Annotated in this window: 107 protein-coding genes, 2 tRNA genes and 1 riboswitch (1 of these 110 running past the window's edge); of the genes, 65 read left to right on the forward strand and 44 right to left on the reverse strand. The window is 71.1% G+C overall.

Annotated elements, in window-relative coordinates; translation table 11 throughout:
• Positions 1-268 precede the first annotated feature (268 nt).
• The 6 genes from SOM35_RS14895 (at position 269) to SOM35_RS14920 (ending at position 10,103) form a co-directional block, all read left to right on the forward strand.
• On the forward strand, positions 269-1,627 hold the full coding sequence (locus SOM35_RS14895) for an extracellular solute-binding protein (protein ID WP_320515998.1): 1,359 nt from the start codon (positions 269-271) through the stop codon (positions 1,625-1,627).
• A 115-nt stretch (positions 1,628-1,742) separates the two neighbouring features.
• Positions 1,743-2,693 carry a carbohydrate ABC transporter permease gene (locus SOM35_RS14900; protein ID WP_111073858.1) on the forward strand — a complete coding sequence of 317 codons (951 nt, stop codon included), beginning with the start codon at positions 1,743-1,745 and terminating at the stop codon, positions 2,691-2,693.
• A gap of 68 nt (positions 2,694-2,761) precedes the next feature.
• Positions 2,762-3,592 carry a carbohydrate ABC transporter permease gene (locus SOM35_RS14905; protein WP_166780812.1) on the forward strand — a complete coding sequence of 277 codons (831 nt, stop codon included), beginning with the start codon at positions 2,762-2,764 and terminating at the stop codon, positions 3,590-3,592.
• Between the two features lie 71 nt (positions 3,593-3,663).
• A complete protein-coding gene (locus SOM35_RS14910; RefSeq protein ID WP_320515999.1) occupies positions 3,664-6,717 on the forward strand; it encodes an alpha-mannosidase in 3,054 nt (1,017 codons plus the stop codon).
• 292 nt (positions 6,718-7,009) lie between these two features.
• Positions 7,010-8,305 (forward strand): ice-binding family protein, encoded by a 1,296-nt coding sequence (locus SOM35_RS14915; RefSeq protein WP_320516000.1) that lies wholly within the window; start codon positions 7,010-7,012, stop codon positions 8,303-8,305.
• Positions 8,306-8,501: 196 nt separating this feature from the next.
• The gene (locus SOM35_RS14920) at positions 8,502-10,103 is read left to right on the forward strand and encodes an NAD(P)H-hydrate dehydratase (RefSeq protein ID WP_320516001.1); all 1,602 of its coding nucleotides are present in this window, start codon (positions 8,502-8,504) and stop codon (positions 10,101-10,103) included.
• A gap of 15 nt (positions 10,104-10,118) precedes the next feature.
• On the opposite strand, the gene SOM35_RS17360 is transcribed toward SOM35_RS14920, so the two are convergent.
• A complete protein-coding gene (locus SOM35_RS17360; RefSeq protein ID WP_341850142.1) occupies positions 10,119-10,202 on the reverse strand; it encodes a YdeI/OmpD-associated family protein in 84 nt (27 codons plus the stop codon).
• A 256-nt stretch (positions 10,203-10,458) separates the two neighbouring features.
• On the opposite strand from SOM35_RS17360, the gene SOM35_RS14925 reads away from it, so the two are divergent.
• From SOM35_RS14925 to SOM35_RS14940, 4 genes are read left to right on the forward strand one after another with little or no spacing between them, the layout of a single operon-like run.
• Positions 10,459-11,601 (forward strand): ABC transporter substrate-binding protein, encoded by a 1,143-nt coding sequence (locus SOM35_RS14925; protein ID WP_320516002.1) that lies wholly within the window; start codon positions 10,459-10,461, stop codon positions 11,599-11,601.
• Between the two features lie 5 nt (positions 11,602-11,606).
• On the forward strand, positions 11,607-12,578 hold the full coding sequence (locus tag SOM35_RS14930; protein WP_320516003.1) for an ABC transporter permease: 972 nt from the start codon (positions 11,607-11,609) through the stop codon (positions 12,576-12,578).
• On the forward strand, positions 12,575-13,486 hold the full coding sequence (locus SOM35_RS14935) for an ABC transporter permease (RefSeq protein WP_320516004.1): 912 nt from the start codon (positions 12,575-12,577) through the stop codon (positions 13,484-13,486). The genes SOM35_RS14930 and SOM35_RS14935 overlap by 4 nt, the downstream gene beginning before the upstream one ends.
• A complete protein-coding gene (locus SOM35_RS14940) occupies positions 13,483-14,553 on the forward strand; it encodes an ABC transporter ATP-binding protein (RefSeq protein WP_320516005.1) in 1,071 nt (356 codons plus the stop codon). Before SOM35_RS14935 ends, SOM35_RS14940 begins: the two co-directional genes overlap by 4 nt.
• 58 nt (positions 14,554-14,611) lie before the next feature.
• On the opposite strand, the gene SOM35_RS14945 is transcribed toward SOM35_RS14940, so the two are convergent.
• Entirely contained in the window at positions 14,612-15,091 is a 480-nt protein-coding gene (locus SOM35_RS14945; RefSeq protein WP_320516006.1) for an NUDIX hydrolase, read from the reverse strand.
• A gap of 74 nt (positions 15,092-15,165) precedes the next feature.
• On the opposite strand from SOM35_RS14945, the gene nagB reads away from it, so the two are divergent.
• Positions 15,166-15,951 carry a glucosamine-6-phosphate deaminase gene (nagB, locus tag SOM35_RS14950; protein ID WP_111073850.1) on the forward strand — a complete coding sequence of 262 codons (786 nt, stop codon included), beginning with the start codon at positions 15,166-15,168 and terminating at the stop codon, positions 15,949-15,951.
• A 3-nt stretch (positions 15,952-15,954) separates the two neighbouring features.
• Here the strand turns inward: nagB and SOM35_RS14955 are convergent, their stop codons facing one another.
• On the reverse strand, positions 15,955-17,124 hold the full coding sequence (locus tag SOM35_RS14955) for a MalY/PatB family protein (protein WP_320516007.1): 1,170 nt from the start codon (positions 17,122-17,124) through the stop codon (positions 15,955-15,957).
• Positions 17,125-17,283: 159 nt separating this feature from the next.
• Between SOM35_RS14955 and SOM35_RS14960 the strand changes: the two genes are divergently transcribed.
• From SOM35_RS14960 to SOM35_RS14975, 4 genes are all read left to right on the forward strand, one after another.
• Positions 17,284-19,749, forward strand: a complete 2,466-nt coding sequence (locus SOM35_RS14960; protein ID WP_320516008.1) for a GH92 family glycosyl hydrolase — start codon at positions 17,284-17,286, stop codon at positions 19,747-19,749.
• Between the two features lie 34 nt (positions 19,750-19,783).
• A complete protein-coding gene (locus tag SOM35_RS14965) occupies positions 19,784-20,185 on the forward strand; it encodes an SRPBCC family protein (RefSeq protein WP_320516009.1) in 402 nt (133 codons plus the stop codon).
• A 49-nt stretch (positions 20,186-20,234) separates the two neighbouring features.
• On the forward strand, positions 20,235-20,465 hold the full coding sequence (locus tag SOM35_RS14970; RefSeq protein WP_320516010.1) for a hypothetical protein: 231 nt from the start codon (positions 20,235-20,237) through the stop codon (positions 20,463-20,465).
• Positions 20,466-20,636: 171 nt separating this feature from the next.
• Positions 20,637-21,449, forward strand: coding sequence for an L-threonylcarbamoyladenylate synthase (locus tag SOM35_RS14975; RefSeq protein ID WP_253465002.1), 813 nt, complete (start codon positions 20,637-20,639; stop codon positions 21,447-21,449).
• Here SOM35_RS14975 and nagA read toward each other — a convergent pair.
• Genes nagA through SOM35_RS14995 form a run of 4 tightly spaced genes read right to left on the reverse strand, consistent with a single transcriptional unit; the run spans position 21,443 to position 24,396 of the window.
• Positions 21,443-22,645 (reverse strand): N-acetylglucosamine-6-phosphate deacetylase, encoded by a 1,203-nt coding sequence (gene nagA / locus SOM35_RS14980; RefSeq protein WP_320516011.1) that lies wholly within the window; start codon positions 22,643-22,645, stop codon positions 21,443-21,445. The two genes, SOM35_RS14975 and nagA, sit on opposite strands and share 7 nt — an antisense overlap.
• Positions 22,642-23,049: a YrdB family protein gene (locus SOM35_RS14985; protein WP_301223518.1), complete on the reverse strand. Its 408-nt coding sequence runs from the start codon at positions 23,047-23,049 to the stop codon at positions 22,642-22,644. The genes nagA and SOM35_RS14985 overlap by 4 nt, the downstream gene beginning before the upstream one ends.
• Positions 23,050-23,057: 8 nt before the next feature.
• Positions 23,058-23,927 (reverse strand): formyltetrahydrofolate deformylase, encoded by an 870-nt coding sequence (purU, locus tag SOM35_RS14990; protein WP_111073844.1) that lies wholly within the window; start codon positions 23,925-23,927, stop codon positions 23,058-23,060.
• Between the two features lie 4 nt (positions 23,928-23,931).
• A complete protein-coding gene (locus SOM35_RS14995) occupies positions 23,932-24,396 on the reverse strand; it encodes a MarR family winged helix-turn-helix transcriptional regulator (RefSeq protein ID WP_301223517.1) in 465 nt (154 codons plus the stop codon).
• 93 nt (positions 24,397-24,489) lie between these two features.
• Between SOM35_RS14995 and SOM35_RS15000 the strand changes: the two genes are divergently transcribed.
• Positions 24,490-25,353, forward strand: a complete 864-nt coding sequence (locus tag SOM35_RS15000; RefSeq protein ID WP_320516070.1) for an NmrA family NAD(P)-binding protein — start codon at positions 24,490-24,492, stop codon at positions 25,351-25,353.
• Between the two features lie 96 nt (positions 25,354-25,449).
• Here the strand turns inward: SOM35_RS15000 and SOM35_RS15005 are convergent, their stop codons facing one another.
• Positions 25,450-25,926, reverse strand: a complete 477-nt coding sequence (locus SOM35_RS15005; RefSeq protein WP_320516012.1) for a DUF2017 family protein — start codon at positions 25,924-25,926, stop codon at positions 25,450-25,452.
• Entirely contained in the window at positions 25,923-26,210 is a 288-nt protein-coding gene (gene clpS, locus SOM35_RS15010; RefSeq protein WP_111052343.1) for an ATP-dependent Clp protease adapter ClpS, read from the reverse strand. The genes SOM35_RS15005 and clpS overlap by 4 nt, the downstream gene beginning before the upstream one ends.
• Before the next feature lie 38 nt (positions 26,211-26,248).
• Positions 26,249-26,334: riboswitch (ZMP/ZTP riboswitch) on the forward strand.
• Positions 26,335-26,403: 69 nt separating this feature from the next.
• On the opposite strand from clpS, the gene glyA reads away from it, so the two are divergent.
• Positions 26,404-27,693, forward strand: coding sequence for a serine hydroxymethyltransferase (gene glyA, locus SOM35_RS15015; RefSeq protein WP_414648580.1), 1,290 nt, complete (start codon positions 26,404-26,406; stop codon positions 27,691-27,693).
• The gene (locus SOM35_RS15020; RefSeq protein ID WP_308118775.1) at positions 27,690-28,622 is read left to right on the forward strand and encodes a tetrahydrofolate dehydrogenase/cyclohydrolase catalytic domain-containing protein; all 933 of its coding nucleotides are present in this window, start codon (positions 27,690-27,692) and stop codon (positions 28,620-28,622) included. The genes glyA and SOM35_RS15020 overlap by 4 nt, the downstream gene beginning before the upstream one ends.
• Before the next feature lie 286 nt (positions 28,623-28,908).
• Here SOM35_RS15020 and galK read toward each other — a convergent pair whose 3' ends face one another.
• Positions 28,909-30,051: a galactokinase gene (gene galK / locus SOM35_RS15025; protein WP_320516013.1), complete on the reverse strand. Its 1,143-nt coding sequence runs from the start codon at positions 30,049-30,051 to the stop codon at positions 28,909-28,911.
• Positions 30,048-31,145 carry a galactose-1-phosphate uridylyltransferase gene (galT, locus tag SOM35_RS15030; RefSeq protein ID WP_320516014.1) on the reverse strand — a complete coding sequence of 366 codons (1,098 nt, stop codon included), beginning with the start codon at positions 31,143-31,145 and terminating at the stop codon, positions 30,048-30,050. The genes galK and galT overlap by 4 nt, the downstream gene beginning before the upstream one ends.
• A gap of 63 nt (positions 31,146-31,208) precedes the next feature.
• Here galT and SOM35_RS15035 point away from each other — a divergent pair, with 63 nt between their 5' ends.
• Together SOM35_RS15035 and SOM35_RS15040 are read left to right on the forward strand one after the other, a co-directional pair.
• Positions 31,209-32,054, forward strand: coding sequence for a DeoR/GlpR family DNA-binding transcription regulator (locus SOM35_RS15035; protein ID WP_221851256.1), 846 nt, complete (start codon positions 31,209-31,211; stop codon positions 32,052-32,054).
• Entirely contained in the window at positions 32,051-32,998 is a 948-nt protein-coding gene (locus SOM35_RS15040) for an aldose 1-epimerase family protein (RefSeq protein WP_320516015.1), read from the forward strand. The genes SOM35_RS15035 and SOM35_RS15040 overlap by 4 nt, the downstream gene beginning before the upstream one ends.
• Before the next feature lie 57 nt (positions 32,999-33,055).
• Here SOM35_RS15040 and SOM35_RS15045 read toward each other — a convergent pair whose 3' ends face one another.
• The 3 genes from SOM35_RS15045 to SOM35_RS15055 form a co-directional block, all read right to left on the reverse strand.
• Complete coding sequence (locus tag SOM35_RS15045) at positions 33,056-33,376, reverse strand: hypothetical protein (RefSeq protein ID WP_253464970.1); 321 nt, start codon at positions 33,374-33,376, stop codon at positions 33,056-33,058.
• A 162-nt stretch (positions 33,377-33,538) separates the two neighbouring features.
• Positions 33,539-34,177 carry a TetR/AcrR family transcriptional regulator gene (locus SOM35_RS15050; RefSeq protein WP_301222494.1) on the reverse strand — a complete coding sequence of 213 codons (639 nt, stop codon included), beginning with the start codon at positions 34,175-34,177 and terminating at the stop codon, positions 33,539-33,541.
• 103 nt (positions 34,178-34,280) lie between these two features.
• Positions 34,281-34,353 (reverse strand) — tRNA-Lys (locus tag SOM35_RS15055).
• Positions 34,354-34,396: 43 nt separating this feature from the next.
• Between SOM35_RS15055 and SOM35_RS15060 the strand changes: the two genes are divergently transcribed.
• The 3 genes from SOM35_RS15060 (at position 34,397) to SOM35_RS15070 (ending at position 37,192) form a co-directional block, all read left to right on the forward strand.
• The gene (locus SOM35_RS15060; protein ID WP_320516016.1) at positions 34,397-35,026 is read left to right on the forward strand and encodes a DNA-directed RNA polymerase subunit beta; all 630 of its coding nucleotides are present in this window, start codon (positions 34,397-34,399) and stop codon (positions 35,024-35,026) included.
• A gap of 721 nt (positions 35,027-35,747) precedes the next feature.
• The gene (sigK, locus tag SOM35_RS15065) at positions 35,748-36,323 is read left to right on the forward strand and encodes an ECF RNA polymerase sigma factor SigK (protein ID WP_253464965.1); all 576 of its coding nucleotides are present in this window, start codon (positions 35,748-35,750) and stop codon (positions 36,321-36,323) included.
• A complete protein-coding gene (locus SOM35_RS15070; RefSeq protein ID WP_320516017.1) occupies positions 36,320-37,192 on the forward strand; it encodes an anti-sigma factor in 873 nt (290 codons plus the stop codon). Before sigK ends, SOM35_RS15070 begins: the two co-directional genes overlap by 4 nt.
• A 227-nt stretch (positions 37,193-37,419) precedes the next feature.
• On the opposite strand, the gene pstB is transcribed toward SOM35_RS15070, so the two are convergent.
• The 6 genes from pstB to SOM35_RS15100 form a co-directional block, all read right to left on the reverse strand.
• A complete protein-coding gene (pstB, locus tag SOM35_RS15075; protein WP_111073831.1) occupies positions 37,420-38,199 on the reverse strand; it encodes a phosphate ABC transporter ATP-binding protein PstB in 780 nt (259 codons plus the stop codon).
• Between the two features lie 55 nt (positions 38,200-38,254).
• A complete protein-coding gene (pstA, locus tag SOM35_RS15080) occupies positions 38,255-39,334 on the reverse strand; it encodes a phosphate ABC transporter permease PstA (RefSeq protein WP_111073830.1) in 1,080 nt (359 codons plus the stop codon).
• A gap of 19 nt (positions 39,335-39,353) precedes the next feature.
• On the reverse strand, positions 39,354-40,304 hold the full coding sequence (gene pstC, locus SOM35_RS15085) for a phosphate ABC transporter permease subunit PstC (protein WP_111073829.1): 951 nt from the start codon (positions 40,302-40,304) through the stop codon (positions 39,354-39,356).
• Between the two features lie 186 nt (positions 40,305-40,490).
• Positions 40,491-41,609 (reverse strand): phosphate ABC transporter substrate-binding protein PstS, encoded by a 1,119-nt coding sequence (locus SOM35_RS15090; RefSeq protein WP_320516018.1) that lies wholly within the window; start codon positions 41,607-41,609, stop codon positions 40,491-40,493.
• 315 nt (positions 41,610-41,924) lie between these two features.
• Positions 41,925-42,872, reverse strand: a complete 948-nt coding sequence (locus SOM35_RS15095; RefSeq protein ID WP_320516019.1) for an NUDIX hydrolase — start codon at positions 42,870-42,872, stop codon at positions 41,925-41,927.
• Complete coding sequence (locus tag SOM35_RS15100) at positions 42,869-45,034, reverse strand: RNA degradosome polyphosphate kinase (RefSeq protein WP_111073826.1); 2,166 nt, start codon at positions 45,032-45,034, stop codon at positions 42,869-42,871. Before SOM35_RS15100 ends, SOM35_RS15095 begins: the two co-directional genes overlap by 4 nt.
• Before the next feature lie 228 nt (positions 45,035-45,262).
• Here SOM35_RS15100 and SOM35_RS15105 point away from each other — a divergent pair, with 228 nt between their 5' ends.
• The 11 genes from SOM35_RS15105 (at position 45,263) to SOM35_RS15155 (ending at position 58,891) form a co-directional block, all read left to right on the forward strand.
• Positions 45,263-46,291 (forward strand): hypothetical protein, encoded by a 1,029-nt coding sequence (locus SOM35_RS15105; protein WP_320516020.1) that lies wholly within the window; start codon positions 45,263-45,265, stop codon positions 46,289-46,291.
• Positions 46,281-46,718: a hypothetical protein gene (locus tag SOM35_RS15110; RefSeq protein WP_320516021.1), complete on the forward strand. Its 438-nt coding sequence runs from the start codon at positions 46,281-46,283 to the stop codon at positions 46,716-46,718. The genes SOM35_RS15105 and SOM35_RS15110 overlap by 11 nt, the downstream gene beginning before the upstream one ends.
• Before the next feature lie 199 nt (positions 46,719-46,917).
• The gene (locus SOM35_RS15115) at positions 46,918-47,319 is read left to right on the forward strand and encodes a hypothetical protein (RefSeq protein ID WP_320516022.1); all 402 of its coding nucleotides are present in this window, start codon (positions 46,918-46,920) and stop codon (positions 47,317-47,319) included.
• Positions 47,320-47,323: 4 nt separating this feature from the next.
• Complete coding sequence (locus SOM35_RS15120; protein ID WP_320516023.1) at positions 47,324-47,758, forward strand: hypothetical protein; 435 nt, start codon at positions 47,324-47,326, stop codon at positions 47,756-47,758.
• Between the two features lie 59 nt (positions 47,759-47,817).
• Entirely contained in the window at positions 47,818-48,405 is a 588-nt protein-coding gene (locus SOM35_RS15125; RefSeq protein ID WP_320516024.1) for a hypothetical protein, read from the forward strand.
• A gap of 569 nt (positions 48,406-48,974) precedes the next feature.
• Positions 48,975-49,349: a hypothetical protein gene (locus tag SOM35_RS15130; protein WP_320516025.1), complete on the forward strand. Its 375-nt coding sequence runs from the start codon at positions 48,975-48,977 to the stop codon at positions 49,347-49,349.
• Positions 49,346-49,771: a hypothetical protein gene (locus tag SOM35_RS15135; protein ID WP_320516026.1), complete on the forward strand. Its 426-nt coding sequence runs from the start codon at positions 49,346-49,348 to the stop codon at positions 49,769-49,771. Before SOM35_RS15130 ends, SOM35_RS15135 begins: the two co-directional genes overlap by 4 nt.
• A gap of 30 nt (positions 49,772-49,801) precedes the next feature.
• Entirely contained in the window at positions 49,802-50,251 is a 450-nt protein-coding gene (locus tag SOM35_RS15140; RefSeq protein WP_320516027.1) for a hypothetical protein, read from the forward strand.
• A gap of 313 nt (positions 50,252-50,564) precedes the next feature.
• A complete protein-coding gene (locus tag SOM35_RS15145; protein WP_320516028.1) occupies positions 50,565-53,225 on the forward strand; it encodes a hypothetical protein in 2,661 nt (886 codons plus the stop codon).
• Positions 53,222-54,580: a type 1 periplasmic-binding domain-containing protein gene (locus SOM35_RS15150; protein WP_320516029.1), complete on the forward strand. Its 1,359-nt coding sequence runs from the start codon at positions 53,222-53,224 to the stop codon at positions 54,578-54,580. The genes SOM35_RS15145 and SOM35_RS15150 overlap by 4 nt, the downstream gene beginning before the upstream one ends.
• A gap of 48 nt (positions 54,581-54,628) precedes the next feature.
• Complete coding sequence (locus tag SOM35_RS15155; protein WP_320516030.1) at positions 54,629-58,891, forward strand: FtsK/SpoIIIE domain-containing protein; 4,263 nt, start codon at positions 54,629-54,631, stop codon at positions 58,889-58,891.
• Between the two features lie 305 nt (positions 58,892-59,196).
• On the opposite strand, the gene SOM35_RS15160 is transcribed toward SOM35_RS15155, so the two are convergent.
• From SOM35_RS15160 to SOM35_RS15170, 3 genes are read right to left on the reverse strand one after another with little or no spacing between them, the layout of a single operon-like run.
• Positions 59,197-61,314: a serine/threonine-protein kinase gene (locus SOM35_RS15160; RefSeq protein ID WP_320516031.1), complete on the reverse strand. Its 2,118-nt coding sequence runs from the start codon at positions 61,312-61,314 to the stop codon at positions 59,197-59,199.
• A 46-nt stretch (positions 61,315-61,360) separates the two neighbouring features.
• Positions 61,361-62,182: a mycothiol synthase gene (gene mshD, locus SOM35_RS15165; RefSeq protein ID WP_320516032.1), complete on the reverse strand. Its 822-nt coding sequence runs from the start codon at positions 62,180-62,182 to the stop codon at positions 61,361-61,363.
• Positions 62,182-62,862, reverse strand: a complete 681-nt coding sequence (locus SOM35_RS15170; RefSeq protein ID WP_111073815.1) for a response regulator transcription factor — start codon at positions 62,860-62,862, stop codon at positions 62,182-62,184. The genes mshD and SOM35_RS15170 overlap by 1 nt, the downstream gene beginning before the upstream one ends.
• 98 nt (positions 62,863-62,960) lie before the next feature.
• Between SOM35_RS15170 and SOM35_RS15175 the strand changes: the two genes are divergently transcribed.
• The 3 genes from SOM35_RS15175 to ygfZ all read left to right on the forward strand — a co-directional run bounded on the left by SOM35_RS15175 (position 62,961) and on the right by ygfZ (position 65,098).
• The gene (locus SOM35_RS15175) at positions 62,961-63,266 is read left to right on the forward strand and encodes a hypothetical protein (protein ID WP_146248056.1); all 306 of its coding nucleotides are present in this window, start codon (positions 62,961-62,963) and stop codon (positions 63,264-63,266) included.
• Positions 63,267-63,419: 153 nt separating this feature from the next.
• Complete coding sequence (locus SOM35_RS15180) at positions 63,420-64,022, forward strand: heme-binding beta-barrel domain-containing protein (RefSeq protein WP_221851208.1); 603 nt, start codon at positions 63,420-63,422, stop codon at positions 64,020-64,022.
• Entirely contained in the window at positions 64,022-65,098 is a 1,077-nt protein-coding gene (gene ygfZ, locus SOM35_RS15185; protein WP_320516033.1) for a CAF17-like 4Fe-4S cluster assembly/insertion protein YgfZ, read from the forward strand. Before SOM35_RS15180 ends, ygfZ begins: the two co-directional genes overlap by 1 nt.
• A 192-nt stretch (positions 65,099-65,290) precedes the next feature.
• Here ygfZ and SOM35_RS15190 read toward each other — a convergent pair whose 3' ends face one another.
• Positions 65,291-66,079 carry a class I SAM-dependent methyltransferase gene (locus tag SOM35_RS15190; RefSeq protein ID WP_320516034.1) on the reverse strand — a complete coding sequence of 263 codons (789 nt, stop codon included), beginning with the start codon at positions 66,077-66,079 and terminating at the stop codon, positions 65,291-65,293.
• A 44-nt stretch (positions 66,080-66,123) separates the two neighbouring features.
• Between SOM35_RS15190 and SOM35_RS15195 the strand changes: the two genes are divergently transcribed.
• Positions 66,124-66,870, forward strand: a complete 747-nt coding sequence (locus SOM35_RS15195; RefSeq protein ID WP_111073810.1) for a phosphoglyceromutase — start codon at positions 66,124-66,126, stop codon at positions 66,868-66,870.
• A 69-nt stretch (positions 66,871-66,939) separates the two neighbouring features.
• Here the strand turns inward: SOM35_RS15195 and SOM35_RS15200 are convergent, their stop codons facing one another.
• The 3 genes from SOM35_RS15200 to phoU all read right to left on the reverse strand — a co-directional run bounded on the left by SOM35_RS15200 (position 66,940) and on the right by phoU (position 69,131).
• Positions 66,940-67,650, reverse strand: a complete 711-nt coding sequence (locus SOM35_RS15200; protein WP_320516035.1) for a hypothetical protein — start codon at positions 67,648-67,650, stop codon at positions 66,940-66,942.
• Positions 67,651-67,734: 84 nt separating this feature from the next.
• Positions 67,735-68,277, reverse strand: coding sequence for a P-loop nucleotide/nucleoside kinase family protein (locus tag SOM35_RS15205; protein ID WP_320516036.1), 543 nt, complete (start codon positions 68,275-68,277; stop codon positions 67,735-67,737).
• 182 nt (positions 68,278-68,459) lie between these two features.
• Positions 68,460-69,131, reverse strand: coding sequence for a phosphate signaling complex protein PhoU (gene phoU, locus SOM35_RS15210; RefSeq protein WP_111073807.1), 672 nt, complete (start codon positions 69,129-69,131; stop codon positions 68,460-68,462).
• A 146-nt stretch (positions 69,132-69,277) separates the two neighbouring features.
• On the opposite strand from phoU, the gene SOM35_RS15215 reads away from it, so the two are divergent.
• Together SOM35_RS15215 and SOM35_RS15220 are read left to right on the forward strand one after the other, a co-directional pair.
• A complete protein-coding gene (locus SOM35_RS15215; RefSeq protein ID WP_320516037.1) occupies positions 69,278-70,444 on the forward strand; it encodes a sensor histidine kinase in 1,167 nt (388 codons plus the stop codon).
• The gene (locus tag SOM35_RS15220) at positions 70,441-71,121 is read left to right on the forward strand and encodes a response regulator transcription factor (RefSeq protein ID WP_110903429.1); all 681 of its coding nucleotides are present in this window, start codon (positions 70,441-70,443) and stop codon (positions 71,119-71,121) included. Before SOM35_RS15215 ends, SOM35_RS15220 begins: the two co-directional genes overlap by 4 nt.
• A 146-nt stretch (positions 71,122-71,267) precedes the next feature.
• Here SOM35_RS15220 and SOM35_RS15225 read toward each other — a convergent pair whose 3' ends face one another.
• Entirely contained in the window at positions 71,268-71,855 is a 588-nt protein-coding gene (locus tag SOM35_RS15225; RefSeq protein WP_320516038.1) for a hypothetical protein, read from the reverse strand.
• Between the two features lie 154 nt (positions 71,856-72,009).
• Here SOM35_RS15225 and SOM35_RS15230 point away from each other — a divergent pair, with 154 nt between their 5' ends.
• From SOM35_RS15230 to rlmB, 4 genes are all read left to right on the forward strand, one after another.
• On the forward strand, positions 72,010-72,492 hold the full coding sequence (locus tag SOM35_RS15230) for a CarD family transcriptional regulator (protein WP_017888066.1): 483 nt from the start codon (positions 72,010-72,012) through the stop codon (positions 72,490-72,492).
• 55 nt (positions 72,493-72,547) lie between these two features.
• On the forward strand, positions 72,548-73,744 hold the full coding sequence (gene ispD / locus SOM35_RS15235; protein ID WP_320516072.1) for a 2-C-methyl-D-erythritol 4-phosphate cytidylyltransferase: 1,197 nt from the start codon (positions 72,548-72,550) through the stop codon (positions 73,742-73,744).
• Positions 73,745-73,817: 73 nt separating this feature from the next.
• Positions 73,818-75,227 carry a cysteine--tRNA ligase gene (cysS, locus tag SOM35_RS15240; protein WP_320516039.1) on the forward strand — a complete coding sequence of 470 codons (1,410 nt, stop codon included), beginning with the start codon at positions 73,818-73,820 and terminating at the stop codon, positions 75,225-75,227.
• A 28-nt stretch (positions 75,228-75,255) separates the two neighbouring features.
• On the forward strand, positions 75,256-76,275 hold the full coding sequence (rlmB, locus tag SOM35_RS15245) for a 23S rRNA (guanosine(2251)-2'-O)-methyltransferase RlmB (RefSeq protein WP_111073803.1): 1,020 nt from the start codon (positions 75,256-75,258) through the stop codon (positions 76,273-76,275).
• Between the two features lie 450 nt (positions 76,276-76,725).
• On the opposite strand, the gene SOM35_RS15250 is transcribed toward rlmB, so the two are convergent.
• Entirely contained in the window at positions 76,726-78,009 is a 1,284-nt protein-coding gene (locus SOM35_RS15250) for a DUF4032 domain-containing protein (protein WP_111073802.1), read from the reverse strand.
• A gap of 86 nt (positions 78,010-78,095) precedes the next feature.
• Positions 78,096-79,196: an ABC transporter ATP-binding protein gene (locus SOM35_RS15255; protein WP_111073801.1), complete on the reverse strand. Its 1,101-nt coding sequence runs from the start codon at positions 79,194-79,196 to the stop codon at positions 78,096-78,098.
• A 263-nt stretch (positions 79,197-79,459) separates the two neighbouring features.
• Between SOM35_RS15255 and SOM35_RS15260 the strand changes: the two genes are divergently transcribed.
• Positions 79,460-80,401, forward strand: coding sequence for a DsbA family protein (locus SOM35_RS15260; protein ID WP_320516040.1), 942 nt, complete (start codon positions 79,460-79,462; stop codon positions 80,399-80,401).
• Between the two features lie 13 nt (positions 80,402-80,414).
• Here SOM35_RS15260 and ypfJ read toward each other — a convergent pair whose 3' ends face one another.
• Together ypfJ and SOM35_RS15270 are read right to left on the reverse strand one after the other, a co-directional pair.
• Positions 80,415-81,308, reverse strand: a complete 894-nt coding sequence (gene ypfJ, locus SOM35_RS15265) for a KPN_02809 family neutral zinc metallopeptidase (protein ID WP_320516041.1) — start codon at positions 81,306-81,308, stop codon at positions 80,415-80,417.
• A gap of 63 nt (positions 81,309-81,371) precedes the next feature.
• On the reverse strand, positions 81,372-82,136 hold the full coding sequence (locus SOM35_RS15270) for an NAD(P)H-hydrate epimerase (protein ID WP_320516042.1): 765 nt from the start codon (positions 82,134-82,136) through the stop codon (positions 81,372-81,374).
• Between the two features lie 35 nt (positions 82,137-82,171).
• Here SOM35_RS15270 and SOM35_RS15275 point away from each other — a divergent pair, with 35 nt between their 5' ends.
• The 3 genes from SOM35_RS15275 to SOM35_RS15285 all read left to right on the forward strand — a co-directional run bounded on the left by SOM35_RS15275 (position 82,172) and on the right by SOM35_RS15285 (position 85,814).
• Complete coding sequence (locus SOM35_RS15275) at positions 82,172-82,957, forward strand: alpha/beta fold hydrolase (protein ID WP_320516043.1); 786 nt, start codon at positions 82,172-82,174, stop codon at positions 82,955-82,957.
• Positions 82,958-83,071: 114 nt separating this feature from the next.
• Positions 83,072-84,103, forward strand: a complete 1,032-nt coding sequence (locus tag SOM35_RS15280) for an aldo/keto reductase (RefSeq protein WP_320516044.1) — start codon at positions 83,072-83,074, stop codon at positions 84,101-84,103.
• A gap of 268 nt (positions 84,104-84,371) precedes the next feature.
• Positions 84,372-85,814: an ArnT family glycosyltransferase gene (locus SOM35_RS15285; protein ID WP_320516045.1), complete on the forward strand. Its 1,443-nt coding sequence runs from the start codon at positions 84,372-84,374 to the stop codon at positions 85,812-85,814.
• A 56-nt stretch (positions 85,815-85,870) separates the two neighbouring features.
• Here SOM35_RS15285 and SOM35_RS15290 read toward each other — a convergent pair.
• Both SOM35_RS15290 and msrB read right to left on the reverse strand, forming a co-directional pair.
• Positions 85,871-85,943, reverse strand: a tRNA-Thr gene (locus tag SOM35_RS15290).
• A 72-nt stretch (positions 85,944-86,015) separates the two neighbouring features.
• Entirely contained in the window at positions 86,016-86,417 is a 402-nt protein-coding gene (gene msrB, locus SOM35_RS15295) for a peptide-methionine (R)-S-oxide reductase MsrB (RefSeq protein WP_111073793.1), read from the reverse strand.
• Positions 86,418-86,490: 73 nt separating this feature from the next.
• Here msrB and SOM35_RS15300 point away from each other — a divergent pair, with 73 nt between their 5' ends.
• The 7 genes from SOM35_RS15300 to SOM35_RS15330 all read left to right on the forward strand — a co-directional run bounded on the left by SOM35_RS15300 (position 86,491) and on the right by SOM35_RS15330 (position 92,557).
• Positions 86,491-86,982, forward strand: a complete 492-nt coding sequence (locus tag SOM35_RS15300; RefSeq protein WP_320516046.1) for a GNAT family N-acetyltransferase — start codon at positions 86,491-86,493, stop codon at positions 86,980-86,982.
• Positions 86,982-87,998 carry a DUF2332 family protein gene (locus SOM35_RS15305; protein ID WP_320516047.1) on the forward strand — a complete coding sequence of 339 codons (1,017 nt, stop codon included), beginning with the start codon at positions 86,982-86,984 and terminating at the stop codon, positions 87,996-87,998. Before SOM35_RS15300 ends, SOM35_RS15305 begins: the two co-directional genes overlap by 1 nt.
• Before the next feature lie 96 nt (positions 87,999-88,094).
• On the forward strand, positions 88,095-88,394 hold the full coding sequence (locus SOM35_RS15310; RefSeq protein WP_320516048.1) for a DUF3263 domain-containing protein: 300 nt from the start codon (positions 88,095-88,097) through the stop codon (positions 88,392-88,394).
• On the forward strand, positions 88,391-88,990 hold the full coding sequence (locus SOM35_RS15315) for a LytR C-terminal domain-containing protein (protein ID WP_320516049.1): 600 nt from the start codon (positions 88,391-88,393) through the stop codon (positions 88,988-88,990). Before SOM35_RS15310 ends, SOM35_RS15315 begins: the two co-directional genes overlap by 4 nt.
• A gap of 253 nt (positions 88,991-89,243) precedes the next feature.
• Entirely contained in the window at positions 89,244-89,447 is a 204-nt protein-coding gene (locus tag SOM35_RS15320) for a cold-shock protein (protein ID WP_056120541.1), read from the forward strand.
• Between the two features lie 267 nt (positions 89,448-89,714).
• Positions 89,715-91,337, forward strand: a complete 1,623-nt coding sequence (gene groL / locus SOM35_RS15325) for a chaperonin GroEL (protein ID WP_111073788.1) — start codon at positions 89,715-89,717, stop codon at positions 91,335-91,337.
• A gap of 314 nt (positions 91,338-91,651) precedes the next feature.
• Positions 91,652-92,557 carry a hypothetical protein gene (locus SOM35_RS15330; protein ID WP_320516050.1) on the forward strand — a complete coding sequence of 302 codons (906 nt, stop codon included), beginning with the start codon at positions 91,652-91,654 and terminating at the stop codon, positions 92,555-92,557.
• Between the two features lie 235 nt (positions 92,558-92,792).
• On the opposite strand, the gene SOM35_RS15335 is transcribed toward SOM35_RS15330, so the two are convergent.
• From SOM35_RS15335 to SOM35_RS15355, 5 genes are all read right to left on the reverse strand, one after another.
• Complete coding sequence (locus SOM35_RS15335; RefSeq protein ID WP_320516051.1) at positions 92,793-94,490, reverse strand: sensor histidine kinase; 1,698 nt, start codon at positions 94,488-94,490, stop codon at positions 92,793-92,795.
• A gap of 80 nt (positions 94,491-94,570) precedes the next feature.
• Positions 94,571-95,266 (reverse strand): response regulator transcription factor, encoded by a 696-nt coding sequence (locus SOM35_RS15340; RefSeq protein ID WP_110824090.1) that lies wholly within the window; start codon positions 95,264-95,266, stop codon positions 94,571-94,573.
• Positions 95,267-95,353: 87 nt separating this feature from the next.
• The gene (locus tag SOM35_RS15345; protein WP_320516052.1) at positions 95,354-97,051 is read right to left on the reverse strand and encodes a DNA repair helicase XPB; all 1,698 of its coding nucleotides are present in this window, start codon (positions 97,049-97,051) and stop codon (positions 95,354-95,356) included.
• Positions 97,052-97,109: 58 nt separating this feature from the next.
• Positions 97,110-98,885: a helicase-associated domain-containing protein gene (locus SOM35_RS15350; RefSeq protein ID WP_320516053.1), complete on the reverse strand. Its 1,776-nt coding sequence runs from the start codon at positions 98,883-98,885 to the stop codon at positions 97,110-97,112.
• Between the two features lie 28 nt (positions 98,886-98,913).
• Complete coding sequence (locus SOM35_RS15355) at positions 98,914-99,216, reverse strand: multidrug ABC transporter ATPase (RefSeq protein WP_320516054.1); 303 nt, start codon at positions 99,214-99,216, stop codon at positions 98,914-98,916.
• A gap of 53 nt (positions 99,217-99,269) precedes the next feature.
• Between SOM35_RS15355 and SOM35_RS15360 the strand changes: the two genes are divergently transcribed.
• Positions 99,270-99,647 (forward strand): cold-shock protein, encoded by a 378-nt coding sequence (locus SOM35_RS15360; protein WP_111073781.1) that lies wholly within the window; start codon positions 99,270-99,272, stop codon positions 99,645-99,647.
• Position 99,648: 1 nt separating this feature from the next.
• Positions 99,649-100,236 carry a DUF3027 domain-containing protein gene (locus tag SOM35_RS15365; protein ID WP_320516055.1) on the forward strand — a complete coding sequence of 196 codons (588 nt, stop codon included), beginning with the start codon at positions 99,649-99,651 and terminating at the stop codon, positions 100,234-100,236.
• A 105-nt stretch (positions 100,237-100,341) separates the two neighbouring features.
• On the opposite strand, the gene serC is transcribed toward SOM35_RS15365, so the two are convergent.
• Positions 100,342-101,460, reverse strand: coding sequence for a phosphoserine transaminase (gene serC / locus SOM35_RS15370; protein ID WP_320516056.1), 1,119 nt, complete (start codon positions 101,458-101,460; stop codon positions 100,342-100,344).
• Positions 101,461-101,654: 194 nt separating this feature from the next.
• On the opposite strand from serC, the gene SOM35_RS15375 reads away from it, so the two are divergent.
• From SOM35_RS15375 to SOM35_RS15390, 4 genes are all read left to right on the forward strand, one after another.
• The gene (locus tag SOM35_RS15375; RefSeq protein WP_111073778.1) at positions 101,655-102,350 is read left to right on the forward strand and encodes an iron-dependent transcriptional repressor DtxR; all 696 of its coding nucleotides are present in this window, start codon (positions 101,655-101,657) and stop codon (positions 102,348-102,350) included.
• A 51-nt stretch (positions 102,351-102,401) separates the two neighbouring features.
• Positions 102,402-102,941 (forward strand): hypothetical protein, encoded by a 540-nt coding sequence (locus tag SOM35_RS15380; protein ID WP_320516057.1) that lies wholly within the window; start codon positions 102,402-102,404, stop codon positions 102,939-102,941.
• A 374-nt stretch (positions 102,942-103,315) separates the two neighbouring features.
• Positions 103,316-104,353 (forward strand): C40 family peptidase, encoded by a 1,038-nt coding sequence (locus SOM35_RS15385; protein WP_320516058.1) that lies wholly within the window; start codon positions 103,316-103,318, stop codon positions 104,351-104,353.
• Between the two features lie 422 nt (positions 104,354-104,775).
• Entirely contained in the window at positions 104,776-105,270 is a 495-nt protein-coding gene (locus tag SOM35_RS15390) for an HNH endonuclease (RefSeq protein ID WP_111073774.1), read from the forward strand.
• Between the two features lie 100 nt (positions 105,271-105,370).
• Here the strand turns inward: SOM35_RS15390 and SOM35_RS15395 are convergent, their stop codons facing one another.
• On the reverse strand, positions 105,371-106,849 hold the full coding sequence (locus tag SOM35_RS15395) for a PepSY-associated TM helix domain-containing protein (protein ID WP_320516059.1): 1,479 nt from the start codon (positions 106,847-106,849) through the stop codon (positions 105,371-105,373).
• Positions 106,850-106,861: 12 nt separating this feature from the next.
• Positions 106,862-107,482: a DUF5134 domain-containing protein gene (locus SOM35_RS15400; RefSeq protein ID WP_320516060.1), complete on the reverse strand. Its 621-nt coding sequence runs from the start codon at positions 107,480-107,482 to the stop codon at positions 106,862-106,864.
• A gap of 141 nt (positions 107,483-107,623) precedes the next feature.
• Here SOM35_RS15400 and SOM35_RS15405 point away from each other — a divergent pair, with 141 nt between their 5' ends.
• From SOM35_RS15405 to SOM35_RS15415, 3 genes are read left to right on the forward strand one after another with little or no spacing between them, the layout of a single operon-like run.
• On the forward strand, positions 107,624-107,833 hold the full coding sequence (locus SOM35_RS15405; RefSeq protein ID WP_290156720.1) for a heavy-metal-associated domain-containing protein: 210 nt from the start codon (positions 107,624-107,626) through the stop codon (positions 107,831-107,833).
• Positions 107,826-109,883, forward strand: coding sequence for a cytochrome c oxidase assembly protein (locus SOM35_RS15410; RefSeq protein WP_320516061.1), 2,058 nt, complete (start codon positions 107,826-107,828; stop codon positions 109,881-109,883). Before SOM35_RS15405 ends, SOM35_RS15410 begins: the two co-directional genes overlap by 8 nt.
• Complete coding sequence (locus SOM35_RS15415; protein WP_320516062.1) at positions 109,880-112,123, forward strand: heavy metal translocating P-type ATPase; 2,244 nt, start codon at positions 109,880-109,882, stop codon at positions 112,121-112,123. Before SOM35_RS15410 ends, SOM35_RS15415 begins: the two co-directional genes overlap by 4 nt.
• A 125-nt stretch (positions 112,124-112,248) precedes the next feature.
• Here the strand turns inward: SOM35_RS15415 and SOM35_RS15420 are convergent, their stop codons facing one another.
• Together SOM35_RS15420 and SOM35_RS15425 are read right to left on the reverse strand one after the other, a co-directional pair.
• Complete coding sequence (locus SOM35_RS15420) at positions 112,249-112,968, reverse strand: ABC transporter ATP-binding protein (RefSeq protein WP_320516063.1); 720 nt, start codon at positions 112,966-112,968, stop codon at positions 112,249-112,251.
• Positions 112,965-114,065, reverse strand: a complete 1,101-nt coding sequence (locus SOM35_RS15425) for an ABC transporter permease (protein WP_320516064.1) — start codon at positions 114,063-114,065, stop codon at positions 112,965-112,967. The genes SOM35_RS15420 and SOM35_RS15425 overlap by 4 nt, the downstream gene beginning before the upstream one ends.
• A 150-nt stretch (positions 114,066-114,215) precedes the next feature.
• Between SOM35_RS15425 and SOM35_RS15430 the strand changes: the two genes are divergently transcribed.
• A protein-coding gene (locus SOM35_RS15430; RefSeq protein ID WP_320516065.1) for a sensor histidine kinase crosses the window boundary here: on the forward strand, positions 114,216-114,275 show its 5' portion. It continues 1,119 nt past the right edge of the window; 60 of the gene's 1,179 nt are visible here — the first part of the coding sequence; its start codon is at positions 114,216-114,218; the stop codon falls past the right edge of the window.

Genomic DNA, 114,275 nt, shown 5'->3' on the forward strand with positions numbered 1-114,275 from the left:
GCCGCCGCCCGGCCGCCGCCGCCGCCCGCGGCCGCGTTCGCGCCCAGCGACACGGTTCGCGTGCCGCCACCCGCGGACTGTCGCCCAGTGCGAAACCGGCGGCGGGCGAGCGGCGGCCGGCGGGCATGCCCGGCCCGGCCCCGCCGGGCAGATCACGAACCGGCCGCACTTTCCGCGCATGTCTTGACACCGTTTAATCCATACGGTGGACTAACTGCGCAACGCGGGCAACGGAGTCCGCGACCTTCACCCGTGCAAAGGAGCACCGATGAAACGCACCCGCATCATCGCCGGACTCGCAGCCGTGGCAGTCGCCGCAGTGGGTCTCGCTGGCTGCTCGAGCTCGGGGTCCGCCTCGAGTGACACCATCAAGATCGCGTACCAGAAGTACGGTGCCTTCCAGCAGCTCGACGCCCAGATGAAGGTCGTCAAGAAGGAGTACGAGAAGGACAACCCGGGCAAGACGGTCACGCTCGTCCCGATCCAGGCCCAGGGCAACGACTACTACACGAAGCTCGCGCTGATGAACAAGGCGCCCGCCACCGCCCCCGACGTCATGTACGAGGACACGTTCCTCGTCAAGGCCGACGCCCAGGCCGGGTACCTCCTGCCGCTGGACGAGTACACGGCGAAGTGGAAGGACTGGAGCCAGTTCTACGACAACGCCAAGCAGGCCGGTGAAGGCGTGGACGGCAAGACCTACGGCGTCCCGATGGGCACCGACACCCGCGCTCTCTGGTACAACAAGGACATCTTCAAGAAGGTCGGCCTGCCCGTTCCGTGGCAGCCCAAGACCTGGGACGACGTGCTCGCCGCCGCGAAGACCATCAAGCAGAAGTCGCCGGACACCATCCCGTTCAACATCTACTCGGGCAAGGCGCAGGGCGAAGCGTCCACCATGCAGGGCTTCGAGATGCTGCTGTACGGCGCGGACGGCTCCGGCAACACGCTCTACAAGGACAAGAAGTGGGTCACGGGCTCGAAGCAGTTCCAGGACTCGCTGCAGTTCGTGAAGGACGTCTACCAGGGCGGCCTCGGCCCGACACCACAGCAGGCGCTCGACCCCAACGTCGGCACCACCATTGCGCAGACGTGGCTGCCGAAGGGCAAGCTCGCGATCGACCTGGACGGCTCGTGGCAGTCCGGCACGTGGCTGAAGTCCGGCACCGCGCCGTGGTCCGAGTGGAACGACGTGATGGGCCAGGCCGCGATGCCGACCCAGAACGGTCAGGAGCCCGGCTACAACAGCATGTCCGGTGGCTGGACCCTGGCGGTCGGCGCCAAGACGAAGAACCCGCAGGCGGCGTTCGACTTCATCACGACCTTCCTCAACAAGGACGGTTCGCTGAAGTACGACTCCGAGAACAGCCAGATCGCAGTCCGCAAGGACGTCGCCGAGGACCCGGAGTACACCGGCGCCAACCCGACGTTCAAGTTCTTCTCGGGCCTGGTGGAGCACACGAACTTCCGCCCCGCCACGAGTGACTACTCGCAGATCTCGAACGCGATCCAGGTCGCCATGGAGTCGGTGATGACCGGACAGCAGTCACCGAAGGAAGCCGCTGCCGCCTACGACGACGCCGTGGTCGGTGTGGTCGGCAAGGAGCACACGGTCGCCGCGCGCTGACGCGACCGTGTCCTGACCCGACCGACCGTCGGACGGGAGGCGCGGTGCCAGCCCGCACCGCGCCTCCCGTCCCGTCCCCACTCATCACCGTGAGCTGTTCTGGAAGGCACCCAGCATGACCAGCACTCCCCTCGCGCCGGTGGTCCCGGCGCCCGGCGCGCCGAGACGCACCGACCCACCCGTCCCGCGGAAGCGCAAGCCGCTCCGCAACGTCGGCCGAGCGGTCCCGCTCCTGCCGGCACTCGTCCTGCTCGTGATCTTCCTGCTCGGCCCCGTCATCTCGTCGTTCTACGGGTCGTTCACGAACTCGGCCTTGACCGGTGCCGGCGCTGCCGACCAGCAGTTCGTCGGCATGAAGAACTACGTCGAGCTGTTCCAGGACAAGGACTTCCCGAAGTCCGTCATCCTGACCGTGGTGTTCCTGCTGGCCTCGGCGGTCGTCGGGCAGAACGTGCTCGGACTCGGCCTGGCGCTGCTGATGCGAGCGGCGAACAAGGTCGTCCGCTCGATCGTCGGCACCTTCGTCGTCGCGGCCTGGGTCCTGCCCGAGATCGTGGCGTCGTTCGCGGCGTACGCGTTCTTCAACGACGAGGGGACGCTGAACTCGTTCCTGTCGGTGTTCGGCATCACCGGTGCGAACTGGCTCTACACGTTCCCGATGGTCGCGATCATCCTGGCGAACATCTGGCGCGGCACCGCGTTCTCGATGCTCGTGTACTCCGCCGCCGTGCAGGAGGTCCCCGAGGAGATCACCGAGTCGGCCGAGGTGGACGGCGCCACCGGATGGCAGCGACTCGTCTTCATCACGCTGCCGGTGATCCGCCGGAGCATCTCCACGAACCTCATGCTGACGACCCTGCAGACGCTGTCCGTCTTCACCCTCATCTTCGTGATGACCGGTGGCGGGCCGGGCACCAACTCGTCGACCCTGCCGATCCTGGCGTACCAGGAGGCGTTCAAGTTCTCGCAGCTCGGCTTCGGGACGGCGATCGCGACCATCCTGCTCGTGGTGGGGGCGGTCTTCTCGATCATCTACATCCGCGCGCTCAAGCCGGAGGTGGACTGATGGCCATCACAGCCCCGTCCCTCGACCAGACCACGACCCGCTCGGTGATCGCGCCGGGGTCGCTGCACATGACCTCGCCGCGTGGCCGGACCATGCGGTGGGTGGCGAACACCGTGCTGCTCGTCATCGCGGTCTGCTTCGCGGTGCCGCTGCTCTGGCTCGTGTTCGCCTCGTTCGACGCCCAGGCGTCGCTGTCGGTGAAGCTGCCGTCGCAGTTCACGCTCGACAACTTCACCAAGGTGCTCACCCCGGAGCTGTCGTTCATCCCGCTCGCGAACAGCCTGCTGCTCTCCGGCGGGACGGCGGTCGTCACGGTGGTCGTCGCGATCCTCGCCGCGTACCCGCTGTCCCGGTACAAGATGCGCGTCAACAAGCCGTTCCTGTACAGCATCCTGTTCGGCACCGGCCTGCCGATCACCGCGATGATGGTGCCGGTCTACGCGCTGTTCGTGTCGCTGAACCTCATCGACAACATCTACGGCTGCATCTTCTTCCTCGCCGCGACCAGCCTGCCGATGGCGATCTGGATGGCGAAGAACTTCATGGACGCGGTCCCGATCTCCCTCGAGGAAGCGGCCTGGACCGACGGGGCGTCGATGTTCACGACGCTGTGGCGGATCGTCATCCCGCTGATGCGACCGGGCATCGCCGTGGTGTTCATCTTCGTGTTCATCCAGGCGTGGGGGAACTTCTTCGTCCCCTTCGTCCTGCTGCTCTCGCCCGACAAGGTGCCCGCCGCGGTGAGCATCTTCAACTTCTTCGGACAGAACGGGGCTGTGGCCTACGGGCAGCTCGCCGCGTTCTCGATCGTCTACTCGGTGCCCGTCATCGCGCTCTACGTGCTGGTGTCCCGCGGCCTCGGCGGCGGCAACGCCCTGGCCGGCGGCATCAAGGGCTGACGGTCCGCACCCCCATCCACGCCACGCGCGCGGGCGCAGCGCCGCGCACGCGCACTGAAAGGAACCGCTCCATGCACCAGGACGAACCCCTCGTCGAGGCCCGGATCGCACGACTCGTGCGGGACCGCGTCGACCCGAACGTCCACCGCCGCGCCTCGCCGGTCACGGTCGAGGCCTGGCAGGTCCCCGACGAACCCGTGCCCTTCGCCGACGCCGTCACCCAGCAGTACGAACCGTTCACCGTCGGCTCCCCGTGGGGCGGCCGGCCGTGGGGCACAACGTGGTTCAAGGTCACCGGCACCGTCCCCGCCGACTTCGGCACCGCTCCGGGCACCACCGCCGAGCTGCACGTCGACCTCGGCTTCACCAAGCGGCAGGCCGGGTTCCAGGCCGAAGGGCTCGCCTGGCGTCCGGACGGTTCCACGATCAAGGCCATCGAGCCGCTCAACGACAGCGTCCCGCTGCAGGTCGGCCCGGGGGAGTCGTTCACGCTCTACATCGAGGCCGGCGCGAACCCCGACATCGGCGGCGACTCGTTCCAGGGCGCCACCCCGCTCGGATCGAAGCACACCGCCGGCGACGCCCCGATCTACCGGCTCCGCGCCCTGGAGGTCGTCGAGCGCGACGACACCGTCTGGGAACTGCAGCAGGACCTCTGGGTGCTCCGCGGCCTGATGGCGGAACTGCCGACCGACGGCACCCGCGGCGCCGACGTCCTCCGCGTGCTCGAACGGGCCGCCGACGCGCTCGACCCGGACGACGTGGCCGGCACCGCCGCCGACGCCCGGGCCGTCCTGGCCGGCGCGCTCGCCGTCCCCGCCAGCGGGTCGGCGCACCGGGCGATCGCGGTCGGGCACGCGCACATCGACTCCGCCTGGCTGTGGCCGGTGCGCGAGACGAAGCGCAAGTGCGCCCGCACCTTCTCGAACGTGCTCGACCTGATGGACCGCGACCCCGACTTCACCTTCGCCTGCTCGTCCGCGCAGCAGTACGCCTGGATCCGCGACGAGTACCCGGAGGTGTTCGGCCGCATCAAGCAGCGCGTCGCCGAGGGCCGGTGGATCCCGGTCGGCGGCATGTGGGTCGAGTCGGACACGAACCTGCCCGGTGGTGAGGCCCTGGCCCGCCAGTTCGTCGCCGGCAAGCGGTTCTTCCTGGAGGAGTTCGGCGTCGACACCCCCGAGGCCTGGCTCCCCGACTCGTTCGGCTACACCGGCGCCCTGCCGCAGATCGTCCGGGCCGCGGGCTCGAAGTGGTTCGTCACGCAGAAGCCGTCGTGGAACGAGACGAACGTCATCCCGCACACCTCGTTCCTGTGGGAGGGCATCGACGGCTCGCGGGTCCTCACCCACCTGCCCCCGGCGGACACCTACAACTCGGACGTCTCGCCCGCCGACCTGCACCGCGGCGAGCGGAACAACAAGGAGCGCGGCGTCGCGAACACCTCGATGCTGCTCTACGGTTTCGGCGACGGCGGTGGCGGCCCCACCCGCGAGATGGTCGCGGCCGCCCGCCGGCAGCATGACCTGGACGGCTCCCCGCGGGTCGAGCTCGGCACCCCGGCCGAGGTGTTCGAGGAGCTCGAGCGCGCCCTGCCCACCCCCGGCGTGTGGTCCGGCGAGATGTACCTCGAGTTCCACCGCGGCACGTACACGTCGCAGATCCGCACGAAGCAGGGCAACCGCCGCTCCGAGCACCTGCTCCGCGAGGCCGAGCTCTGGGCCGCCACCGCAGCCGTCCGGCTCGGTCAGGAGTACCCGTACGACGCACTCGAGTCCGCCTGGCACACCGTGCTGCTGCAGCAGTTCCACGACATCCTGCCCGGCTCGTCGATCGCGTGGGTCTACGAGAACGCCGAGGCCGAGTACGCCCGGGTCGCCGGGGTCCTCGAGGAGCTGATCGGCACCGCGACGACCACGCTCGCCACCGGTGGTCCGGCCTCCGACACCGCCGACCGGCCGGGAGGCACGCCCTCCGCCGCCACGCACGTCCGGTTCAACGCGTCCCCGGTCCCCGCCGACGGCGTCCGCGCGCTGGGTGCCGAACCGGTCGACGCGGCGCGACCCGTGCCTCCCGTCCGGGACGGCGACCGCTTCGTCTTCGACACCGGCGCCGTCACGGCGATCGTCGACGCGGCCGGGCACGTCGTCTCGCTCGTCGACCACGCGACCGGCCGTGACGCCGTCGCGCCGGGGGAGGCCGCCGCCGAGTACACCGTGTTCCGGGACACCCCGAACCAGTGGGAGGCGTGGGACATCGACCGCGCCTACCAGCGGCACGGGTCGGTGCTGCAGGCGACGAGCGTCACCGTCGAGGGGGACGCGCTCGTCGTGGTCCGCCCGTTCGGCCGCTCCACCGTCACCACCCGGTACACCGCGACCCAGGGGCAGCCGGAGATCGTCGTCGAGACCGAGGCCGACTGGCACGAGCAGCAGAAGCTCCTGAAGCTGTCGTTCCCGCTCGACCTCAAGGCCGACCAGGCCTCGAGCGAGATCCAGTTCGGGCACATCGACCGGCCGACGCACCAGAACACCTCGTGGGACTTCGCCCGCTTCGAGACGAGCGCCCACCGCTGGGTGCACGTCGCCGAACCCGGGTTCGGTGTCGCCGTCGCGAACGACTCCACCTACGGCCACGACGTCACCCGGCGGACCCGCGCCGACGGCGGGACCACGACGCAGGTGCGGGAGTCGCTGGTGCGCGGGCCGAAGTTCCCCGACCCCGAGGCCGACCAGGGCCACCACGTGTTCCGGACCGTGCTGCGGGTCGGCGCCTCGGTGCTCGACGCGGCGGACTCCGGGTACCGGCTCAACCTGCCGGTCCGTGCCGTGCCGGGGGACAGCGTCGTGGAGCCGCTCGTGACGGTGTCGTCGCCGCAGGTGTTCGTCGAGGCCGTGAAGCTCGCCGAGGACCGCTCCGGCGACGTCGTCGTCCGGTTCTACGAGGCACTCGGCGGTCGGGCGACCGACGTCGGCGTCGACTTCGGGTTCGCCGTCGCCGGGGTGACCCGGGTCGACCTGCTCGAACGCCCGCTGGACGGGGCCGGCCCCTGGGGCGACGGCACGCCCGTGGTCCTGACCATGCGGCCCTTCGAGCTCGTCACCCTGCGGGTCCGGCGAGCCTGAGGCGGACGCGAGACCGCGGCGTCGGACGGGGCTCTGGGTGCACCCGTCCGGCGCCGCTCGTGCGCCCCGGCCCGTCGGGGTCGGGGTCTGATCGTGTCCCCGAGAAGGGGGACATCATGCCACTCCTTCTGTGCGCCGGAGTCCTGCAGCCTGGGAATGTGTCCGAACGGCACCGCGCTTTCCGGCTTCTTCCCCGATCAGGGCCGATCACGCGCATACTGCGGACACGGAGATCATGCGCGCGTCGTCGACGGTCGCACTGTGTTTCTCCCTCAACCAGTCAGGTTCCGCAATGGCCACCTCCCCGCTCGTCCGCAGAGTCATGACGGGCGGTGCCGCGCTCGGCCTCGCAGCGTCGCTCGTCCTCATGGCGTCGTCCGGCGCCTCCGCCGCCACCGAGATCGACGGGCCCGTGAAGCTCGGGACCGCGGCGACCTACGGTGTGCTCGGCGGCAGTGCCGTCACCAACACCGGCCCGACCGTCGTCAACGGTGACCTCGGCGTGTACCCGGGGACCTCGATCACCGGGTTCGGAGCGGCACCGAACGGCGTCGTCAACGGCACCACCCGCACCCGGACCGAGGCGGCGCAGGCGCAGCAGGACGCCCTGGTCGCGTACAACACCGCCGCGGCGCTGCAGCCGAACGGTGTCGACGTCACCGACCTCGACAACCGCGCACCGCTCGTGCCGGGTGTCTACTCCGGTGGCGCGCTGAACCTGTCGGACAACAACACCCTCACCCTGAACGGCAACGCGCAGTCGACCTGGGTGTTCCAGGCGGCCTCGTCGCTGACGATCGGGAGCGGCACCCAGATCCTGATCACCGGTGGCGCGAGCTCGTGCAACGTCTTCTGGCAGGTCGGCAGTTCCGCGACCATCCAGACCTCGTCGCAGTTCCAGGGCACCGTCCTCGCGAACACCTCCGTGACGGCTGCCACCGGAGCGACCGTCCAGGGACGGCTGCTCGCGCTGAACGGCGCCGTGACGCTCGACACGAACACGATCACCCCGGCGCAGACCTGCCCGCCGCCCACCACCCCCACGCCGGCCGTTGCGCCGACGATCACGTCCGGGACGCCGACGGCCGCGACCACGGGTCAGCCCTACAGCTACACCGTGACCGCCACCGGCACGCCGACCCCGACCTACACCGCCACGGGTCTGCCGGCCGGCCTGACGATCAACAGCACCACCGGCGTCATCTCCGGCACCCCGACCGCCCCGGGTTCCTCGACCGTGACGATCACCGCCTCGAACGGCACCGGACCTGCTGACACCCAGGTCGTCACCGTCCGCGTCGTGACGCCCACGCCGACGCCGACGCCGACACCGACCCCCACCCCGACGCCGACCACTCCGGCACCGACGCCCACCACGCCGACACCGACGGCCACCACGCCGGCCGTGACGACCCCGACCGGCAGCCCGACCGGCGGCGCCGGCACCGGCAACGGGCGGACCCCGACCGGGACGCTGGCCTTCACCGGCAGTGACCCGACCGTCCCGCTGAGCATCGCCGGGGTGCTGCTGGCCGCGGGCATCGGCCTGACCGTCGTCGCCCGACGTCGTCGCGCAGCGCGGGTCTGACTCCGAGCCGCACCACTCGCACACCACACCACACGGCACCGCTCGTCTCCGGACGGGCGGTGCCGTGCTGTGTGCCCCGGGCCCGTGATGGTGGCGCTGGGCGCTGGGCGCTGGGCGCTGGGCCGTGGTCGCGAGTGACGGCGGGTCGACGCCCGCCCGTGAACCGGTCCAGCGCCTCCCGGCTAGCGTCGCGGCCATGGCCGTCACCGAGATCTGGCTCGTCCGTCACGGCGAGTCCACCGCGAACGTCGCAGCAGCCCGTGCGCACGCCGCCGGGGCCGACGTCATCGAGGTCGACCACCGCGACGCCGACGTCCCGCTGAGCCCCCTCGGCGAGGAGCAGTCGCGGGCACTGGGCGCCGAACTCGCCGAGCGCGGAGTCGACGACGTCCCCGTCGTGCTGTGGGTCTCGCCCTACCGCCGCGCGCAGCAGACGATCAGCATCGCGCTCGAGGCCGGCGGGCTCACCGAACCCCCGCGTCGGGTCGACGAGCGCCTGCGCGACCGGGAACTCGGCGTCCTCGACCGGCTCACCCGCAGCGGGTCGGCCAACCTGCACCCCGACGAGGAGCAGCGCCGGCAGTGGCTCGGCAAGTACTACCACCGGCCCGCCGGCGGGGAGTCCTGGGTCGACGTGATGCTCCGGCTGCGCACCCTGTTCGCCGACGTCGACCGCATCCAGGACGCCGACCGTCTGGTGATCGCCGCCCACGACGCGGTCGTGATGCTGGCCATGGCCGTGTGCCTGGACCTCGACGAGCCCGAGCTGATGGCCTTCGCCGAGGACCACACCGTCGCCAACGCGTCCCTGACCCGACTCCGACGCGACACCCTCGGCGGTCCGTGGACGCTCGAGGAGTTCTCGGGCACCGGACACCTCGACGAGGACCCGGACGCCGCCGTCACGAACACGAAGGCCGGAAGGACGACGCCCGTGTCTGAGCCGATCCCCGTCACCCCGAACCTGCTCCGCGGGTGGGCGTTGCCCGAGGTCGGCGGCAGCAAGTACGGCCGCGGTCAGGTGCTCGTCGTCGGCGGCGCCGCGAAGACCCCGGGGGCTGCGATGCTCTCGGCGACCGCAGCCCTCCGTGTCGGCGGTGGGCGTCTGACCCTCGCCGTCGCCGAGAGCGTCGCCCTGCACGTCGCGGTCGCCCTGCCCGAATCCGGGGTGCAGCCGCTCCCCGAGGACGACGGCGGGCACGTGGCCGTCGGCGCGATCCAGGGCCTGGCGGACGACCTCGGATCGGCGGACGCGGTGCTCGTCGGGCCCGGGCTCGACGAACCCGACGGCAGCCGCGACCTCGTCGCCGGACTCGCCTCGGCGGTGGGCGACGAGACGGTCGTCGTGCTCGACGCCTTCGCGCTCGGCGTCGCCGCCGACCTGGTCGACGAACTCGCTCCGTTGCGTGGCCGACTCGTGATGACGCCGAACTCCGGCGAGGCCGAACGACTGCTCGGCCGCGACAGCTCCGACGACCACACCGACGCAGCGGAGATCGCCGAGCGCTACGGCGCCGTCGTGTCCCTCGGCGGGGTCGTCGCCGCCCCGGACGGCCGCTCGTGGGCGAAGGGCACCGGTGCCGGCGGCCTCGGCACCAGCGGCAGCGGGGACGTCCTCTCCGGCGCGATCACCGGGCTGCTCGCCCGCGGGGCCGACGTCGCGCAGGCGACCGTCTGGGCGACCCAGGTGCATGCCGCCGCGGGGGACCGGCTGGCGGTGCAGGTCGGGCCGATGGGGTACCTGGCGAGCGAGCTGCTCGGCGAGATCCCGCGCGTCCTGGTCGAGTTCGGCGCCTGACCCGCGCGAGACCCCTCACCCGCGGAGCGACTCGACCGCCTTCTCGACCCGCCGCGCGCGCGTCTCCGGTGCCTTCCCCTGCGCCACCGGGTCGACCAGTGCCCGCTGCGGCGACCCGCGCCTGCAGGACGGTCGTCGTGAACTCCCTGCGGGCCTCCCGGCTGCTCGACCATGCGACGGGCCCCGATGACCCGGCTGTGTGTCACCTGGCGGAACCGTACAGGCGCACGCGCTGTTCTGCCACCGTTCACCGTTCCAGCACGGACCGGAAACCGGCCGCGTCCACGATCGTCCCGACCGGCGCTCTCAGCCGGACCGGCCCGACGGGTCGGACCCGAACTCGGAAGGCACCCCCGTGCAGTACAAGCGCACCCTCACCGGACTGGCCCTCGCCGCAGCGGCCGTCGTCACCCTCGCCGGCTGCTCGGCCACGAGCTCCGCCTCGACGAGCAGCAGCGACGCGAACTGGAAGACCGCCACCAGCGCCCAGGGCGCTGGTGGCATGGACGCCCTGGTGAAGGCCGCCAAGGCGGAGGGGCAGCTCAACGTCATCGCGCTGCCGCCGACCTGGGCGAACTACGGCAAGATCATCGACGGCTTCACGAAGAAGTACGGCATCAAGATCAACAGCGCGAACCCGAACGGGTCGAGCGCCGACGAGGTCGCCGCCGTGAAGTCGCAGAAGGGCCAGTCGACGGCGCCGGACGTGCTCGACCTCGGCAACGCGGTGCTGCAGCAGAACCTCGGCCTGCTGACGGACTACAAGGTCGCGAACTGGAGCGACATCCCCACGGACCTCAAGGACAAGGACGGAGCCTGGACCCGTGACTACACGGGCCTGATGTCGATCGGGTACGACTCGTCGAAGATCACGGACGCCCCCAAGGACCTGAGCGACCTACTCGGCTCCGAGTACAAGGGCAAGGTCTCGATCGCCGGTGACCCCACCCAGGCGAACCAGGCCGCCAGCGCCGTCTACCTCGCGGCGCTCGAGAACGGCGGCTCGGCCGACGACATCACGAAGGGCGTCGACTTCTTCGGCAAGCTCAAGCAGGCCGGCAACTTCCAGAACGTGCTGCCGTCGCAGGCCACCGTCGCCTCGGGTGAGACCCCCGTCGTCGTCCAGTGGTCCTACAACAACCTGGCCTGGGGCCCGGCAGCCGGCGCCAGTGGCAACAAGAACTGGAAGACCGTCGTCCCCGAGGGGCAGGCGCTCAGCTCGTACTACTCGCAGGCGATCAACAAGGACGCGCCGCACCCCGCGGCCGCCCGCCTGTGGCAGGAGTACATCGCCAGCCCGGAGGCCCAGAACCTGTACCTGCAGGCCGGCGCGTTCCCGTCGACCCTCGCCGCGCTCCAGAAGTCGGGCAAGGTCGACGAGGACGCCCTGCAGGCCGCCGGCGGCGCTCCGAAGGACTCCGTCGAGCTGACCGACGCCCAGGTGACCGCGGCCGCGAAGGTCCTGGCGGCCAAGTGGTCGTCGACGATGGGCTCCTGAGCAGCATGACCACCGCATCGGCCCCCGGGGTCCCGGCCGCCACGCTCGTCACGAGCGAGCAGGCGACCGCAGCCCGCGCGGGAACGCCCGCCGATGCCACCGCCCGCCGCGGCGCCGGACCCCGTGTCCGGCGCCGCGGCGGCATCGCGTGGCTCGGCCTCACCCCCTTCGCGGCGTACGTGCTGCTCTTCCTCGCCGTCCCGGCGGTCATCGCGGTCGGGTCCGGGTTCTTCGACGCGTCGGGCCACCCGACGCTCGCGAACCTCGCCGCGCTGGGCGACCCCAGCGTGTTGCGGGCCTTCGGCGGCTCGTTCGGGCTGTCCGCGGCCTCCGCCGTGATCGGCGCCGTGGTCGGTGCGCTCGTCTGCTGGGCGCTCGCCGCACTCCGACCGGACGGCATCGTCCGGTCGATGATCGACTCCGCCGCCAGCGTGCTGGCCCAGTTCGGCGGCGTGATGCTCGCGTTCGCGTTCATCGCCACGATCGGCACCCAGGGACTCGTCACGGCATGGCTCGTGTCCACGTTCCACTGGGACCTCAACGCCGACGGTGCCTTCCTGTACACGGTGCCCGGCCTGGTGATCCCGTACGTCTACTTCCAGGTACCGCTGATGGTCCTCACGTTCATGCCCGCACTGGAGGGCGTCAAGACGCAGTGGGGCGAGGCCGCCGCCACGCTCGGCGCGTCACGCCTCACCTACTGGCGCCGCGTGGCCCTGCCCGTGCTCGCCCCGGCGTTCTGTGGCTCGCTGCTGCTGTTGTTCGCGAACGGGTTCTCCTCGTTCGCGACCGCCGCGGCGCTCATCTCGCAGGGCGGCATCGTCCCGCTGACCATCCGCGCGCAGCTGACGAGCGAGACGATCATCGGCCTGCAGAACGTCGCCGGCGTCCTGGCCCTCGGCATGGTCGTCGTGATGGCGGTCGTGATGACGGCGTACTCGCTGCTGCAGCGTCGTGCGGCCCGGTGGCAGCGGTGAGCGCGGGAGCGCCGGCCCATCCGGCAGGTCCGGCCCGTTCCGCACGCCCGTCCCGTCCCGCCCGGACGGGAGGCCCGGCCCGCGTCCCGCGGTTCGGCACGGCCCCGTCACGGGGCACGGCCGCGGTCGTCCTGGTCGTCGTCGGACTGGTCTTCGCGGCGCCGCTGGTCGCGCTGCTGCAGTTCACCTTCCGTCAGGGCACCGACGGCAGCCTGACCACGGCGCACTACACGGCCCTCGCCGACCCGGCGAACGCGGGCACCTACCAGCCGGTCTTCGACGGCCTCGGCGCCTCGCTCCTGATCGCGGTCATCGCCGTCGCGATCGTCCTGCTCGTGCTGCTGCCCGCCCAGGTCATCACCGCCCTGCACCACCCGCGACTCCGACGCATCCTGGAGTTCGTCTGCCTGGTCCCGATCACGGTGCCGGTCGTCGTGCTCGTCGTCGGCTTCGTGCCCGTCTACCAGGTCGTCGCCCAGGTGTTCGGGTCCGGTGCGTGGACGCTGTCCTTCGCCATCGGCATCATCGCGCTGCCGTTCGCCTTCCGTCCGATCTCCGCCGCGATCACCGCGATGGACCTCATCACGCTGACCGAGGCCGCCCGGTCGCTCGGCGCCTCGTGGTGGACGGTGACCTGGCGGGTGCTCCTGCCGAACCTGCGGCGAGGCATCCTCGCCGCGTGCTTCCTCACGATCACGGTCGTCCTGGGCGAGTACACCCTGGCGTCGTTCCTCTCCCGCACCACCTTCCAGACCGCACTGCTGCTCGTGCAGGGCACCGACCCGTACGTCGCCGCGATCTTCTCGCTCGGCGCCCTGGTGTTCGGCTTCCTGCTGCTCGTCGCCATCGGCCGGATCGGGCAGCGCCGCACGCGCGTCCGTCGTCCCCACCCCAAGGACCCCGCATGACCACCACCGCACCCGCCGCCCCCGCGTCCCTGTCCGGCACCGGCGCCGTCGTCGAGCTCGACGCCGTCGAGAAGCGCTACGGCACCCACCGGGCACTCGCGGGGCTGTCCCTCCGCGTCGAGCCGGGCGAGTTCCTGTCGCTCCTCGGACCCTCCGGCTGCGGCAAGACGACCGCACTCCGGGCGCTCGCCGGGCTCGAGGCGATCGACGCCGGCGCCATCCGCATCGACGGCGAGGACGTGGCCAACACCCCCGCGAACAAGCGCGACATGGGGATGGTCTTCCAGCAGTACTCGCTGTTCCCGCACATGACGGTGCGGCAGAACGTGGCGTTCGGGCTCGAGATGCGCAAGGTGCCGTCGTCCGAGCGGAAGTCCCGGGTCGTCGACGCACTCGACATGGTGCACCTCGCCGACTTCGCCGACCGGTTCCCGCACCAGCTCTCCGGCGGCCAGCAGCAGCGTGTGGCACTCGCCCGCGCGCTCGTCACCCGCCCCCGCGTGCTGCTCCTCGACGAGCCGCTCTCCGCCCTCGACGCCAAGGTGCGGGTGTCCCTCCGCGAGGAGATCCGCCGCATCCAGAGCGACCTCGGCATCACGACGGTGTTCGTCACACACGACCAGGAGGAGGCGCTCGCCGTCTCCGACCGGATCGCGGTGATGAACGCCGGCGACATCGAGCAGATCGGCACGCCCGAGGAGCTCTACCGCTCGCCGTCGTCGGCGTTCACGGCGGACTTCGTCGGCCAGTCGAACCGGCTCGGCGGGGACCTGCGCGGCGGCGACGTGTTCGTCTACGGCTTCCGGGTGCCCGCGCTCGACCTGACCGTGGCAGACGGCCCGGTGCTGGCGTACGTCCGACCGGAGGACATCGCGTTCGCTGCCGAGGGCGTCACCGGACGGGTCGTCTCGTCGAGCTTCCTCGGGTCGATCCGGCGCACCACCGTCCGGCTCGACGACGACACCATCGTCACGGTCCAGCACGAGGTCGGCGACCGACGTGTGTCCGGCGACCCCGTCGCGGTCCGGTTGCTCGGCGCCCCGGTCGCGGTGGCACCCGTCTCCTGACGTTTCCGTCTCCTGACCGCAGGGGGCGGGGCGGACGCGGGTCGGGCCTCCCGTCCGGTCAGCGCTCGAAGCGCGCCGCGACCTCGTCCGCCAGGGCCGCGTCGACCCGTCGGCGCATGTTCTCCGGCATGTCCGGGAGGCTCGTGACCGGTGCCCAGAACGCCTCGGTGTTCTCGCCGTCGGCCGGGTACGGGTCCCCGGAGACCCAGCGGCAGGCGAAGACGAGGTCCATGTACTGGGCGCGGTCGCCGTTCGGGTAGGTCATCGGCTCCAGCGTCTGCACCCAGGCCAGGCGTTCGGCGACAGCGACGACGTCGGCCTCCTCGAGGACCTCGCGCTCGGCGGCGACGGCGGCTTCCTCGCCCGGGTCGACGATGCCGGTGACCGGGGTCAGCGCGCCGTTGTCGGCACGGCGGACGACGAGGAGCTCGCGGTCGTCGCCCTCGCCGCGGGTGACGACCGCGGTGACGCCGGTCAGCCAGAGCAGCTCGGTGCCGACCTTCTCGCGCAGGGACAGGACGAAGTCGGGGGTGGGCATGCCGCCACGCTACCGGGCTCGGCCGACGGGTCGGCCCCCTGTCGTCGACTGGTCATGACCAGTAGACTGCGCTCGTGGAGATCATCATCCTGCCCACTCCGGCGGAGGTCGGTCGCGTCGCCGCGGCCAAGATCGCGTCGGTCGTCACGGAGAAGCCGTCCGCGGTCGTCGGACTCGCCACGGGGTCGAGCCCCGAGGGCATCTACGCCGACCTGCGTCGTCGCGTCGAGGCCGGCGAGCTGTCGTTCGCGCAGGCCCGCGGGTTCGCGCTCGACGAGTACGTCGGCATCCCGCTCGAGCACCCGGAGTCGTACGCCAGCGTCATCGCCCGCGACGTCGTCGGACCGCTCGGCTTCGACCCCAGCCGGGTCCGCGTGCCGGACGGGCGCGCCGGGGACCTGGCGTTCGCCGCGAAGGAGTACGACGCCGCGATCCGTGCCGCCGGCGGGGTCGACGTGCAGATCCTCGGCATCGGCGCGAACGGGCACATCGGGTTCAACGAGCCGACGTCCTCGTTCGCGTCCCGCACCCGCATCAAGACCCTGGCACCGTCCACGCGAGAGGCGAACGCCCGCTTCTTCGACTCGCCCGACCAGGTGCCGACGCACTGCATGACGCAGGGGCTCGGCACGATCCTCGAGGCCCGCGAGCTCGTCCTCGTCGCGCAGGGCTCGGCGAAGGCGGACGCGATCGCCGCCGCGGTCGAGGGGCCGCTGTCGTCCTTCGTGCCCGGATCGGCGCTGCAGCTGCACGAGCACGCCACGGTCGTCGTCGACGAGGAAGCGGCCGCGGGCCTCCGTCTCGCTGACTACTACCGCTACACGTACGCCAACAAGCCGACCTGGCAGCGCTTCGAGTAGGGGTCAGACGGCGGCGGCCAGGCGGGACAGGCCCTCGCGGAGGGTCTCCTCGGAGCAGCCGAAGTTGAGCCGGGCGTGGCCGATGCCCTGGCGCCCGAAGTCCCGGCCGTTCGACAGCGCCACCTTCGCCTCGTCGACCAGCCGGAGCGCCGGGTCCTCGCCCCACGGCAGGGCCCGGAGGTCGAGCCACGCCAGGTACGACGCCTGCGGCTGCCGGTACCCCGCCCCGGGCAGCGCCGCGCCGAGCTCCTCGGCCAGGATCCGCCGGTTCGTGGCCAGCTCGGCGAGCAGGGACGCCAACCAGGGCCCGCCCTCCGAGAACGCGGCGACGCTCGCGGTGTAGCCGAGGATCCCGGTGCGCTCGACGACCTCGACCGGCATCCCGTCGAACCACGCCCGAGCCCGGTCCGAGGCGCCGATCATCAGGGCGCACTTCGTCCCGGCCGTGTTCCACGCCTTGCTCGCACTCGTCAGTGCCACCCCGAGGGTCGCCGCCTCCGGGCAGCAGTCGAGGAACGGCGTGAAGGTCGCGTCGGCATGCACGAGCGGCGCGTGGATCTCGTCCGACACCACGACCGCATCCCACTCCGCCGCCAGCCGGGCCAGCGCCACCAGTGACTGCCGGTCGTGCACCAGGCCGAGGGGGTTGTGCGGGTTGCAGAGCAGCACCGTCCGGGCACCCTCGGCGAACGCCCGCCGGACGCCGTCCAGGTCCATCCGCCACCCGGCCGTCGTGTCGTACGGGTCCGCGGTGCCCCCGGGGGCCAGGAGCGGCACCTCGGTCACGGACCCGCCCGCCTCGGTCACGTAGTCCCAGAACGGCGCGTACACGGGCGGCATGATGACGACCTGGTCACCGGGCTCGATCACCCGGCGGAGCGTCTCGACCGCCGCGACCGAGACGTCCGTCGTGGTCCGCACCAGGTCCGGGTCGACCGCCCAGTCCCACCGGTCGGCGGCGAAGTCGGCGAAGGCCTCGGGCAGCGCCCGGCCGTGGCCGACGTAGCCGGTGTCCCCGTCGGTGACCGCGCGCACCAGGGCGTCCCGCACGGGTTCGGCGAGGGCGCAGTCCATCTCCGCGACGAACATCGGCAGCACGTCCGCGCCGTACACGGTGTACTTCTCGCTCGTGCGGGTCCGGCGGGCATCGAACAGCGAGACCATGACGCTCATGCGGGTCATCCTCGCAGTCCGGACGGCCGCCGACCAGGGGCAGCGGCACACCCGACTCGCCGAACGGACCGGGCGTGCGGGCGACCACGACGTGAACACCACCCGACCGCTCCGTGACACCGCGTGCGTCCCCCGTCCGAGGGGGCTACCGTCGCCCTCGTGAACCGCTCCCGCGTGCACCGTCGCCCGCCCTTCCGTCCGGTCCCGCTCGCCGCAGCGGCCACGATCGCCGCGCTGCTCGGCACCGGGGTGGTCGCGGCGCCGGCCACCGCCGCCACCGCGACCGGTGCTGCGGGGGTGACCACGGCCTCCCGGCCGGTCACCGACCCCGCCGCCTCCGTCGACCCGTTCATCGGGACCAGCCACGACGGCAACACCTGGCCCGGCGCGACCGCGCCCTTCGGGATGATGCAGTGGAGCCCGACCGGCACGAAGGGCGACCAGACCTCGACCCCGGTCGCGAACGGCTACTCGTACGACGTGAACCGCCTGCGCGGGTTCAGCCTGACCCACCTCAACGGCGCCGGCTGCGCCCCGGGCGCCGCGGGTGACGTGCCGATCATGCCGATCACGACGGCCGTGACCACGTCGCCCTCCGCGGACACCACCGACGCGGTCTACGCCGCCGGGTACTCGCACGACCAGGAGTCCGCCAGCCCCGGCCGCTACTCCGTCCAGCTCGACAACGGTGTCCGCACCGACCTCGCCGTCACTACCCGTGCCGGCATCGGCGAGTTCGCGTTCCCGGCCGGGCAGGCCGCGAACCTGCTGTTCCGCACCTCGAACTCGATCAACGGCAGCGAGTCCGCCGACACCCGCGTCGACGCCCGCACCCGCACGGTGAGCGGCAGCGTCCTGACCGGCGGGTTCTGCAGCCGCCGCGCGAACGGCGGCGGCGCCACCAATCCCGACCGCCGCAGCTACTACCGCCTGTACTTCACGGCCACCTTCGACCGCGACTTCACGACGACCGGCACCTGGAAGGACGGGACCGCCCAGCCGGGAGGCACGCACGCCTCCGGTGGGGAGGGGTACCTCACCGGCGCCGACCGTGCCGGACGCGGCTCCGGCGCGTGGGTCGGCTTCGACGCGCGTCGCGGGGCCACCGTGCACGCCCGGATCGGCATCTCGTACGTCAGCGCCGCGGGCGCAGTCGCGAACCGGGACGCCGAGGTGCGGAAGCACGCGAGCGTGGCCAGCGTGGCGGCGGCGACCCGAGCCTCCTGGAACCGCGAACTGTCGCGCATCCGGGTCGGTGGCGGCACCGCGGACCGGACCACGCAGCTGTACACGTCGGTGTACCACGCGCTCATGCAGCCGAACACGCTGAACGACCGCGACGGCCGGTACCTCGGCCCGGACATGCGGGTGCACCGCATCGACCGCGGGCACCGCGCCGTCTACGGCACGTACTCCGGCTGGGACCAGTACCGGGCGCAGATCCAGTTGCTCGCCCTGCTGCGGCCGGACGTCGCCGGGGACATGGCCCAGTCGATGCTGCGGTTCGCCCAGCAGAACGGCGGGATCTGGGACCGGTGGCTGCACCTCGGAGCGCCGACCCACGTGATGACCGGTGACCCCTCCGCGGCGACGCTCGCCACCTGGTACGCCATGGGGGTCCGGAACTTCGACGTCCGTGCCGCCTACCAGTCGCTGCGGAAGCAGGCGACCGTGCAGAACGCCGATGCGCTGAGTGACATCGGGTGCCCGGGGCAGTGCCTCGCGCAGCGGCCCGGGCTCGACCAGTACCTGCAGCGCCAGTACGCGGCGAACGACGACTGCCACTGCTGGGGCGGCGCCGCCGAGACGCTCGAGGACTCGATCTCCGACAGCGCCCTCGGCTCGTGGGCCTCGTCGCTGGGACTGCGGTCCGACGCCCGGATGTTCGCCGCCCGTGGCACGTACTGGAAGAACACGTTCAACCCGGCCGTCGGGTACCAGGCAGCCCGGCAGGCCGACGGGTCCTGGACGCCCGGGTGGGCTCCGTCCACCGGCGTCGGCTTCGCGCAGGGGACCAGCGCGCAGTACACCTGGCTCGTGCCGCAGGACGTCAGCGGCCTGTCCGCTGCCCTCGGTGGTGACGCGGCTGCGGTCGCACGCCTGGACACCTTCTTCCACGACGAGTCCGGTGCCTTCGCGGTGACCGGCGGCGACGCGACGAAGTTCGACCCGACCAACGAGCCCGACATCCACACCCCGTGGATGTACAACGCGCTCGGCCAGCCGTGGAAGACGCAGGAGACCGTCCGCCGGGTCGTCGACGACGCCTACGGCACCGGTCCGAGCGGACTGCCCGGCAACGACGACCTCGGCACGATGAGCGCCTGGTACGTGTTCGCCTCGATCGGGCTCTACCCGCAGACGCCGGGACGGGCCGAGATGCTCATCGGCAGCCCGACGTTCAGCACGGTCGACATCCGGCGGGCGACCGGGCAGCGGATCGTGATCCGGTCCTCCGGCACCGACCAGTACGTGCAGGGTGCGCGGCTCGACGGTCGGACGCTGACGGGGTCGTGGGTGCCGGCGTCCTTCGTGAACCGGGGTGGCACGCTGTCGCTCCGGGTCGGGGCGACGCCGGACACCGAGTGGGCGACCGCCCCTCGGGACCGGCCGCAGGACCGGTAGCAGGGCACCCGGCCCCGTGTGCGAGCATGCCGCCATGCGGAGCCACCACGTCAGTCAGGTCATCCCGGCGGCGCCAGAGGTCGTCTACGAGTACGCGTCGAACGTGGACAACCTGCCGGAGTGGGCGGCCGGCCTCGCCCAGGGCGCCGTCGTCCGGGACGGGGACGAGCTGCTGGTCGACTCCCCGATGGGGCGGGTCGCGGTCCGGTTCGTCGAGCGGAACCACTTCGGCGTCCTCGACCACGACGTGACCCTGCCGTCCGGGACCGTGGTGCGGAACGCAGTCCGCGTGATCGGACATCCCGACGGCGCAGAGGTGGTCTTCACCGTCCGGCAGATCGAACTCGACGACGCCGCGTTCGCGCGGGACGTCGAGGCGGTCGCGGCCGACCTCGAGCGACTCGCACAGTGCGTCCGCCGCAAGCCCGGCAGCTGAAGTGCGGTCCGCGCACTGGTCCTGCGCGCCGAGCACTAGTGTTCGTGCCATGCAGCATCGCCGCCCCACCGCCCTGATCGGGATCGTCCTCGTCGTCTGCGGGGCCGTGATGCTCGTCGTCGGCGGCGTCAGCAACGCGAACACCCCGGCGGGGGACGCGGACATCGGCGCCGGTGCGTGGTTCGTCGGCGGGATGGTCGTCGTCCTGGTCGGACTCGTCGTCTGGGCGGTCCAGGGCGTCCTCGCGCAGCGCCGGGCAGCGCGCAGCCAGGGTCGCTAGTCCCCGGCCGGCCGGCCAGTCGTCCGCGCCCGCTGAGCGCCCTCGCCGACCGCCGGGTCCGAGGCTCCGGAGACTTCCCACAGGAGTGCTCCGCCGGGTCCGAACGCTCCCTAGGCTCCCGCTGTCAGACGACCGTCTGACGAAAGCCGACGACGAGCCGACGAGGACCCGATGAGCGCTGAGACCCCCGTGACCCCCGCGATCCCCACCACGACCACCGAGCACTGGACCGAGGGCGTGCCGCGCACCGCCGTCGACGCCCTGCTCCGCCCGGGCGGCCTGGCCGTCGTGCCGACCAAGGTCGGCTACATCCTGATGACCACCGACCGCGCCGGCCTCGAGCGCAAGTTCGACGCGAAGCAGCGCAACCGGAACAAGCCCGGTGTCGTGCTCGTCAGCTCGCTCGAGATGCTCCGGTCCATCGCCCAGCTCACCCCCGAGATCGACGCCCTGTACCAGCGGTGCTGGGACGAGGACGTCCTGCTCGGGTGCATCCTGCCGTGGAGCGACGCCGGACGTGCAGCGCTGCCCGAGGACGGTTCCGACGAGCTCATGACGGACACCCGCGGCACGTCCTGCTTCGTGATCAAGTTCGGCGTCCCCGGTGAACTCGCCGCCCGCGAGCTCTGGACGCAGCACGGCCGCTTCGCGTTCGCCAGTTCCGCCAACCCGTCGGGGACCGGCAACCGCGGTGTCGTCGCCGGCATCGGCGAGCGGATCGCCGAGTCCGCCGACGTCGTCATCGAGGCCGACGACTACGTGGCCTCGATCCAGCCGGAGGCGACCGCCGAGACCCGCTACGAACAGGGCGTGATGGTCTCGATGGTGGACGCGGCCGGTGTGCTCGTGCCGCAGCAGGACGGCCAGCGCTCAGTGACCCCGGCGCCGACGCTGATCCGGAAGGGCCTGGCCGTCGACCGGATCATGGGCCTGCTCGCCGACACGTTCACGAGCTGGGACTACCGGCAGGGCGAGTACTACTGATCGAGCGGCTGCCCGGCGCCCCACACCCGGAGCACGTCGAGCGCCGGTGACAGCGCGACCAGGTCCGCCGCGAACCCGGGCGCGAGCCGTCCGAACCGGTCGCCGAGTCCGATCGCCCGGGCCGGCACGCTGGTCAGGGCCGCCACGGCGTCGGGCAGCGACTGCCCGGTGAGCCGCACGGCGTTCCGCAGCGCGACGTCCTGCGTCAGCGTCGAGCCGGCGATCGTGTTCGTCCCGGTGACGTGCGCGACACCGTCCGTCACGGTGACGTCGAGCGACCCGAGTCGGTAGGGGCCGTCGGCAGCGCCGGCGGCCCCCATCGCGTCGGTGATGAGGGCGATCCGGCCGGGGGTGGCGCGGAACAGCGTGCGTGCGGCAGCCGGGTGCACGTGCACGCCGTCGAGGATGAGTTCGAGGGTCACCCGCTCGTCCTCGACGGCGGCACCGATCGGCCCGGGGCGGCGGTGGTGCAGCCCCGGCATCGCGTTGAACGCGTGCGTCAGGACGGTCGCGCCGGCGTCGAACGCGGCGCGCGCCTGCTCGTAGGTGCCGACGGTGTGCCCGACCGCGACGGTCACCCCGGCCTCGACGAACCGGCGGACGGCCTCGAGTGCACCGGGCAGCTCGGGCGCGATCGTCACCTGGCGGATCACGCCCTCGCCTGCGGCGAGCAGTGCCTCGACGGCGGCGGGTGTCGGAGCCACGAGGAAGTCCTCGTTGTGGGCACCCTTGTTGTCCGGCGACAGGAACGGCCCCTCGAGGTGCGCCCCGAGCAGCAGTGGATCAGTCGCCATCACGTCGCGGATCCGCCCGAGCGAGCGCACCAGGTCCGGCACCGGGTTCGCCACCAGGCTCACGACCGAGCGGGTGGTCCCGTGCGCCCGGTGGGCTGCCAGGGCCGCGCTGAAGTCGTCGTCCTCGTACGCCTGGGTCGCCCCGCCGTGTCCGTGCAGGTCGACGAATCCGGGCACCAGGGTCGCGTCGCCGAGGTCGACGACCTCGTCCGCGTCCGGTGCGACGCCCGTCCCGGCCTGGAGGATCGTTTCTCCGCCGACGAGCACCCACCCGTCCGGCACGGGGCCGGCCCCGTCGACCAGGCGGGCGGCGCGGACCAGGGTGGTGCGGGTCTCCAGGTCGTCTGGTCGACCCGCGTCGGACGGACGGCCGACGCGGGACGGGAGGCGCGCGTCGCTCATGCGGTCTCCCGCCGGGCCGTGACGATCCCGCTGACGGCGGCCACGACGACGAAGACGAGTCCGACGGCCGGGTGGCCGAGCGAGATCCAGGTGGCGCCGGCCGCGATGACGAGGGCGACCTCGACGATGGTCTTGCCGACCACGTCGGTCTCGATCGGCGAGCGCGGCGAGCGGAAGAAGTACCAGACCACCGCGGCGAACAGCGGTGCGCCGACGATGAAGAACAGGGCCGGGAACGGGTACGGCCAGGTCAGGTACCCCCAGTACGCCAGGGACAGCAGGCCGAAGGCGCAGACGACGAACCGGACGACGCTCCAGACGTCGATCCGTCGCTGCGAGGTGGCCGGAGCAACCGGGACGTGGTCGTCACCGGGGTCGATCGGGCTGCGGGGTGCGTCGCGCATGACCGGCCCTACTTGAAGATGATCGTGCGCGCACCGTCGAGGAGCACACGGTCCTCGGCGATCCAGCGCACGGCCTGGGTCAGGGTGCGGGACTCCTCGTCCTGCCCGATCGACACGAGCTCGGCGGGTTCCTTCGTGTGGTCCACGCGGACGACGTTCTGTTCGATGATCGGCCCCTCGTCCAGGTCGCTCGTGACGAAGTGGGCGGTGGCACCGATGAGCTTGACGCCACGGGCGTGCGCCTGCCGGTACGGGTTCGCGCCCTTGAAGCCCGGCAGGAACGAGTGGTGGATGTTCACGGCACGACCGGCCAGGGCAGCGCAGAGCTCGGGGGAGAGGATCTGCATGTACCGGGCGAGGACGACGAGCTCGATGTCGTGCTCGTCGACCGCCTCGAGGATCCGGCGCTCCATGGCGGCCTTCGACTCGGCGTCGGTGACGGGCCGGTGCTCGAACGGCACCGAGTAGAACGACGCCAGCTCGGCCAGGTCCGGGTGGTTCGCCAGCACCAGGGGCACGTCGATCGGCAGCTGGCCGCCGCGCTGCCGGTAGAGCAGGTCGTTCAGGCAGTGCCCGGCCTTCGACACGAGCACGAGGGTCCGCATCGGACGACCGACGACGTCGAGCTGGACGCGCATGCCGTAGCGCTCGACGACCGGGGCCAGGGACTCCTGGAAGGTCTGCCGGTCGACCGGCGCCATCACCTGCAGGCGCATGAAGAACGTGTTCGTGTCGGCGCTCGAGAACTGCTGCGACTCGGTGATGTTGCCCTCGGCCGCGACCACGGCTCCGGACACGGCGTGCACGATGCCCGGCTGGTCGTCGCAGACCAGCGTGAGGGTCCAGTGCGTGGGGTTCTCGGGCGTCGGGTCGGTCACCGGTTCAGGGTACCGGGGCGTCGACCGGGTCGCTGGCGTCACCGAGCAGCGGGCGCAGGGTCGCGACGAGGGCGGCGCTGCCGTCGGGGTCGTCGCCGAACCACCGGTTGCTGGCGTGCACGACCGGGTACGCCTGGCTCAGCAGGTCGCGGCCCGCCGGGGTCAGTCGGATCCGGGAGAGCCGGCCGCGTCCCCGCTCCGTGCCCCGGTCGAGCAGCCCGCGCTCGCCGAGTCCGGTGACGAGCGGCGTCATGCTCTGCGGCCGGACGCCCACCGCTCGTGCGAGGTCCGCCTGGCTGAGCCCGTCGGCCGCGGCGAGCTGCACGAGGACGCCGAACTCGACCGGGGTCAGGTCGAGCGGGTCCAGTTCGGCCGCCAGGCGTCGGGCGAGTTCGCGCGCGGCCCGGATCACGGTCCACGCGGCGATGGCGTCGACGTCGTCTCGCGTCGCTGAGAACTCCCGGGGCACACGTCGATCGTACGGCGTAGCGTTCGTTATCAGAAAGCTGATACCGAACGCCGCGGGTCCGGCCCGCACCACCAGGAGGAACCATGCGACACCATCGCAGTCACCGGCGCGACCGGCGACGTCGGCGGCAAGACCATCGAGATGCTGCACGCCGACGGCGCCGACGTCCGTGCCGTCGTCCGCCGCCCCGACCAGGTCCGGGCCTTCCAGGACCGCGGCATCGACGCCCGCCTCGCCGACCTGGACGACGGCGAGGCCCTGACCACCGCACTCGAGGGCGTCGACCAGCTGTTCATCGTCACCGCCGCCACCGAACGCCAGGCGGAGCACGGCATCACCGCGGTCCACGCAGCCCGTGCCGCCGGGGTCCGTGCGATCGTCCAGCTCTCCGGCGGGGACGCGGCGGAACACTCGCCGATGCCCTGGGCCAGTGCCATCTGGCGGATCGACCGGGCAGTCCGGGCGAGCGGCCTGGAACGCACGATCCTGCACCCGTCCGGCTTCATGACGAACCTGGTCCCCTCCGGACCGGCGATCCGCCGCGGGGTCTTCCCACAGACGATGGGCGACGGCGTCATCGGCTGGATCGACACGCTCGACATCGCCCGCGTCGCCAGCACGGTCCTGCAGGGCGGGGTCCACCACGGCGACGAGCCCGTCCTGACCGGGCCGGAACTGCTCGACGGCCGCGGTGTCGCCCGGGAACTCAGCAGCGGACTCGGCCGGCCCGTGCGCTACCTGCACCTGCCGAGTCGGGTCTTCGGCGGCATGCTGCGTCTGACCGGCATGCCCGCCTGGCAGGCCGAGGGGCTCCGGCAGCAGTTCGGCGTGGTCGCGCGTCGGGGGCTCGACGGGGTCGACGTGCTCACGCACGAGGTCGAGCGGATCACCGGCAACGCGGCGACCCCGCTCTCCGGGTGGGCGCGGGCACACCGGCGGGAGCTGCTGGGGCGGTGACCCGCCGGTCGCGAGACCGGGACGGGACGGACGGGAGGCCCGTGGCGGCCGTGCTGCGTGCCTCCCGTCCGGCAGACGCACCGGCGAGCAGCGCCGTCAGCGTGCGGAGATCGTGACGACCAGGTGCTCCTGCACGTACCCGAGCCAGTCGTAGACGTCCCGCAGCCCGACGCTGCCGTCGTCCTCGTCCAGCCCGTTGTCCGCCGTCGCACGGTCGACGATGCCCAGCCGGTCCGCGATCGTCAGCCGCAGGTCCGTCAGCGACCGGAGCCACGCCTGCTCGTCCGACCGGCTCAGTGCGCCCTCGCGGGAACCCGTCAGCCACTCGTGGACGACGGCCGCGTTCGCGGACTTGGCCGTGCGCAGGTCCTCCTGCGTGAAGCGGCGGAACTCGGCGCTGGCCTCGTCGTCCTCGGGGTAGGCGTCCGGGAACATCCGGACCGCAACCGGGTCCGTCGCCAGGTCGTGGTCCAGGACCTGGCGCAGCTGCTCGACCAGCGAGGTGAGGACGGCGCGCTCGCCGGCGGCCAGTCCGAGGTGCACGCCGTCGGCGCGGCGGACGAAGGGGATCACGCGGCGGGGGCCCGGTCGACGGTCGCCTGCAGGCCGTAGCCGTGCATGGCCTCCACATGGCGTTCCATCTCCTCGCGGTGGCCGGTCGCGACGACCGCCCGGCCGTCGGAGTCGACCTGGTGCATCAGCCGCTCGGCCTTCGCGCGCGGGAACCCGAAGTAGGACTCGAAGACGTAGGTGACGTACGACATCAGGTTGACCGGGTCGTCCCACACCACGGTCGTCCACGGGACGTCCGCGCGCACCGAGGTCCGCTCGTCGACGTCCGGACTCAGCATGGTCATGGAGTCAAGGGTGACACGAACCGGTGGCCTCGGTACGATCGAGGGGTCGCGACTGGCGTTGGATGGGTCACCATCGGGAAGCGACACCTGACACGGTGCGCGGCCGTACGCCTGGGCCGCAACCAATCGTCCACCCCGTCGTGCGTCTGCTCGGCGGTGTCGCGCCCCGGCGCGCCAGACAACGAGGAGTCCCGTGTCCATCACCGACCTGTCGCCCGCAGCGACCCAGTCGTCCTTCAACGCCCCCCTCTCCGAGGTCGACCCGGAGATCGCCGCCGTCCTGCAGCAGGAGCTCGGGCGTCAGCGCGACTTCCTCGAGATGATCGCCTCCGAGAACTTCGTGCCGCGCGCGATCCTCGAGTCGCAGGGCTCCGTCCTGACGAACAAGTACGCCGAGGGCTACCCCGGCAAGCGCTACTACGGCGGCTGCGAGTACGTCGACGTCGCCGAGCAGCTGGCGATCGACCGTGCGAAGGCGCTCTTCGGTGCGGCGTACGTCAACGTCCAGCCGCACTCCGGCGCGACCGCGAACGCCGCCGTCCTGCACGCCATCGCCTCGGCCGGGGACACCATCCTGGGCCTCGAGCTCGCCCACGGCGGTCACCTCACCCACGGCATGAAGCTGAACTTCTCCGGCCGGATCTACAACGCCGTCTCGTACGGCGTCGACCCGGAGACCTTCGAGGTCGACTACGACGACATCCGCGCCAAGGCCATCGAGCACCAGCCGAAGGTCCTGATCGCCGGCTGGTCGGCGTACCCGCGCCAGCTGGACTTCGCGAAGTTCCGTGAGATCGCGGACGAGGTCGGCGCCAAGCTCTGGGTCGACATGGCGCACTTCGCCGGTCTCGTCGCCGCGGGCCTGCACCCGTCGCCCGTCCCGCACGCACACGTCGTCTCCTCGACCGTGCACAAGACCCTGGCCGGCCCCCGCTCGGGCATCATCCTGTCCAACGACGAGACACTGTTCAAGAAGCTGAACTCGGCCGTGTTCCCGGGGCAGCAGGGTGGCCCGCTCATGCACGTCATCGCGGCGAAGGCCACCGCGTTCCTGCTCGCCGGCACCCCGGAGTTCAAGGACCGCCAGGAGCGCACCATCCGCGGCGCCCAGGCCCTCGCGGCCCGTCTGACCCAGCCCGACGCCAAGGGCGCGGGCATCGACGTCCTGACCGGCGGTACCGACGTGCACCTGGTGCTCGTCGACCTGCGCGAGTCCGAGGTCGACGGCAAGCAGGCCGAGGACCTCCTGCACGAGGTCGGCATCACCGTGAACCGCAACTCGGTGCCGTTCGACCCGCGTCCGCCGATGGTCACCTCGGGTGTCCGCATCGGCACCTCGGCGCTGGCGACCCGCGGGTTCGGCGACGCCGAGTTCGCCGAGGTCGCGGACATCATCGCGCTGACGCTGATGCCGAACCCCGACGTGGCAGCACTCTCGGCCCGGGTGAAGACCCTGACCGACGCGTTCCCGCTCTACGCGTGAGCGACACGACGGTCCCCCTGCCCGCCGAGCGGTGGGCAGGGGAGGGCTCCGCCGTGCGCATCGACGGCACCGCCCTCGCCGCCCGGACACTCGACGACCTGAAGGTCCGCATCGACCGGCTGCACGACCACGGCTTCCGGCCCGGTCTCGGCACGATCATGGTCGGACAGAACCCCGGCTCGGTGTCCTACGTCGCCGGCAAGCACCGCGACTCGGCGCAGATCGGGCTCGACTCGATCCGCATCGACCTGCCGGAGACCGCCAGCGCCGCGGACATCCGCGGAGCGATCCTGCAGATGAACGACGACCCCCGGGTCACCGCGTTCATCGTGCAGCTCCCGCTGCCGCAGGGGATCGACCCGATCCCGATGCTCGAGCTGATGCACCCCGCGAAGGACGCCGACGGCCTGCACCCGACGAACCTCGGCGAGCTCGTGCTCGCCGTCCCCGGTGGTGCCGGCACGATCGACGCCCCGCTGCCGTGCACCCCGCGCGGCATCGTCGCGATGCTCGAGGCGTACGACATCCCGATCCGGGGCCAGCACGTCACGATCATCGGCCAGGGTCTGACCGTGGGCCGGCCGCTCGGACTGCTGCTCACCCGCCTCGAGGCCACCGCGACGCTCACGCACTCGCTCACCGAGGACGTCGCCGCCGAGTGCCGCCGTGCCGACATCATCGTCGCGGCCGCCGGGGTCGCCGGGCTGGTGCAGCCGGACTGGGTGAAGCCCGGCGCGGCGGTCATCGACGTGGGCATCAGTCGCGTACTCGACGAGGGTACGGGCAAGGCCAAGCTCCGCGGCGACGTGGACCCCGCGGTCGCCTCGGTCGCCGGGTTCCTGTCGCCGACGCCGGGTGGTGTCGGTCCGATGACCCGCGCGATGCTCATGAAGAACGTCGTCGAGGCGGCGGAGCGCCACCTGCACTAGCCGCGCTGCCGTGCCGAGTCGGGTCCGCCAGGCCGAGCCTCGGCTGTGCGGACAGAATGCGGCGCACGTGCGCCGAGTCGGGTCCTCGTGGCCGAGCCTCGGTTGGCGCGGCGGCCGGGAGGCGCGGCGCGCGCCGACGACGGCGGCGCCGGACGGCGCGTGGCACCGTCGGCACCCGCAGAACCGCAACCGCCTCGCGCCACAGTTTCCCGTGGTGCGAGGCGGTTGCTGTTGTGCGTAGGCGCCGCAGGTGCGGCAGGGCGCGGCGCGCGCCCGCGGCCGCGCGCTACGCGTCGCGGCGCGCGCCCTGCGCCGCGCGCACCGTGAACACGGACGGCTCGCGGTACCCGGCGGCGGCGAAGGCTGCGGTGACGGCCGCGGCGATCCGGTCACGGGCCTCCCGGTCGACGAGCGCGATGGCCGCGCCACCGAACCCGCCACCGGTCATGCGCGCGCCGACGGCGCCGTGCTCGACCGCGGTCGACACCGCCAGGTCGAGCTCCGGCACCGAGATCTCGAAGTCGTCGCGCATCGACTCGTGCGAGGCGACGAGCAACGAGCCGATCGCCCGGGGCCCCTGCTCGCGCAGCGTCCGGACGGTGTCGAGGACGCGCTGGTCCTCGGTCACGATGTGACGCACCCGACGGAAGGTCTCGTCGTCGAGCAGCTCCTGGGCACGCGGCAGATCGTCGACCGACACGTCGCGGAGGGCGGGGACACCGAGCACCTCGGCGCCCTTCTCGCACGAGTCACGACGGGCCTTGTAGCCGCCGGTCGCGTGGGCGTGCTCGACGCGGGTGTCGACGACCAGGATCTCGAGGTCGTTCGCCTCGAGCGCCAGGTCCACCACGGCGGTGTCGAGCGTGCGGCAGTCGAGGAACACGACGGCGTCCTGCTCGCCGAGCAGCGACGCGGACTGGTCCATGATGCCGGTGGGGGCACCGACGGCGTGGTTCTCGGAGTACTGGCCGACGCGGGCCAGGGTCTTCCGGTCGAGCCCGAGGTCCCACAGGTCGGTGAACGCCAGGGCGACACCGCACTCGATCGCGGCACTCGACGACAGTCCGGCGCCGACCGGCACGTCCGAGTCGATGAAGACGTCGAACCCGGTGCGGTCCGACAGATCCGCGCCGGCCTGCTCGCGGAGCGCCCAGGCGATGCCGAAGACGTACGCCGACCAACCCGTCATGCGGGCCGGGTCGAGCTCGTCGAGGGACAGCGACACCGGGCCGCCCTCCGGGTCGAACGACGACGCGACGCGGATGACCCGGTCCTCGCGCGGCGCGATGTCCGACGTGGTCCGCCGGTCGATCGCGAAGGGCAGCACGTACCCGTCGTTGTAGTCGGTGTGCTCACCGATCAGGTTGACGCGGCCGGGGGCGGAGTACCGCACCGCCGGCTCGTACCCGAACACCTGCTGGAACGTCATGCTCGTTCGATCCCTCCTCGGATGAACTCGGCGGCCTTCTCCGGGACGAGGTCCCCGATCCAGGCGCCCATCGCGGCCTCACTGCCGGCCAGGAACTTCAACTTGTCCGCCGACCGACGCGGGGACGTGATCTGCAGCATCAGCCGCACGGTGTCGCGGCCGGTGTGCACGGGGGCCTGGTGCCACGCGGCGATGTACGGGGTCGGGTCGCCGTAGAGGGCGTCGAGACCGCGGGTGAGCCGCAGGTGCAGGTGCGCGAGCTCGTCCTTCTCGGCGTCGGTGAGCCCGGCGAAGTCCGGCACGTGGCGGTGCGGCAGCATGTGGATCTCGATCGGCCAGCGCGCGGCGAACGGCACGAAGGCGGTGAAGTGCTCGCCGGCGAGGACGACCCGCTCGGAGCCGCGCTCGTTCGCCAGGTGCTGCTCGAACAGGTCCGGGCCGAAGCGCTCGATCGACGACAGCAGTCGCTGCGTGCGCGGGGTCACGTACGGGTACGCGTAGATCTGGCCGTGCGGGTGGTGCAGGGTGACGCCGATCGCCTCGCCCCGGTTCTCGAACGGGAACACCTGCTGGATGCCGGGCATCGCGGACAGCGCGGCGGTGCGGTCCGCCCAGGCCTCGACGACGGTGCGGGCACGCGACTCGGAGATGGACGCGAACGAGCCGCTGGTCTCGGGGGAGAAGCAGACGACCTCGCAGCGGCCGACCGAGCGGAGCTGCCGGTTCAGGCCGACGTCCGACAGCGACTCGAGGGTCGACGGCGCGTCGTCGCCGACCAGGTCCGGCCCGAAGGACGGCGACCGGTTCTCGAACACCGCGACGTCGTACCGGCTCGGGATCTCGGACGGGTTCGCGGCCGTCTGCGGTGCGAGCGGGTCCTGGTCGGCGGGCGGCAGGAACACCCGGTTCTGCCGCGCGCTCGCGATCGACACCCACTCGCCGGTCAGGACGTCCTGGCGCATCCGGGCCGTCGCCGGCCGCGGGTCCAGGACGCGCTCGTCGATGCTGCGCTCGGCGGGCAGCGTCGAGTCGGCGTCGTCGAAGTAGAAGAGGTCGCGGCCGTCCGCGAGCGTCGTCGCACGTTTCGTGATCACCGCTGCACTCTACCCTCGCGCGAAGGGTTGCGAAAGCAAGTGGAAGCAGACGAAACTCGTGCTGTGACGTCTGACGAGCCTCCCGTCCTGCCGGCGCTGCTGCGCCAGGACCGCATCGTCGCGCTCCTGGACGGTGCCCCGGGCATGGTCCGGACCGCGGCGCTGGCCGCCGCCGTCGGCACGAGCGAGGTGACGGTCCGCCAGGACCTGGCCGCGCTCGACCGGGAGGCCCGGATCCGCCGGGTGCACGGCGGTGCCGTCCGCCTCGGGGCCGGGTCGCGTGAGCGCCCGCTCGAGGAGACCGCCGTCGAGAACAGCACCGCCAAGGCCGCGATCGGCCGTGCCGCGGCGGACCTGGTGCGCTCGGGGCAGTGCATCGTCCTCGACGTCGGCACCACGCCCGCGGCCGTCGCCGAGGCCCTCGTCGCCCGCGAGGACCTGGTCGACGTCACGGTCGTCACGAACTCGCTCACCACCGCGCTCGCGCTCGAACGGGCCGTCCCGCGGTTCACCGTCGTCGTCACCGGGGGCACGCTCCGACCGCTGCAGCACTCGCTCGTCGCACCGTTCAACGCGACCGTGCTGCCGATGCTGTCCGCGGACCTGGTGTTCCTCGGCGGCACCGGGCTCGACGTCGCGCACGGCCTGACCAACGTGAACCTGCCCGAGACCGAGGCGAAGCGGGTCCTCGCGGCGGCGGGCAGGCGTACCGTCGTCGTCGCGGACGGGTCGAAGTTCGGCCGGGCCGACATCGGCGTGGTGAGCACGCTGCAGGACGTCGACGTCGTCGTCACCGCGGGCGTCAGCGCGGACGCGGTCGACCCGATCCGGGCGGCCGGCGTCCACGTGGTCGTCGCGGACGGACCAGCGGGGACGACCCGCGCATCGGAGAGGAAGCAGACCCCATGAGCACAGCGGCCAGCACAGCAGCCCCCACGGGCGGTCAGTACCACCTGCGGCACGCCGGACCGGACGGTGTCGTCGAGGCCGTCGTCACCGAGGTGGCCGCCGGCATCCGCGAACTCCGGGTCGCGGGCTTCGACCTCACCGAGCCGTTCCCCGCCAGCGAGGCTCCGGCCGGGGCGAACGGCATCGTGCTCGCACCGTGGCCGAACCGCGTCGCCGGAGGTGCCTGGCAGCTCGACGGGGCGACGCAGCAGTTGGACATCTCGGAGCCGAAGTACGGCAACGCGTCGCACGGGCTGCTCCGCTTCGCGCCGTACCGCGTGGTGGACCAGACCGAGTCGTCGATCGAGCAGCAGGCCACGATCCACCCGCAGCACGGCTGGCCGTTCACCCTCGAGACCCGCGTGCACCACGAGCTGGTCGAGGACGGCATCCGGATCACCCACACGGTGACGAACCGCTCGGGTCGCCCGGCGCCGTTCGCCATCGGGTCGCACCCGTACCTGCGCGCCGGCGACACCCCGGCCGAGGACCTGGTCGTCCGGCTGGACGCCGCGACGGCGTTCACCGTCGACGACCGGAAGATCCCGAACGGCACGCAGCCCGTCGCGGGCACCGACCTGGATCTCCGCGCGGGCCGCCGTGCGGGCGACTCCGACCTGGACACCGCCTACACGGACGTGACGCCCGACGACGAGGGCATCCGTCGCACGACGCTGCACGGGCCGGAGGGCGACGGTGTCGAGCTGTGGCAGGACGCCTCGTTCCCCTACGTGCAGGTCTTCACATCGCGCGAGTTCCCCCGCGGAGACGGCAGGGGGCTGGCGGTCGCCGTCGAGCCGATGACCGCACCCGCCGACGCGCTGAACTCGGGCGAGGGGCTGCGCTGGCTGGGAGCCGACGAGTCCTGGACGGGCTCGTGGGGGATCCGCCGCGTCTGGTCCTGACACGCCGTCACTGGTTGGCTGGCTACCTGGCTGGGTGGTCGCCGTCGCGACTTCCGGTCAGCCCCGGCGCATCCGCAGGGCCTCGACGGCGAGTGATTCGCTGGGGTAGCGACCGATCTCCTGCGCCCACGCCGGGTCATCGCCGCGCAGCGCGAGGAAGTCCTTGCGCTGGCGGACGACGTACCCGAGCACGGCGGTGGCGGTCGCGACCTCGGTGAAGTCCTTGCGGATGTGGCGGACGCTGACCGCGGCCCCGCGCCGCAGTGCGTCGAGCAGCAGCTCGTCACTCATGGTCGTCCCGGTGACGGCGGCGAGCTCCACGAGGCGGCGCGCGTCACCGGTGGAGCTGGTCTGCGTGGCGTCGATGGGCTCGATCACGATGTACCCCGTTCGGTGTGGTTCGTTCAGTGCTGGTGTCCCGCGGTGAGCGGAACCAGGAACGACCATATCGAGGCGAATCCACCAGCCGGCTGAGCGGTGCACTGATGTGGACAGAGTGCCGGCCATGGATCACCTGGGGACGACTTGTACCCCGAGACGTCAGCTGGCGCGGCCCAGGTCCCACACCGGCGGCACGTACTCGCGGGACCAGCCCTCGCGGAGACGTGTCACCGCACGGTCGAAGGACTCGAGCAGGTCCATCTCCGGCCGGACCATGGACTGCAGCTGGAGCCCCTCGTACGTGGCCAGGAGCTGCTCGGCACCGCGGGACGGTTCCATCGTGTGCGGCTCGCGACCGGCGGCGATGTCCTGCATGAGGCTCTGCTGCACGAAGGCGTGGAACTTGCGCCAGCGGGCGTGCAGCATCGGCGCGAGCGGGTGCTTCGGCGCTGCGGCGATGTTCAGCGTCGAGGTCAGGAAGCGCATCAGCGACGGGTCCTCGACGTTGGCGGTGACGATCGCGCGGAGGAACCGGATGGTCCCGAACTCGGCGGCGAGGGGCGTCAGCGGCGTCGTGCGGCGGTCGTTCCACCGGTCGATCGTCGCCAGGAGCAGGCCGTCCCAGCTCGGGAACGACGCGTCGAGGGTCTCGGGGGTGGCGTTCGCCTCGTCGGCGACGCGGGCAGGGGTGACTTCGTGCAGGGGCAGTTCGTGGAGCACCCGGATCATCGCGTCGACGATCTGTGTACGGGTGAAGACGTCGTCGTGCGGTGCGGAGTCCATGGTGGGGCTGGGCATGTCAGCACCACATCACATCGTCGCCGTGCCGGGGTACCCCCACAACGAGCATCCTGTCCGCGGTGCGAGACGACGAGGAACCCGGAGGTGGTCCGACCAGAGGTGGGCCCCGTGGGGCTCGAACCCACGACCCTCGGATTAAAAGTCCGGTGCTCTACCAACTGAGCTAGAGGCCCTCGCCCCCAAGGGTATCGGGAGAGCAGCGCCTACACTGTCGCGGTGCCTCGCGAACACCACCGTCCCGTCCAGTTCACCGATGCCGAGTTCGCTGCCCTCCAGGGTGGTGAGGACCCGGCGCTGGTCAACCGCGTCGCCCACGACACCGCCAACGCGCTGCTGCACCGGGTGCGCGCGGACCCGGACCCGGCCGTCGTCGAGCGCCTGGTCACCTACACGGACGTGCACGGCATCGAGGCGATCGCGGAACTGTGGGCCCGCGTGGGTCCGCACACCCTGCCCGGGGCGCTGTGGCGGATCTACCTGGTCCGCACCGTGATCCGGCAGAACCCGGAGGAGATCGCGTACCTCTTCGAGCGGGGCACGGAGCTGATCGGCACGATCGACCAGGCGGTCGCGGGGGCCGAGGAACCGACGGGGCCGGCGGAGATCCTGACCCTGTCGGACCGGATCCTGCACGGCCTCTACACGGGGGACTTCGCGGTGGCGCTCGAGCGCGGAGCGGCGTTCGCGCGGCTGACGGCGGCGGGCGCGACCTCGGTGGCGGACGACGCCGACGTCTCAGCCGCGGAACGTGCCTCGGCGCTGACCACGCGAGCCTTCCGGCTGGCGGAGCTGGCCGAGGACCTGTCGGCCGCGGCGGCGATGTGGCGTCGCGAGAGCCTGGACTGACGCGGACGGCCCGAACAGCACGGCCCGACACGGACAGGGCGGGCACAGCCCGTCACGGACGCAGCCACCCACGACGGTGAGCCGACGGGCGGACCGCTGGCGCGCCTCCCGGCCGTGGCGCGGGAACCGTCCGGATCCGGACATGAGAAGACCGGGCCGCAGAAAGCGCCTCTCGGCGCGAGGCCGCTCGAAGCGGCGAATATTGGAGCCCGGGGCTTGCTGCGGCCCGGCGTCTCCAAGTGTACGAGACGTCTGCCGCGTCGTCCCCAGGTGTTCACTCTCGGTGGACAGATCCGACCCCCGGGCGCGCCGTCGCGCGCGGAGCGACCGGCCGGGAGGCGCGTCCCGGCCGCACCGTCGGCCCACCTCGGTCCGACAGCGGCCCACCTCGATCCGAAGCGTTCCTCACGCATTTCCGCCCCGACCCAATCCGACGGGGCGACGGTGCCGAATCATCACCGTGGGAGTCGCAAGACGCCCACACGAGGTCCCCGGACGACCCGGGCCCGCTCGCGGGTCAATTCCCTGTGGGTCGTCCGGGGACCTCGTCACACCGACCGGCACCATCCGCGCAGCGACCGCTGCCGTGACCCGATCCGAACGGGACCAGCTGATGACCACCGCGACCGCAGTCGCCGAGCGCTCTGTCCAGAGCGCGCGGTGGACGCCGTACACACGGGAAGGAGGAAAACCTGCAATGCTCACTCTCGTGGAAGGCGACATGGATGGTTGGACTCCCGCCGCGCCGGAGCCGGTGTCGGCGGACGACCTGCTCAGTCGGGTCGCGACCGGCGACCAGGCTGCCTTCGCCGACCTGTACGACGAACTCTCCGGTCGGGTCCTCGGACTCGTGACGCGGCTCCTCAAGGACCGCGCCCAGTCGGAAGAGGTCACGCAGGAGGTCTTCCTCGAGGTCTGGCAGCAGGCCACCCGCTTCGACCAGGCTCGCGGCAGTGCCGCCAGCTGGGTCCTCACGATGGCGCACCGCCGAGCGGTCGACCGGGTCCGGGCGTCGCAGTCCTCCCGTGACCGCGACACCAAGATCGGCATCCGCGACTTCGAGACCGACTTCGACTCGGTCTCCGAGTCCGTCGAGATCCGACTCGAACACGAACGCGTCAGCCGGGCACTCTCCCGCCTCACCGAGTTCCAGCGTCAGGCCGTGCAGCTCGCCTACTACGGCGGGTTCTCGCACAGCGAGATGGCTGAGAAGCTCGGGGTGCCGATCGGCACCGTCAAGACCCGTCTCCGCGACGGGATGATCCGACTCCGCGACGAGATGGGGGTGACGTCATGACCGACCGTCACGACGACCCCGAGCTGATGACCGGCTCGCACGCGTTGAACGCACTGACCGACGACGAGCGTGCCTCCGTCGAGCAGGCACTGTCCGACTCCCCGGAGCTGCAGCGCGAGTCCGACTCCCTGCGCGAGACCGCACTGGCGCTCGCGTTCGCGGTGTCGCCGATCGAGCCGTCCGCGTCGCTCAAGACGTCGCTGCTGGCGAAGATCCAGACCACGCCGCAGCTGCCCGCCCTGGATGACTCCCGCGTCATGCCGGAACCCGTCCGGGAGGCCCGCCACACGTCCGCCACGGACGTCACGCCCGCCACACCGGTCACCGACCTGCAGTCCGCTCCGGGGCGCGCCGCATCGACCGCTCGAGCCCGCTGGTTCCAGCGTCCCGCCGCGATGCTCAGCATGGCTGCGGCCGGCGCCGTCGTGCTCCTCAGCGTCGGCTTCGGCGTCGGCGGCACGCTGCTGCAGGACGACGGGGGAGCGCCGGCGACCACGCAGGCCGCCTCCGGCCTCGACCAGATCTACGCGGCCCCGGACTTCCAGCGCAGCACCGCCAAGGTCAAGGGCGGCGGCACCGCCACCGTCGTGTGGTCCGGGCAGCTGCAGCGGTCCGCGGTCATCCTCGACGGCGTCAGTGCGGCGCCGAAGGACAAGACGTACGAGCTCTGGTACATCGGTTCGCCGGAGTCCGGCGGCACGATCACGGCAGCCGGCCTGATGGACGACGTCGACGGTGGCGTCCGCTCGGCCGTCCTCCGCGGCACCATGGGCACCGGCGACATGATCGGCATCACGGTCGAGCCGGCCGGGGGCTCGGAGCAGCCCACGACCAAGCCGGTCGTCGCCGTCCCCACGTCCGAGGCGTGACCGGCCCCTGACGGTTCAGGACGACGCCCCCGTGACCACATCGGTCACGGGGGCGTCGTCGTGTGCGGGGCGGTCTCGTCGGGGCCGGTGGCTCGTCGTGTCCGGTCGGCCTCGTCGTGTCCGAGGGTGGGTCGGTCGTGGACGCAACGCAGGAGGCCCGGTGCCGTCCGTGGCGGACGTGCACCGGGCCTCCCGGCTGGACCGTCAGCAGACGGCCGTGGCGGCGATCACCCGAAGCGACCCGAGACGTAGTCCTCGGTCGACTTGACGGACGGGTTCGAGAAGATCGTCGCGGTGTCGTCGTACTCGATGAGGTGGCCCGGCTGGCCGGTGCCGGCGATGTTGAAGAACGCCGTCTTGTCGCTGACGCGCGAGGCCTGCTGCATGTTGTGGGTCACGATGACGATCGTGAACTCCTTCTTCAGCTCCTCGATGAGGTCCTCGATGGCGAGCGTCGAGATCGGGTCGAGCGCGGAGCACGGCTCGTCCATGAGCAGCACGTCCGGCTGCACCGCGATCGCACGGGCGATGCAGAGACGCTGCTGCTGACCACCGGAGAGGCCCATGCCGGGCTTCTCGAGACGGTCCTTGACCTCGTTCCACAGGTTCGCGCCCTGCAGCGACCGCTCGACGATGTCGTCGGCCTCGGACCGCGAGACGCGCTTGTTGTTGAGCTTCACGCCGGCCAGCACGTTGTCCTTGATGGACATCGTCGGGAACGGGTTCGGACGCTGGAAGACCATGCCGACCTGGCGGCGGACGATGACCGGGTCGACGCCCGGGGCGTACAGGTCGTCGCCGTCGATCTTGACGGAACCCTCGACGTAGGCGCCGGGGATGACCTCGTGCATGCGGTTCAGCGTGCGGAGGAACGTCGACTTGCCGCAGCCGGACGGACCGATGAAGGCGGTGACGGTGCGGGGCTCGATCGTCATGTCGACGCCCTCGACCGCCTTGAACTTCGAGTAGAAGACGTTGAGGCCGTCGACCTCGATGCGCTTGGACACGTGGATCCTTCTGGGTTGGGTGGTCGTCGGGTTGCTGTCGCGCTGGCGGGGGAGGCTAGCGGGGGAGCTTGGGCGCGAAGAGACGGGTGATGAAGCGGGCCAGCAGGTTGAGCAGCATCACGATGAGGATGAGGAGCAGCGCCGCGGTCCAGGCCCGGTCGACGAACGGCACCGGGTTGGCGCCCTGCTGCGAGTACTGCGTGTACGCGAACACCGGCAGCGTCATCATCGGGTCCTTGAACAGGTCGTAGTTCATGCTCGACGTGAACCCGGCGGTGACCAGCAGCGGAGCGGTTTCACCGATGACACGGGCGATCGAGAGCATGACACCCGTCGTGATGCCGGCGAGGCTCGTGGGCAGCACGACCTTGACGATCGTCAGCCACTTCGGCACCCCCAGGGCGTACGAGGCCTCGCGGAGCTCCATCGGCACGATCTTCAGGACCTCTTCGGTGGAGCGCACGACGATCGGGATCATCAGCACCGCGAGGGCGACCGAACCGACCAGGCCGAACCGGGCACCCGGGCCGAGGAACAGCGCGAACAGCGAGTAGGCGAACAGACCGGCGACGATCGAGGGGATGCCGGTCATCACGTCCACGAAGAAGGTGATGCCCCGGGCGAGGATGCCCGTGCCGTACTCGACCAGGTAGATCGAGGTGAGCAGACCGATCGGGACGCTGATGAGCGCCGCGAACAGCGTGATCTCGAGCGTGCCGATCAGCGCGTGCACCGCGCCGCCGCCCTCGGAGATGACCCCGCGCATCGAGTACGAGAAGAACTGCGCGTCGAAGCGTGCCAGCCCGTCGGCCAGGACCGTCCAGAGGAGCGACACCAGCGGCAGGACCGCGATCACGAAGGCGGTGATGACCAGCGACGTGATCAGCCGGTCGACGGCCTTGCGGCCACCCTCGACGATGCGGGAGACCACGACGATGAGGACGTCGAACAGGACCGTGCCGAGGAACACCGCGGCGACGACGTTGAAGTCCTTCGTGGCGCCGCCCGCGTTGAGCAGGGCGAAGACCAGGGCGAGGGCAACCCAGCTGCCGAGGAGCAGCAGCCACGGGACGGACTTGTGGAGCTTGCCGTTGGCGAAGACGTTGCCGGTGGGCTGACGGAGTGCGAGGGACATCGGGGTGCGACCTTTCCCGTCAGGACACTCGCTTGCGGACGATGTACCGCGCGAGCATGTTGATGACCAGGGTGATGACGAAGAGGATCAGGCCGGACGCGATGAGCGCGTTCAGGGCCGTCCCGGAGGCCTCGGCGAACTGCAGGGCGATGTTCGCCGCGATGGTCGACGGGTTCAGCGGGGTGAGGAGCTGGAAGGTGATGTTCGTCGACACGGACAGCACCAGGGCGATCGCCATCGTCTCGCCGAGCGCACGACCGAGGCCGAGCATGATCGCCGACACGATCCCGGACTTCGCGAACGGCAGGACCGACATCCGGATCATCTCCCAGCGCGTCGCGCCGAGGGCCAGGGCCGCTTCCTCGTTGAGGGTCGGCGCCTGCAGGAAGATCTCGCGCATGACCGCGGTCATGATCGGGATGGCCATCACCGCGAGGACGATCGACGCGGTGAGGATCGTGCGACCCGTGCCGGACAGCGGACCCGAGAACAGCGGGATCCAGCCGAAGTGCTCGTTGAGGAACGCGTAGAGCGGCTTCACCAGGCGGGCCAGGACGACGATGCCCCAGAGGCCGTAGACGACCGATGGCACCGCGGCCAGCAGGTCGATGACGTAGCCCAGGACGGGTGCCAGGCGGCGCGGTGCGTAGTGCGAGATGAAGAGCGCGATGCCGATCGCCAGCGGGACCGCCATGATCAGCGCGAGGAACGCGGACCAGACCGTGCCGAAGACCAGCGGGCCGACGTAGGTCCAGAAGTTCGCAGCGCTGTTCGGCAGGGTGCCCGCTTCGGCGTTGAAGGCCGGGATGCTCTGCCAGACGAGGAACGCCGCGACGAGGACGAGGACGAAGAGGATCAGGCTGCCGGCCGCGACGGAGGCAGCGGAGAACACCCGGTCGCCGATGCGGACGACGGCCTTCGGCTTGGACGGGGTGGCGATGTCCTGGTCTCGGACCGGTGCGGTCGTCATGGGGCTCCTGTCGGAGGATCGCGCCGGGTGAGCGCGAGGGGTTCGGGGGAGAGGTGGAGCGTCAGGGCCGTGACCGGTGCGGGAGGCCGCCGGTTCCGGCAGCTCGCTCCGGCGACTCGCGTCACGACGGGCGAGAGCCCGGACGCCGGTCAGGTGGGTGGGACCGGCGTCCGGGCGCTTGCGGACTTACTTGATGGACTTGACCGCCGCGGCGGCCTTCTCGCCCAGGTCGGACGACAGGGCGGCCGACTTGGCCTCCGTCGCCGCAGCCTTCTGCGCGTCCGCCGAGACGACGTACCCGAGGTACGCCTTCACGAGGTCGGCCTTGGCGCTGTCCTTGTACTCCTGGCACGCGATGGCGTAGGAGACGAGCACCAGCGGCCAGGCGTTCTCGGCCGTGTCCTTGCGGTCGATCTGGATGGCGAGGTCGTTGGTCTCGCGACCCGACGCGACGTCGGAGTCGGCGACGACCTTCGCAGCGCCCTCGGCCGAGATCTCGGTGGCCTTGTCGCCGACCATGAGCTTGGCCTTGTCGAGGTCACCGGCGCCGGAGTCGTCGATGTAGGTGATGGCGTTCGTGGCGCCCTGCATGGCCGAGGCCACACCGGAGGTCTTCGCCGCCGCGTCACCGACCTGGAACGGGAAGGTCTGGCTCGGCTCCTTGCCCCAGGCGTCGCCCGCGTTCTCCGACAGGTACTCGGAGAAGTTCTCGGTCGTGCCGGAGTCGTCGGAACGGTGCACGACGGTGATGTTGGCGTCCGGCAGCTTCACGCCGTCGTTGAGCGACGCGATCTCCGAGTCGTTCCACTTCGTGATCTTGCCGGAGAAGATGCCCGCGATGGACTTCGCGTCCAGCGTGAGGTCCGAGACGCCGTCGACCTTGTAGGCGATCGCGATCGGGGAGATGTAGACCGGGATGTCGATGGCCTTCGAGTCCGCGGCGCACGCGGCGAACGTGCCGCCGAGCTCGTCTTCCGACAGGGCCGCGTCGGAGCCGGCGAAGTCCGCGGCACCCGAGATGAAGTTCTTGCGGCCAGCGCCCGAACCGTCGGGCGAGTAGTTCACGGTGACGCCGGAGGCCTGACCCTGGAAGCCGGAGGCCCAGGTCGCCTCGGCGGTCTGCTGTGCGGAGGAGCCGGAGCCGGTGAGCGTGCCGGAGAGCTTCGAGTAGTCGACACCCGAGGAGGCGGCGGGCGACGACGAGTTGCCGCCGTTGCCAGCATCCTCGTTCGCCGCGCAGGAGGAGAGCACGACGGCGCCGGCGATCGCGATTGCCGCGATCGAGCCGATTCGCTTGATGTTCACAGGGGTCCCTTCGGGAATGTAAGTGCAGTGGGACCGCTGTGTGGTCCCCGGGCCGGTGCTGACCCGGGAGTGACTGTAGGGACGAGAGGTGACCGGGATGACGCTCCCCGGTGAACGGGAGGTGAACGCGACGTTCACTCGGTGCGGGTCGCCGGACACCGGGGAGGGCGCAGGAGCAGGATCGGGGCACGCTGCCCACCGGGCGGTGCTGCTCGGCGCTGTTGCTCCGCGCGGTCGCTCGGCGCTGCTGCGCCGCGCTGTTGCGCTGCGCTGTTGCGCTGCGCTGTTGCGCTGCGCTGTTGCTGTGGCGCGGCGTCAGACGCTGACGGAGTTGCGGTGCGTCTCGACGGCCACGAGTTTGCGCCCGGCGATGTGCATCACCGAGAACTCTCCGACCGAGAGCATGGCGGCGCGCCGCAGGTCGAACGCCGTCGCGTCGTCGGCGGTGTCGGTGGCGATCCGCGCGACGATGTCGGGCAGGACCGGACCGTGCGAGCAGAGCACCGCGGTCTTCGCCTTGTCGAGGCGCTTCCGCACGACGCCCTTGACGTCTGCGGTCCCCCGCTCGTGGGCGTCCTGGCTGATGTCCGGGGTGTCGGACACCCCGACCTTCGTCCGCGCCGACAGGGGTTCCACGGTCGCCAGGCACCGGGCCGCGGTGCTGCTGACGATCTTCTTCGGGCCGAACGCCGCGACCGGGGCAGCGGCTGCCCTCGCCTGGGCGCGACCGAGGGGCAGGAGCGGCCGGGTCGCGTCGGGACCGTCCCAGTCCGAGCCGGGGACGGTCTTCGCGTGCCGGAGGGCGATCAGGGCGAACGTGTCGTGCTCGTTCACGGCGGCACGTTCGGCGAACCGGTCGAGGATCGCGACGTCCCGTTCGTAGGTCAGACGTGCTCGGGCGTCGTCGATCGACACCCACTCGACGGCGGCGACCTCGTCGTTCGAGCGGAACGCTCCCGCGCGCTCGGCCTCTTTCCGGGACACCCGGGCCGACCAGTAGTGCACGACCTTGTCGCGACCGCTCGGCAGCACGTACTCGGCCAAACCGAGGGGAGCGCCGAGGTGCACGCGGTACCCGGTCTCCTCGTCGATCTCGCGGACGGCGGCCTCGGGGATGCTCTCGCCCGGGTCCACCTTGCCCTTGGGGAACGAGACGTCCTTGTGGTGCTCGCGGTGGATCAGGAGGACGAGGGGTTCGCCGTCCTGGTCACGCCACACCACGGCGCCGGCCGCGAGGACCGGGCCCGATTGCCCACCGCTCACCGAGTGGAACGCTTCCGTGCCGAGATGGTCCGCATGAGGACATTCTGCACGTCGGCGAGCGGGCGTCCGTCGTCGTCCGTCGAGTGGCGGCTCCACTCGCCGTCGGACTCGAGGTGCCACGAGCTGGTCGTCTCGGCCATCGCCAGGTCGAACATCTCCTGCACCTCGGTGATGTGCGCCGGGGTGGTGAGGCGGACGAGGGCCTCGACGCGGCGGTCGAGGTTGCGGTGCATCATGTCGGCGCTGCCGATGAAGACCGCGGGGTCGCCGTCGTTGTGGAACGCGAACGTCCGGGAGTGCTCGAGGTACCGCCCGACCACACTGCGGACACGGATCGTCTCGCTCACACCTTCGAGCCCCGGCTTCAACGAGCAGATGCCGCGGACCCAGATGTCGACCGGCACCCCGGCCTGGCTCGCCAGGTACAGGGCGTCGATGATCTGTTCGTCGACCATCGAGTTGACCTTGATGCGGATCCCCGAGGGCTTGCCGGCGCGGGCGTTCTCCGCTTCCGTCTGGATGCGCTTCACCAGCCCCTTGCGGAGGTGCAGCGGCGCGACCAGGAGGCGCTTGAACTTCTTCTCGATCGCGTACCCCGACAGCTCGTTGAACAGACGGGTCAGGTCCTTGCCGACCGTGTCGTCCGAGGTGAACAGCCCCATGTCCTCGTAGATGCGCGAGGTCTTCGGGTTGTAGTTGCCCGTGCCGATGTGGCTGTAGTGCTTGAGCGTCCCGCCCTCTTGCCGGATGACGAGCACCAACTTCGAGTGCGTCTTCAGCCCGACCAGGCCGTAGACGACGTGCACGCCGGCCTTCTCGAGCTTGCGCGCCCACGTGATGTTGTTCTGCTCGTCGAAGCGCGCCTTGATCTCGACGAGGGCCAGGACCTGCTTGCCGGCCGCGGCCGCGTCGATCAGCGCTTCCACGATGGGGGAGTCACCGGAGGTGCGGTACAGCGTCTGCTTGATCGCCAGCACGTTCGGGTCGGCGGCGGCCTGCTCGAGGAACGCCTGCACGCTCGTCGCGAAGGACTCGTACGGGTGGTGGACCAGGACGTCCCGAGCGGCGATCGCGCGGAACAGGTCGGGCTTCGTGTTCGGCTCGCCCGGCTGGAACTGCACCGGGGTCGTCGGTACGTGGCGCGGGTAGTGCAGGTCCGGGCGCGGCAGCTTCGCCAGTTCGAACAGTCCGCCGAGGTCGAGCGGCGACGGCAGGCGGTAGACCTCCTGCTCGGTGATGTCGAGTTCGCGGACCAGCAGGTCGAGGGTCACCGGGTCCATGTCCTCGGTGATCTCGAGCCGGATCGGCGGTCCGAACCGGCGGCGGAGCAGTTCGCGCTCCAGCGCCTGGATGAGGTTCTCGGCCTCGTCCTCTTCGATCTCGACGTCTTCGTTGCGGGTGATGCGGAACACGTGGTGCTCCAACACTTCCATCCCCGGGAACAGGTCCGGGAGGTGGTTCGCGATCAGGTCCTCGAGCGGGATGAAGCGCAGGCGGCCGGAGTTGTCGTCCGGCAGCTTGATGAAACGCGGGTAGTTCTGCGGAACCTTGAGGCGCGCGAACTCCTGACGCTGGGACTTCGGGTTCCGCACCCGGACGGCCAGGTTCAGCGACAGGCCGGAGATGTACGGGAACGGGTGCGCCGGGTCGACCGCCAGGGGCATGAGCACCGGGAAGATCTGCTCCGAGAAGTACTCGCGCATCCGCAGACGGTCGTCCTCACCGAGGTCGGACCAGTGCTCGACGTGGATGCCGGCGGCGTCGAGGTCGGGCTTCAGCGATCCGATGAACGCCTTCGCGTGGCGTTCCTGCAGCTCGTGGGCCTTCATCGCGATGTCGCGCAGGACGTCGCTGGGCGCACGGCCGACGTTGGTCGGGACGGCGATGCCGGTGTCGATGCGGCGCTTCAGGCCGGCGACGCGGACCATGAAGAACTCGTCGAGGTTCGAGGCGAAGATCGCCAGGAAGTTCGCGCGCTCGAGCAGCGGCTGCGTCCGGTCCTCACCGAGCTCGAGCACGCGCTGGTTGAAACGGAGCCAGCTCAGTTCGCGGTCGAAGTAGCGGTCGGAGGGCAGCGACTCGTGCTCGATCTCCACGACCTCGTCGAAGTCGTCGAGGTCGTTCGCGACGGAGTCGCCGTCGAGCTGCGGTTCGGTGTCCATGGCGACATCCTGCCACCAGCGCCCTGCACCGGGGGCTGCCCGGGTAGCGCCTGTGGAGACAGCGGGTGAACGGGCGGTGCTGCGGAGGACGGTGCGGGTGTCCACAGGCAGCGCCGAGCGGGTGGACGAATCGGTATCTTGGTCGAGGTGACGGCCTCCAGGGGGATCCGCTGCGGGGGCTCGTCGACCATCACGACCAGCACCGTCTCTCCGGGGGGACGAACCAGCATGGCTGGCCTGCTGCACGCCAACACCGATCCGATCGAGTTCGACGACGCCACCGCTGATGCGCTCGGCAGTGCAATGCGCGACGCAGCCAGTGCGATCAACGGGCAGGTCGGCAGCCGTCAGTCGTACGTGTCGACGGCATCGCAGGAGTTCCGCGGCCACTTCTCGGACCTGTTCACCGAGAACGCGAGCATCGCGAAGAGCGACGGCTCCACCATCTCGGACATGATGCGCACCGTGGCGGGCTGGGTCGACAAGATGAAAGCGGCCGCCGTGGAAGAGCGCGAACGCCGCCGCAAGGCGCGCGAGTGGCAGGAACAGCAGGCCGACCGCAACGGCTTCGAGAAGTGGTGGGACGACACCTTCGGCACCGGGAACCCGCCCGACATCGAGAACAAGCCCGCGCCTCCCTTCGGTCCGGCCGACGTCCAACCGAAGCCACGGCAGACGCCGTCGCCGGGCGCCGGAGGCGGGGGAGCCGGCACGTCGTCGGCCAAGCCCGAGGACCTCCGGTCCTTCGCCACCGGTTCGACGACACTGAACACCGAGTTGTCGGGCAGGCCCGCGCTGCTCCGCGGCAAGCTGGCTGACTTCGCATCCCAGTGCTCGTGGGGCACGATCGACGCTGACGGGCTGGTCGCCGGGTTCGAACGGTGGCTCGCCGCCAACGACCAGGACGCCGCGTGGGCGACGACCATCGCCGATGCCTTCGCCGCCGCCGGAGGCGAGGGCTCGGTCTCGACGGTCTCGGACGCCGCGCTCGGGGCAGCGCTCCAGGCAGCGGGAGTGTCCGCCAACCGGACCGACCTGCAGATCGATCCGCCCACGGCGTACGGCGCGCAGCCGACGACGGGGTACTCGATGGACCCGGTGAACACGACGACCGGCAACTTCCTCGAGCCGGAACTCGACCTCGCACAGAACATTCGCTCACCCGCTGACCACTTTCGTTGGAGGATTCGTGTCCGGCACCAAAGGCCCCCGGGCATCGATGCACATCGCGCCACAAGGATGAACAATGTCTCATAGCCTCGACCGACCTGGCGGCAAGAAGATCTCACGTCGCAAAGCCTGGCTGTCTTTCTCCGCATCGATGATCGCCCTTCTTGGGGTGTTCGCGATCTTTGTGTTCGGCCCGCTGGCGCTCCATGCTTACGACCGCGCGCACCCACAAGTCATCAAATGCGACGTGTTGCGGGCGGAAGCAACGTCGGTGAATGTGCAGTCCACGAACTTGTCCAGTACGAGAATCCCGCGGGTAGCGGTCAAGACCAAAGGGTGCGGTGCTCTCGCCGTCCAGCGGGGAGTGACCGTCGAGAACAGGGACCGGATCGCTGAAAAAATCGATGGTCGGACTTGCCAATTTGTGGTGGGAGCTGGTTCCTTCCAGATGCGTGCTTTCCTGGGTCTGTTTCGAGTTGTGCCCGAGGTGTCGAGTTACAAGATTGTCGATTGATCCATTCCCGCTCGTCGGCTTCCGATTGTCCAGCCAAAGCCGCCTCGTATCCTGAGAAGGAAGCTCTCACTATGCTGCAGTCACCTTCGTCGTGGATTTCATCTGGGGTACCAAGGGGCCGCGGGAATCGATTCTTGCCATTCCCCAAGGATGAGTTGAAGTTATGAGTCACAGCCTTGCCCGCGGTGATGGCCCCCGGATGTCGAAGCGCAAAGCTGCCATCGTCACTTCTGTCTTGGTTCTTTCCCTTGCCATCATTCTTTCGATGTTCATGTTCGGTCCGATCGCGCTCAGGGCGTACGACCACTCGCATCCGAAGATGCTCACTTGTGAGGTGTCTTCGGCTGAAGCGACGTCGGTGTCAGTTTCATCGACGAACCTGTCGAGTACGACCATTCCGCAGGTCGACGTCACGACCAGGAACTGCGGCGTTCTGACGATCCAGCGCGAAATCACTGACGAGAACCGCGATCGTGTCGCTGCTTCGCTGAAGCCGGGCGACTGGGAATTCGTCGTCGGAGCAGGGTCTTTTGATCTACGCGGGATGCTCGGGTTTCTTCGGGTGCGACCAGAGGTCGTGAGTTACCGAATTGCAGGGTGACCGTGTGATCGGTGGTAGCGAACGAAAGTATTCGAGGTCTGTGCAGTGGGTGGCGTCGCTGCTCGTGTTGGCGCTCTTCGCGATCGTGCTGTTCTTGTTTCTGGTCGGGCCTGAGATTCTCACCAGGTACGACAAGTCGCACATGACGACGATCAGTTGCAAGGTGACCGCCGCCTACGCTGGGTCGGCTTCAACTCGGTCGCTGAAGGGGGGAGGTACATCGTTGCCCCAGGTGGAGTACCGGTCGCCGGATTGCGGCAACCTCGTGTTGAGCCGAGGGCTCACTGCTGAGGTAGCGGAGAAGAGAGCTGCTGAGGTCGTCCGAGGTGAGCGTTATGACTTTCGGATCGGTGAAGGTTCCGCACGCCTCCGCGGGTTGTTCCAAGCTGTTGGCGTGGCTCCCGACGTCACCGCCGTGCGTGCCGACGGCGGGAACTGAACCGATCTGATACCCGCACGAACGCCACAGGCACGTCAGACGATCGCGAGGGGACAGACATGAACGAGACAGTTGCGAAAACGCTCGGTGGTCATCCGCGCGGGCGCCGTCGAATCCTCTTCGGTCGATTCGTGGCCGTGATCATGCTGTTCGCCCTCATTGTGCTCCCGGTCAGCTTCTTCGTGGGTGGACCCGCTCTGCTGAAGACCTACGATGCTGCGCACTTGATCAAGTTGCGATGCACCATTCGGTCATCGGAGCTGAACAAGACATCGTCCCGTTCCACGGGTGCAATCGGCACATCCGGCGCCGAAGTGCTGCTTGACACCAGCTGTGGAAGGTTCGTCTACGTTGACGGGGTCACTCTCACGAATGGTGACCAGGTCGCGGATCGCTTCCGAAGTGGGTCTGTTCAGACCTTTTCAGTGGGCAAGGGTTCCGTCGCGAATCGGGGCCTGCTCGAGTTCTTCCATCTGCTACCCGCAATTCAGGAGAGTGTTGCTGAAGTGCACGATGGGAAGGCTGGACTGCCCGATGACGTGGGGGTGATGAGACTCTGCGGCAAACAACCAGCGCGGACTCTGGGGGAGCGTGCGGCGGATTCAAGACCTGAGCGCGGAACAGTTCGTCAGGTTCGGCTGATCTGAAGGACGAGGGGAAGGGCCATGGGTCGATTGGAGCCCGATGCCAGTACGATGCCGAGGCGCTCGAAGCGGCGGGATCGTCTCGTCGCGATGGGCATCCTCGTACTGGTCGTTGTGGTGCCGGTGCTCGTGATCTTCGTCGGCCCGGTCACCCTGAAGGCGTACGATGCCCCCCCACCGCACCGAGGTGACCTGCGAGGTGCGCTCGGCCCGAACGGACGTCGGGTCGTCACGATCGGTCAAAGGCGTGGGGTCCTCGAGTAACCAGGTCGTGACCGAGACGCGCGATTGCGGGACGTTGACACTGCGCTGGGCTGTGACTGCCGGCAACAAACTATCCATCGCCGACGGCTTTGCGCCCGGGACGACATGGAACCTCGAGGTCGGGGCGGGCTCCTACCAGCTGCATCCGCTCCTGAACGACATCCGTCAGACAGTGTTCTTCACGGAGCGACGACGAGCGTCAAGCCCATCTGTTTCTGCGCCTACGTGTCCGTCGAGGAGCTACGGGGACCGGCGGCAGACAACCGTTCGGACGCAGCTCGTGACGGTCCAGGTACAGGAGGTGCTCGATGAAGTCGAAAACTGATCGAGGTACGGCTCAGCAACCGATCTCCCTGGTGGTCTCCGTCGCAGGGGTGATCATGGGAGACGTCTTCCCCGTCGTCTCTGTCGGAGACCGAGTTGCGGGGGTTCTGCCCATCGCTCTCATCGGCACCGCTGGTGGGCTGTTGATCATCGGCGGAATCTTCTATCTCTGCCCGGCGAGCGTCGGGTCGCCGGTGCTCGTGATACTGATGCTCGCCGTGATCTTCACCAGTCGTCAGTTCGGTGGGACATGGCTGATCCTCATCCCGAGTTTCATCGCGAGCGCCTTCGGAAGCGCGGTGCTCGGCGGTCATTTGCGTTTCCTCCGCTTGCGAGCTGCGCGAGGTCGGAGATCATGATGCCTGTTTCCAAGCGCAAGATGTCGAAGACAACAGCGCGGGTGTTGTTCGTGCTGTGGGCCGCCGTCATCGTCTTCGTGAGTTCGTTCTTCCTCGCCGGGCCGGCGGTGCTCCGGTCCTACGACGACGCACACCGCGTGCGATTGGTATGCGTGGTCTCTTCCGCGGAAGCGAGCACCGGATCTTCGCGCTCGGCGAAGGGCGTCGGCGCATCGACACCGCAGGTCGTCATCGAGTCACGCGAGTGTGGCAAGTTCGTCCTGCGTGAGGGAGTCACGAAGGACAACAGCCGTGACGTCGCATCGAGCTTCAAGAGCGGAACCAGGTACGACCTCGAGGTCGGCGACGGATCCTTGACGCTGCGGAGTCTGCTGCGAGTGTTCGGCGCATCTCCGGAACTGCTCGGGTACCGACCCGCATGATCTGTCGAAGGTCATCATGGAAGGTGCGGCATGGCTGAGCGCGTCGTGAGTACCGCAGCCGGATCTGACGCGGAGCCCGAACGACGACGAGGCGGAGTCCTCGTCGTCGTGATCCTGGTCGCGATGGCTCTGATCACGGTGCTGGTCCTCGGCGGGTCGTACGCGTTGCATGCCTACGACCGGTCCCACGTGATCTCCGTCACGTGCACCGTCACAGCCGCCGAGGGAGACGTCGGATCGAGCTCGTCTGGCAAGGGGATCGGATCGTCGTTCGAGCAGGTCGAGATATCGACGAGGGAGTGCGGACCGCTCGTGCTCCGGCGAGGGGTCACGGCTGAGAACAAGGAAGCGATCGCTGCTCGGATCGAAGGAGGAGGCCGGATCCGCTTCGAGATCGGCGCAGCTTCGTTCCGTTTCCGCGAAGTCCTCGTCGGTGTGCGTGAGCGAGTGGTCGTCTTCGGGTTCCGCGAGCAACCCTGATCCAGGGTGCCTCCCATCCGGGACGCGTCGGCAACGGCGAGGGACCGCGGAGCGTGGTTGTCACCCGACGTGGCCCGAACGGGGGAGTCCCGAGCCTGTGGAGAACGGAACCCGGGAGGTGCGCTGCCCGGCTAAGATCAACACGCTTGTCGGTTCTTGAGGGGGACGGTCGTCAATGTCGTTGCGCATGCTGCATCCAGGGGTACGAACGAGGAACGGCCGCGCGCTCGCCGTTGTCGCGGTGGCGGGTGCTGCTGCACTGGTGCTGTCAGGGTGCACCTCGTCGGACCAGACGATCGAGAAGCCGTCGCGCGTGCTGCAGACGGTCGACACGAAGCTGGCGGCGGACGGGTCGATCACCGCGATCTCCGACACTGCCATCTCGGTCGGTAAGGACGGATCATCGTCGTCGGTCACCGAGCACGACACCGCGAAGGCCGCCACCGACCTGCCGCTCCGCGTGACGACCCAGTACACGACCGCCAAGAAGAGCGGAACCGACCTCGCGGACCTGGCGGGATACTCCGGACGGGTCGAGATCGACCTGACCGTCGAGAACCTGACCGTGCGGTCCCGCAACCTCACGTACGACGTGGCGGGCGCCTCCCGGACGACGCCGGCTCTCGTCGGCGCTCCCTTCAGCATCGCGGCGTCGACCGTCCTGCCCGGCACGAAGCCGAGCAAGATCGTCACCGACACGTCCGACGACGCCACCGCGACGGACGGTGTCGTGAGCGCGAACGGCGACGGCGACGCGGTCGTGCAGTGGGGACGGCTGCTCGCTCCGCCGACGTCGGGCGCCAGCACGACCCTGCACCTCGTCGCGAACGTGGACGACTTCGCAGCACCGTCGTTCGACATGGCCGCGCAGCCGGGCATCTCGACGGACCTCTCCTCGACCGGTGTGGTGAACGCGGCCTTCGGGTCCGACACCGACTCCGAGCTGGCGCTGCAGCGGCGGACGATCGACCTCATCTCCCAGGTCAACGAGGTCCTGGCGCGCGCCGGCAGCACGATCACCGAGGTCCGGTCGAACCTCGAGACGACCTCCGCGACCCTCGGTGTCCGGACGGCCGAGCGGCTCAAGGAGAGCAGCTCGTCGCTGGCCAGCACGATGCAGTCGCTGTCGGGGCAGCTCGGCTCGCTCAAGGGCGACCTCGGGTCGACGGTGAGCGGGACCCAGTCCACGGTCCTCCAGCAGCTGCAGGAGACGACGACCAGCCTCGATGCGTTGCTCGGTGACACCTCCGCGACTGCTCCGGCCCCGGCCCTCGATGGTCAAGGGTGCGCCGCTGAGCCGCAGCCGGCTGCGGGCGGGGCCAGCGTCTACGGCAACCTGCTCCGCGTGTCCGCCCAGCTCGCCGGGTACGCCGAAGCCAGCGAAGCCTGCAAGCAGCAGGTCAGCACGCAGCTCGCAGCATCGGTCGGACCGACTGAGCCGACAGCGGAGAAGTGTGCGGCCGACGATGCGAAGTCGTCCCTCACGTGCGCGCTCTTCGCCTCGTCGACGACCATCACGTCTGCGCTCACCAAGCTCGTGTCGACTGGGGACGACCTGGCCGCCAGCCTGCAGCCGGAGCTCGCGCAGCAGGCGATCGACAGCTACGGCACGCTCGACTCGAAGCTCGCCGGGATCGACCAGGTCCTCGCCGACCTCGCGTCCGAATCATCGGGCGGGGTCGACGACCGCGAGGTGGCCCTGACCGCACTCCGTGAGCGCATCCAGGACGCCCTCAAGACCGTCGATCCACTGGTCCAGGCGGTCGGCGCAGTCCATGACCGCGCAGTCGGCGCTCGGGGCGTCATCGGCGAACTCGATGCCTCCGCAGGCGACCGGTCACTGCAGGGGCAGAACGCCGCCCTTGCCCAGCGCATCTGCCAGATGATCGCGCCCACCGATCCGACCGGCTTGCTGCCCACCCTGCCCGGGCTCACCGAACAGCAGGCTGACGAACTCCGGTCCTACCTGACGCGGACGCCGTGTGTCGATGATGGCGACGGGAAGACCTTGAACCCGCCGCTGGGCTACTCGGCCCCGATGGACGAGCGCCTCGATGCGCAGGCGAGTGACTGGGACGCCGTGATCGACAGCACTGACCTCAAGAAGCCGGAGAACGGCATCAGCTCGGTCATCGCGAACCTGCAGGACGCCCTCAACCGTGCGGAGAGCGCTCGCGTGGAAGCCGTCGACAAGATCGACGACAACGACGACAGCACGAGCGGGACCCTCGACGACCTGCGTGCGGCATCGGCTGCTGCGAACACGGCTGGCGACGACATCAAGGCCAAGCTCGACATGCTCAAGACCGAGCAGGACGCCCTCGCGCAGAAGGTCAAGAACGCCTTCGCGAACGCCAACGACGAGACCGCCAAGAAGATCGACGCCCTCATCGACCAGCAGGTCCGCGACGTCTCGAAGCAGGCGGAGAGCAGCAACGCAGCCGTCCTGAAGGCCTTCGACCAGTCGATCGCTGGTCTGCGCTCCACCTCGAAGGACGTCACCAACGGCGCCAAGGGCACGATCGACGAGCAGAAGGGCAAGCTCGAGCAGCAGAACTCCGCCCTGGCGAGTGCGGTCGACGCCCAGACGAAGCAGAGCCTCGCGCAGATCGACGCGAGCACCACCGCGTCGACGCGCGACGTCGAGGGCGCGAGCACGCTGCTCACCGGGGACCTCAACCGCGTGATGCTCGACCTCGGCGACCGCAAGGTCAACGGGTCCGGCATCCTCGGTGCGATGGCCACCAGTGCGGCGAAGTCCGACTCCGCCGACTACCAGCTGGCCCTCGCCTCGCAGAACGCCGCCGGGTACGCCAACGTCCGGGCCGAGGACGTGGCGGGCATCCTGCTGCAGCAGGAGCAGTTCCGCGCCTCGCTCGACGCGGCGACCGCCCTGCCCGCGTTCCGGATGGACGTGCCGAAGGGCGCGACCTCCACCACGCTGTACGCCTTCAGCATCGGAGCCGCACGATGACGCACCAGGCCGCCGAGGGCACGCAGGACGCCCGCGGCCCGCGGCAGCCCCTCGTCATCGTGGCCCTGGCGGTGCTCGTCATCGCGGTGGTCCTGGCCGTCGTGGTCTTCGTCGTCGACCGGAACACCCCGGCGGCCGAAGCCGTCCCGGCGACGATCCCGGTACCGATCCGGGTCGCCCACGTTCCCGACGGCACGAAGATCGGCGTCGTCGTGACGCTCGGCGACGGCGAGGGGTCCGAGTGGGACGAAGCCGCGCAAGGCGCCCTGGTGGCGGCGAAGCGCCTGACCCTCGGTGGGACCGACGTCGAACTCGTCACCCGCAACGACGGTGGCAGTGCGAGCGGGGCGAAGCGTGCCGTCCAGCAGCTCGTCGACAGCGGCGTGGCCGGGATCGTCGTGGCGTCGTCCGGGGCGCACGTCTCGGGTGCACTCGACGCGGCATCCGATGCCGGCGTCCCCGTGGTGCTCCCGTACGCGGAGGGCGGTGACGGGTCCTGGTCGACCGCACCGTCCCGGAGTTCGGTGAGCGCAGCGATGCAGCGCGCGATCCGCGGTGCCGACTCGCCGCTCCTCGTGGACCTGGGTGGCGGTGCGCCGTCCGGCATCCGGTTCGCCCACGTGATGGACGCCGCCGACTCGGCCGACGACGCTGCGCTCGCGACGACCGTGGCCGAGCGGACCGGTGCAACCCCGACGACCGCGACGTCGAACGCCACCGCCGCACCGACGGACACCGAGACCACGAAGCCCGACTCCGACGCGGTCGTGGTGAGCGGTCCGGCCGCCCGCCAGGGTGCGTTCGTCGCGGCGCTGCAGTCCGCCGACGTCACCGTCCCGGTCGTGCTCACCCCGGACGCGACGAGCCCGGCGTTCGGCACCGCCCTGGCCGAGGCGAACGGCAGCCTGTCGGGCACCTTCGTCTCGACCGGGGTCGCGACGGACGACGCGCGCGCCCTGACCTCGGATGCGCAGGGCCGCTCGATGTCCGCGTTCCTCGGCGGGGTCCGGGTCCTGGCCGACGACGCGGACGCGCAGAACCTCACCGCCGACCAGCCGTTCAGCGCGGTCGCGTGGGCCGCTGACTCGCGCAGTCACGATGCGGTCGTCGCGCTCGTCCGCGCCGTCGGTGCTGCCCGCAGCGTCGAGCCGTCGAAGGTGGCGGACTCGCTGTCGACGTTGCGTCTCGACTCGTCCGACGGCATCGCCGGTCCGGCGCTGGACTTCCGGCAGCAGCAGGCCCTCCGCACCGATGCGACCGTGCTCGCGGCCTCCTCGCAGACGCTCGGGCTGCGCCCGGCAACGACCGAGCAGACCGCCTCGCTGGTCTGGTTCCAGGACTCGACGGCTCGCTGACCTCCGGCAGAGCAGTACCCACCACCCCACGGACGAGGAGGAGCGCGCATGCGTCTGCTGATCGAGCTCGACGACCGACGTGAAGCGGTGGAGGTCGACGGCTGGGCGAACGCCAGCTGCCTCGGCGAACTGATCGAGTCGGCGATCGGCCTCGCGCTGGAGCCCGGCACGACCCTCGCGGTCGACGGGCACCGGACGAGCGTCGACACGCCCCTCCGTGACCTGGTCCTGCTCGAGGGCTCACGCATCGCCCGCACGCCCGAGGAACGCCCGCAGCTCGTGGACGGCTGGACGGTCACCCTGGCGGGTGGGCTCGTCACCGGTGCGGTGGTGTCCGTGCCACGGTCCCGGAGGCTCGTGGTCGGCCGCGCCCCGCAGGCGGACCTGGTCCTGCCCACCGAGAGCGCCTCGTGGGAGCACTGCACGATCGAGCGGGAGGACGACGGCGTCCGGATCCGAGACGCCGGCTCCACGAACGGCACCGTGGTGGCGGGGGAGTGGCTCGACGAGGACGGCGTGCTCGTCACCGTCGGCACGAGCGTCATCGTGGGCGGGGCGGTCCTGCTCGTCCGCCCGGACCTGCACGAGACGCCGGTGCCCGCGCCGGGCTCCCTGCCGAACCTGACCCCGGCGGCGACGGCTCCCTTCAACCGCCCGCCCCGTCCCGGCCGCAACACGGCGGTCGAGCCGGTGTCCCCGCCGACGAAGCGCGACGTGCCGCCGGCGTCGAAGTTCAGCTGGATCACCGTCGCCGCTCCGCTGGTCCTCGCCGGCGCGATGGTGCTCCTGCTCGGCGACGCCCGGTTCGCGCTCTTCGCCCTCCTCAGCCCGGTCACGGCGATCGGCATGTGGTTCGAGCAGAAGCACCGCCGGGCCAAGAACCTCAAGGAAGAGGACGACCGCTTCGCCGGGGCGGTCGAGGAGTTCAGCGGCGAGATCACCGCGGCCGCCGCCATCGAGGCCGCCCGGCGGCAGGAACTCGTGCCGGACCCGGCGAGCGTCGTCCGTCGCGCGCTCCTGCCGTCCACGACGCTGTGGCAGCGTCGCGCGGACGACGTCGACTTCCTCAGCCTGCACGCCGGCACCGGGGACGCGCCCTGGCGGCCGGAACTGGACTCGCGAGCGACGCAGACGAAGCTCGAGGACGACGCGAAGGCCGCGATCGAGTCGAGCAAGCTCACCGCCGCGCCCGTCGTCGCCGACCTCAGCGACGCCGGTGTGGTCGGGATCGTCGGTGACCGCGAGGGCGCCCTCGCACTGGCCCGCAGCCTCCTGGTCCAGGCGACCGTGCACTGCGGACCGGCCGACCTGACCGTCGGCGTGTTCTGTGACCGGGGCCGCGAGGACGACTGGTCCTGGGCCTCCTGGCTGCCGCACGCCCGCGTCGCCGGCAGCAGCACCGGCCAGCGCTGGATGTCGGCGCAGCGCGACCAGGGTGCGGCGGTCCTCCGGGGTCTCCGCGAGTCGATCGACGAACTGCCGACGCCGGAGCTGCTCGTCCTCATCGACTCCGAGGTCCTCACCGAGGGTCGCGACGCCCCGGCCCGCAGCCTGCTCGGCCACGGTCGGAGCGCGCTCGGCCAGGTGCGCCGTCCGGGCGAACGTCCGCGCCGGGTGAGCGGCATCGTCATCGCGACGAACGAGCAGCAGCTCCCCGCGGCTTGCACCACGATCATCACGGTCGGCGCGGATGCCGCGGCCACCGTCTACCGTCCGGAGGACCGGACCCGCGTCGAGGACGTCGTGCTCGCCGGCCTGTCGCCCGAGGCCGCCGAGCTCTGCGCCCGCCACGTCGCCCACTTCGACGACCCGGAACTCCTGGTGCCCGGGGCGTCGCTGCCGGCCCTCGTCCGCCTGCCCGACCTGCTGACCGACGCGGCCAGCGCCGGCGAACCCTCCGGTGCCGCCGCCATCCGAGCCGCCTGGGAGGCCCGCACCGGCTTCTCGACGCCGATCGGCTCGTCGGAGAGCGGCGTCCTCGAGATCGACCTCGTCCGCGACGGCCCGCACGGCCTGGTCGGCGGCACGACGGGCTCCGGCAAGAGCGAGTTCCTGCGGTCCTTCGTCGCCGGGCTCGCCGCCCGCAACGACCCGACGCGTCTGAACTTCCTGCTCGTGGACTTCAAGGGCGGCGCCGCGTTCGCCGCCTGTGAGCGGTTGCCGCACACGATCGGCACGATCAGCAACCTCGACGAGCAGCTCGCCGACCGGGCGATCCGTGCCCTCGAGGCCGAGCTCGGTCGTCGGCAGCGGGTGTTCGCCGCCGCGGGTGCGGACATCGACAACCTCGACGCGTACCTGGCGACGAAGCCGGCGGAGCCGATGCCGCGCCTGCTGTTCGTGGTGGACGAGTTCGCGATGCTGGCGAAGGACTTCCCGGACGTCCTCACCTCGCTCGTGGCGATCGCTGCCGTCGGTCGTACCCTCGGCGTCCACATGATCCTCGCGACCCAGCGGCCGGCCGGTGTGGTGAGCGAGGACATCCTCGCCAACACGAACATGCGCGTCGCCCTGCGGGTGCAGAGCCGCGAGGACTCCACGAACGTCATCGGCGTCCCCTCCGCCGCGGGCATCGGCCGCCAGCAGACCGGTCGCGCCTACGTGAAGCTCGGGCAGGACGACATCACGCCGGTCCAGACCGCGCTGGTCACCGGCCGTGCCCGCGACCTCCGCGCCGAACAGCCGGTCACCGTCCGCCCGACCGACGTCTTCGGTGTGCCGGCCCCGATCGCCTTCAGCGCTCCGGCGGCCTCGGACCTCACCGACCTCGACGTCCTCATCGACGCCATCTCGGCCGCCAACGACGAGGCCGGGTACGCCCCGCCCCGCCCGATCTGGCCGGAGGCGCTCGGCACCTCCGTCCCGCTCGACACCCTGGTCCCCGCCGACGGCCAGGCCGGCGCACCGAGCACGGTCCCGGTCGCCCTCGCCGACGACCCGGACAACCAGCGCCAGGTCACGACCGGGTGGGACCGCAACGAGGGCAACCTCATGCTCATGGGCATCCCCGGCAGCGGCACGAGCACCGCGCTGGCGTCGATCGCCCTGCAGCTCGCACGGACCACGAGCCCCGAGGACCTCGACCTCCTGGTGCTCGACATGGGTGCCGGTGACCTGGCCCCGCTCGCCGACCTGCCGCACACCAGTGCCTACGTCGGGTCCGGAGCCGGTGCCGGTGAGTTGCAGGCGCGCATGCTCCGCTACCTCCGGACCGAGCTCGACCGTCGTCGTGCCGCCCCGGGTGGTCGCCGCGCGGTCGTCCTGCTCGACGGTCTCGCCGCGCTCCGTGACGAGTACCAGGACTTCGAGGGCCAGCAGCTCCTCGACGCCCTGTACCGCGTCTACGCCGAGGGCCCGGCGCTGGGCATCTCCTTCGCGGTGACGACGACCCGCGCGAAGGCGGTCCCCTCGGCCATGGACGAGGTCACCACCCAGAAGTGGCTCTTCCGCCTCGCCGACCCGTACGACTACGCGACGATCGGTGTCCGCCCGAAGGACGTCCCGCCGCCGGTCCCGGGCCGCTTCATCGACTCGATCAGCAAGCTGCAGTCCCACGTCGGCACGCCGAGCGGCAGCCTGACCGAGGCCGTCCGTGCCGTCGCCGGGCAGTGGCCCGGCACCACGCCGAAGGCCAGCGCGGTCGGCCGGCTCCCCGGAGCCGTCTCCGTCGCCGACCTCGGCGTACCGGCCCGCTTCGACACCGAACCGTGGCACATGCCGGTCGGCATCGCCGAGGACGACCTCGGTACCGCCGTCCTCGAGGTCTACGACGGCGAACACGTCCTGGTGGCCGGTCCGGCGCGCTCCGGCAAGTCGTCCGTGCTCCTCGCCCTGGCCGAGTCGGCGCGGAACGCCGACGGCGTCCGACCGGCCGTCTGGGCCATCTGCGACCGACGCTCCCCGCTGGCCTCCGGCTCGTTCGACCGCGTCGCCGTCGGCGCGGACGAGGTCCCGGCGCTCCTGGCCGGCCTCCGCCTCGAGCGCGGTCCGGTGCTGTTGCTCATCGACGACGCCGAGCGGTTCGACGACGCCGACCAGAGCATCGCGTCGGTGCTGTCGACCGAACGCCCCGGCCTGTGCGTCGTCGCGTCCGGCCGGTCCGCCGACCTCCGCTCGATGTACAGCCACTGGACGCGGGCGGTCCGCAAGTCGCGGTGCGGCGTGCTCCTGCAGCCGGACGTCGACTACGACGGTGAGCTCCTCGGCGTGACCCTGCCCCGCCGCTCGCCGGTCGCGCTGACCGTCGGTCGTGGCTACGCCGCCTCGGGAGGCGCGGTCCGCCTCGTGCAGACCGCCTCCGCCGCCAGCTGACCTGCTGGCGCGTCGTCCGCCGTCGACGCGGCTTCGTCCGGTCCTCGGAATCGACGGACCTGCGCCGACGGCCTGCGCCGATCGGCCGCTTCCGCGTTGCAGACGGGCGGACGGGCGGACCGCCGGACGGGAGGCGCGCGGCGGCCCCGCCACGCGCCTCCCGTCCGCCGACCAGCCGGGCCCGACGGCCGAGCCGGGCCCGACGGCCGAGCCGGGCTCGACGGACTGCAAGGGCTCGACAGGCCACCGGGCTCGACGGCATGCACGGCCCCGACATCCCAGCCGGACCGCACGCGGCACCGACCTCAGTCGCGCGTGGTGATGCCGAACGGGTCGCTCTCGAGGTTCGTGAAGTTGCCGACCGTGGCCCGCACCGTGCAGGTCGGCGCCACCGACAGCGCGGTCACGACCAGCCCGTCGGACGACACCGCCAGCGCGCCGGAGCAGCCGTCGGCGAACCGGACGCCGGACTCTCCGCCGGCGACGTCGACGAGCATCTCGGACGGGCGCCCGGTACTCGGACTGCGGTACAGCGGGTTCAGCTCGTCCGCACCGCTCGGCCACACCGGCACCAGGGTGACGGGCAGCGTGGTCTGGCTGACGCTGCGGTCCGGGGTGCGGACGTCGATGCCCTGCAGTCGCTGCACCGGGTACGCGGTCCCGCTGACGGACTGGTCGGTCACGGCCGCGGTGGTGGCGGTGCCGACCGCGTCGAGCCACTCCTGCAGCGGAGAACCTCCCGCACCGGAGCCGGCCCCGGCAGAGGACCCAGACCCAGACCCGGATCCCGATCCCGACCCCGACTGGATCGTGTCCGCGGGGACCGTGGCCTGCACCGTGACGGAGCCGCCGGCCTCGATGTCGACGCCGGACACGCTCCACGCACAGGCGGTGTCGACGCCCGTCAGCGACGGCTGGTTCCGCTTCGCGCTGATGCCCTCGCCGCTCCAGGTCACGGCGGGGCAGTCGGCGCCCTTCGCGGCGGCGGGCAGGACCTCGAGCAGGCGCCCGGTCAGGGGAGCGGTCTGCGCGGCGTAGGTGATCGAGAGCTCAACGGTGCCGGCCGAGGCGTTGACCACCGCCTTGCGTGTGGTGGTCAACCCGGTCGGCAGCGGTCGGTCCTGCTGGTAGGCACTGGCACTCTGCGCGCCGGTCGCGCTGCCCCCGGGGCGTTTCTTCCCGGCGCCGGGCAGCCAGACGACGGCCGCGATGACGAGCACGACGACCAGGACGAGCCCGACGACGCCGAGCAGCAGCATCCGGTTCGTCATCCAGTCGGGTCGGGTGAAGCGGCGGCGGGTGGTCTCGACCTCGGCCGGTGCTGCCGGCAGGACGGGGCGTGCCAGCGGTCGGATGACGGTCTGCGAGCCGGCGGTGCCGAGCTCGGGACCGGGTTCGACGGGTGCGTCCTCGACCGGCACCACGGCGGAGGAGTCAGCGTCACCGGAATCGGTCGCGGCGAGGGCGCTCCCGACACCGACTCCGCCGCGCACGACCGTCGCGGGCCGCTCGACCTCGTCGAACGCGTCCGGGTCGTCGACGCGCTCGAGGGCCGGGGTGTCCCGCAGCGACCGGGCCAGACGACGGAGGGTCGCGGCGGCGTCGACCGCGGACGGCCGGGCAGCGGGGTCCTTCGCGAGCAGCGACGACAGCGCGGCCCAGAGGGCGTCGGGCACGTCGATCCGCGGCGGGGTGGAGGTCACGTGGCGGTACGCGACGGTGAAGTCGGTGCCCGGCCCGGCGAACGGCGTCCGCCCGGACAGCAGCTCGTAGAGCATCACCCCGGCGCCGTACACGTCGGCGGACGGACCGGAGCGCCCCTGGCTGATCGACTCCGGCGCCATGTACTGCGGGGTGCCGAGCAGGCCGGTGGTCTTGCGGTCCCGTTCGGCCACGACCGAGGCGATCCCGAAGTCCGACACCCGGACGTCGCCCGTGCTGCCGGTGGTCCACTCGTGGTCGAGCAGGACGTTGTCGGGCTTGACGTCCCGGTGGCTGACGTCCCGTTCGTGCGCGACGGCGAGGGCGTCGAGGGTCTCGGCGGTGATGGTCAGGGCGTCGCTCGGCGGCAGGGTGCCGACGGCGAGCAGCAGGTCGCGGGCGGATCCGCCGCCGACCAGGTCCATGACGATGGCGAGCCGGTCGCCCTCGACGACGAGGTCCCGGACGCGGACGATCGAGGGGTGGTCGAGCGCCAGGAGCACCGAGCGTTCGCGGACGAACCGTTCGACGACGTCGGGTTCCGCGGCGAGTTCGGCACGCAGCAGTTTGGCCGCGAACTGCTCACCGGTCGCGGTGTGCTCGGTCCGCCAGACCTCGCCGGACGCGCCGGTCCCCAGGAGCTGCACCAGCCGGTAGGACGCGCCGAGCGGCTCCCCCTCGCCGTACTGGGAGCGCTGCCCGTGCTGCCCGTACTCCGCCACAGATCCCCCGAACCCACGAACGCCGGTGCGTCACCGACGCTCCATGTTACCGGCCGGTCGTCCGCGCCGCGTACTGGACGTCGACCGTGTGGTCAGCGAACCCCTGCCGGCGGTAGAGCGCCAGCGCGGGCGCGTTGTCGCCCTCGACGTAGAGGGCCACGGCGTGCAGGCCGCGGTCGACCAGGCGTGCCGCTCCGGCGCGCATCAGGACCCCACCGAGGCCCCGGCCCTGCAGGTCCGGTCGGACGGCCACCGCGTAGTACTCACCGACGCCGTCCTCGACCTTGAGCCAGCACGAGCCTGCCAGTGCGCCGTCGGCGTCGCGCAGCAGCACCAGGTCGTCGCCGGAGAACCAGGCGTCGGACTCCCGGGCGCGCAGGTCGTCGAGCGTCATCCGCCCCTGCTCGGGGTGCGACGCGAAGGCCGCGGCGTTCAGGGCGAGCCAGTCGGTCTCGTCCGCGGTCGAGCCGGCCCGGAACGCGTCGAGTCGGTACCCGTCCGGGAGGCCCGGATCACCTGCCGACGTCGGCACCGGTGCGCGCAACTGCAGCAGCGTCCGCTCCGCGGACCAGCCCACGCGGGCTGCGAGGGCGCGGGCGGCGGGGTGGTCGCCGTGCGCCCAGGCCCGCGACGGCGGGTCCGCGAGGGCGAGCACCTGCTCGACGAGACGGGTCCCGATGCCCCGGCCACGGGCCTCCCGGCGGACGAACACCTCGACCTCGCCGTCGCGGACGACCGCGACGCCGGTGTCGTCACCGAGGACGTCGGCGCGGCCGGCGCGCAGGTCGACGAGGGTCTGGTCGGAGAACGGGGGAGCCTCGCCGTCGGCGACCGCCGCGTCGGCGAGCTGTTCGACGATCGCGAGCACTACTGGCCCTGCCCGCGGTCGTCGTCGTCGTGCACGTTGAAGCGGTAGCCGACGTTGCGGACGGTGCCGATGAGGGACTCGAGGTCGCCGAGCTTCGCGCGCAGCCGTCGGACGTGGACGTCGACCGTGCGGGTACCGCCGAAGTAGTCGTAGCCCCAGACCTCGCTGAGCAGCTGCTCGCGCGTGAAGACCCGGGCCGGGTGGGTGGCGAAGAAGCGGAGGAGTTCGAACTCCTTGAAGGTGAGGTCGAGCGGCCGGCCGCGGACCTTCGCGGAGTAGCTCGCCTCGTCGATGACGACACCGGAGGCCTGGATCTTCGAGCCGGTCTGGTTCTTCGAGGCGCGGCCGGCGTTCAGGCGGATGCGGGTGTCGACCTCGGCGGGGCCGGCGGACTCGAGCACGACGTCGTCGATGTTCCACTCGGTCGTCACCGCGGTGAGGCCGCCCTCGGTGACGACGAGCACGACGGGTGTCGTCGAACCGCTCGTGGCGAGGATCTTGCAGAGGGCCTTCGCGCTGACCAGGTCGGTGCGGGCGTCCACGAACATCAGGTCGCTCTGCGGGGCGTTGACCAGCTGGGCGGCCTCGGCGGGCACGTGCCGGATCCGGTGGCTCAGCAGGCCGAGGCTCGGCAGGACGTCGCCGGGCGCGGCCGAGGTGAGTACCAGGAGCTGTGCCACAGGACCTCCAGAGGGAGAAGACGTCGTTGCGCCATCCTAGTGAGCCCGGGGCGCCCACCCCGACGGACGGTGCAGCACGTGGCTGTCATGATGGGGACGTGAGCGAGACGACGCCCCCCGTGGGCCCCGACCCGGAAGTCGTGCCGAGCCAGCGCCGGCTGCGGCTGACGTCGGTCGTGCCGGTGTGGTTGCTCGCGGTCGTCGGGTCGGTGCTCGTGCTCACCCTGACGCAGAAGGACTCGTTCGCCTGGCTGCTGCTCGTCTTCGTCGCGGCCGTGTTCGTCAGCTTCGTGCTGCAGCTCGCCACGCAGACGAAGGACGGCCTGGTGGAGCGGATCAGCATCGCGTCGTCGGGGTCGTTCGTGGTCGTCCTCGTGACGGCGCTGATCCTGCTGGCGCGCTGAGCCTGCTGGCTTCTCGGTCCGGTCCGCGTAGACTTCCGGCATGGATTCGCTGCTTGCGCTCGAGCTCTTCTACGTGGGCCTGCTGGGCCTGGCGTCGCTCGCGATCGCCTTCATCTCGGTGACCGTCGTCGTCAAGCTCTTCAAGGGCCAGCGGTGATCGAACTCCCCGAGGGCCTCTCCGCCGAACTCGTCCCGCTGTCGTGGCTGGTCGGCGTCTGGGAAGGCACCGGAGTCGTCGAGTACCCCGTGGGCGAGGACGACGACGTCCGGACGTACGAGTTCGGTCAGCGCATCAGCTTCAGCCACGACGGCCTGCCGTACCTCAACTACTCGTCGACGACGTGGCTGCTCGACGACGACCACACCCCGCTCGCTGCCGAGATGGGCTACTGGCGGCTCGACCGGCCGTCCGAACCGGGCGACCGCGGTCCGGCGCTGCTGCTCGGCGACGGTCCGGTGCCGTTCTCGACCACGCAGAGCGTCGAGACCCTGCGCAACCAGACGAACGGCTTCGACGTCGAAGCGGCGATCATCCACCCGACCGGCGTCAACGAGCTCTACGTGGGCCGCGTCAAGCAGGGCCGCATCGACCTGGCGACCGACGCCGTGATGCGCTCCGCCAACGCCAAGGAGTACTCGGCCGCCACCCGGATGTACGGGCTGGTCGAGGGCAAGCTCTTCTGGGCGTGGGACATCGCCGCCCTGGGACGGGAACTCACCTCGCACGCCTCGGGGCAGCTCGCGAAGGTCGACTGATGGCCTCGCCGTTCGCCGTGCGTGACGGGTTCGTCGCATCCGCCACCGGGCCGGCCGCCCACTTCGGCAACCCGATCGGCGAGCAGCGTCTGCTCGCTCGCGGTCGTGCCGTCGTCGAGCTCGGTCTCGGGGTCGTCACCGTGTCCGGCCCCGACCGCCTGTCCTGGCTCAACTCGATCACGTCCCAGCTGCTGCTCGGTCTGGCGCCGGGCGTGAGCACCGAGACGCTGGTGCTCGACGCCTCCGGTCGGGTCGAGCACGCCGCACGGGTCGTCGACGACGGCGAGACCGCCTGGCTGCTCACCGAGCCGGCGGACGCCGAGCCGCTCGCCGCGTGGCTCTCGTCGATGCGGTTCATGCTGCGCGTCGAGGTCACCGACCGATCCGCCGACCTCGCGACCCTCGGTTGGTTCGACGGCGCCGACCCGCTGCACGGTGCCGAGCCACTGGCCATCTGGACCGACCCGTGGGCGTCCGTCACGCCCGGCGGGTGGGGCTACGCCGACCAGGAGGCCCACCCCGGCACCGACTGGACCCTCCGCATCGCCGTGGTCACCCCCGACACCGCTGCCCACGTGGCCGCGTCGGACGTTCCCACCGCAGGCCTCCTGGCACTCGAGGCCCTGCGGATCGCGGCCTGGCGTCCGTCGCTGTCCGACGTGGACGAGCGGACGATCCCGCACGAACTCGACTGGCTCCGCTCCGCCGTGCACCTGTCGAAGGGCTGTTACCGCGGGCAGGAGACCGTCGCGAAGGTCCACAACCTCGGACGTCCGCCACGGCGCCTGGTGATGCTGCACCTCGACGGTTCCGACGGCGTCGTGCCCGCGCCCGGCAGCCCGGTGCTGCTCGACGGCACCGAGGTCGGGCGGCTCGTCGCCTCGGCCACGCACCACGAGCTCGGACCGGTCGGCCTGGCGGTCGTCAAGCGGTCCCTCGACCCGACGGCCGTGTTGACCCTCGCGGCGGACGACGTCGTCGTTACCGCGGCGCAGCAGGTCATCGTCCCGCCGGGTGCCGGCGCGACGGCCGACGTCCCGCGTCTGCCGCGTCTCGGAGCGGTCCGCCGCCCGTAGTCCCGCCGCGCGGTGCTGCCGCGCGGTGCTGCCGCGCGGTGCCGCCGCGCCGAGTCTCGGTACTGCGGACACTTTCGCACGTGGTCGGCCGCCGATCTGTCCGCGTGGCCGAGTCTCGGCGCCGCGGACACTCCCGCCGGTCGCCGGTCGCCGGTCGCCGGCCGCGAGACCGTCCGCCTGGCCGAGTCTCGGTCAGGCGGGGGCGACCGCGGACCAGGGGACGCTGAGCTCGCCGAGCCGCCAGCGAGCGACCCCGTGCATGACCGGCCAGCCGCGGTCGCGCATGCCCCGGGCCGCCGCGATCCAGCGCTGCCGCGGGCCGTACGTGCCGAGTGGCGCCGCGACCGCCCACGCCAGGTCGAGGTCGCGGAGGAACCCGTGCACCCGCTCGCCGGGCACGTTGCGGTGGATGAGCGCCTTCGGCAGCCGCTCGGCCACGATGCTCGGGACGTCGAGCCCTGCCAACCGCAGCGCGACCGTGAAGGTGTGCGGGGCCTCCCGGTCGAGCGTGACCCACGAGGCGACCCGACCGACCTCGTTGCAGGTGCCCTCGACGAGCTGGCCGCCGGGCTGCAGCCGGTCCTGCATGATCCGCCACGATCCGACCACGGCGGACTCGTCGTACTGCCGGAGCACGTTGAAGGCCCGGATCACCGCCGGGCGTCGGCCGCTCGGCGTCGGGGTCTCGAAGCCGCCCAACCGGAACGTGACCCCGTCGCGGGTTCCCGCGTTCGCGATCGCCACGCGGGCGGGCTCGATCTCGATGCCGGTGACCTCGACGTCGGGCCGCACCCGGGCCAGGCGGTCGCGCATCTCGAGCGTCGTCGTCGGGCTCGCGCCGTAGCCGACGTCCGCGACGAGCGGGTCATCGGTGCGTCGGAGGACCGGGAGCGTCGCGATCCACCGGTCCACGCGACGGAGGCGGTTGTGCCCGGTCGTGCCACGGGTGACGGTGCCGATCGGCGAGGAGTTCCCGGGCATGCGACCAGGGTACGGGGGGAGCACCGCTCGGTAGACTCGGGCGCATGACCTCCACGCTCGTCCTGCTCCGTCACGGCAACAGTGACTGGAACCAGAAGAACCTGTTCACCGGTTGGGTCGACGTCCGGCTCTCGGAGCTCGGCGAGAAGGAGGCGAAGCGGGCCGGCAGTCTCATCGCCGAGTCCGGCATCGTCCCCGACGTCCTGTACACGTCGCTGCTGACCCGGGCGATCCAGACCGCCGACATCGCCCTGCTCGAGGCGGACCTGGCCTGGCTGCCGGTCAAGCGCGACTGGCGTCTCAACGAGCGCCACTACGGCGACCTGCAGGGCAAGGACAAGGCGCAGACGCTCGAGCAGTACGGCGAGCAGCAGTTCATGGAGTGGCGCCGCTCGTTCGACGTGCCGCCGCCCCCCATCGCCGACGACGCCGAGTGGTCGCAGGCCGGCGACCGTCGGTACGCGGACCTCGGCGACCAGCTGCCCCGGACCGAGTCCCTGAAGCTCGTCATCGACCGGCTGCTGCCCTACTGGGAGTCCGACATCACGACGGACCTCGGCGCGGGCAAGACGGTCCTCGTCACGGCGCACGGCAACTCGCTGCGGGCGCTGGTGAAGCACCTCGACGGCATCTCGGACGACGACATCGCGGGGCTCAACATCCCGACGGGCATCCCCCTCGTGTACGAGCTCGACGACGACTTCCGTCCGACGAAGCCGGCGTACTACCTCGACCCGGAGGCTGCTGCCGCCGGTGCCGCGGCCGTCGCGGCCCAGGGCGCGAAGAAGTAGCACAGCGGGTACAGCGGTGGCGCGGAGTGTCTCGACACTCCGCGCCACCGCTGTATCTGCCCCCTGGGATCAGGAGGCGAGGAGTGCGAACTCCGGTCCGAAGGACGGGTCCTCGTAGAGGTTGAAGCTGATGAGGACGGCTGCGGAGGTCATGCCGTTCATGCCCTGCTTGACTTCCGACTTCGCGACGTAGCTGTTGGTGACGTCGATCCGCCACGTGCCGTCCGGGTCCACCTTCGCGCGCCAGAGGCCGCCGTGGTTCTTCTTCACGGTGATCGTGGCGCCGGGTACGCCGGTGCCGACGAGCCATGCCGTCTGGTCGACGTGTCGGATGCCCTGCACGTCCGGCTGGGCGGGCTTCGCGGGCGGCGGTGGGACGGCTCCGGCCGGGATCGGAGCCTCGCCGACCCGCCAGACCGCGGGGCTCGAGAGGTGACCGCCGAGCCCCTGGCGGACGCTGAACTCCGTCGGGTCGTACCGGATCTCAGCGCTCCAGCGGCCGTCGGGCCCGACCTGGGTGATCGTGCCGAGGGGGGAGGCGAGTGCGCTGCCGCCCGGGATTCCGGTGCCGACGAGGTACCGCTTCCCGTCGCGGTCTTCGATGCCGTCGATCCCCGGCGACGGCGTGCCCGCGACGGTCTCGGCGACGCTCGACCGGGTGCCGAGGTCAGCGGCGCTCGAGGTGGCTGCCGATGCCGGGGCGGCGGCGCCGAGGGCGAGCAGGCCGGCGACGCAGCAGCTGACGGCTGCCGTGGTGATGCGCGTGGTGGTTCTGGTCATGGGGCTCCTTCGATCGCGGCCGTGGTCCGACCAGGAGCACCTTGCCGTGTCCTCCGGAGAACATGCGGTATGTGATGTCTTCGATCAGCTGAAGTGGGCGGCGATCTCCTGCACGAGCGATCCGACGTCGTACGGCCGATCAGTGGCGATCCGGACGACCGGTCCCACACCGACGGGGCCGGCGGTCGCCTCGTGTTCGTCCCAGAACGCCAGGATGTCGGTGAGGTCACCGTGGACCTCGTGGCGGACCGGCGGCGTGCCTGGTTCGTACCGTTCCCGGAGGCGGGCCTCGGCGGTCGCCCGGTCGACGTCGCACCACACCTCGACGACGCGGGGTGACCCGGCGGTGGTGAGTCCGGCCTCCAGGTGGTCCCGGTCACGTGACGGCAGCAGGACGGCGTCGACGACGACCCCGTTCTCGACCGCTCCGGCCATGGACCAGAGCGTGTCCATGGCGATGCCGCCGAGCGTGCGCGAGGGGATCATCGGGCCGGCGATGTCGGCGAGCGGCTCCTTCACCCGGTCCTTCGACAGGAAGGGGCAGCTGAGCACCTCGGCGAGGGCGGCGCCCACCGTGCTCTTGCCGGAACCGGGCATGCCGTTGACGATGATCGCGACCTGTGCCATGCCCCGATCCTCCCAGGTCTCACCCGGCGGAACGCAACGTGGGCGGCTGCGCGCAACGGAGTACCGCTGCGAGCAACCGCCCACCTTGCGTCTTGCGGGACCCAGCCCTGCGGGACCGGACCCTGCGGGACCGGACCCTGCGGGACCGGACCCTGCGGGACCGGTCCCGCAGGACCTGGGCCTCAGGCCGGGGACGTCGTGACGTTGGCTGCGCCGGCCCAGTCGCCGGTCGCCAGGTACTCGACCTTCTTCGCGATCGAGACCGCGTGGTCGGCGAACCGCTCGTGGTACCGGCTGGCGAGGGTCGCGTCGACCGTGTCGACCGGCCCGCCCTTCCATGCCTCGCCGAGCACGAAGTCGAAGACGCTGGCGTGCAGCTCGTCGACGGCGTCGTCCTCGTCGCGGATCTCGGCGGCCAGCGCGATGTCCTCGGTGGCGAGCAGGCGCGTGAGCTTCTGCGACATCGCGACGTCGTGCTTGCCCATCTCCTTGAAGGTGCCGCGCAGGCCCTTCGGGACGACCTTCTCGGGGAACCGCTGGCGGGCGAGCTGCGCGATGTGCTCGGCCATGTCGCCCATCCGCTCGAGCGACGAGCTGACGCGGAGGGCGGTGACGACCACGCGGAGGTCACGGGCGACGGGTGCCTGGCGGGCGAGGATGTCGATGGCGACCTCGTCCAGCGCGGATGCTGCCGCGTCGATCTTCGCGTCGTCGGCGATCACCTCTTCGGCGAGGGAGACGTCCGACTCGCTGAACGCCTCGGTGGCTCGGGTGATGGCGGACTCGACGAGCCCGGCGATCTCGGTCAGACGCTCTTGGACGTCCTGGAGCTCCTGCTGGAACACTTCGCGCATGGGGGAGGGCCTCTCTCTGCGTACCGGACGAGTGTCGTCAGCGCAGGTGAACGGTCGGTGACCTGCGGCTGAACGGTTCGCGATCCGGCCTGCTTCCGGCGGTGAACGGCATCCGAACCGCGTGTGACCACTCCTACACTGGCGGCATGGACAACGCGTGGCTCGTGCCACTGTCGATGCTCCTCGGCGGTGTGTTCGGCGCGGGCGTCGTGGTGCTGATCATCACCGCCGAGCGGACGGCACGTGCAGCCGACGTGGCGGAGCGGAGCCTGCCCGACGGGGTCGCGGCCGTGATCGCCACGATGCACAACCCCGCCGTGGTCGTGGACCCCTCGAACACCGTCGTCGCGGCGTCGCCCCAGGCGCTGGCGGTCGGCCTGGTCGTGCGCCGGAAGCTCGTGCACGACGAGCTCGCCGCGCTGGTGGACCGGGTCCGGCGGAGCGGGGAGATGGGCGCCGAGGACCTCGAGCTGCCCCGCGGCGGCCGTGGTGACGTGATGGGCTACCTGAGCTTCCGGGCCGCGCAGCTCGGCAACCGGTACGTGCTCGTGACGGCGGACGACCTGACCGAGAGCCGTCGCATCGACGAGGTCCGGCGTGACTTCGTCGCCAACATCTCGCACGAGCTGAAGACCCCGATCGGCGCGATCGGCCTGCTGTCCGAGACCCTCGTCATCGCCGCCGACGACCCCGCACACGTCCGGAAGTTCGCCGCGCAGCTGGTCACCGAGTCCGAGCGACTGGGGGCACTGACGAAGGACATCATCGAGCTGTCCCGGCTGCAGTCCGTCGACGCGCTCGAGGCCAGCGAGGAGACGAGCATCGACAAGGTCGTGCAGGCCGCGATCGACGGCAACGAGGTCGTCGCCCGCGCCCGGGGCATCGAGCTGGTCCGCGCCAAGAAGTCGAAGCTCCGCGTGATGGGGGACCCCGGTCTGCTGCAGGTGGCGGTGTCGAACCTCATCGCGAACGCGGTCAAGTACTCCCCGGACAACACCCGCGTCGGCGTGGGCGTCCGCGGCACCAAGGGCTTCGTGGAGATCGCCGTCACCGACCAGGGTGTCGGCATCCCCGAGGCTGACCTCGACCGCGTGTTCGAACGGTTCTACCGCGTCGACCCCGCGCGCTCGCGAGCGACCGGCGGCACCGGACTGGGCCTGGCGATCGTCAAGCACATCATCAGCAACCACGGCGGTGACGTCCGCGTCTGGTCGCAGCCCGGCAAGGGCTCGACCTTCACGATCCGCATCCCCGAAGCCGACCCCGAACTGACCACAGCACTCGAAGAGCAAATGGAAGAGCAGCCATCGTGACCAAGATCCTCATCGTCGACGACGAGCCGGCCCTGAGCGAACCCCTGGAGTTCCTGCTGCAGCGAGAGGGCTACGAGACCGCCGTCGCGGCCGACGGGGTCACCGCCCTGTCGAAGTTCGACTCCGAGAACCCGGACCTCGTCCTGCTCGACCTCATGCTGCCCGGGCTCTCCGGCACCGAGGTCTGCCGGCAGATCCGCACCCGCTCCAACGTGCCGATCATCATGCTCACCGCGAAGGACTCCGAGGTGGACATCGTCGTCGGGCTGGAACTCGGTGCCGACGACTACGTGACGAAGCCGTACTCGACGCGCGAGCTGCTGGCTCGCATCCGCGCGGTGCTCCGTCGCCGGACCGAGGACGACCCGGGCGACATGGGCATCCTGCAGGTCGGCGGGATCCGGATGGACGTCGAGCGCCACACCGTGAGCGTCGACGGCTCCGAGACGCCGATGCCGCTCAAGGAGTTCGAGCTGCTCGAGCTGCTGCTCCGCAACGCCGGTCGTGTGCTCACCCGTGGGCAGCTCATCGACCGGGTCTGGGGGTCGGACTACTTCGGCGACACCAAGACGCTGGACGTGCACATCAAGCGGATCCGCTCGAAGATCGAGCGCGTTCCGAGCACGCCGGAGGTCCTCGTCACCGTCCGCGGACTCGGGTACCGCATCGAGGCGTAGCCGGCGCGGCGGGGTCCGGCCGGCTCGGAGTCGCCGGCGGCTCCGCCGCAACGGACAGACGGGAGGCCCGGGGCCGGTTCATCGGAACCGGCCCCGGGCCTCCCGTCCATCGCTGGTGCACCGCACGGTCGTGCCGTGCGCGGCGATCAGTTCGTGCCGCTGTCGCCTTCGGAGGAGTCCGACTGCGAACCGCTCTGGGTGCCCGGAGCCGTGGCGTCGCCGGTGGGCTGGGTGCCGCTGTTCGACGGCGCGGTCGGCGTCGAGGTCGGGGTGGGAGTCGGTGCGAGCGTCTCGTACTGCTCCTGCGCGCTGGTGAGGACCGGCACCGTGGCCGAGGCGCCCTCGGCACCGTCGTACGAGAAGTACATCTTCACGAGCGACCCGGGCTTCGCGCTGACGTCGTCGAAGTCGACGGTGTCGTGCTGGCCGTCGTCGGCCAGGACGGTGGTGTCGTTCGCCGGCACGACGACGGTCTGGTCGACGCCGTCCACCTCGAGCGTGACGGTGCGCTCGTCGTTGCCGGTGTTCACCAGCGTGCCGATGAAGCGCGCGTCCTTCCCACTGTCGGAAATGAGCAGGGCGTTCCGCACGTCGATCGTGCCGGTCGACACGTCCACGCCGTCGGTGATCTGACGGATCTCCTGGGTGCGGGACGGCGACAAGAATTCGCAGCCGGTCGCACCGAGGGCGATCGTCGCAGCGACGGCGACGGACACGAGTACCCGAGCTCGCAAGAGGTTCCTCCGGAAGTTCACGATGACGGACCATGCGGCCCTGGCCCTCATCCTACCCAGCCGCCGGTGGGGCCGGACGTCAGGGTGGGTGGCCGGCCCCCTTACCCGAACGCCCCTTGTGGTAAACTGGAGGTCTGGGAACGGAGCCTGATACATGCAATTCGAGGTCGGCGAGACCGTCGTCTACCCCCATCACGGGGCGGCAACCATCTCTGAAGTCAAGACTCGCGTCATCAAGGGCGAGGAAAAGGTCTACCTGAAGCTTCGGGTCACGCAGGGTGACCTGACGATCGAGGTCCCGGCGGACAACGTCGACCTGGTCGGCGTCCGCGACGTGATCGGCAAGGAAGGGCTCGACAAGGTGTTCGAGGTCCTCCGGGCCCCGTTCACGGAAGAGCCCACCAACTGGTCGCGCCGCTACAAGGCGAACCTCGAGAAGCTCGCTTCGGGTGACGTCATCAAGGTGTCCGAGGTCGTCCGCGACCTCTGGCGCCGCGATCAGGACCGCGGCCTCTCCGCGGGCGAGAAGCGGATGCTGGCCAAGGCGCGCCAGATCCTCATCTCCGAGCTGGCCCTGGCCGAGAAGACCGACGAGGACAAGGCATCGACCGTCCTCGACGAGGTCCTCGCGTCCTGACGCCCGCTTGCGCACCACGAACGACACGACGACCGCACCGGCGCAGAGCCCAGCTCTGGCAGCCCGTGCGGTCGTCGTCGTTGCGGCCGGCTCCGGTACCCGCCTCGGCCTCGGCACCGCGAAGGCGTTCGTCCCGGTCGCGGGGGAGCGCATGCTGGTCCGCGCCTTGCGGACGGTCCTGAGCCTCGCCGAGCCGACCCTGGTGGTCGTCGTCGCACCGGCCGACCGGATGGACGAGTGTCGTGCGCTCGTCGCCGACGTCGCCGGAGCCGCTTCCGGGTACACGACGGTCGTGCCGGGAGGCGCGGATCGCCACGCGTCGGTCCAGGCTGGCCTGGCCGTGCTGCCGGACTCCGTCGAGACCGTGCTCGTGCACGATGCCGCGCGCTGTCTGACGCCGGCGTCGCAGTTCGAGCGGGTGTTCGCCGCGGTCGGGTCGGGCGCCGACGCGGTCGAGGGTGGTGTCGGGGTGGTGCCGGCGCTGCCCGTCACCGACACCGTCAAGCGGGTCGCCGGCGACGTCGTCGTCGAGACCGTCGACCGGTCCGCACTCGTCGGGGTCCAGACCCCGCAGGGCTTCCCGCTCGCCGCACTCCGTCGGGCGTACGCCGTGGCGGAGCAGGCCGAGACCGACGACGCCGGGGTGTTCCAGGCAGCCGGCGGTGTCGTCCGCACCGTGCCGGGTGACGCCGACGCGTTCAAGGTCACCACGCGGTGGGACCTCGGTCGTGCCGAGGCCGTCGTCGCCGAACGAGCCGGAGTCCGCTCCATCGACCCACGAGTCGACGTCCGCGTCGGGCTCGGCGTCGACGTGCACGCGTTCGACCCCGACGTGCCGTGCCGCGTCGGCATGCTCGACTTCCCCGGCGAGCCCGGCCTCTCCGGCCACAGCGACGGGGACGCGGTCGCCCACGCGGTCTGCGACGCCCTGCTCTCCGCCGGTGGTCTCGGCGACATCGGCGGCCGGTTCGGCACCTCGGACCCGCGGTTCGCCGGCGCTTCCGGGGACGTCTTCGTCCGTGGTGCCGTCGAACTGCTGCGGGACGCCGGACTCGAGCCCGTGCGGGTCACGGTCCAGGTGATCGGCAACCGCCCGCGCATCGGCGCCCGTCGTGACGAGATGCAAGACGCCCTGGCCGCGGCGGTGGGCGCTCCCGTGGCGGTGTCCGGCACGACGACCGACGGTCTCGGCTTCACCGGTCGTGGCGAGGGGCTCGCCGCGATCGCGACGGCGCTCGTCCGCTCCCGCTGACGCCGTCGGCCCGTTCTCCACAGGCTGCGGGCCGCCCCGTGTCACCGGTGGGGACGCCCTCTAGGCTTGTCGTGTGACCGTTCGCCTGTACGACTCCCGCGCCGCCGACGTCGTCGACCTCGTGCCCCTGGTCGACGGACAGGTCAGCATCTACGTCTGCGGTCCGACGGTGCAGTCCTCGCCGCACATCGGGCACCTCCGGTCCGCCCTGGTCTACGACATCTGGCGTCGCTGGCTCAGCCACCGCGGGTACCGCGTCACGCTCGTCCGCAACGTCACCGACATCGACGACAAGGTCCTCGACCTGGCCGCCGGCACCGACGAGCCCTGGTGGGCGCGCGCGTACCGCGTCGAGCTCGAGTTCACGGCCGCGTACACGGCGCTCGGCATCCTGCCCCCGACCTACGAGCCCCGGGCGACGGCGAGCATCCCGCAGATGCAGGACATCATCACGCGGCTGGTCGAGCGCGGTCACGCCTACCCGGCAGCGGACGGCAGCGGGGACGTCTACTTCGACACCGCGAGCTGGCCCGGGTACGGCGCCCTCACCCGGCAGCGGCGTGACGACATGGTCGACGCCACCGACGCCGATCCCCGCGGCAAGCGGGATGCCCGTGACTTCGCGCTCTGGAAGGGCAGCAAGCCGGGGGAGCCCTCGACCGCCAGCTGGGACTCGCCATGGGGCGCGGGTCGCCCCGGGTGGCACATCGAGTGCTCCGCGATGTCCCGGCGCTACCTCGGCCCGGCGTTCGACATCCACGGCGGCGGACTGGACCTGCGCTTCCCGCACCACGAGAACGAGCTGGCACAGTCGACCGCTGCCGGTGACGCCTTCGCCTCGTACTGGCTGCACAACGGACTCGTCTCCGTCGGCGGCCAGAAGATGTCGAAGTCGCTCGGCAACTCGATCTTCGCAGCGGACTTCCTCGACGCCGCACGTCCGGTCGTCGTCCGCTACTTCCTCGGCGCCGCCCACTACCGGTCGACGATCGACCACCACGACGGCTCCCTGGCCGAGGCCGAAGCCGCGCTCGACCGCATCGAGGGCTTCCTCGCCCGTGCTGCCGAACGCCTCGAAGGCGTCCGACCGACCGACGCCCCGGCCGTGCCGCAGGGCTTCGCCGACGCGATGGACGACGACCTGGCGGTGCCCCAGGCGCTGGCGGTGCTGCACGAGACCGTCCGCTCCGGCAACGCCGCGCTCGACGCCGACGATGCGGAAGCGCTCGGCGTCGCGTACCATCAGGTGGCTGCGATGGTCGAGGTGCTCGGCATCGACCCGCGTGCACCGCACTGGTCGGGTGGGGCGCACGGCACCTCCGCAGCACCGCTCGCCGCCCTCGTCGAACGCCTCGTACAGGAGCGCGCCGACGCCAGGGCCGCACGGGACTTCGCCACGGCCGACCGCGTCCGGGACGATCTCGCAGGCGCGGGCATCACGATCGAGGACACACCGTCCGGAACACGCTGGAGCATCGCCTGAACACGGCAGTGCCGAACAGGAGAACTGCATGAAGAACGTCTCGGGGAGCAAGAAGGGTCGTCCGGGCGCTGTCCGTACCGGCCGCAAGGGCAACAAGCAGGTCGGCTCCGGCGGCCAGGGTGCCCAGGCACTCGAGGGTCGCAAGCCGACCCCGAAGGCCGAGGACCGCCCGTACCACCCGGCCGGCAAGCGCAAGGCCGCCAAGGAGCGCTTCGAAGCGGCCCGCACCCGTCGTGGTGGCAGCAGCGCCTCGGCGCCGCAGACCCGCACCGGTGGTCGCCCGCCGGCTCGGAAGACCGACGACAGCGAGCTGGTGACCGGTCGCAACTCCGTGCTCGAGGCGCTCCGCACCAAGACGCCGTCGACCACGCTCTACGTGGCCGCCCGCATCGAGGTCGACGATCGCGTCAAGGAGATCCTGACGCTCGCGAACCACCGTGGTGTGCCGATCATGGAGATCATGCGCCCGGAGCTCGACCGCATCACGGGGCACGACAGCGTGCACCAGGGCGTCGCGCTCAAGGTCCCGGCGTACGAGTACGCCGTGTCCGAGGACCTGGTCGAGCGGGCGTTCTCGCGCGACCAGGTGCCGCTGCTCGTGGCCCTCGACGGCATCACCGACCCGCGCAACCTCGGTGCGATCATCCGCTCCACGGCGGCGTTCGGGGGCCACGGCGTCATCGTGCCGCAGCGTCGTTCGGTCGGCGTGACCGCGTCGGCGTGGAAGACCTCCGCCGGTGCCGCCGCCCGCACGCCCGTCGCGATGGCCCCGAACCTGACGCAGACCCTCAAGTCGCTGAAGTCGATGGGCCTGTTCGTGCTCGGACTCGACGGGGACGGGGACGTCGAGCTGGACGCCCTGGCACTCGCCGACCGGCCGATCGTCATCGTCGTCGGTTCCGAGGGCAAGGGTCTGTCCCGCCTGGTCACCGAGACGTGCGACGCGATCGTGTCGATCCCGATCTCCAGCGCGACGGAGTCCCTCAACGCCGGCATCGCGGCGAGCGTCACCCTGTGGGAGGTCGCGCGCCGCCGTCGCTCCGCGTAGCGGGCACCAGACGACACCCGGGAGGCCCGGTGCCGGTCCACGAGACCGGCACCGCGCCTCCCGGGTGTCTGGTACCTGCCTGCCGGCCCGTTTGCGCCACGCCCGTCGCCCCTGCCGACCGGTCACGGATCGTCGTTCTGACGCGCCCGGACCGACGGTCTTCGACCGTTCGGCGGCGGGGGAGCGGGGTGTCGTGACCGCTCGCGCCGACGGAGCGGCACGGGCCGGGAGGCCCGGGGCGCGCCCGCCCCGCGCGTCACGCCGCAGGGACTCGCCGTCGCCCCCTTGCCGAGTGGTCACGGATCGTCGTTCTGACGCGTCCGGACCGACGGTCTTCGACCGCTCGGCGGAGGGAGAGCGGGGGGTCGTGACCGCTCGCAGCAGCGCTCGCCGGCACGCGGCACCGCCCGCCGCTCGCGGCAGCGACTGCACCGCGCCGCCCGCAGCGCCTCAGACGGACGCGCGCCAGTCGTCGACGTCGTCCTCGTCGTCGAGGGGCAGCGCGATCGACGACGTCGGCGGGTTGATCAGCGTCCGCTCGTCTCGGCGGTGCCGCAGCACGTCGTTGATGTACGCGGTCGTCGCCTCGGGCAGCGAAACCGACCGTTCTTCTTGCTGGGACATGAACCAGCGGTGCTCGAGCAGCTCGTGGAACACCTCGGCCGGCTCGAGTCGCCCACGCAGGTCGCGGGGGATGGCCCGGACGACGGGCTCGAACACCCGCGAGACCCACTCGTGCGCGACCATCTCCTCGTCGAGCTCCTCGCGGCCGTTGCGTGCCCGGTACGCGTCAAGGTCGTTGAGCAGTCGTCGGGCCTGGTTCTCCTCGGCGTCGAGACCGGTCAGGCGCAGCAGTCGACGTTGGTGGTGTCCGGCGTCGACGACCTTCGGCTGGATCCGGACCTGGGAACCGGCGTCGGCCGTGCGGATCGACAGCTCCTCGATGTCGAAGCCGAGGGCGTTCAGCCGCTCGACGCGGTCGTTGATGCGCCACCGCTCGGCCGCGTCGAACTGCTCGGTGCCGGTCAGCTCGGTCCACAGGGTGCGGTACTGCGCCACGATCCGGTTCGACACGTCGACGGGGTCCGCGTTCTCGTCGAGGCGCCCGCCGGCCTCGAGGTCCAGGAGCTCCCCGGCGATGTTCACGCGGGCCACCTCGAGGTCGTTCTCGCGTTGCCCGTTCGACAGTCCGCCCGGGTAGAGCTTGCCGGTCTCGGCGTCGACCAGGTAGGCCGCGAACGAGCCGGCGTCACGCCGGAACAGCGTGTTCGACAGCGAGACGTCACCCCAGTAGAAGCCGATGACGTGCAGCCGGACGAGCAGGAGTGCGAGGGCGTCCACGAGCCGGGTCGCGGTGTCCGGGCGCAGCGTCTGCGAGTACAGCGCGCGGTACGGGAGCGAGAAGCGCAGGTGCCGGGTGACCAGGACGGGCTGGAGTTCCTCGCCCTCGCGGCCGACCCGGTTGGTGATCACCGCGACGGGGTCGACGCACGGCACGTCCATCCGCTGCAGGGTGCGGAGCATGTCGTACTCGGACCGGGCCAGCTCGGCGCTGGTCTCCTTCACCGCGACGACGTACCCGCTGAGGTGCACGAACCGCACCAGGTGGCGCGAGATGCCCTTCGGCAGCGCGACGATCGTCTCCTCCGGCCAGGCGTCGAGGGGCAGGTCCCACGGCAGGTCGAGCAGGCCGGGATCGACGGTGGCTGCGGTGATGGTCATGGAGTCGGGCACGGCGGGTTCCTCTGGGTACTGGGACGAGAACGGACGGGAGGCGCGGTGCCAGCTGGCACCGCGCCTCCTGTGAGTGACTTCCAGCGTTACGCGCTGATGACGGCCTTGTCGTCGAGGCGCTCGCCCGACTCCGAGTCGAACATGTGCACGTGGCCCTGCTTCGGGCTCACGACGACGGTGTCGCCGATCGACGGGTGGTTGCGGCCGTCCACGCGGGTGACGATGTCGGTACGGGTACCGTTCACGTCGGCGTGGCCGTAGAGGTAGCCGTCGGCGCCGAGCTCTTCGACGACGTCGACCGTGACCGGCAGGCCCTCGCCCGAGTTCGACACGATGATGTCCTCGGGGCGGACGCCGACCGTGACCTGGGCCGAGCGGGCGTTCGACAGCGTGTCGCGGTCGACCGGGTGGTTCAGCGTGCCGAAGGTGATGCCGCCCTCGACCACGGAGGCCGGGAGCAGGTTCATCGCGGGCGAGCCGATGAAGCCGGCGACGAACACGTTGTTCGGCTTCTCGTACAGGTCGCGGGGGCTGCCGACCTGCTGCAGGATGCCGTCCTTGAGGACCGCGATGCGGTCACCCATGGTCAGGGCCTCGGTCTGGTCGTGCGTGACGTAGACGGTCGTGACGCCGAGACGACGCTGCAGCGACGCGATCTGCGTACGGGTCTGGACGCGGAGCTTGGCGTCGAGGTTCGACAGCGGCTCGTCCATGAGGAACACCTGCGGCTGACGGACGATCGCACGGCCCATCGCGACGCGCTGACGCTGACCACCGGAGAGCGCCTTCGGCTTGCGGCCGAGGTACTGCTCGAGGTCCAGGAGCTTCGCGGCTTCCTGCACGCGGGTGGCGCGCTCTTCCTTGCCGACGCCGGCGATCTTGAGCGCGAAGCCCATGTTCTCGGCGACGGTCATGTGCGGGTACAGCGCGTAGTTCTGGAACACCATCGCGATGTCGCGGTCCTTCGGCGGGACGTCGGTGACGTCGCGGTCGCCGATGCGGATCGCGCCGGAGTTGACCTCTTCGAGGCCGGCCAGCATGCGCAGGGACGTGGACTTGCCACAGCCCGAGGGGCCGACGAGGACGAGGAACTCGCCGTCGGCGACGTCCAGGTCGAGGGAGTCCACCGCGGGGCGGTTGCCTCCGGGGTACAGACGGGTTGCCTTGTCATAGGTGACGGACGCCATGAGCGTTCGGTCCTCTCCACCGGCAGGTACGTGCCGGACGATCCGTAGTGAAGCGACGACCCGCGAGGGCCGGCGGATGGTCGTCGTCGACCATCACTGGTCATACAACACGAGTTCTCCCAGCGGCGCCAGTGCGCAGCTGCCGGTCCACGGGGCGTTCCCTGCTGGTTGGCTGGTTCCCATCGGCCGCCACTACAATCGGCGGGTCCGTCCGCCGACCGGGGGGAGGCCGAGCGGACACCGACCAGGAGGACAGCCGCACGATGACCAACCGCCCTGAAGGTGACGCCCGCGCCCAGCGGAACGCGCGTCGCGCCGCCGCCCGCGAGCGAGCCCAGCGCACCCGCGCCCAGCAGAAGCGTCGCCAGCGCGGTGCCCGGCTCGGACTGCAGATCGGACTCGGCGTGGTGCTCGTCGCCGCCGCCACGATCGTGACGCTCGTGCTCGTGAACTCCTCGCGTCCCGCCGGACCCGGCCCCGACACCATGGCCGACGGCGGCATCACGATCAGCACCGGTCTGAAGGCGGTCGACCCGGCAGCCGCGTCGACCGCGCCGTCCCCGAGCGCCACTGACTCGGCCGACCCGGTGCGGATCACCCTGTACGTCGACTACCTCTGCCCGATCTGCGGCGCGTTCGAGTCCACGAACAGCGAGTACATCGAGGGCCTGGTCGACTCCGGTGCCGCGACGATCGACATCCACCCCGTCGCCATCCTGTCGAACCGCTCGCAGGGCACGAAGTACTCGCTCCGTGCGGCGAACGCAGCAGCCTGCGTGGCGCAGGAGTCGCCGGACTCGTTCTTCGCCGTGAACAAGGCCCTGTTCGCCAAGCAGCCGGAAGAGGGCACGCCGGGCCTGACGGACGAGCAGCTCGGCTCGCTGATCACGAGCATCCCGGGTGTGCGGCACGGCTCGACCATCGAGTCCTGCATCGAGGACCAGCGTTACGGCAAGTGGGTCGACGAGCGCACCACCGCGGTGAGCGGCGGCGACATCCCGGGTTCCGACCTGACGACGTTCCCGGGTACCCCGCTGGTGCTGGTCAACGGCCAGCAGTACCAGTACACGACCGCGTCGACGAACGACGAGTTCCGCACGTTCGTGGTCTCGGCCGCCGACAGCACCGACTCCACGCCGACGCCGACCCCGACGCCGAGCAGCTCGACGTCCGGGACCCCGTCGCCGTCGGCCACCGGGAAGTGACCGGCCGTCGCTCCTAGAGCGACGAGCCGGGGACGCTGAGCGTGTCGCAGCTCGTCGCCCCGCGTTCGTAGCCGCGCTCGAACCACCGCTGCCGTTGTTCGCTGGACCCGTGCGTGAACGAGTCCGGGTCGACCTGACCGGTCGCCTTCTCCTGGATGCTGTCGTCACCCACGGCGCTCGCCGCGGACAGGGCGTCGGCGATCTGGGCGCGGGTGACCGGCTCGAAGAACGTCGAGCCGTCGGCGGCCTTCGTCGTCGCCGCGTCCCCGACCCAGGCGCCCGCGTAGCAGTCTGCCTGCAGCTCGACGCGGACGCTGCCGGACGAGGCGCCGGTGCCGCTGCGGTCGGTGTCCGCGAAGGTGCCCTGCAGCTGCTGCACGTGGTGGCCCCACTCGTGCGCGACGACGTACATCTGCGCGAGCGGCCCACCCGAGGACCCGTAGGTCGACTTCAGGTCGTCGTAGAACGCGGTGTCGAGGAAGATCGCACGGTCCGGCGGGCAGTAGAACGGCCCGGTCGCCGCCGATGCTGTGCCGCACCCGGTGTCGGTCGAGCCGTCGAACAGGAAGAAGTCGGGCGTCGAGTACGACGTGCCGAGCTCTTGTGACTCGGCGCTCCAGTACGCGTCGAGCGACTCGGCGGCGCCCTCCATCCGGCATTCGACGTCGGCGTTGGCGTCGCGGCCGGTCTGGCACTCGGCGATCGGTGTGGCTTCGGCGCCACCCTGCTGGATCGGGGTGAGGCCGCCGCCACCGCCGACGAGCCCGCCGAGGTCGACCCCGGTGAACTGGGCGATGAGGAAGACCACGATCGCGGTGACACCGAGCGCGCCGCCGCCGATGGCCGTGGTGCGCCCGCGGCGCTTGACCTTGCCGCCCTGCAGCCGGGTGTCGTCGTTGAACGTCATGCCCCGAATCTACGGACCGGCGGCCGACCATGCCCGGAACCGGCCCGTGGCGACGCCGGCGGGTCAGGTGCGGACCAGCGGCTCCACCGCCGCCAGGTCCGCACCGATCCCGACGTCGACGAGTTCGATCCGTCCGGCGAGCGTCGCCGCCGGTCCCCGGAGCAGCCCGGCCTTCACCCCGCCGAACGTCACCGTGACGTCGGCGTGCAGCACGTGGTCGTCCGCGATGCCACCGGTGTCCACGTCGATGCCGCTCGGCACGTCCACCGCGACGACGAACGGCGCACGCTGTTCCCGGGCCAGCTCGCGGAGGCCGGCCACGACCTCCCGCGCCGGTGACCGCAGCGGTCCGCCGCCACCGATGCCGAGGATCCCGTCGAGCACCAGGTCCGCCTCGAGGGCGGCCTCCCGGCCGACCTGCGCCAGCCGCTCGCCGACCGGCGGGGTCGCCGCGTGCAGGATGTCCGCCGCACCCGACGCGGAACCGCTCGCACCGTCCGTCACCGGGTCGTCCAGGAGGCGCGCGCCGGCATCCCGGGCCGCTGCCAGGCCCGCCTCGTGGACACGTGAGCCGACGCGCAGGACCGTGACGTGCCTCCCGGCCGACGCCAGCCGCGCCCCCGCGAACAGGGCGTCCCCGCCGTTGTCGCCGCTGCCCGCGAGGACCAACACCGAACCCGGGCCGTCCCCGGGACGGACCGCCGGGTCGTCCAACAGGTCGCCGACGATCGCGGCCAACCCGTCGGCGGCCCGCTGCATGAGGGGCTCGCCCGCCGCCAGGTGCCCTCGTTCTGCCGCTCGGATCTGATCGCTGCCGTACCCGTCCATGCGAGCCACTGTGCCCCCGCTACCCTGGGCAGGCCATGTCTCTCGTCCCCGAAGCGCCCCGCCCCCGGGTGGTCATGTCCCCGGACGGCCTCCCGCTCGCCACCTACGACTTCGGAGACCCGGACGCCCCCGCGGTCGTCGCCGTGCACGGGTTCGCCTCCGGCGCGCTGCTCAACTGGCACGCCGCCGGGTGGACCCGCGACCTCGTCCGCGCCGGCCGCCGGGTCATCGTGTTCGACCAGCGCGGCCACGGGGCCAGCGGCAAGCCGCACGAGCCGCACGGCTACTCGATGGACCTGCTCGTCGACGACGTCACCGCGGTCATCGACACCTACCTGCTCGACGACGTCGCGTTCCTCGGGTACTCGCTCGGCGCCCGCGTCGGCTGGCACGCAGCCGAACGGATGAGCGACCGGATCTCACGCGCGGTCCTGGGCGGCATCCCCGACGCCGACCCGATGCGGCGCGTCCGCGTCGACCAGGCGCGCGCGTTCATCACCGACGGCACCCCGGTCGAGGACCGCGTCACAAACGGCTACCTGACGATGGCCGCCGGGGTGGAGGGCAACGACCTGCGCGCGCTCGTCGCCATGGTCGAGGGGATGCGGGACAGCATCGAACCGACACCCGAGAACGCGCCGACGCAGCCGCTGCTGCTCGCCGCGGGCAGCGAGGACGGCATCAAGGACAGCGCGCTGCGCCTCGCCGAGACGGCGCCGCACGCGACGTTCTTCGAGATCCCGGGGCGGAACCACTTCAACGCCCCGACGTCGCGGCACTTCCGGGAGGCGGCGATCGCGTTCCTGGGGGAGTCGGACTGACGCAGGTGCTCCGGTCGGGGCGGCCGGTCCGGCCTGTCTTGCCTGTCCGGCGACCGCTGACGGGTACTCGTGGGCCCTCCCGCCGCGGAGGCCGCGCGGCGTAGCGTCCGCGCCATGGAACACAGACTCCTCGGCAACAGCGGGACAGTGGTGTCGTCGCTGACCCTCGGCACCATGACGTTCGGCAGCGAAGCCGACGAACCCACCTCCCACGCCATCATCGACGCCTTCGTGGCCGGCGGCGGCACCTTCATCGACACGGCCGACGTGTACTCGGGCAACGAGTCCGAGCGGATCATCGGCCGCTGGCTGCAGGCCCACCCGACCGAGGCGCAGCAGGTCGTCCTCGCCACCAAGGGCCGCTTCCCGCAGGGCGACGGTCCCAACGACCTCGGACTGTCGCGCCGGCACCTGCGTGTCGCCCTCGACGCCTCGCTCGAGCGGCTCGGCGTCGAGCACATCGACCTGTACCAGATGCACGCGTGGGACGCCCTGACCCCGATCGAGGAGACCCTGCGCTTCCTCGACGACGCTGTCTCGGCCGGCAAGATCGGCTCGTACGGCTTCTCGAACTACCTCGGCTACCAGGTCACGAAGGCCGTCTACGAGGCGAAGGCGCACGGCTGGGCAGCGCCCGTCACCCTGCAGCCGCAGTACAACCTGCTGGTCCGCGACATCGAGCACGAGGTCGTGCCCGCCTGCCTGGACGCCGGCATCGGCCTGCTGCCGTGGTCGCCGCTCGCCGGTGGCTGGCTGTCCGGCAAGTACCAGCGCGACGAGGCCCCGACCGGCTCGACCCGTCTGGGGGAGGACCCGAAGCGCGGCATGGAGGCGTGGGAGGCCCGCAACGCCGACGAGCGCACGTGGCAGGTGCTCGACGCGGTCTCGACCGTCGCCGAAGCACACGGGGCCTCGCGCTCCCAGGTGTCCCTCGCCTGGCTGCTCGCCCGTCCGGCCGTGACGAGCGTCATCCTCGGCGCCCGGACCGTCGAACAGCTGCAGGACAACCTCGGCGCCGCGGACCTGGTGCTCGAGGACGCCGAACTCAGCGCGCTCACGGACGCCAGCGCACCCCGGGTGGACAACTACCCGTACGGGACGGCCGGGGTCGCGCAGCGCGTGCGGAAGATCAGCGGCGGACGCTGACCCGCCGCGACGCACCGGTGGCGCCGGATGATGCGGGAAACCGCTGATGTGGTCCGGGGGCGTGGACCCGGCAGCCGTGCCGGTGTCAGGATCGGTGCACGGCCGGCTGGTTACCGAGCCGAGCGCCTCGGAGCACCCCTGATCCGTGCTCCTGCGCCGGAGCCCCGAGCCCCCCGCTCGGGGCTCCGCCCTCTCCGGGCAGCGCGGTGTCGTGCCGAGCCCGGCCGCTTGGCTCCGTCCCGTTCAGCCGTTGCGTAGGATCTCGCAGGTGCTGAGTCGCCGTACCCCTGGGATGCTCGACCGCGCGGGGGTCAGGATCACCGCGTTGGTCCTGCTCGCCGTCGCTGCCGCCTACCAGTGCTTCTGGCGCATCGGCTCCGCCAACATCGGCGGTGACGAAGCGACGTACGTCAAGGCGGGACTCGCCTACGTGCACGGGCAGTTCGACCAGAACCGCGAGCACCCGCCGACTGCGAAGTACCTGTTCGGGCTCGCGCAGCTGATCGGCGGGCCAGGAGCCCTGGCGCCTCGGGTGCTCGTCGCGTCGCTCGTGGTGCTCGGCGCCGCGGTCATGTTCGTCTGGCTCCGAGCCGAGGTCGGCTTCTGGTCGGGCTTCGCCGCCGCCACGCTCTGGACGCTGACGCCCCGCGGTGGAGCGGGTGAGCGGCTCGACCGTGTCGCACTGCTCGATCCCGTGATGGTCTTCTTCGCGATCACCGCCCTGTTCGCCATCTGGATGTGGATCCGCACCGATCGATGGTGGTGGGTCCCGCTGTCCGCGGTCCTGATGGCGGCCTCCGTGACGTCGAAGGTCTCCACGCTCGTGCTGCTGCCGGTGTTCGTGCTCGCCCCGGTCCTCTTCGGGCGCTGGCGTGCACTGCTCGTCGCGGCGGTGGTGTGGGGAGCGACCTTCGTCGTCGCCGTCGTGGCGCTGTACGCCCCGATGGGGATGCGCTCGGCTGTGCTGTACATGCTGACGTTCCAGGAGGGGCAGAACGAGACCGGTCACCTCGTCTCGCTCGCTGGCCGCACGTACCAGTTCGCTCCGTGGTGGGCGAACTGGTGGTTCCTGCTCCACGGCGTCGGCACGCCCGTCGTCGTGGTGCTCGCCGTCGGGGTGCTGCTGGCGTTCGTCGTCCGACCGGACCGGTTCGTGGTGTTCCTGGTCGCGCCGCTGCTGCTGCTCGTGGTGTTCTACTCGGTCGTGGCCGAGATCGCACTGCCGACCTACTACGCCGCCTGGATGCCGTTCATCGTGATGCTCGCGGCCGTCGGCATCGGGCGTCTCGTGCAGCTCCGACCCTGGTGGCTGACGAGCGCCGTCGCGGTGGTCCTCGTCGGGGTGGCCGTGCTCGGCAGCCTGTCCACGGCGTCGACGATCTGGGAGTCACGGTCGACCGGCGTCGCCCGGCTGCTGCCGCTGCTCCGCCACGAGGGTGTCCGGCAGGGCAAGGTGTTCTTCGGTGCGATCACGCCGAGCGACTACGACCAGTACGTCGGCGACCGCGGTGTCCGCGACGTCGTCGACGCACCGTTCGTCGCCATCGTCGTCGGGCACGACCGACGGTTCCCGCTGCCGGCAGAGGTGCAGGAGCTGCTCGCGCACGAACGGGCGTCGTTCGACCGGGTCAGGCTCGACGGCGTCGTCGCGTGGATCCCCGACGGCGAGATCGTCCGGACGCAGGACGGCGGCCTGACAGTCCGGCGCTGACCGTTCGGCGCCTGACCGTCCGGCGCTGACCGTCCGGCGCTGACGATGGTGCAGAGGGCCGGCAGCGGGACTTGAACCCGCAACCCCCGTATTACAAGTACGGTGCGCTACCAATTGCGCCATGCCGGCTGACCCGACCATCGTACCGGCCGGGACACGACGACGGCGCCCGGGCCGCAGCCCGAGCGCCGTCAGCGACCCCTACTTCTCGGCCGAGAAGTTGAGCGAGACCGAGTTCATGCAGTACCGGTCGCCCGTGGGCGTCCCGAAGCCGTCCGGGAACACGTGGCCGAGGTGGCCGCCGCAGTTCGCGCACCGGACCTCGGTGCGGGCCATGCCGAGGGACTTGTCCTCGATGAGCTGCACCGCCGCGGGGTCGACCGACTCGTAGAACGACGGCCAACCGCAGCCGGAGTCGAACTTCGTGCCGCTCTTGAACAGCTCCGCACCACATGCCGCACACGTGTAGACGCCGGCGCGCTCCTCGTCGAGGAGTTCACCGGTCCACGGGCGCTCGGTGCCGGCCTGGCGGAGCACGGCGTACTGGTCCGGCGAGAGCTCCTCGCGCCACTGGGCGTCGGACTTGTCGACGTTGTATGCCATGTGCGTACCTCCTGGTTCCGACCGGGACGGGTGTCGACCGGTCATCGTGCGTCGCTGGACTAAACTCCGCGGGATGTCCGGTCATTCCGTCCACCGTGCCCGCTGGGAACACCTGACGACCGACGGACTGTACGACATCGTCCGGCTGCGGAACCGGGTGTTCGCCCTCGAACAGCGCGTCACGGCCGAGGACTTCGACGGCCGCGACCGCGACCCGGACACCGAGCACTGGTGGACCGAGCAGCGGCTGACCGGCGACACCGAGACCCCGGTCACCGGGTACCTCCGCCTGGTCCGACCGGCCGCCGCCGAACCGCACCCCGCCGACAGTGCCGCGCCGACCCGGGTGATCGGCCGGGTCGCGACGCACCCGGACCACCGCGGACAGGGCGTCGCCAGCCGACTCGTCGCCGCCGTGCTCGCCGAACACGGACACGAGGCGTTCGTCCTGCACGCCCAGCAGTACGTCGCCGCGCTCTACGAACGCCACGGTTTCGTCCGCTTCGGCACCCCCTACGACGAAGCCGGCATCACCCACGTCGGCATGTACCGCCCGGCGTCCTGATGGACACCCGGCAGCGCTACCGCACCTACGCGGACCGGATCGCGTCCGTCTCACCCGCGTACGCGGCCTGGGCCCGCTCCGTCGACGACGACCTGGTCGCGCTCCTCGACGAGGTCCCCGCCACCCAGCGGCAGCCCGAGCTCCTGTTCGCGGTCGCCCGACGTCTCGGCGCCGACCCGACCGACGCCGGTTCGCTCCGCGCCCTCGGACGGGAGGCCCGCCCCGCCCTGGTCGCGGCCCTCACCACCGCCACGGTGCAGGCCAACGACCCGCGCCGGCTCGCTCCCGTCGTGCCCGTGCTCGCCGTGCTCGCCGCATCGACCGACCGACCGCTCGGCCTGCTCGACGTCGGCGCGGCGGCCGGGCTCTGCTCGATCCCGGACCGGGTGACGCTCGACCACCGGCAGCTCGACCGCCCCGACGGAGCACCGGGGCCGCTCGTCCGGGTGCACACCGCGGTGCCGGGGCCCGCCGTGCACCTGGTCGCCGACGTCACCGGGACACCTCCAGGACGGGCAGCGCGGTCGATCCGGATCGGGGCGCGGGTGGCGCTCGACCCGAACCCGATCGACCCCGAGGCACCGGGCGCGCTCGAGCGACTCGTCGAGGCCGTCCCGCCGGAGGCGACGGACCGGACCGCCCTGATGGCGGAGGCGTTGCGGGCGACGCTGGTGGAGCCTCCAGTCCGGATCCGCGGTCGCGTGCCGGAGGACCTGGACCGGGCCCTCGACGCCCTGCCGGACGACTGCGAGCCGGTCGTGATGACCACCGGGACCCTCGTGTACGTGCCGGGTGCCGGGCGGCAGCAGCTCGTCGATCGCCTGCGTGCGCGTGGCGTGCACTGGGTGGCGCTCGAGCGGACCGGGATCCTCGCCGGGGTCGCGGCGACGCTGCCGCCCGACGTCGACCCCGCCGATCCGGACGCGTTCGCGACGCTCTCCCTCGACGGTCGGGCGCTCGCCGTGTCCGACGCGTTCGGCACCCGGGTCCGGTGGTTCGGCCGGACGCTCGGCTGAGCGGGTTCCGCGACAGTCCAGCGCCGTGCCAGGGTCGACCCGCCGAGCGCCCCTACGATGTGCGAGACCTGCAACCCGTCCGCGATCGGAACCAGTGTGACCGCCCTCCCCGCCGACGAGCTCACCGAGCTCGCCAAGCACGTGCTCGCGTTCGAGCACGAGCGGGCACGGCACGACCGGACGAAGGAAGCGGAGATCCGCGTCGAGTTCGACTGGTCGCCGACGCGGTACTACCAGGTGTTGAACCGGGTGATCGACTCACCGGCGGCCCTGGCGTACGACCCGCAGCTGGTCACCCGGCTGCAGCGTCTCCGCCGGGCCCGGACCAGTGCCCGTGCCGCCCGCAGTTTCGTCGCGCCCCCGGCCGACCACGAAGGACGTGAAGAGGAACGATGACGAGATTCCCGCGAGACCGGTTCGACGACGTCACCGACGGCCCGCGCGTCGGCGCGCACCGCGGTGCCACCCGTCGGGGTGGCGGCTGGGTCGTGTTCGCTTGGGCGGCCCTCGCCACCGGCGTCCTGGTCGGTGTCGGCGTCCTCGTGCTCGCCCTCGCCAACGGCAGCGTGCAGTTCACCGAGGGCAGCGGTGGGGCCTCGTCGGCGCCGTCCTCCTCGGCGAGCCCGACGCCGTCCAGCGGTGCGGCCGCCGGGTCGGAGCCGTCGGACCAGGCCTCCACGGAGGCCCCGGCGGCGGGTGGGTCTCCGACCGACCAGGGGTCGACCACCCTCGTCGTGCTGAACGGGACCTCGACGACGGGTCTCGCCGCGAACGCCTCGTCGAAGCTCGCCGGCGCCGGGTGGAAGGTGACGTCCACGGGCGACGCCGGTACCACCGGGTCGACGCAGACCATCGTCTACTACCAGCAGGCGTCGCAGGCAGCGGTCGCCCAGGGCATCGCGAAGTCGCTCGGGACCTCCGCGGTGCAGCAGTCGTCGGCCTTCCCGAACGCCGACGTGTCGGTCGTCCTCGGCGCTGACTTCACCGGCTGAGACCGCTGATCCGGCGCCCTGTGTTTCCAGCAGGTTGCGGATCGTGGCTCGCCGCGTGAAATAGGTGTCACACCCCTTGCCGAAATCGTGACACTCGGTCAGAGTCACCAGTGGTCACCCCGTGATCGCGACATGTCCTCACTTCAGAGGCGGTGCCGCGTGACCGGGAGAGGCGACACGGCCTCGGACCCGACGGATGCCATTTGCGATGGCGCCGTCGTTCGCACCAGCAGTACCGCAGGGAGCAAGGAACATGGCCAACGGAACCGTGAAGTGGTTCAACGCCGAGAAGGGCTTCGGCTTCATCACCGTGGATGGAGGGGGCCAGGACGTGTTCGTGCACTACTCGGCCATCGACATGAACGGCTACAAGGTCCTCGAGGAGGGCCAGGCAGTGACGTTCGACGTCGGGACCGGGTCGAAGGGCCCGCAGGCCGAGTCGGTCCGCCCCGCCTGAGTCGCAGAACCGCTCGCGAACGCGTCGTCCCCGTCGGGGGCGGCGCGTTCGTCATGTGGCACTGCCGTCATGTGGGCACTGCCGTCGAGTGGGCACTGCCGTCGAGTCGGTGGCCGCTGCGGGCCGGGCCGACCTGTGGAAGCGGGGCGAGCCTCCAGACTGTGTTGCACTCTCGGGTGGCGAGTGCCAGAATCGGGCTTGGCACTCGGTCACACTGAGTGCCAGAACGACCCCGATGACGACGTCCGGGAGGGACGAAGAACTCACATGGCAAAGATCATTGCTTTCAACGAAGAGGCCCGACGCGGCCTCGAGCGCGGCCTCAACCAGCTGGCCGACGCCGTGAAGGTGACGCTCGGCCCGCGCGGCCGCAACGTCGTCCTCGAGAAGAAGTGGGGCGCCCCCACGATCACGAACGACGGTGTCTCCATCGCCAAGGAGATCGAGCTCGACGACCCGTACGAGAAGATCGGTGCGGAGCTCGTCAAGGAGGTCGCCAAGAAGACCGACGACGTCGCCGGTGACGGTACGACCACCGCAACGGTGCTCGCCCAGGCACTCGTCCGTGAAGGCCTGCGCAACGTCGCGGCCGGCGCCGACCCCATCTCCCTGAAGCGCGGCATCGAGAAGGCCGTCGCGGCCGTCTCCGAGCAGCTGCTCGCCGACGCCAAGGAGATCGAGACCAAGGACCAGATCGCCGCCACCGCGTCGATCTCGGCCGCTGACCCGACCATCGGCGCGCTCATCGCCGAGGCCATCGACAAGGTCGGCAAGGAAGGTGTCGTCACCGTCGAGGAGTCGAACACCTTCGGCACCGAGCTCGAGCTGACCGAGGGCATGCGCTTCGACAAGGGCTACCTGTCGCAGTACTTCGTCACCGACCCCGAGCGTCAGGAAGCCGTCTTCGAAGACGCGTACGTCCTGATCGTCAACTCGAAGATCTCGAACATCAAGGACCTCCTGCCGGTCGTCGACAAGGTGATCCAGGCGGGCAAGCAGCTCCTGATCATCGCCGAGGACGTCGACGGTGAGGCCCTGGCCACGCTCGTCGTGAACAAGATCCGCGGCATCTTCAAGTCCGTCGCCGTCAAGGCCCCGGGCTTCGGCGACCGTCGCAAGGCCATGCTGCAGGACATCGCGATCCTCACCGGCGGACAGGTCATCTCGGAAGAGGTCGGCCTCAAGCTCGAGAACGCGACGCTCGACCTCCTCGGTCGTGCCCGCAAGGTCGTCATCACCAAGGACGAGACGACCATCGTCGAGGGTGCCGGCGACGCCGAGCAGATCGCCGGCCGCGTCCGTCAGATCCGCTCCGAGATCGAGGCGACCGACTCCGACTACGACCGCGAGAAGCTCCAGGAGCGCCTCGCGAAGCTCGCCGGTGGCGTGGCCGTCATCAAGGCGGGTGCCGCGACCGAGGTCGAGCTCAAGGAGCGCAAGCACCGCATCGAGGACGCCGTCCGCAACGCGAAGGCAGCCGTCGAAGAGGGCATCGTCGCCGGTGGTGGCGTCGCCCTCATCCAGGCCGGCAAGGTCGCGCTCGACGGTCTCTCGCTCGAGGGCGACGAGGCAACCGGCGCGAACATCGTCCGTGTCGCCATCGACGCGCCGCTCAAGCAGATCGCGCTCAACGCCGGTCTCGAGCCGGGTGTCGTCGCTGCTCGGGTCCGCGAGCTCGAGTCCGGTTGGGGCCTCAACGCCGCGACCGGCGAGTACGTCGACCTGATCGCCGCGGGCATCATCGACCCCGCCAAGGTCACGCGTTCGGCGCTGCAGAACGCTGCTTCGATCGCCGGTCTGTTCCTCACGACCGAGGCCGTCGTCGCCGACAAGCCGGAGAAGAACCCGGCCATGCCGGCCGGCGACCCCACGGGTGGCATGGACTTCTAGTCCGGACCTGCTCGGCAAGGGCCCTCGTACGCTTCGCGTGCGGGGGCCCTTCCGCGTGCCCGGCGGCCTGCGGCCGGGCGGCGGCCTGGCGGCCTGCCGGCCGGCCGACCGGTCACGACTCCCCGCTCACCTCCGCCGAGCGGTCAGGAAACGTCGTTCTCCGCTCGTCCGACCGACGATTCGAGACCGGTCGGCGGCGTGCGTTCGGGCGCGTACGGGGCTGGCCCGTCCCGCACTGGAGGCGCGGCAACCGTCGTTCTCCACAGATACGTCAGCGGTCGTGCACGCTCCACACGGGTGTCCGAAGCTCGGGGATGCGCACACCTCGCCCCCTTCCCGACCCGTGGCAGGAACGACCGTTCCGGGTTCGGGACGCCGTCGATGCCGGCATCAACGCCGAGCGACTGCGCCGACGAGACCTCGACATCCCGGTCCACGGAGTCCGCGATCGAGCGGGAAGTCGAGGCTTCTCGGAGTTCGTTGCCGCCGTCGCGCTCGTCATGGCGCCCGACCAGTTCTTCAGCCACACCACTGCTGCCCGGCTCTGGGGCGCACCGCTTCCGCGGATTGTGCAGGACGGCGGCGAGGTGCACGTCTCGACGATCGGGGACGGCGTCCGGATGCGACGGCCCGGTGTGGTCAGCCATCGCATCGCCGCATCGATGCCTGTCGAGCTGGACGGCCGGAGCATTGCGAACCCGGCGGACACTTGGTTCCAGTGCGCAGGACTGCTCGGGGCCGGAGCCCTCGTGGCAGTCGGCGACCACGTCGTCGGCAGGAACCAGCTCGCGACCATCGACGAGCTGCGAGCAGCGGTCGTCCCGGGCGCTCGACACGTCGTCAAGGCTCGTACCGCGCTCGAACTCGTGCGGGTCGGCTCCGAATCTGCGATGGAGACCTGGTGGCGATTGGCGGTCGTCGAGGCGGGGTTCGACGAGCCGGAGCTGAACCTCGAGGTCCACGACGGCTCGGGGCGCTTCCTCGGCCGCGTCGACATGGCGTGGCCCGAGCACCGGATCGCGCTCGAGTACGACGGGGACCACCACCGAGAGCGTGATGTCTTCCAGCATGACCAACAGCGAGACAACGGTTTCGTGGTCAACGACTGGATCGTGGTGCACGCCACCGCGGCGGATCGTGCCCGACCGGCGGTCCTCTTCCAGCGCCTCCGTCAGGCGTTCGCCCACCGACTGGTCACAGGTCGTCGGTTCGTGATCTGACGGAGGCGGTGTGGGCCTCCCGTCACGAGCGGTCAGACGGCTGCGGCGCGCCGTCGGCCCTTCGCCGAGTGGTCACGAACCGTCGCTCCCGCCGACGGAGAACGACGTTCTGTGACCGCTCGGCGGAACTGAGCGGGGAGTCGTGACCGCTCGGCAAGGCGGGGCGAGGCGGGGCGGCGGCGGGGCGAAGCGGCGGCGAGGCGGGCCGGGACGGCCGCCCCGCGCGAAGCGACCGTCAGGACAGGGCAGGGGTGGCGGGCGCGCCCTCGCGCGGCAGCAGCGGCAGCCACACGCGGAAGGTGGCACCGCCGCCGGGGGTGTCGAACACCTCGACCGACCCGTGGTGCGCGTGCACGATGCCCGACACGATCGCGAGTCCGAGGCCCGAGCCGCCGGTGTCACGCGCGCGCGAGGTGTCGGCACGCCAGAAGCGCTGGAAGATCTTCTCGCGCAACTGCGGCGGGATGCCCTCACCGTGGTCGATGACGTCGATGTGGGCCATCTCGCGCTCGTCGTCCACGCCGATGCCGATCTCGATCGGGTCGTCGTGCTCGGTGAACCGCATGGCGTTGCCCATCAGGTTCGTGACGATCTGGCGGACCTTGTTCTCCTCTGCCAGGACGATCGGCGGTCGCTTGGGCAGCACGATGGTCGGCAGGGGAGTGGTCTCGTCGGTCGGGTTCTTGGTGTCGAGGCTCATCGCCCGGGTACGCCGAGCCCGGAGGCGCGCGATCGTCTGGCGTGAGAACGCGATCGGCCCGGTGGTGTTGAGCGGCGGCGAGGCGGGGACGGACGGGCTGCCGGAGACCTCGACAGCGGCACCGAAGGAGCTCATCGGTCGGACCGCCTGCGGGACGTTCTCGCCGGTGAGGGAGTCCTCGACCAAGACCTGGATCTCGCGGTCCGGGTTGGAGGCCATCGTGTCGAGCGCGGAGTCGCGGGCGATGGTGACGAGGTCGACCGGGCCGAGCTCGAGCGGTTTCGACTCGTCGATGCGGGCGAGCTGCAGCAGGTCCTGCACCAGGAGGCCCATGCGCTTGGCCTCTTTCTCGATGCGGTCCATCGCCTGCGCGACGTCCTCTTCCTTGCGGAGCGCGCCCATCCGGTAGAGCTCTGCGTACCCGCGGAGGGACACCAGCGGCGTCCGGAGCTCGTGCGAGGCGTCCCCGACGAAGCGGCGCATCTGGTCGATCGTGCGCTCGCGGTCCTCGAACGCGTCGTCGATCCGCTCGAGCATGGCGTTGAGGGAGCGGTTCAGCCGGCCGACCTCGGTGTTCGGGGTGTCCGCGTCGAGGCGCTGGTTGAAGTCCCCGGCAGCGAAGCGGGCAGCTGTGTCCTCGACGTTCCGCAGCGGGTCGAACGTGGCGGTGACCAGGAGGCGCGTGAGCATCGCCCCGAGCAGGATCACCGAGATGCCGAACAGCAGGAAGATGACGGTGAACTGCGCGATGGTCTGGTCGGTGCCGGCGCTGGAGACCGCGACGAGCACGTAGCCGGTCTCGGTGGCCCCGGTGGAGAGGTTCTGCAGGTTCGCGGGGATGACCTGGGCACGCCACTCGTGGTTGTGCTGCTCGTCGTACAGGCTGAAGGGCGCCGAGGTGGAGGCCGCCGACGAGAAGCGCACGCGGGAGACGTCCGGCTGCGACGGCGACTCCGTGTCGCAGATCTGCTTGCCACGACCGTCGTACGCGGCGACGTAGGAGCTCTTCTCGAGCACCATCGACAGCTTGCAGTACTGCTCACCGTCACTGACGTTCTGGCCTTCGAGCTGCGAGCTCGTGGTCGTCACCTGCGTGTCGAGCTGTCGCATCAGGTACGTACTCAGCACCGTCATCGTGCCGAGCCCGGCGACGAGCAGGCCGAGCGCGACCAGGAGGACGGTGATCCCGGTGATCTTGGTGCGGAGGGAGATCGCGTCCCACCAGTGACTCATTCGCGCGTGCATGCTTCCCCAACAGTAAGCGGCGGCCGCCGGAGAGAACCCGACGGCCGCCGACAGTCAGCTGTGACTGCTCAGGAGGCCTTGGTCGCCTTGAGCATGTAGCCGAAGCCACGCTTGGTCTGGATGATCGGCTCGGCCGAGTACTGGTCGAGCTTCCGACGGAGGTACGAGATGTAGGACTCCACGATGCCGGCGTCGCCGTTGAAGTCGTACTCCCACACGTGGTCGAGGATCTGCGCCTTCGAGAGCACGCGGTTCGGGTTGAGCATGAGGTAGCGGAGCAGCTTGAACTCGGTGGGGGAGAGCTCGATCTGCGCATCGCCGATGGTGACCTCGTGCGTGTCCTGGTCCATCGTGAGTTCGCCGGCGCGGATGATCGCGTCTTCTTCGTCGTTCATCGTCCGGCGCAGGATCGCCTTGATGCGGGCGACGATCTCGTCGAGGGAGAACGGCTTCGTCACGTAGTCGTCGCCGCCGACCGTGAGGCCGGTGATCTTGTCCTCGGTGTCGTCCTTCGCCGTGAGGAAGAGGATCGGCGAGGTGTAGCCCGACGAACGGAGGCGCTTGGTCACGCCGAACCCGTTCATGTCGGGGAGCATGACGTCGAGGATGATGAGGTCCGGCTCCTCTTCGAGCACGGCGGAGATCGCCTGTGCCCCGTTCCCGACCGCCCGCACGGCGAAACCGGCGAAGCGAAGCGAGGTCGTGAGGAGATCGCGGATGTTCGGCTCGTCGTCGACGATGAGGATCTTGGGTCCGTCGGTCATGTGACCATCATCTGGCTGTTCCCTGGCCGCTTCCTGGGAGCCGTTCGTGTGTCGGCTAGGGACCGTCGCAACCGGCGGCGCGCGTCGCTACGCGACCGGCGCAGCCAGCTGGTCGGCGTCGAGGATCGTGTACGAGTACCCCTGCTCCGCCAGGAACCGCTGCCGGTTCTGCGCGAAGTCCTGGTCCACCGTGTCGCGGGTCACGAGCGTGTAGAACGACGCCGGCACGCCGTCCTTGTTCGGCCGGAGCAGACGCCCGAGCCGCTGGGCCTCTTCTTGTCGGGACCCGAACGAGCCGGACACCTGGATCGCCACGGTCGCGTCGGGCAGGTCGACCGAGAAGTTCGCGACCTTCGACACGACGAGCACGTCGATGCTGCCTTCGCGGAACGCCTGGTAGAGCCGTTCGCGCTCGTCGACGGGCGTCGCACCGGTGATCTCGGCGGCGTCGAGGGACGCTGCGAGTTCGTCGAGCTGGTCGATGTACTGCCCGATCACCAGGATCTGCTCACCGCGGTGCTTCTCGATGAGGTCGCGGACCACCGGGGTCTTCGCCGGGGACGTCGCTGCCAGTCGGTAGCGCTCGTCGTCACTCGACGCCGCGTACTCCAGGCGGTCCTCGTGGGACAGGTCGATCCGGACCTCGTAGCACTCGGCGGGGGAGATGTATCCCTGCGCCTCGATCTCCTTCCACGGGGCGTCGTAGCGCTTCGGCCCGATCAGGGAGAACACGTCGCCTTCGCGACCGTCTTCACGCACCAGGGTCGCCGTCAGTCCCAGGCGTCGACGGGCCTGGAGGTCCGCCGTCAGCTTGAAGACCGGTGCGGGCAGCAGGTGCACCTCGTCGTAGACCACGAGCCCCCAGTCGAGCGCGTCGAGGAGCGAGAGGTGCGTGTACACGCCCTTCCGACGGGCCGTGAGGATCTGGTACGTCGCGATCGTGACGGGTCGGATCTCCTTGACGCTGCCGGAGTACTCGCCGATCTCGGCCTCGGTCAGGGTGGTGCGGCGGAGGAGCTCCGTCCGCCACTGCCGTGCCGAGACGGTGTTCGTGACGAGGATGAGCGTGGTCGCCTTGACGGTCGCCATCGCCCCGGCACCGACGAGGGTCTTGCCGGCGCCACAGGGCAGCACGACGACGCCGGAGCCCTGCTGGAAGAAGCTGTCGACGGCCTCGTGCTGGTACGGCCGGAGGTCCCAGTCCGCGGTGTCGAGGTCGATCTGGTGCGGCTGCCCCGGCGTGTACCCGGCGAGGTCCTCGGCCGGCCAGCCGATCTTCACCAGCTCCTGCTTCACCTGTCCGCGGGCCCACGCCTGCAGCTCGACGGCGTGCTCGGAGCGTCGTTCGCCGAGCAGCGGCTGGATGCGCTTGGACCGGACGACCTCGGCGAGGACCGCCGGGTCCGACGCGGTGAGCACGAGGGCGGGCTGCTGCTCGAGCTCCTCGCCCGGGGAGTTCGCGATGACGGGGGCGTCCTCGCGCTCCTCACGCCGGATGACGAGCCGGCCGTACCGCGAGACGGTGTCCTCGATGTCCACCGTCACGCTCTGCGGCACCGGGAACTTCGCGAACCGTTCGAGCGTGTCGATCATCGACGCTGCGTCGTGCCCGGCAGCACGCGCGTTCCACAACCCGAGCCGCGTGATGCGGTACGTGTGCACGTGCTCCGGGGCGCGTTCGAGCTCGGCGAACACCGCCAACGCGTGCCGGGCGTCCTCAGCCTGAGGGTGCGCGACCTCGAGGAGCACGGTGCGGTCACTCTGCACGATCAGCGGTCCGTTCATGACGGATCAGCCTAGGCGGCGCAGCCGGTGCGTGACCCGGTTGTCCACAGCACGACCGTCAGGCGTCGCTCTCGATGCCGACGACGAGGGACAGCGGCAGCGTCCGTTCGACGTCGACCGCCGTGTCCTTGCCCCGGACACGTCCGGCGGCGACCGAGGTCGGCACGATCGAGAACGGTCGTTCCGATCCGTCCGGCATCCGCACGGTGACGCGGATCGGCGTGCGACCACGCACCGCCATGTCGATCTGCCGCGCCAGCCACTCCTGCTCCGGTTCCGCGTCGCCGCGTTCCGTCGTCAGACGCAGACGCTCGACCAGCGCCCGTGCCGCCTGCTCCGGGGACCGGCTCGGTGCGCGTCGTCGGACGGGAGGCCCGGATCGCGTCTCCGGGCGCGCCCCCGCTGCGAGCACGGCCGGGTACCGCTGGTCCTCGAGCGCGCTCGCCACGACGTGCGGCGGGTACTTCGTCACGAGGGTGGTCAGGTCGGGCCGCTCCCACGCCAGCTGTCGGAGTTCGGCGTCGACCCCGATGAGGTCGAGCTGCTCCGGTGTGCCGTGCAGCACCGAGCCGAGGTCCCCCTCGCCACGGTCCACCACGACGCTGCCGTCACGGGTCGCGACCTGGTCGATCAGGTAGGTCAGCGGCTGCGGGACCTCGGTCGCGCCGATCCGGGTGAACAGCGCCACCACGTCGTCACGGGTGCGGCCGTCACGGAGGGCACGGCGGATCGAGTCCTCCGACACCCGGTACCGCGCCGCGAGCCCGGGCGCCTCGAGGTCGGCGACGGCGCGGAGGTCGTCGTCGTCGTCGGGTGCGAGCGGACCCGGTGCGATGACGGTGAGGTCCGGCTGCAGGTACACCCCGTCGACGGTGCCGGGCAGGTCGGCCGCGGCCGCAGCACGAGCGGCGTCCGGGTCGTCCCCGAGCAGGGTCCGCCCGGTCGTGGTCAGATGCCCGTCGACCGCGAGCCCCAGGACCCGAGCCGTCCCCGAGGCGTCGAGCAGTGCGGCGTCGAGCCAGCGCGAGCCTGCCGGGTACGCCCACCGACCGAGCGACACCAGGTCACCGAGGTCGTCGTCCGCGAGGTCGAGCACCTCGGCCACGGCGGGGTCGAGCGCCGCCCGCCAGTCGTGCACGACCGTGGCCCAGCGCTCCGGCCACGAGGACCGCAGCCAGGTGTGCCCGGAGTCCGAGACCTTCCACGAGCCGTCTTCCGGGTGCGCGGCCCCGATCCGGTCGAGCAGCGCCAGACGGTCCGGTACCGCGGCCGCGTCGGCACCCGCGCGCTCGCCGAGCTGCCTGGCGAGGGGCGCACCGATGCCGCCCTTCGCGAGTTCCCGCACGGCACCGGCGTCGGCGGCGCGGAGGAGCTCGGCCAGCACCGTGAGCGTCTCGAAGGCGTGCTCGGCACCGGCAGCGCGGGAGCGGTCGTCGTCGGCGACCGACTGGCGGTCGGAGGTGTCGGGGCGGGCCGGTGCCGCGCCTCCCGGAGCGTCCGTGACGAGTTCCGGGCGTGCGGCGAGTCGTGCGGCGACCGCGTCGTCCACCGCACCGGAGTCGTCGGCGAGGCCGAGCGCGACGGCTGGGGCGAGGTCGTCCGGTGAGCCACCGTCACGGAGTGCGACCAGCGCGCGGCGGGGCAGCCGCTCGATCGCGGCGTCCACCGCGTCGTCGGTGCGGAGTGCCTCGGCAAGGTCGAAGAAGTCCGCGATGTGCTGCGGACCGGACTCGCCGAGAGCGGCGGTCGGGAGTGCGCGGGCCAGAACGAGTCGTTCCAGCGCGTCGTCCGGGAGCTCGCGCAGTCGTGCGGCGAGGTCCGTCGTGGTCGTCATCGTCCTTCGCCGGCGTCCGGGGCGGACGTCAGCGCGCCTCTGCGCGGTGCTGCCGGGCCTTGCGCGTCCAGGTGATGGCCAGGAGCGTCAGCATGAGCACGAAGGCGATCGGCGGACCGAAGTAGACCACCCCGAGCGCGACCGGCCAGATGCCGTCGCCGGGGATCTGCTTCATCGTCAACCACCCGATGATCATGACGACGAAGCACGCCAGGATGAGGCAGACGATCCCCCCGACCATGAACGCGAGCGTGCGTTCGGTACGATTGAACGTCGCCGGGGGTTCCGCAGCAGTGCGGGGGTCCCCGGTGGATCGGGTCGGCTTGGCCATCGACCCAGGATATCCGACGCACCGCGGCCGTCCATGTAACGAGGAGTCCCAGCATGCCCAGCGGCAAGGTCAAGTTCTACGACGACCAGAAGGGCTTCGGCTTCATCTCCGGAGACGACGGCGACCAGGTCTTCCTGCACGCCTCCTCCCTGCCCGACGGTGTGACCACGGTGAAGGCCGGCACCAAGCTCGAGTACGGCGTGGTGCAGGGCAAGAAGGGGACCCAGGCGCTGACCGTCCGGATCCTCGAGGCCCCGCAGTCCCTCGCCAAGATGACCCGGCGCTCCGCCGACGACATGGCCGTGATCGTCGAGGACCTCGTGAAGGAACTCGACCGGATCAGCGGTGACCTGAAGCGCGGTCGCTACCCGAAGAACGGTGAGCGGATCGCCACCATCCTGCGACACGTCGCCGACCAGTTGGACGCCTGAGATGACCACCGACCTCACCGAGCTCGCCCGCGGCGCACTGCTCGAGATCACCCCGGAAGCCACCGTCGGCAGCCCCGTCGGCACCGTGGACGAGGGCGACGGCGTCGTCTCCGTCCTCTTCGCCAACCGCATGCCCGGCTACCCGGGCTGGCGCTGGACCGTCAGCATCGCCCACGTCGAGGGTGACGAGCCCACCGTGCTCGAGGTCGAACTGATGCCCGGCGACGGGTCGCTGCTCGCCCCGGAGTGGGTGCCGTGGTCCGAGCGGCTGGCGGACTACCGCGCGGCGCAGGACGACGAGGGTGACGAGGAGTCGGACGAGGACGACGACGAGGACGACGACTTCGACGCGGACGACGACGATGACGAGTCGGACGACGATGACGAGTCGGACGACGATGACGAGTCGGACGACGATGACGACGACGAGTCGGATGAAGACGAAGACGACGACGAGGACGACGTCCCGCCGCCTCCTGCCCGTGGTCGTCGCCGCACCCGCCGTGTCCGTCCGGTCGACCCGGACGACGACCTGGACCTCGAGCAGCTCGACAGCACCGAGGTCGACCCCGGCTTCCACCGTTCCTGACCCCGCAACACGCGCTGTCTCCGCGACACGCAACGGGGGCGGCATCTCGCAGCGGTACTCCGTTGCGTGATGCCGCCCCCGTTGCGTTCCGCGGGAGGGTGCGGTCTAGCTCGCCAGGGCAGCGACCACGTGGTCGATCGCCCGCGTCAGCAGTCGCACGTCGTCCGGGTCGATCGCGGTGAACGTCGCGACGCGGAGCTGGTTGCGGCCGAGCTTCCGGTACGGCTCGGTGTCGACGATGCCGTTCTGGCGGAGCGTGGCGGCCACGGCCTTCGCGTCGACGGAGTCGTCGAGGTCGATCGTGACGACGACCTGCGACCGGTGCGCCGGGTCGGTGACGAACGGCGTCGCGTAGTCGGACGCCTCGGCCCAGTCGTACAGCGTCGCGGACGACGTCTTCGTGCGGAGGTCCGCCCACGCCAACCCGCCGGACTGGTTCATCCACCGCACCTGGTCGTCGAGGAGCAGCAGGGTCGTGATCGCCGGGGTGTTCAGCGTCTGGTTCAGCCGGCTGTTGTCGACGGCGTTCTTGAGCGACAGGAACTCCGGGATGTACCGGCCCGACGCGGCGATCCGCTCGACCCGCTCGATCGCGGCGGGGGAGAACAGTGCGAGCCAGAGCCCGCCGTCCGACGCGAAGTTCTTCTGCGGCGCGAAGTAGTACACGTCCGTCTGGTCGACGTCGAACGCGGCACCACCGGCAGCGCTCGTCGCGTCGACGACGGTGAGCGCGCCGGGGTCCCCGTCGGCGCGGACGACCGGGGCCATGACGCCCGTCGAGGTCTCGTTGTGCGGGTAGGCGTAGACGTCGACGCCCGCGACGATCTCGAGCTCGGCACGGGATCCGCCCCGGGCCTCGACGACGTGCGGTGCCTCGAGCCAGGGTGCGCCGGCGGCCTTGGCGAACTTCGACCCGAACTCACCGAAGGACAGGTTCTCGGCCCGGCGCTCGATGAGGCCGAAGGCCGCGGCGTCCCAGAAGGCGGTCGAGCCGCCGTTGCCGAGGACGACCTCGTAGCCGTCCGGCACCTGGAACAGGTCGGCGAGGCCCTGGCGGACCGATCCGACCAGGTCCTTGACGGGCTTCTGGCGGTGCGAGGTCCCGAGGACCGTGGCGCCGCGGGTGACGAGGGTCTCGAGCTGCGCTCCGCGGATCTTCGACGGACCACATCCGAAGCGGCCGTCGGTGGGGAGGAGGTCGGCTGGGATGACGATGTCTGCCATGGGCCGATCCTAGCGACGGCGCGGGTCCGCCCGACCCGGACCGACCGGACGGGACGGCGGACCGGCGGCTGCGGGGCGGGGCCGTGCCGGGCCTCCCATCCGCCGTCCGCGCACAGCGCACGGTGTCGGTGCCGGCTGGTCGGTCCCAGCAAGTAGTGTGGGTCGGGCTGGGCCCGGACCATGAGAGGCGGACCGTGACCGATCTCGTCGACACCACGGAGATGTACCTCCGCACCATCCTCGACCTCGAAGAAGAGGGGATCGTGCCCCTGCGCGCCCGGATCTCGGAGCGCCTCGGCCACTCCGGTCCGACGGTGTCGCAGACGATCGCACGGATGGAGCGCGACGGTCTCGTCGTCGTCTCCGGGGACCGGCACCTGGAGCTCACCGACACCGGTCGTTCCCGCGCCACCCACGTGATGCGCAAGCACCGGCTGGCGGAGCGCCTGCTCGCCGACGTCATCGGCCTGGACTGGGCGTTCGTCCACGACGAGGCCTGCCGCTGGGAGCACGTGATGAGCGAGCAGGTGGAAGTGCGCCTGCTGGAGATGCTCGGCAACCCGACGGAGTCGCCCTACGGCAACCCGATCCCGGGGCTGGCGGAGATCGGTGGCCCCACGGCTGCCGGGTTCCTCGACGGCGTGCACAACATCGTGGCCGCGACCGACGACACCGACGCCGTGGCGACCGGGGTCATCCGCCGCCTGGGCGAGCCCGTGCAGTTCGAGCCGGAGCTGCTGCACCAGCTGCGGTCGGCCGGCGTGATGCCGGGTCGGACGGCCAGCGTGCAGCGAGCCGGGGCGTACGTGTCGGTCCGCGTCGAGGGCGAGGACTCGGGCATCGAGCTGCCGACCGAGGTCGCGCAGCACGTCTACATCAGCGTCGACTGAGAAGCGAGACCAGGACCTGATCGACGGGAATCCCTGGTGGATGGCGGGACGATGACGACGACGACCACCACACGATGGACCACGGCGAGGCGCGCCGTCGCGGGCGTCCTCGTCATGACGGCCACCACCGTGCTCGCAGGCTGTGTCCTGCGGGGACCCGACACCGCAGCATCAGGACGCACGGAGCCGACCGTGGACGCCGACACCGCGAAGCAGCAGATGATCGAAGCCGTCGACGACGCCACCGAACGACTCGGTGGGGAGTGGAAGGCGCGCACCGGCCCGGACTACCCGGAAGACTGCGAACTCGAGGACGGCACGCCAGGGGCGCAGTGGCGCTCCCTGACCGGGAGCACGCTCGAGGGGTCGCCCGACGAGGACGCCACCCGGATGGAGGAGCACTGGAAGTCCCGGGGGATGCAGGTCGTCCGCCGAGAGTCGAGCGACGGTCCGGCGGTCATCGGCAGCGGTGGCGGGAAGATCGCGTCGGTCAGCGCGTACGCGTACCCCGGGAACTACACCGTGCAGGCGGTCTCGCTGTGCTTCCCCGGCAACGCCGACGACATCGCCGAGGACCTCTCCGGCGAGTGACGTGTCGCCCGCCGGCACAGCCCGGTCCGAGCTCGCGCCTGGGTCCTCGTGGTGGCGAACCATAGGGGGTACAGGTCGGGGGTACAAACACCTTTGCGGACGTACAAGAACCGGACGCACCGGTCCGAAGCCTTCGGTGGCGCTCTGACCAGGGTTTCTTCACCTGTTCGTTACCAGATCACGGTTTCATCTCGACATGGCGACAGCACACCCGTACACTCGACGAGTCCCCGGGAGCAGCGATCGCGGGGGCCCGTGGCAGGACGTCTCATGACCCGTCTCCTGCCTGAGTCGGAAACGATGACGAACGGATGGGGTCGTACGCGCCGGGTCACCCTCCCGGCGAGTGCTGACGAGGCGCCGGAGACTCCCCCTTGACCCACACCGGAACCGCCGCGGACGACTCGACGACCGCGAACCCGACGAACACCGGTGACGCCGCAGCTCCCCTCACCCGCAGGGCAGCACGCGAAGCAGCGGAGCGCGCCTCCCGCCGCCCGCTCGCCCGCACGGCGTCCACCCCGGCCCGCACTGCCTCCGCACCGGTCGCCCGCACGCAGGCCCCGCGCTCGGCGTCCACCCCGGTCCGTGCCGGCAGCGCCCTCGGCGTCGCCCGCACCGCGACCCCCGTCGCGAAGCCGACCGCTGCCTCGCGCAAGCGCCGCTTCATGGCCCCCGTGGTCCTTGCGGTCGCCGCCGGCATGTTCGGCACGATGGCCGTCCCCGCCGCCTTCGCGAGCACGCAGCCGAGCACCACCGCCGAGACGGCCCAGCAGTCGCTCGTCGCCGCCCAGTCGCAGGAGTTCGACGTGTCGGCAGCAGCCGGCGTCGCCGACACCTCGCGCGACGGCTTCGATGCGACCTCGACCGCGACGCTCACCGCCCGCGCCGACGCCGAGCGCGCGAAGCAGGTCGAGGCCGCCCGCGCCGCTGCTGCCGCCCAGTACGCCTACAAGGGCAAGACGGCGAAGGACTACCTCGCCAGCTCGACGACGAACACCGCGAACGCCGCGAGCACGACGTCGTCTGCCGCGCCGGCCGCCACCCCGGTCCCCGCGGGCACGCCGTTCTCGCTGCCGGCCGTCGTCGCCACCGCGAAGCAGTACATCGGCACCCCGTACGTCTTCGGCGGCGCCACCCCGGCCGGCTTCGACTGCTCCGGGTACGTCATGTACGTCTACGCGCAGTACGGCATCAACCTGGCGCACTCGGTCCCGCTGCAGGACCAGGCCGGCACGACGATCCCGACGTCCGAGGCCCAGCCCGGTGACGTCGTCATCTTCAACAACGAGGCGCACGACGGCTTCTACATGGGCAACGGCATGATCATGGACGCGCCGAAGCCCGGCGGCGCGGTCTCGATCCGCCCGATCTGGACGAGCGACTACCACATCGTCCGCTTCGGGATCTGACGACCAGACCCACCCTCCGGTGACCTCGTCCGACGCGCTGCCGTCGAGCATGTGAACACCGTCAGAACCGGCCCCGCACCTCTCGTGCGGGGCCGGTTTCTGGGTTAGCCTGCACGCATCGGTTCGACTCGACCCGAACGGGAGACCACATGTCGACGTCACGCACGACCCGCACCATGGGTCGGCGCGCGCACGTCGACATACGGACGACCACAGCCTGCGTGCCCCGGCACGCGCGCGACTGACCAGAGCACTGCCCTGACGGGTGGTGCTCTTCGTGTTTGCGGACCTCCCCGCCCCTGGCGGAGCGGTCCGGCCGGCCCCTGCCCCGGGGCGCCGGTGGCTCTGATCACCCGCTCGACGCCGACCGGCCCGGTGCCCGTACCGCCTGGAAGCCGTCCAGGCACGTCGGAAGGGAACCCATGCGCACTCTCGTCCTCAACGCCGGTTACGAGCCCCTCGCGGTGATCTCGTTCCGTCGAGCCCTGGTCCTCGTCATGAACCAGAAGGCCTCCGTCGTGGCCGCCGACACCATGCACCCGGTCACGGGCGCGGCCGTCAGCTTCGACCGTCCGTCCGTGATCATCCTCACCCGGTACGTGCGGATCCCGCAGTCCCGGCTCATCCCGGTGTCCCGCCGCGGGGTCCTCCGCCGCGACGCCAACCGGTGCGCCTACTGCGGCCGGAACGCCACCACGATCGACCACGTGCAGCCCAAGTCGCGCGGTGGCCGGGACTCGTGGGAGAACCTCGTCGCGTGCTGCCTGGCGTGCAACAACGTCAAGGGGGACCGCACTCCGCGGGAGATGGGCTGGGCGCTGCGCTTCCCGCCGAAGGCCCCGCACGGGTCGGCGTGGGTGGTGCGCGGGATCGAGCGTCCGCAGCCGGACTGGGACGAGTACCTGGTCGCCGCGTAGGCGGCGTCGCTGCCGCGAGGCGGACGGGAGGCCCGTGGTGCGGTGACCACGGGCCTCCCGTCCGACGTCGGCTCGCCGACACCTCGCGCTGCGGAGTGCGTCATCGTCCCGGGGGAGCCGGTGTGGCTCGAGGCGGGCGCGAGCGGCTCGTGAGGAGGACGTCGGCGACGACGAAGGCGAGCAGGCTGACGCCGAGCGCGGGCAGGAACGCGCCGATGACGATCGCGCCGACCGCCACGAGACCGGAGCCCCACCACGGTGCCTTCGCGAGGGCGCCGGCGGCGGGGGCCCGCCCGACGCGCCCACCGGTCGGGCGGCGCTGCCACCACATGACGTAGCCGAAGACGACCATCACGGCGATGCCGAGCGCGGTGACGAACAGCAGGATCTGGTTCGGCAGTCCCCACATCGTCCCCATGTGCGTGTCGATGCCCCACCGGGCGAGCTTCGCGGGCAGCGAGTAGTTGTCGAAGTCCGTCTCGGACACCACGCTCATGTCCCGCGGATCGATCGCGACGGAGTTCACCGCGGTCGGGTAGGACCGCTTGATCTCCGCGACCGTCCACGCCTGGTCCGCCGACGTCGGTGGGGTGATCTGCACCTCCGTGGAGTGGATGTTCGCGTGCTCCGCCGCTGTCAGGACGTCGTCGAACTCCGCCGGCGTCACCGATGCGGACCCGGTACCGGCCGCTGCGGCTGGAGCGTGGTGGGCGGCGTGCTCACCGCGGGCAGGCGCGGTACCGGCGTCGGGGAGTGCGGTGTCCAACGTCGGGGTGCCCCAGCTGAGCGCGGAGCGGAGCTGGTCGACGTTCGCGCCGCCGAACTGCGACCAGGTGATCCCGGTCGCCGACAGGAACAGCGCACCGAGGAGCAGCCACACGCCGGTCGAGGCGTGCCAGGAGGAGGTGCGCCGGTAGCCGCGCACTCCGCGCGCCGGGCGGACCATGTCACGCTTCGCTCGGGTCTTCCGGATCCGGGCCACCCACAGGCCGAGCCCGGCCAGGGAGACGACGCCGAGCCAGGACGCTGCGGTCTCGCTGTAGAGCCGGCCGACGTCACCGAGGAACAGGGACCGGTGGAGGGTGTCCACCCAGGTGCGGAACGGCAGTGCTCCGGAGGTGCCGTAGACGAGCAGGTCACCACGGACCTCGGCGGTGCCGGGGTCGACGAAGACCGCACGGTCCTGGGACTCCATCAGCCCCGCTTCCGCGTACATCACCCGCGTCGTGGCGCCGTGCTCGGGTGCCGGGCGGACCGCGGCGAGGGTGTCGTCGGGGTGGTGTCGGTCGATGTAGGCCTGGGCCGCGTCGATCTGTTCCGCCAGTGGCTTCGCCGCAGCGGCCGACGGCGCGGTGAGCTCGTGCTGGTACAGGCCGTGCTCGATCGTCGGACCCAGTGCGTACACGGCGCCGGAGAGTGCGGCGATGAGGATGAACGGGCCGACGAAGAGGCCGGCGGAGAAGTGCAGGCGGAGCAGGAGCTGCCCGAACCAGCCGCGCTGTCCGTCCCGCGACGACCGAGGTGTCGCGGGGGCAGGCGGTGGCGTCGCGGCGGTGGGGCGGTCGTCGGTGGCGGTCATGGCTTCCGGTCCTCAGCTCGTGGGGATGAACGAGAGCGCCATGCCGGCACTCATCAGCAGCAGGAGCACGCCGTCGAGGCGCGCGAGGGGGTGTTGCCGGACCCGTGCGGACGCGGTCAGACGCACCAGCAGCCAGACGGTCGCGGCCACGAACACGACGACGAGGACCCAGCGGATCGGCGTCCATCCCGCCCAGGCGGCGTGCATGCCGCCGCCGCCGCCGGTCATGTCCATGTCCGGCATCGACATCGCCGTCCCGCCGGCCATCGGCAGCATCATGACGCCCATCACGATCATCGCCGCCATCATCACCACGTGGTAGGCCACCACCAGTCGGCCGGAACCCCCCGGCCCGTGGTGCGCGTGCCCGCCGTACCGGCCGTGTCCGAGCGTCAGGACGAGGTAGAACAGCGTCGCGGCCGCGAACACGACGACCTGCAGGACCGGTGGTGCGAGGGTCGTGCCCCATGACCAGGGCATCGCGAGCATCGCGACGCTCATCAGCACGTGGAAGACGTCGCTGAGCCACGAGACCCCGGTGCTCCCGGAACGGACGGTGAAGCCGAGGTACCCGACCGCCGTCACGGCGAACACCACCGTCAGCAGGACGGACAGCGGCAGGCTGTGTGACACGGGGACGGACCTCTCGTCGCGGGAGTGAGCGGTGCCACTCTACAAGTTGTAGAGACATTTTTTCTACGTCATGTAGAGTCGCGGCACGATCGACGGGCGGTGGATCACTGCTGGCGTTCTACGTCTTGTAGAATGCGTCCCATGGAGCGCTTCGAGTACCACGTCGTCGGGATGACCTGCGAGCACTGCGAACGTCGCGTCGCCGGCGAACTCGGAGCCATCGACGGCGTCGTGTCCGTCACCGCGGATGCCGCGACGGGTCTCGTGGTCGTCAGCGCACCGAGTCGGCCCGACCCTGCGGCGGTCGCCGGAGCGGTCGACGAGGCCGGCTACGAGCTCGCCGGTGCCTGACCCCCGGGCGCCGCTGGACCCGGACGCGTCGTCGGGCCCGCCGTTCCGCGGAGCGGCGGTGGTCCGAGCGCTGCCCTGGGTGGGAGCCGGTGTCGCCGTGGTCGTCGTCGCGGTGGCGGTCGAGATGCTCGGATCGTCGTCGTACGACCGGCTCAGTCGCGGGTATCCCGGCACGGTCACCGCGATGGCGAGCGCGCTGCTCCGCCTCGTCGCGGACGTCGCCGGTGGCCTGACCGTCGGAGGCCTCGTCACGGCAGCGTTCCTCACTCCCCGACGGTCCCGGACCACCGTCGTCGGTCACCGCGACCTCGCCGTCGTCCGGCCGGCGGCCACCGTGTGGGCGACCGCTGCGGTGCTGCTGATCGCCGTGGACGCCGCTGATGCGAACGGGCAGCCGATCGCGAAGCTGCTCGAGCCGGGAGCGATCGGGTACCTGGTGCAGGCCAGCTACCTGCCGGGCGCGTGGATCGTGGTGGCGTGCATCGCGGTCACGATCCTCGCCGCCGCGTTCGTGGTCCGCAGCTGGGTCAGCGTCCTGCTCCTGGCCGGCATCGGCGCCGTCGGGCTGCTCGCACCCGTGATGGTCACCCAGGTCCTCGTCGGCCCGAACCACGACTTCGGGAGCGACGCCGCCGTGTTCGCCGCTCCCGCGTTCGGCATCTGGATCGGCGCGACCGCCAGCCTCGAACGTCGCTGGCGGAGCGGGAGACCCGGCCGGACCACGCTCCGTCGGTACCGGGTCCTCGCGCTCACGGTCTGGGGCGTGTGGCTGACCGGGTCCGTCGTCATCGCCGCCGTCGAACTCGCCGGCTCCGTGCCGTGGGCCGTGCCGACGGGGATCCTGTTCGCCGTCCAACTCGGCGTCGTCTCGGCAGTCGCCGGCCCGGTCCTGCTCAGCACGCGGCGGTTCGCGACCCCCGGCGCTCCGGCTGCGCTGTCGGCGGTGCTGTTCGTGGCGGCCGGGATCGGTGTGGTCATGACGCGGATCCCGCCGCCGGTGTACTTCGTGCCCACCGACGCGCAGCAGCTCTTCCTCGGCTACCGGGTCGACACGCCCCTCACCCCCGTCACGCTCTGGACCGCGGGCCGGGTCGACATCCTCTTCCTCGTCGTCTCCCTGGTCGGTGTCGGTGCGTACGCCGCTGCCGTCGTCCGGCTCCGGAGGCGGGGCGACCACTGGTCGAACGGCCGGACCAGCGCGTGGATGCTCGGCTGGGTCACCGTCGTCATCACCACGTCGTCCGGGGTCGGTCCGTACTCGTCCGCGTCCTTCGCCGTGCACATGGGGCTGCACATGAGCCTGAACATGCTCGGTCCGCTGCTGCTCGTGCTCGGCGGTCCCGTCACCCTGTTCCTCCGAGCGACGACGGCGCACCGTCGCGACGACTTCGCCGGCCCCCACGAGTGGCTCGTGGCGGTGACGCACTCGACGCTGCTGCGCGCGACGTACAACCCGGTTTACGTCCTCGCCGTGTTCGTGGGGTCGTACTACGTGATCTACCTCACGCCGTTCTTCGGCTGGGCGATGCGGTACCACTGGGCGCACCAGGCGATGACCCTGCACTACCTCGCCATCGGGTACGTCTTCTACGCGCTCATCATCGGCGTCGATGCGCCGCCGCGTCCGCTGCCGCACATCGGCAAACTCGGGCTGGTGCTCGCCGCGATGCCGTTCCACGCGTTCTTCGGCGTGGTCGTGATGACGAGCACCGACCTCCTCGCCGGGACGTACTTCCAGTACCTCGACGTCCCCTGGATCGGCAGCCTCGCCCACGACCAGTACGTCGCCGGCGGCATCGCCTGGGCTGCCGGCGAGCTGCCGCTCATCGTGGTCGTCATCGCCCTCGTCACCCAGTGGGCGAAGCAGGACGCCCGGCAGGCGAAGCGCACCGACCGGCACGCCGACCGGGGCCTCGACGACGACCACGAGCAGTACAACGCCATGCTCGGCCGACTCACCACCCGCGACGACGCGCGCCCGTCCACCGATCGCGAGCCCGCCGGCGGCCGGCCGACGCTGATCGTCACCGATCACCGGGAGCAACCGTGACCACGACCACGTCGCCCCTCGTCGGAGAGCGCCTCGAGCTCGACATCGGCGGGATGACCTGCTCCGCCTGCGCCAACGCCATCGAGCGCAAGCTGGGCAAGCTCGACGGGGTCACCGCCTCCGTCAACTTCGCCACCGAACGCGCCACCGTCAGCGGGATCGGACCCGCCGACGCCCCGACCGCGATCGCCCAGGTCGAGCGCGCCGGCTACACCGCCGCCGTGCACACGCCCGGCGACGACGCGTGGAGCGTACGAGCCGCGGAGACCCGGACGACGACGCTCCGCCGACGCCTGACCGTCGCGGCGCTGCTGACGATCCCGCTGTGCGACGTCACGATCATCCTCGCCCTCGTGCCCGCCTGGCGGTTCCCGGGGTGGCAGGCGCTCTGCGTCCTCCTCGCGGTCCCGATCGTCACGTGGGCGGCATGGCCGTTCCACCGGGCGACGCTCCGCGGGCTGCGGCACCGCAGCACGAGCATGGACACGCTCGTCTCCCTCGGGGCCGTCGTCTCGTTCGGGTGGGCGCTCTGGACCCTGTTCGTCGACCCCGCCACCACCCCGGGCTACTGGCTCGGCTTCGGTACGACCCCGGCGGGGGCCGACTCGATCTACCTCGACGTCGCGGCCGGCATGGTGACGTTCCAACTCGCCGGCCGCTACTTCGAGAGCCGCAGCCGCCGGCGCGCCGCTGACGTCCTCGAAGCCATCGGCGACCTCGGCGTCACCGAAGCGCAGGTCCTGGTCGACGGCGAGGAGCGCACGACGCCACTCGGCGCCGTCCGCGTCGGCGACCACGTCGTCGTGCGCCCCGGCGGCCGGGTCCCCGTCGACGGCACCGTGACGGACGGTGCCGCCAGCGTCGACACCTCCGCCATGACCGGTGAGTCCGTCCCGGTCGAGACCGCTGCCGGTGACCGGATCGTCGGTGGCACCCTCGTCCAGGGCGGCCGGCTCGTCGTCCGTGCCGACGCGGTCGGCACCCGGACCCGCCTGGCGCAGATGGCGGCGGTCGCCGACGACGCGCAACGCCGGAAGGCCGCGGTACAGCGGACCGTCGACCGCGTCACGAGCGTGTTCGTGCCCGTCGTCATCGGCATCGCCGTCCTCGTCGCCGCCGGTTGGCTGACCAGCGGCGCCCCCGTCGCGACCGCCATCACGAACGGCGTCGCCGTCCTCATCATCGCCTGTCCCTGCGCGCTCGGGCTCGCCACGCCCACGGCGCTCATGGTCGGCGTCGGCCGCGGCGGCCAGCTCGGTGTCCTCATCAAGGGCCCCGATGCCCTCGAGGCGAGCGGACGAGTCGACACCGTCGTGTTCGACAAGACCGGCACCCTGACGACGGGTCGGATGACCCTCACCGCCATCGACACGTTCAGCACGGACGCCGACACCGCACTGACGACCGCCGGCGCCCTCGAAGCGGCGTCCGAACACCCGATCGGCAAGGCCATCGCCGCTGCGGCCAGCGCACGGGTCGGCGCACCGGGGCCCGTCGTGGACTTCGTCGCGCACGCGGGCCTCGGCGCCTCCGGATCCGTCGCTGGCCGGCGCTGCGTCATCGGCCGGCGTGCGCTCCTGGAGGACACCGGAGTGGTCGTCGCCGCCCGTGTCGCTGCCGTCGCTGCAGAGCGGGAAGCATCGGGCGCGACCGTGGTGCTGCTCGCCGTCGACGGTGCGGTCGCTGCGGTCCTCACCGTGCAGGACACGCTCCGGCCCGGCGCCGTCGAGGCCGTCACGCAACTGCGGGCGCTCGGGCTCCGCACCGTCCTGCTCTCCGGAGACTCGGAGACCACCGCCGCGGCCGTCGGAGCGGAAGTCGGTGTCGACGAGGTGATCGCCCGTGTCCTGCCCGACGAGAAGGCGGGACACGTCGAACGGATGCAGGCGGACGGACACCACGTCGCGATGGTCGGCGACGGTGTCAACGACTCCGCGGCGCTCGCCACCGCGACCCTCGGCATCGCCGTCGTCCAGGGCACCGACATCGCCATGAAGGCCGCCGACGTCATCATCGTCCGCGAGGACCTCCGCGCAGTCGTCGACGCCGTGCAGCTCTCCCGCAGGACGCTCCGCACCATCCGGGTCAACCTGGTCTGGGCGTTCGGCTACAACGTCGCTGCGATCCCACTGGCCGCGGCCGGCCTGCTCAACCCGCTCATCGCGGCGGCAGCGATGGCGCTCTCCTCCACGCTGGTCGTCTCGAACAGCCTGCGGCTGCGCTCCTACGGGCGGTCGTGACGGGCCCGTCCTGACGGCCCCGGTCGCCGCGGCAGCGGCGTCGCTGCCGCGAGGCGGACGGGAGGCCCGTGGTGCGGTGACCACGGGCCTCCCGTCCGACGCCCGCGCGGCTCGTACCGGACGGCTCAGCGCGCGCCGGTCGCCTCGAGCAGTGCCGCCGGAGGATGCGCGACGTCGGTGATGCCGCCGTCGACCAGGGTGACGAGCCCGTCGAGGGTGCCGCGGTGGCCGAGGTCGTGGGTGACGAGCAGCGTGGCGGTGCACTGTTCGTGCGTCAGCTGCGCGATGAGCGCCATGATCGCTGCGCCCCGCTCCTGGTCGAGGGCGCTGGTCGGTTCGTCGACGAGCAGGACGGACGGTTCGTTCACCAGCGCCCGGGCGATCGCGACACGTTGCCGCTGGCCGCCGGAGAGCTGCGCCGGACGCTTCCGGGCGTGCTGCGCGAGTCCGACCGCGTCGAGCAACTCGTCGGCACGGCGGCGGACCGCGGCGCGTCGTCGGTGTCCGTCGCCGCCGAGCTCGGCCATCACGAGCAGCTGCTCGCGCGCAGTGAGGGCGGGCACCAGGTTCGACTGTTGGAACACGATCCCGATCTCGTTCCGACGGAGCGCCGTGGTCTCGTTCCGGGTGAGGGCGGCCGCGTCGACGTCGTCGATCCACACGTGCCCGGAGTCCGGTCGGATCAGCGTCGCGGCCACGGCGAGGAGGGACGACTTGCCCGAGCCGGACGGGCCGGTGATGCCGGTGACGACCCCGTCCGGCGCCGACAGTGAGACGTGGTCGACCGCGGTGGTGCGCGAGTCGCCGTCCGGGTAGGTGAGGGTGACGTCGTCGAGTCGGATCATCGGTTGCTCCCGAGGGCGGTGAGGGGGTCGGCGCGGGTGACGGTGCGGAGCGCGACGGCGGCGCCGGCGAGTCCGAGGACGACCATGACGGTCGCCGGCAGGACGGTGGTGAGTGGGCTGAGCAGGAACGGCAGGGCTCCGCCGGCGAGCGCTCCGAGGACCGACACGAGGCCGATCCCGACACCGATCCCGACGAGCAGGACGACGAGTGCCTGGCCGAGGGCGTCGCGGACGAGGGACGCGTCGGAGGCCCCGAGCGCCTTGAGGACGGCGATGTCGGCCGAACGCTGCATGGTCCAGACCGTGAAGAACGCACCGACGACGAGCGCGGAGACGCCGAAGAGCATGACGATCATCAGCCCGAGCGACCCGACTTCGGACGTGAAGGTCTGGAGGGCCGGCAGGGTCATCAGCGGCGAGGCTGCGGCGGTGTGGGTGCGAGCCGCGGCAGCCGCCCAGTCCGGTGTCCCGGAGACGGCGAGCACCGTGGCGGTCCCGTCGCCACCCAGCCGGCGGTCGGCCTGCGCCCAGGCGTCGGGGGAGAGCGCCACCACCGGCGTGTGGCTGTACCAGGCGTCGCCGCCGACGGTCGCGACCCGGTAGGTGGTGCCGGTGATCGTGACGCGGTCCCCGACGCCGACGTGGAGGTCGGCCGCAGCGCCGGAGGACAGCCCGACCGTCTCGTCGGTGGTCGGCGCCAGGTCGGTGGTCATGGACCTCGGGGCGCCGTGCGGGACGCCGAAGAGGGCGACCGCGACGGCGGACGAGCTACGCGGAGCCGTCGCACGTCCCTCCGCGGTCGCCCGGCCTTGGGCGATCCCGACCGGGGTGACCTCGTCCACGCCGGCGGTGTCCCGCCACGCGGCCACGGTCGACGTGCCGATCGAGGACTCCGAGAACGACGGCTTGCCGTCCACCGGCTGCTGGAGGACGAGCCGGTCCCCGGGGAGCCCGAGGACGGCGGACACGTCCTGGGTGGCGAGCCCGCCGGTCAGCCCGGCGAGGAAGCCGACCAGGAGGGTGATCAGGGCCACGACGGACCCGATCAGCACGAACCGGCCACGGGCGGACCGGAGGTCACGCCAAGCGACGAACACGATGGTTCCTTCCCGACGTCGGGGGCGTTCCCCGTCGTCCCGACCAGCCTCGCCGGGGTCCGGTCCGGTGCCATCGAGGAGAGGTCGACTCCTCGGGTACGACTTCTGGTTGATCCGCCGTGTGCCCGCCGGCCGTACGCTGCAACGGACATGCCTCACAGCACCCTCACGCCCGTCTTCGTCGGGCTGCGCACCGGACTGCACGTGCTG

This window comes from Curtobacterium sp. CFBP9011 (assembly GCF_034045095.1).
Taxonomy (GTDB): domain Bacteria; phylum Actinomycetota; class Actinomycetes; order Actinomycetales; family Microbacteriaceae; genus Curtobacterium.

Coding starts and splice junctions, on each gene's coding strand:
- SOM35_RS15305 (WP_320516047.1), top strand. CDS start 86,982: ATGGACACCCGGCAGCGCTACCGCACCTACGCGGACCGGATCGCGTCC.
- SOM35_RS15405 (WP_290156720.1), top strand. CDS start 107,624: ATGGAGCGCTTCGAGTACCACGTCGTCGGGATGACCTGCGAGCACTGC.
- SOM35_RS15330 (WP_320516050.1), top strand. CDS start 91,652: ATGCGCACACCTCGCCCCCTTCCCGACCCGTGGCAGGAACGACCGTTC.
- SOM35_RS15115 (WP_320516022.1), top strand. CDS start 46,918: ATGTCGAAGCGCAAAGCTGCCATCGTCACTTCTGTCTTGGTTCTTTCC.
- ygfZ (WP_320516033.1), top strand. CDS start 64,022: ATGGCCTCGCCGTTCGCCGTGCGTGACGGGTTCGTCGCATCCGCCACC.
- SOM35_RS15155 (WP_320516030.1), top strand. CDS start 54,629: ATGCGTCTGCTGATCGAGCTCGACGACCGACGTGAAGCGGTGGAGGTC.
- SOM35_RS14940 (WP_320516005.1), top strand. CDS start 13,483: ATGACCACCACCGCACCCGCCGCCCCCGCGTCCCTGTCCGGCACCGGC.
- SOM35_RS15050 (WP_301222494.1), bottom strand. CDS start 34,177: ATGCCCAGCCCCACCATGGACTCCGCACCGCACGACGACGTCTTCACC.
- SOM35_RS15195 (WP_111073810.1), top strand. CDS start 66,124: ATGACCTCCACGCTCGTCCTGCTCCGTCACGGCAACAGTGACTGGAAC.
- SOM35_RS15350 (WP_320516053.1), bottom strand. CDS start 98,885: ATGACGACCACGACGGACCTCGCCGCACGACTGCGCGAGCTCCCGGAC.
- galK (WP_320516013.1), bottom strand. CDS start 30,051: ATGACGTTCCAGCAGGTGTTCGGGTACGAGCCGGCGGTGCGGTACTCC.
- SOM35_RS15255 (WP_111073801.1), bottom strand. CDS start 79,196: ATGGCGTCCGTCACCTATGACAAGGCAACCCGTCTGTACCCCGGAGGC.
- SOM35_RS14915 (WP_320516000.1), top strand. CDS start 7,010: ATGGCCACCTCCCCGCTCGTCCGCAGAGTCATGACGGGCGGTGCCGCG.
- nagA (WP_320516011.1), bottom strand. CDS start 22,645: ATGAGCGACGCGCGCCTCCCGTCCCGCGTCGGCCGTCCGTCCGACGCG.
- SOM35_RS15230 (WP_017888066.1), top strand. CDS start 72,010: ATGCAATTCGAGGTCGGCGAGACCGTCGTCTACCCCCATCACGGGGCG.
- SOM35_RS15420 (WP_320516063.1), bottom strand. CDS start 112,968: ATGATCCGACTCGACGACGTCACCCTCACCTACCCGGACGGCGACTCG.
- SOM35_RS15105 (WP_320516020.1), top strand. CDS start 45,263: ATGGCTGGCCTGCTGCACGCCAACACCGATCCGATCGAGTTCGACGAC.
- SOM35_RS15200 (WP_320516035.1), bottom strand. CDS start 67,650: ATGACCAGAACCACCACGCGCATCACCACGGCAGCCGTCAGCTGCTGC.
- SOM35_RS14945 (WP_320516006.1), bottom strand. CDS start 15,091: ATGCCCACCCCCGACTTCGTCCTGTCCCTGCGCGAGAAGGTCGGCACC.
- SOM35_RS15150 (WP_320516029.1), top strand. CDS start 53,222: ATGACGCACCAGGCCGCCGAGGGCACGCAGGACGCCCGCGGCCCGCGG.
- msrB (WP_111073793.1), bottom strand. CDS start 86,417: ATGGCATACAACGTCGACAAGTCCGACGCCCAGTGGCGCGAGGAGCTC.
- groL (WP_111073788.1), top strand. CDS start 89,715: ATGGCAAAGATCATTGCTTTCAACGAAGAGGCCCGACGCGGCCTCGAG.
- SOM35_RS15300 (WP_320516046.1), top strand. CDS start 86,491: ATGTCCGGTCATTCCGTCCACCGTGCCCGCTGGGAACACCTGACGACC.
- SOM35_RS15355 (WP_320516054.1), bottom strand. CDS start 99,216: ATGGCCAAGCCGACCCGATCCACCGGGGACCCCCGCACTGCTGCGGAA.
- SOM35_RS14920 (WP_320516001.1), top strand. CDS start 8,502: ATGGCCGTCACCGAGATCTGGCTCGTCCGTCACGGCGAGTCCACCGCG.
- SOM35_RS15135 (WP_320516026.1), top strand. CDS start 49,346: ATGATGCCTGTTTCCAAGCGCAAGATGTCGAAGACAACAGCGCGGGTG.
- SOM35_RS15260 (WP_320516040.1), top strand. CDS start 79,460: ATGACCAACCGCCCTGAAGGTGACGCCCGCGCCCAGCGGAACGCGCGT.
- SOM35_RS14970 (WP_320516010.1), top strand. CDS start 20,235: ATGCAGCATCGCCGCCCCACCGCCCTGATCGGGATCGTCCTCGTCGTC.
- SOM35_RS14930 (WP_320516003.1), top strand. CDS start 11,607: ATGACCACCGCATCGGCCCCCGGGGTCCCGGCCGCCACGCTCGTCACG.
- SOM35_RS15270 (WP_320516042.1), bottom strand. CDS start 82,136: ATGGACGGGTACGGCAGCGATCAGATCCGAGCGGCAGAACGAGGGCAC.
- pstA (WP_111073830.1), bottom strand. CDS start 39,334: ATGTCCCTCGCACTCCGTCAGCCCACCGGCAACGTCTTCGCCAACGGC.
- SOM35_RS15070 (WP_320516017.1), top strand. CDS start 36,320: ATGACCGACCGTCACGACGACCCCGAGCTGATGACCGGCTCGCACGCG.
- SOM35_RS14975 (WP_253465002.1), top strand. CDS start 20,637: ATGAGCGCTGAGACCCCCGTGACCCCCGCGATCCCCACCACGACCACC.
- SOM35_RS15130 (WP_320516025.1), top strand. CDS start 48,975: ATGAAGTCGAAAACTGATCGAGGTACGGCTCAGCAACCGATCTCCCTG.
- SOM35_RS15365 (WP_320516055.1), top strand. CDS start 99,649: ATGACCACCGACCTCACCGAGCTCGCCCGCGGCGCACTGCTCGAGATC.
- SOM35_RS15315 (WP_320516049.1), top strand. CDS start 88,391: ATGACGAGATTCCCGCGAGACCGGTTCGACGACGTCACCGACGGCCCG.
- SOM35_RS15380 (WP_320516057.1), top strand. CDS start 102,402: ATGACGACGACGACCACCACACGATGGACCACGGCGAGGCGCGCCGTC.
- serC (WP_320516056.1), bottom strand. CDS start 101,460: ATGGCAGACATCGTCATCCCAGCCGACCTCCTCCCCACCGACGGCCGC.
- phoU (WP_111073807.1), bottom strand. CDS start 69,131: ATGCGCGAAGTGTTCCAGCAGGAGCTCCAGGACGTCCAAGAGCGTCTG.
- SOM35_RS15040 (WP_320516015.1), top strand. CDS start 32,051: ATGAGCACAGCGGCCAGCACAGCAGCCCCCACGGGCGGTCAGTACCAC.
- rlmB (WP_111073803.1), top strand. CDS start 75,256: ATGAAGAACGTCTCGGGGAGCAAGAAGGGTCGTCCGGGCGCTGTCCGT.
- SOM35_RS14985 (WP_301223518.1), bottom strand. CDS start 23,049: ATGCGCGACGCACCCCGCAGCCCGATCGACCCCGGTGACGACCACGTC.
- SOM35_RS15190 (WP_320516034.1), bottom strand. CDS start 66,079: ATGCCCGGGAACTCCTCGCCGATCGGCACCGTCACCCGTGGCACGACC.
- SOM35_RS15345 (WP_320516052.1), bottom strand. CDS start 97,051: ATGAACGGACCGCTGATCGTGCAGAGTGACCGCACCGTGCTCCTCGAG.
- SOM35_RS15390 (WP_111073774.1), top strand. CDS start 104,776: ATGCGCACTCTCGTCCTCAACGCCGGTTACGAGCCCCTCGCGGTGATC.
- SOM35_RS15340 (WP_110824090.1), bottom strand. CDS start 95,266: ATGACCGACGGACCCAAGATCCTCATCGTCGACGACGAGCCGAACATC.
- SOM35_RS15140 (WP_320516027.1), top strand. CDS start 49,802: ATGGCTGAGCGCGTCGTGAGTACCGCAGCCGGATCTGACGCGGAGCCC.
- SOM35_RS15125 (WP_320516024.1), top strand. CDS start 47,818: ATGAACGAGACAGTTGCGAAAACGCTCGGTGGTCATCCGCGCGGGCGC.
- pstC (WP_111073829.1), bottom strand. CDS start 40,304: ATGACGACCGCACCGGTCCGAGACCAGGACATCGCCACCCCGTCCAAG.
- SOM35_RS15320 (WP_056120541.1), top strand. CDS start 89,244: ATGGCCAACGGAACCGTGAAGTGGTTCAACGCCGAGAAGGGCTTCGGC.
- SOM35_RS15205 (WP_320516036.1), bottom strand. CDS start 68,277: ATGGCACAGGTCGCGATCATCGTCAACGGCATGCCCGGTTCCGGCAAG.
- SOM35_RS14910 (WP_320515999.1), top strand. CDS start 3,664: ATGCACCAGGACGAACCCCTCGTCGAGGCCCGGATCGCACGACTCGTG.
- SOM35_RS15275 (WP_320516043.1), top strand. CDS start 82,172: ATGTCTCTCGTCCCCGAAGCGCCCCGCCCCCGGGTGGTCATGTCCCCG.
- SOM35_RS14965 (WP_320516009.1), top strand. CDS start 19,784: ATGCGGAGCCACCACGTCAGTCAGGTCATCCCGGCGGCGCCAGAGGTC.
- sigK (WP_253464965.1), top strand. CDS start 35,748: ATGGATGGTTGGACTCCCGCCGCGCCGGAGCCGGTGTCGGCGGACGAC.
- SOM35_RS15215 (WP_320516037.1), top strand. CDS start 69,278: ATGGACAACGCGTGGCTCGTGCCACTGTCGATGCTCCTCGGCGGTGTG.
- SOM35_RS15360 (WP_111073781.1), top strand. CDS start 99,270: ATGCCCAGCGGCAAGGTCAAGTTCTACGACGACCAGAAGGGCTTCGGC.
- SOM35_RS14955 (WP_320516007.1), bottom strand. CDS start 17,124: ATGAGCGTCATGGTCTCGCTGTTCGATGCCCGCCGGACCCGCACGAGC.
- SOM35_RS15100 (WP_111073826.1), bottom strand. CDS start 45,034: ATGGACACCGAACCGCAGCTCGACGGCGACTCCGTCGCGAACGACCTC.
- SOM35_RS14895 (WP_320515998.1), top strand. CDS start 269: ATGAAACGCACCCGCATCATCGCCGGACTCGCAGCCGTGGCAGTCGCC.
- clpS (WP_111052343.1), bottom strand. CDS start 26,210: ATGACCATGCTGAGTCCGGACGTCGACGAGCGGACCTCGGTGCGCGCG.
- SOM35_RS14900 (WP_111073858.1), top strand. CDS start 1,743: ATGACCAGCACTCCCCTCGCGCCGGTGGTCCCGGCGCCCGGCGCGCCG.
- SOM35_RS15110 (WP_320516021.1), top strand. CDS start 46,281: ATGTCTCATAGCCTCGACCGACCTGGCGGCAAGAAGATCTCACGTCGC.
- SOM35_RS15335 (WP_320516051.1), bottom strand. CDS start 94,490: ATGAGTCACTGGTGGGACGCGATCTCCCTCCGCACCAAGATCACCGGG.
- ypfJ (WP_320516041.1), bottom strand. CDS start 81,308: ATGACGTTCAACGACGACACCCGGCTGCAGGGCGGCAAGGTCAAGCGC.
- SOM35_RS15395 (WP_320516059.1), bottom strand. CDS start 106,849: ATGACCGCCACCGACGACCGCCCCACCGCCGCGACGCCACCGCCTGCC.
- SOM35_RS14905 (WP_166780812.1), top strand. CDS start 2,762: ATGACCTCGCCGCGTGGCCGGACCATGCGGTGGGTGGCGAACACCGTG.
- SOM35_RS15280 (WP_320516044.1), top strand. CDS start 83,072: ATGGAACACAGACTCCTCGGCAACAGCGGGACAGTGGTGTCGTCGCTG.